The 113,369-nt window shown below is 69.4% G+C and carries 103 protein-coding genes (1 of these 103 running past the window's edge); 41 read left to right on the top strand and 62 right to left on the bottom strand.

Going from position 1 to position 113,369, the window contains the following annotated elements:
* Positions 1–63: 63 nt before the first annotated feature.
* The 3 genes from HUG10_RS18335 (at position 64) to HUG10_RS18345 (ending at position 2,671) form a co-directional block, all read left to right on the top strand.
* Entirely contained in the window at positions 64–1,029 is a 966-nt protein-coding gene (locus HUG10_RS18335) for a Gfo/Idh/MocA family protein (RefSeq protein ID WP_246310363.1), read from the top strand.
* Positions 1,030–1,042: 13 nt separating this feature from the next.
* Complete coding sequence (locus HUG10_RS18340) at positions 1,043–1,852, top strand: ParB N-terminal domain-containing protein (RefSeq protein ID WP_179171146.1); 810 nt, start codon at positions 1,043–1,045, stop codon at positions 1,850–1,852.
* Positions 1,853–1,975: 123 nt separating this feature from the next.
* The gene (locus HUG10_RS18345; RefSeq protein WP_179171147.1) at positions 1,976–2,671 is read left to right on the top strand and encodes a type 1 glutamine amidotransferase domain-containing protein; all 696 of its coding nucleotides are present in this window, start codon (positions 1,976–1,978) and stop codon (positions 2,669–2,671) included.
* Between the two features lie 45 nt (positions 2,672–2,716).
* On the opposite strand, the gene HUG10_RS18350 is transcribed toward HUG10_RS18345, so the two are convergent.
* The 19 genes from HUG10_RS18350 to HUG10_RS18440 form a co-directional block, all read right to left on the bottom strand.
* A complete protein-coding gene (locus HUG10_RS18350) occupies positions 2,717–3,211 on the bottom strand; it encodes an FxLYD domain-containing protein (RefSeq protein WP_179171148.1) in 495 nt (164 codons plus the stop codon).
* Between the two features lie 158 nt (positions 3,212–3,369).
* The gene (locus HUG10_RS18355; RefSeq protein ID WP_246310430.1) at positions 3,370–4,317 is read right to left on the bottom strand and encodes an NAD-dependent epimerase/dehydratase family protein; all 948 of its coding nucleotides are present in this window, start codon (positions 4,315–4,317) and stop codon (positions 3,370–3,372) included.
* Between the two features lie 167 nt (positions 4,318–4,484).
* On the bottom strand, positions 4,485–5,954 hold the full coding sequence (locus HUG10_RS18360) for a flippase (RefSeq protein ID WP_179171150.1): 1,470 nt from the start codon (positions 5,952–5,954) through the stop codon (positions 4,485–4,487).
* On the bottom strand, positions 5,955–7,811 hold the full coding sequence (locus HUG10_RS18365) for a hypothetical protein (protein ID WP_179171151.1): 1,857 nt from the start codon (positions 7,809–7,811) through the stop codon (positions 5,955–5,957).
* 238 nt (positions 7,812–8,049) lie between these two features.
* Positions 8,050–8,286 carry a hypothetical protein gene (locus HUG10_RS18370; protein ID WP_179171152.1) on the bottom strand — a complete coding sequence of 79 codons (237 nt, stop codon included), beginning with the start codon at positions 8,284–8,286 and terminating at the stop codon, positions 8,050–8,052.
* Positions 8,287–8,441: 155 nt separating this feature from the next.
* Entirely contained in the window at positions 8,442–9,383 is a 942-nt protein-coding gene (locus HUG10_RS18375; RefSeq protein WP_179171153.1) for a glycosyltransferase, read from the bottom strand.
* Between the two features lies 1 nt (position 9,384).
* Entirely contained in the window at positions 9,385–10,395 is a 1,011-nt protein-coding gene (locus tag HUG10_RS18380; protein ID WP_179171154.1) for a GNAT family N-acetyltransferase, read from the bottom strand.
* Positions 10,392–11,477: a polysaccharide deacetylase family protein gene (locus HUG10_RS18385; protein WP_394355002.1), complete on the bottom strand. Its 1,086-nt coding sequence runs from the start codon at positions 11,475–11,477 to the stop codon at positions 10,392–10,394. Before HUG10_RS18385 ends, HUG10_RS18380 begins: the two co-directional genes overlap by 4 nt.
* Positions 11,474–12,508, bottom strand: coding sequence for a DUF354 domain-containing protein (locus tag HUG10_RS18390; protein ID WP_179171155.1), 1,035 nt, complete (start codon positions 12,506–12,508; stop codon positions 11,474–11,476). The genes HUG10_RS18385 and HUG10_RS18390 overlap by 4 nt, the downstream gene beginning before the upstream one ends.
* Positions 12,508–14,082, bottom strand: a complete 1,575-nt coding sequence (locus HUG10_RS18395; protein WP_179171156.1) for an alkaline phosphatase family protein — start codon at positions 14,080–14,082, stop codon at positions 12,508–12,510. Before HUG10_RS18395 ends, HUG10_RS18390 begins: the two co-directional genes overlap by 1 nt.
* Positions 14,083–14,092: 10 nt before the next feature.
* On the bottom strand, positions 14,093–14,878 hold the full coding sequence (locus HUG10_RS18400; protein WP_179171157.1) for a hypothetical protein: 786 nt from the start codon (positions 14,876–14,878) through the stop codon (positions 14,093–14,095).
* Positions 14,875–16,239, bottom strand: a complete 1,365-nt coding sequence (locus HUG10_RS18405) for a nucleotide sugar dehydrogenase (RefSeq protein WP_179171158.1) — start codon at positions 16,237–16,239, stop codon at positions 14,875–14,877. Before HUG10_RS18405 ends, HUG10_RS18400 begins: the two co-directional genes overlap by 4 nt.
* A complete protein-coding gene (locus HUG10_RS18410; protein ID WP_179171159.1) occupies positions 16,236–17,219 on the bottom strand; it encodes a Gfo/Idh/MocA family protein in 984 nt (327 codons plus the stop codon). Before HUG10_RS18410 ends, HUG10_RS18405 begins: the two co-directional genes overlap by 4 nt.
* Entirely contained in the window at positions 17,216–18,337 is a 1,122-nt protein-coding gene (locus tag HUG10_RS18415; protein WP_179171160.1) for a DegT/DnrJ/EryC1/StrS family aminotransferase, read from the bottom strand. Before HUG10_RS18415 ends, HUG10_RS18410 begins: the two co-directional genes overlap by 4 nt.
* Positions 18,334–18,909 (bottom strand): acyltransferase, encoded by a 576-nt coding sequence (locus HUG10_RS18420; RefSeq protein WP_394355003.1) that lies wholly within the window; start codon positions 18,907–18,909, stop codon positions 18,334–18,336. Before HUG10_RS18420 ends, HUG10_RS18415 begins: the two co-directional genes overlap by 4 nt.
* A 238-nt stretch (positions 18,910–19,147) precedes the next feature.
* Complete coding sequence (locus HUG10_RS18425; protein WP_179171161.1) at positions 19,148–19,879, bottom strand: class I SAM-dependent methyltransferase; 732 nt, start codon at positions 19,877–19,879, stop codon at positions 19,148–19,150.
* Positions 19,880–20,058: 179 nt separating this feature from the next.
* Complete coding sequence (locus HUG10_RS18430; RefSeq protein ID WP_179171162.1) at positions 20,059–21,411, bottom strand: hypothetical protein; 1,353 nt, start codon at positions 21,409–21,411, stop codon at positions 20,059–20,061.
* A 370-nt stretch (positions 21,412–21,781) separates the two neighbouring features.
* Complete coding sequence (locus tag HUG10_RS18435) at positions 21,782–22,003, bottom strand: hypothetical protein (RefSeq protein WP_179171163.1); 222 nt, start codon at positions 22,001–22,003, stop codon at positions 21,782–21,784.
* Entirely contained in the window at positions 21,996–23,228 is a 1,233-nt protein-coding gene (locus HUG10_RS18440) for a right-handed parallel beta-helix repeat-containing protein (RefSeq protein ID WP_179171164.1), read from the bottom strand. Before HUG10_RS18440 ends, HUG10_RS18435 begins: the two co-directional genes overlap by 8 nt.
* Positions 23,229–23,612: 384 nt before the next feature.
* Between HUG10_RS18440 and HUG10_RS18445 the strand changes: the two genes are divergently transcribed.
* From HUG10_RS18445 to HUG10_RS18465, 5 genes are all read left to right on the top strand, one after another.
* Entirely contained in the window at positions 23,613–25,244 is a 1,632-nt protein-coding gene (locus tag HUG10_RS18445) for an alkaline phosphatase family protein (protein WP_179171165.1), read from the top strand.
* Complete coding sequence (locus HUG10_RS18450) at positions 25,241–26,236, top strand: lipid II:glycine glycyltransferase FemX (RefSeq protein ID WP_179171166.1); 996 nt, start codon at positions 25,241–25,243, stop codon at positions 26,234–26,236. Before HUG10_RS18445 ends, HUG10_RS18450 begins: the two co-directional genes overlap by 4 nt.
* A gap of 209 nt (positions 26,237–26,445) precedes the next feature.
* The gene (locus HUG10_RS18455; protein WP_179171167.1) at positions 26,446–26,793 is read left to right on the top strand and encodes a hypothetical protein; all 348 of its coding nucleotides are present in this window, start codon (positions 26,446–26,448) and stop codon (positions 26,791–26,793) included.
* A 351-nt stretch (positions 26,794–27,144) separates the two neighbouring features.
* Positions 27,145–27,573 carry a universal stress protein gene (locus HUG10_RS18460; protein ID WP_179171168.1) on the top strand — a complete coding sequence of 143 codons (429 nt, stop codon included), beginning with the start codon at positions 27,145–27,147 and terminating at the stop codon, positions 27,571–27,573.
* Positions 27,574–28,125: 552 nt separating this feature from the next.
* The gene (locus tag HUG10_RS18465; RefSeq protein ID WP_179171169.1) at positions 28,126–28,899 is read left to right on the top strand and encodes a fumarylacetoacetate hydrolase family protein; all 774 of its coding nucleotides are present in this window, start codon (positions 28,126–28,128) and stop codon (positions 28,897–28,899) included.
* 218 nt (positions 28,900–29,117) lie between these two features.
* Here the strand turns inward: HUG10_RS18465 and HUG10_RS18470 are convergent, their stop codons facing one another.
* The 4 genes from HUG10_RS18470 to HUG10_RS18485 all read right to left on the bottom strand — a co-directional run bounded on the left by HUG10_RS18470 (position 29,118) and on the right by HUG10_RS18485 (position 33,254).
* Positions 29,118–29,972: a fumarylacetoacetate hydrolase family protein gene (locus tag HUG10_RS18470; protein ID WP_179171170.1), complete on the bottom strand. Its 855-nt coding sequence runs from the start codon at positions 29,970–29,972 to the stop codon at positions 29,118–29,120.
* 102 nt (positions 29,973–30,074) lie between these two features.
* A complete protein-coding gene (locus HUG10_RS18475; protein ID WP_246310378.1) occupies positions 30,075–30,887 on the bottom strand; it encodes an aldo/keto reductase in 813 nt (270 codons plus the stop codon).
* A 318-nt stretch (positions 30,888–31,205) separates the two neighbouring features.
* The gene (locus HUG10_RS18480) at positions 31,206–31,976 is read right to left on the bottom strand and encodes an IclR family transcriptional regulator (RefSeq protein ID WP_179171171.1); all 771 of its coding nucleotides are present in this window, start codon (positions 31,974–31,976) and stop codon (positions 31,206–31,208) included.
* A gap of 72 nt (positions 31,977–32,048) precedes the next feature.
* Positions 32,049–33,254: an acyl-CoA dehydrogenase family protein gene (locus HUG10_RS18485; protein ID WP_179171172.1), complete on the bottom strand. Its 1,206-nt coding sequence runs from the start codon at positions 33,252–33,254 to the stop codon at positions 32,049–32,051.
* A gap of 143 nt (positions 33,255–33,397) precedes the next feature.
* Here HUG10_RS18485 and HUG10_RS18490 point away from each other — a divergent pair, with 143 nt between their 5' ends.
* A complete protein-coding gene (locus HUG10_RS18490; RefSeq protein ID WP_179171173.1) occupies positions 33,398–34,840 on the top strand; it encodes an amidase in 1,443 nt (480 codons plus the stop codon).
* A 42-nt stretch (positions 34,841–34,882) separates the two neighbouring features.
* Here HUG10_RS18490 and HUG10_RS18495 read toward each other — a convergent pair whose 3' ends face one another.
* A complete protein-coding gene (locus tag HUG10_RS18495) occupies positions 34,883–35,326 on the bottom strand; it encodes a universal stress protein (RefSeq protein WP_179171174.1) in 444 nt (147 codons plus the stop codon).
* Between the two features lie 106 nt (positions 35,327–35,432).
* On the opposite strand from HUG10_RS18495, the gene HUG10_RS18500 reads away from it, so the two are divergent.
* The 10 genes from HUG10_RS18500 (at position 35,433) to HUG10_RS18545 (ending at position 48,702) form a co-directional block, all read left to right on the top strand.
* Positions 35,433–36,227, top strand: coding sequence for a fumarylacetoacetate hydrolase family protein (locus tag HUG10_RS18500; protein WP_179171175.1), 795 nt, complete (start codon positions 35,433–35,435; stop codon positions 36,225–36,227).
* 96 nt (positions 36,228–36,323) lie between these two features.
* Complete coding sequence (locus tag HUG10_RS18505) at positions 36,324–37,043, top strand: thioredoxin family protein (protein ID WP_179171176.1); 720 nt, start codon at positions 36,324–36,326, stop codon at positions 37,041–37,043.
* A gap of 180 nt (positions 37,044–37,223) precedes the next feature.
* Positions 37,224–38,129, top strand: a complete 906-nt coding sequence (locus HUG10_RS18510) for an ABC transporter permease (RefSeq protein WP_179171177.1) — start codon at positions 37,224–37,226, stop codon at positions 38,127–38,129.
* Between the two features lies 1 nt (position 38,130).
* The gene (locus tag HUG10_RS18515) at positions 38,131–39,174 is read left to right on the top strand and encodes an ABC transporter ATP-binding protein (protein WP_179171178.1); all 1,044 of its coding nucleotides are present in this window, start codon (positions 38,131–38,133) and stop codon (positions 39,172–39,174) included.
* Complete coding sequence (locus HUG10_RS18520; RefSeq protein ID WP_179171179.1) at positions 39,171–40,247, top strand: ABC transporter ATP-binding protein; 1,077 nt, start codon at positions 39,171–39,173, stop codon at positions 40,245–40,247. The genes HUG10_RS18515 and HUG10_RS18520 overlap by 4 nt, the downstream gene beginning before the upstream one ends.
* A 136-nt stretch (positions 40,248–40,383) precedes the next feature.
* Positions 40,384–41,385, top strand: a complete 1,002-nt coding sequence (locus HUG10_RS18525) for an ABC transporter permease (RefSeq protein ID WP_179171180.1) — start codon at positions 40,384–40,386, stop codon at positions 41,383–41,385.
* Between the two features lie 163 nt (positions 41,386–41,548).
* Positions 41,549–43,372, top strand: coding sequence for an ABC transporter substrate-binding protein (locus HUG10_RS18530; protein ID WP_179171181.1), 1,824 nt, complete (start codon positions 41,549–41,551; stop codon positions 43,370–43,372).
* A gap of 237 nt (positions 43,373–43,609) precedes the next feature.
* On the top strand, positions 43,610–44,872 hold the full coding sequence (locus HUG10_RS18535) for a CaiB/BaiF CoA transferase family protein (protein ID WP_179171182.1): 1,263 nt from the start codon (positions 43,610–43,612) through the stop codon (positions 44,870–44,872).
* A gap of 356 nt (positions 44,873–45,228) precedes the next feature.
* Positions 45,229–46,395 (top strand): tyrosine-type recombinase/integrase, encoded by a 1,167-nt coding sequence (locus HUG10_RS18540; RefSeq protein WP_179171183.1) that lies wholly within the window; start codon positions 45,229–45,231, stop codon positions 46,393–46,395.
* Positions 46,396–47,460: 1,065 nt separating this feature from the next.
* A complete protein-coding gene (locus tag HUG10_RS18545) occupies positions 47,461–48,702 on the top strand; it encodes an amino acid ABC transporter substrate-binding protein (RefSeq protein ID WP_179171184.1) in 1,242 nt (413 codons plus the stop codon).
* 60 nt (positions 48,703–48,762) lie between these two features.
* Here the strand turns inward: HUG10_RS18545 and HUG10_RS18550 are convergent, their stop codons facing one another.
* Positions 48,763–49,284 carry a winged helix-turn-helix domain-containing protein gene (locus HUG10_RS18550; RefSeq protein ID WP_179171185.1) on the bottom strand — a complete coding sequence of 174 codons (522 nt, stop codon included), beginning with the start codon at positions 49,282–49,284 and terminating at the stop codon, positions 48,763–48,765.
* A 423-nt stretch (positions 49,285–49,707) separates the two neighbouring features.
* Entirely contained in the window at positions 49,708–51,657 is a 1,950-nt protein-coding gene (locus HUG10_RS18555) for a 3-hydroxyacyl-CoA dehydrogenase/enoyl-CoA hydratase family protein (protein ID WP_179171186.1), read from the bottom strand.
* Between the two features lie 339 nt (positions 51,658–51,996).
* Here HUG10_RS18555 and HUG10_RS18560 point away from each other — a divergent pair, with 339 nt between their 5' ends.
* Genes HUG10_RS18560 through HUG10_RS18570 form a run of 3 tightly spaced genes read left to right on the top strand, consistent with a single transcriptional unit; the run spans position 51,997 to position 55,339 of the window.
* On the top strand, positions 51,997–53,187 hold the full coding sequence (locus HUG10_RS18560; protein ID WP_179171187.1) for a thiolase C-terminal domain-containing protein: 1,191 nt from the start codon (positions 51,997–51,999) through the stop codon (positions 53,185–53,187).
* The gene (locus HUG10_RS18565; protein WP_179171188.1) at positions 53,184–53,711 is read left to right on the top strand and encodes a Zn-ribbon domain-containing OB-fold protein; all 528 of its coding nucleotides are present in this window, start codon (positions 53,184–53,186) and stop codon (positions 53,709–53,711) included. The genes HUG10_RS18560 and HUG10_RS18565 overlap by 4 nt, the downstream gene beginning before the upstream one ends.
* 2 nt (positions 53,712–53,713) lie before the next feature.
* On the top strand, positions 53,714–55,339 hold the full coding sequence (locus HUG10_RS18570; RefSeq protein WP_179171189.1) for a long-chain fatty acid--CoA ligase: 1,626 nt from the start codon (positions 53,714–53,716) through the stop codon (positions 55,337–55,339).
* Between the two features lie 149 nt (positions 55,340–55,488).
* Here the strand turns inward: HUG10_RS18570 and HUG10_RS18575 are convergent, their stop codons facing one another.
* On the bottom strand, positions 55,489–56,979 hold the full coding sequence (locus tag HUG10_RS18575) for an aldehyde dehydrogenase family protein (protein ID WP_179171190.1): 1,491 nt from the start codon (positions 56,977–56,979) through the stop codon (positions 55,489–55,491).
* A 93-nt stretch (positions 56,980–57,072) separates the two neighbouring features.
* Complete coding sequence (locus HUG10_RS18580) at positions 57,073–58,299, bottom strand: FAD-dependent monooxygenase (protein ID WP_179171191.1); 1,227 nt, start codon at positions 58,297–58,299, stop codon at positions 57,073–57,075.
* Positions 58,300–58,790: 491 nt separating this feature from the next.
* Between HUG10_RS18580 and HUG10_RS18585 the strand changes: the two genes are divergently transcribed.
* The 3 genes from HUG10_RS18585 (at position 58,791) to HUG10_RS18595 (ending at position 62,057) form a co-directional block, all read left to right on the top strand.
* Positions 58,791–59,669 carry a fumarylacetoacetate hydrolase family protein gene (locus HUG10_RS18585; protein WP_179171192.1) on the top strand — a complete coding sequence of 293 codons (879 nt, stop codon included), beginning with the start codon at positions 58,791–58,793 and terminating at the stop codon, positions 59,667–59,669.
* Between the two features lie 151 nt (positions 59,670–59,820).
* Entirely contained in the window at positions 59,821–61,263 is a 1,443-nt protein-coding gene (locus HUG10_RS18590; protein ID WP_179171193.1) for a DUF3179 domain-containing (seleno)protein, read from the top strand.
* A 95-nt stretch (positions 61,264–61,358) separates the two neighbouring features.
* Positions 61,359–62,057: an ABC transporter ATP-binding protein gene (locus HUG10_RS18595; RefSeq protein ID WP_179171373.1), complete on the top strand. Its 699-nt coding sequence runs from the start codon at positions 61,359–61,361 to the stop codon at positions 62,055–62,057.
* A 75-nt stretch (positions 62,058–62,132) separates the two neighbouring features.
* On the opposite strand, the gene HUG10_RS18600 is transcribed toward HUG10_RS18595, so the two are convergent.
* The 8 genes from HUG10_RS18600 to HUG10_RS18635 form a co-directional block, all read right to left on the bottom strand.
* The gene (locus HUG10_RS18600) at positions 62,133–63,143 is read right to left on the bottom strand and encodes a branched-chain amino acid ABC transporter permease (RefSeq protein ID WP_179171194.1); all 1,011 of its coding nucleotides are present in this window, start codon (positions 63,141–63,143) and stop codon (positions 62,133–62,135) included.
* Complete coding sequence (locus HUG10_RS18605; RefSeq protein ID WP_179171195.1) at positions 63,140–64,024, bottom strand: branched-chain amino acid ABC transporter permease; 885 nt, start codon at positions 64,022–64,024, stop codon at positions 63,140–63,142. Before HUG10_RS18605 ends, HUG10_RS18600 begins: the two co-directional genes overlap by 4 nt.
* 48 nt (positions 64,025–64,072) lie before the next feature.
* Positions 64,073–65,323: an amino acid ABC transporter substrate-binding protein gene (locus HUG10_RS18610; protein ID WP_179171196.1), complete on the bottom strand. Its 1,251-nt coding sequence runs from the start codon at positions 65,321–65,323 to the stop codon at positions 64,073–64,075.
* A gap of 248 nt (positions 65,324–65,571) precedes the next feature.
* Positions 65,572–66,657, bottom strand: a complete 1,086-nt coding sequence (locus tag HUG10_RS18615; RefSeq protein ID WP_179171197.1) for a cupin domain-containing protein — start codon at positions 66,655–66,657, stop codon at positions 65,572–65,574.
* 142 nt (positions 66,658–66,799) lie between these two features.
* The gene (locus HUG10_RS18620) at positions 66,800–66,976 is read right to left on the bottom strand and encodes a hypothetical protein (protein ID WP_179171198.1); all 177 of its coding nucleotides are present in this window, start codon (positions 66,974–66,976) and stop codon (positions 66,800–66,802) included.
* 364 nt (positions 66,977–67,340) lie between these two features.
* The gene (locus HUG10_RS18625) at positions 67,341–67,751 is read right to left on the bottom strand and encodes an acyl-CoA thioesterase (RefSeq protein WP_179171199.1); all 411 of its coding nucleotides are present in this window, start codon (positions 67,749–67,751) and stop codon (positions 67,341–67,343) included.
* A 1-nt stretch (position 67,752) separates the two neighbouring features.
* Entirely contained in the window at positions 67,753–68,472 is a 720-nt protein-coding gene (locus HUG10_RS18630) for an acetate--CoA ligase family protein (RefSeq protein ID WP_179171200.1), read from the bottom strand.
* The gene (locus HUG10_RS18635) at positions 68,465–69,841 is read right to left on the bottom strand and encodes a CoA-binding protein (RefSeq protein ID WP_179171201.1); all 1,377 of its coding nucleotides are present in this window, start codon (positions 69,839–69,841) and stop codon (positions 68,465–68,467) included. The genes HUG10_RS18630 and HUG10_RS18635 overlap by 8 nt, the downstream gene beginning before the upstream one ends.
* Before the next feature lie 207 nt (positions 69,842–70,048).
* On the opposite strand from HUG10_RS18635, the gene HUG10_RS18640 reads away from it, so the two are divergent.
* A complete protein-coding gene (locus tag HUG10_RS18640; protein ID WP_179171202.1) occupies positions 70,049–70,798 on the top strand; it encodes an ABC transporter ATP-binding protein in 750 nt (249 codons plus the stop codon).
* A 96-nt stretch (positions 70,799–70,894) separates the two neighbouring features.
* Here the strand turns inward: HUG10_RS18640 and HUG10_RS18645 are convergent, their stop codons facing one another.
* Entirely contained in the window at positions 70,895–71,521 is a 627-nt protein-coding gene (locus tag HUG10_RS18645) for an MBL fold metallo-hydrolase (RefSeq protein WP_179171203.1), read from the bottom strand.
* A 134-nt stretch (positions 71,522–71,655) separates the two neighbouring features.
* On the opposite strand from HUG10_RS18645, the gene HUG10_RS18650 reads away from it, so the two are divergent.
* Complete coding sequence (locus HUG10_RS18650) at positions 71,656–73,071, top strand: SLC13 family permease (RefSeq protein ID WP_179171204.1); 1,416 nt, start codon at positions 71,656–71,658, stop codon at positions 73,069–73,071.
* Positions 73,072–73,136: 65 nt separating this feature from the next.
* Here the strand turns inward: HUG10_RS18650 and HUG10_RS18655 are convergent, their stop codons facing one another.
* Positions 73,137–74,678, bottom strand: a complete 1,542-nt coding sequence (locus HUG10_RS18655) for a class I adenylate-forming enzyme family protein (RefSeq protein ID WP_179171205.1) — start codon at positions 74,676–74,678, stop codon at positions 73,137–73,139.
* A 124-nt stretch (positions 74,679–74,802) separates the two neighbouring features.
* Here HUG10_RS18655 and HUG10_RS18660 point away from each other — a divergent pair, with 124 nt between their 5' ends.
* Positions 74,803–75,708: a UbiA family prenyltransferase gene (locus HUG10_RS18660; RefSeq protein ID WP_179171206.1), complete on the top strand. Its 906-nt coding sequence runs from the start codon at positions 74,803–74,805 to the stop codon at positions 75,706–75,708.
* Here the strand turns inward: HUG10_RS18660 and HUG10_RS18665 are convergent.
* From HUG10_RS18665 to HUG10_RS18690, 6 genes are all read right to left on the bottom strand, one after another.
* Positions 75,699–76,466, bottom strand: a complete 768-nt coding sequence (locus HUG10_RS18665; RefSeq protein WP_179171207.1) for an IclR family transcriptional regulator — start codon at positions 76,464–76,466, stop codon at positions 75,699–75,701. The genes HUG10_RS18660 and HUG10_RS18665 overlap by 10 nt on opposite strands.
* A 385-nt stretch (positions 76,467–76,851) precedes the next feature.
* The gene (locus tag HUG10_RS18670) at positions 76,852–78,804 is read right to left on the bottom strand and encodes an archaea-specific SMC-related protein (protein ID WP_179171208.1); all 1,953 of its coding nucleotides are present in this window, start codon (positions 78,802–78,804) and stop codon (positions 76,852–76,854) included.
* A gap of 149 nt (positions 78,805–78,953) precedes the next feature.
* Positions 78,954–79,556: a rod-determining factor RdfA gene (rdfA, locus tag HUG10_RS18675; protein ID WP_179171209.1), complete on the bottom strand. Its 603-nt coding sequence runs from the start codon at positions 79,554–79,556 to the stop codon at positions 78,954–78,956.
* Between the two features lie 109 nt (positions 79,557–79,665).
* Positions 79,666–79,839: a hypothetical protein gene (locus HUG10_RS18680; protein ID WP_179171210.1), complete on the bottom strand. Its 174-nt coding sequence runs from the start codon at positions 79,837–79,839 to the stop codon at positions 79,666–79,668.
* A gap of 100 nt (positions 79,840–79,939) precedes the next feature.
* Complete coding sequence (locus HUG10_RS18685) at positions 79,940–80,755, bottom strand: IclR family transcriptional regulator (RefSeq protein ID WP_179171211.1); 816 nt, start codon at positions 80,753–80,755, stop codon at positions 79,940–79,942.
* Positions 80,756–81,076: 321 nt separating this feature from the next.
* Positions 81,077–82,324 carry a M20 family metallo-hydrolase gene (locus tag HUG10_RS18690; protein ID WP_179171212.1) on the bottom strand — a complete coding sequence of 416 codons (1,248 nt, stop codon included), beginning with the start codon at positions 82,322–82,324 and terminating at the stop codon, positions 81,077–81,079.
* Between the two features lie 176 nt (positions 82,325–82,500).
* Here HUG10_RS18690 and HUG10_RS18695 point away from each other — a divergent pair, with 176 nt between their 5' ends.
* The 4 genes from HUG10_RS18695 to HUG10_RS18710 are packed head-to-tail and all read left to right on the top strand — an operon-like array spanning position 82,501 to position 88,297.
* A complete protein-coding gene (locus HUG10_RS18695) occupies positions 82,501–84,171 on the top strand; it encodes an ABC transporter substrate-binding protein (RefSeq protein ID WP_179171213.1) in 1,671 nt (556 codons plus the stop codon).
* A 12-nt stretch (positions 84,172–84,183) separates the two neighbouring features.
* Entirely contained in the window at positions 84,184–85,143 is a 960-nt protein-coding gene (locus tag HUG10_RS18700) for an ABC transporter permease (RefSeq protein WP_179171214.1), read from the top strand.
* Positions 85,143–86,081 carry an ABC transporter permease gene (locus HUG10_RS18705; protein WP_179171215.1) on the top strand — a complete coding sequence of 313 codons (939 nt, stop codon included), beginning with the start codon at positions 85,143–85,145 and terminating at the stop codon, positions 86,079–86,081. Before HUG10_RS18700 ends, HUG10_RS18705 begins: the two co-directional genes overlap by 1 nt.
* Positions 86,078–88,297, top strand: coding sequence for a dipeptide ABC transporter ATP-binding protein (locus tag HUG10_RS18710; protein WP_179171216.1), 2,220 nt, complete (start codon positions 86,078–86,080; stop codon positions 88,295–88,297). Before HUG10_RS18705 ends, HUG10_RS18710 begins: the two co-directional genes overlap by 4 nt.
* Positions 88,298–88,342: 45 nt before the next feature.
* Here HUG10_RS18710 and HUG10_RS18715 read toward each other — a convergent pair whose 3' ends face one another.
* The 9 genes from HUG10_RS18715 to HUG10_RS18750 form a co-directional block, all read right to left on the bottom strand.
* Positions 88,343–89,035 (bottom strand): DUF1028 domain-containing protein, encoded by a 693-nt coding sequence (locus HUG10_RS18715; RefSeq protein WP_179171217.1) that lies wholly within the window; start codon positions 89,033–89,035, stop codon positions 88,343–88,345.
* A 448-nt stretch (positions 89,036–89,483) separates the two neighbouring features.
* Complete coding sequence (locus tag HUG10_RS18720; protein WP_179171218.1) at positions 89,484–90,056, bottom strand: hypothetical protein; 573 nt, start codon at positions 90,054–90,056, stop codon at positions 89,484–89,486.
* On the bottom strand, positions 90,049–90,513 hold the full coding sequence (locus HUG10_RS18725; protein ID WP_179171219.1) for a hypothetical protein: 465 nt from the start codon (positions 90,511–90,513) through the stop codon (positions 90,049–90,051). The genes HUG10_RS18720 and HUG10_RS18725 overlap by 8 nt, the downstream gene beginning before the upstream one ends.
* Before the next feature lie 118 nt (positions 90,514–90,631).
* Positions 90,632–91,585, bottom strand: a complete 954-nt coding sequence (locus HUG10_RS18730; protein ID WP_179171220.1) for a VOC family protein — start codon at positions 91,583–91,585, stop codon at positions 90,632–90,634.
* Positions 91,582–91,716: a hypothetical protein gene (locus tag HUG10_RS22050; RefSeq protein WP_281375739.1), complete on the bottom strand. Its 135-nt coding sequence runs from the start codon at positions 91,714–91,716 to the stop codon at positions 91,582–91,584. The genes HUG10_RS18730 and HUG10_RS22050 overlap by 4 nt, the downstream gene beginning before the upstream one ends.
* Before the next feature lie 114 nt (positions 91,717–91,830).
* Entirely contained in the window at positions 91,831–92,799 is a 969-nt protein-coding gene (locus HUG10_RS18735) for an amidohydrolase family protein (RefSeq protein WP_179171221.1), read from the bottom strand.
* Between the two features lie 107 nt (positions 92,800–92,906).
* Positions 92,907–93,698 (bottom strand): SDR family oxidoreductase, encoded by a 792-nt coding sequence (locus HUG10_RS18740; RefSeq protein ID WP_179171222.1) that lies wholly within the window; start codon positions 93,696–93,698, stop codon positions 92,907–92,909.
* 124 nt (positions 93,699–93,822) lie between these two features.
* Positions 93,823–94,227 carry a CBS domain-containing protein gene (locus HUG10_RS18745; protein WP_179171223.1) on the bottom strand — a complete coding sequence of 135 codons (405 nt, stop codon included), beginning with the start codon at positions 94,225–94,227 and terminating at the stop codon, positions 93,823–93,825.
* A gap of 437 nt (positions 94,228–94,664) precedes the next feature.
* Positions 94,665–95,108, bottom strand: coding sequence for a Rieske (2Fe-2S) protein (locus tag HUG10_RS18750; RefSeq protein ID WP_179171224.1), 444 nt, complete (start codon positions 95,106–95,108; stop codon positions 94,665–94,667).
* Positions 95,109–95,299: 191 nt separating this feature from the next.
* Between HUG10_RS18750 and HUG10_RS18755 the strand changes: the two genes are divergently transcribed.
* The 3 genes from HUG10_RS18755 to HUG10_RS18765 are packed head-to-tail and all read left to right on the top strand — an operon-like array spanning position 95,300 to position 97,712.
* Positions 95,300–96,232 carry a substrate-binding domain-containing protein gene (locus HUG10_RS18755; protein ID WP_179171225.1) on the top strand — a complete coding sequence of 311 codons (933 nt, stop codon included), beginning with the start codon at positions 95,300–95,302 and terminating at the stop codon, positions 96,230–96,232.
* Between the two features lie 2 nt (positions 96,233–96,234).
* Complete coding sequence (locus HUG10_RS18760) at positions 96,235–96,948, top strand: ABC transporter permease (protein WP_394355004.1); 714 nt, start codon at positions 96,235–96,237, stop codon at positions 96,946–96,948.
* Entirely contained in the window at positions 96,945–97,712 is a 768-nt protein-coding gene (locus HUG10_RS18765; RefSeq protein WP_179171226.1) for an amino acid ABC transporter ATP-binding protein, read from the top strand. Before HUG10_RS18760 ends, HUG10_RS18765 begins: the two co-directional genes overlap by 4 nt.
* Positions 97,713–98,243: 531 nt before the next feature.
* Here the strand turns inward: HUG10_RS18765 and HUG10_RS18770 are convergent.
* Positions 98,244–100,367: a PQQ-dependent sugar dehydrogenase gene (locus HUG10_RS18770; RefSeq protein WP_179171227.1), complete on the bottom strand. Its 2,124-nt coding sequence runs from the start codon at positions 100,365–100,367 to the stop codon at positions 98,244–98,246.
* 495 nt (positions 100,368–100,862) lie between these two features.
* Between HUG10_RS18770 and HUG10_RS22055 the strand changes: the two genes are divergently transcribed.
* Positions 100,863–101,462 (top strand): cupredoxin domain-containing protein, encoded by a 600-nt coding sequence (locus tag HUG10_RS22055; protein ID WP_179171228.1) that lies wholly within the window; start codon positions 100,863–100,865, stop codon positions 101,460–101,462.
* Between the two features lie 180 nt (positions 101,463–101,642).
* Here the strand turns inward: HUG10_RS22055 and HUG10_RS18780 are convergent, their stop codons facing one another.
* The 5 genes from HUG10_RS18780 to HUG10_RS18800 form a co-directional block, all read right to left on the bottom strand.
* Positions 101,643–101,900, bottom strand: coding sequence for a PRC-barrel domain containing protein (locus tag HUG10_RS18780; RefSeq protein WP_179171229.1), 258 nt, complete (start codon positions 101,898–101,900; stop codon positions 101,643–101,645).
* A 72-nt stretch (positions 101,901–101,972) separates the two neighbouring features.
* Positions 101,973–102,356 carry a DUF7344 domain-containing protein gene (locus HUG10_RS18785; RefSeq protein ID WP_179171230.1) on the bottom strand — a complete coding sequence of 128 codons (384 nt, stop codon included), beginning with the start codon at positions 102,354–102,356 and terminating at the stop codon, positions 101,973–101,975.
* A 178-nt stretch (positions 102,357–102,534) separates the two neighbouring features.
* Positions 102,535–104,556, bottom strand: coding sequence for a bacterio-opsin activator domain-containing protein (locus tag HUG10_RS18790; RefSeq protein WP_179171231.1), 2,022 nt, complete (start codon positions 104,554–104,556; stop codon positions 102,535–102,537).
* 190 nt (positions 104,557–104,746) lie between these two features.
* Complete coding sequence (gene otsB / locus HUG10_RS18795) at positions 104,747–105,574, bottom strand: trehalose-phosphatase (protein WP_246310385.1); 828 nt, start codon at positions 105,572–105,574, stop codon at positions 104,747–104,749.
* Between the two features lies 1 nt (position 105,575).
* A complete protein-coding gene (locus HUG10_RS18800; protein WP_179171232.1) occupies positions 105,576–107,102 on the bottom strand; it encodes an alpha,alpha-trehalose-phosphate synthase (UDP-forming) in 1,527 nt (508 codons plus the stop codon).
* A gap of 732 nt (positions 107,103–107,834) precedes the next feature.
* On the opposite strand from HUG10_RS18800, the gene HUG10_RS18805 reads away from it, so the two are divergent.
* Positions 107,835–108,689 (top strand): GNAT family N-acetyltransferase, encoded by an 855-nt coding sequence (locus HUG10_RS18805; protein ID WP_179171233.1) that lies wholly within the window; start codon positions 107,835–107,837, stop codon positions 108,687–108,689.
* 69 nt (positions 108,690–108,758) lie between these two features.
* Positions 108,759–109,172, top strand: coding sequence for a DUF4383 domain-containing protein (locus HUG10_RS18810; protein ID WP_179171234.1), 414 nt, complete (start codon positions 108,759–108,761; stop codon positions 109,170–109,172).
* A 13-nt stretch (positions 109,173–109,185) separates the two neighbouring features.
* Here HUG10_RS18810 and HUG10_RS18815 read toward each other — a convergent pair whose 3' ends face one another.
* The 3 genes from HUG10_RS18815 to HUG10_RS18825 form a co-directional block, all read right to left on the bottom strand.
* Positions 109,186–110,019 carry a YihY/virulence factor BrkB family protein gene (locus HUG10_RS18815; RefSeq protein WP_179171235.1) on the bottom strand — a complete coding sequence of 278 codons (834 nt, stop codon included), beginning with the start codon at positions 110,017–110,019 and terminating at the stop codon, positions 109,186–109,188.
* Between the two features lie 86 nt (positions 110,020–110,105).
* Positions 110,106–110,456: a DUF7553 family protein gene (locus tag HUG10_RS18820; protein ID WP_179171236.1), complete on the bottom strand. Its 351-nt coding sequence runs from the start codon at positions 110,454–110,456 to the stop codon at positions 110,106–110,108.
* A 68-nt stretch (positions 110,457–110,524) separates the two neighbouring features.
* Positions 110,525–111,031 (bottom strand): hypothetical protein, encoded by a 507-nt coding sequence (locus tag HUG10_RS18825; protein ID WP_179171237.1) that lies wholly within the window; start codon positions 111,029–111,031, stop codon positions 110,525–110,527.
* A 401-nt stretch (positions 111,032–111,432) separates the two neighbouring features.
* Here HUG10_RS18825 and HUG10_RS18830 point away from each other — a divergent pair, with 401 nt between their 5' ends.
* The 3 genes from HUG10_RS18830 to HUG10_RS18840 form a co-directional block, all read left to right on the top strand.
* Positions 111,433–112,419, top strand: a complete 987-nt coding sequence (locus HUG10_RS18830) for a CDP-glycerol glycerophosphotransferase family protein (protein ID WP_179171238.1) — start codon at positions 111,433–111,435, stop codon at positions 112,417–112,419.
* Positions 112,407–113,066, top strand: coding sequence for an NTP transferase domain-containing protein (locus HUG10_RS18835; protein WP_179171239.1), 660 nt, complete (start codon positions 112,407–112,409; stop codon positions 113,064–113,066). The genes HUG10_RS18830 and HUG10_RS18835 overlap by 13 nt, the downstream gene beginning before the upstream one ends.
* Positions 113,067–113,131: 65 nt before the next feature.
* Positions 113,132–113,369: the 5' portion of a CBS domain-containing protein gene (locus HUG10_RS18840; RefSeq protein WP_179171240.1), read on the top strand. The gene runs 995 nt beyond the window's last position; only the first 238 of its 1,233 coding nucleotides appear in the window; the start codon lies at positions 113,132–113,134; the stop codon falls past the right edge of the window.

The raw sequence follows: 113,369 nt of genomic DNA on the forward strand, positions 1-113,369 counted from the left end.
CGACCTCGACGAGGACGGGCGCGCGAGCTCGCCGACGAGTACGACATCGAGGCGTACTTCGACGTGGAGGAACTGGTCGCGGAGGCCGACCTGGACTGGCTGCACGTCTGTACGCCCGTCCAGACGCACCTCGAGGTGGCCAAGACGGCCATCGAGGCCGGCATCCCCATCCAGATCGAGAAGCCGGTCACGGAGACGTACGAGGAGTTCGAGGAGCTCGCGTCGTTCGCCGACCGCCACGGCGTCACCGTCTCCGTGAAGCACAACCACAACTTCGATCCCGCGATGCGCGCGGCGATGGCGAAGGTCGACGCCGGCGAACTCGGCCGGGTGAAGGGGGTCGACGTGATCTACACCGGCTCCAGCCTCGCCGACGACCCGAACCGCGGCGAGTGGAACCTCGACCTCTCGGGCGGCGAGTTCGAGGAGGGGATCCCCCACCCCATCTACATCACGCTCCGCGCTGGCGGCTACCCCCGCGACGAGTCGGAGGTCCAGGCGCTCACCGGGATGTTCGGGACGTACGACCGGGAGTTCGACTACGACGCCGCACAGCTGAGCTACGTCAGCGAGGACGGCGTGCTCTGCACGACGAAGATGCTCGGGGGGACCATCCCGAACCGCGTCGTGCTCATCCACGGCGAGGACACGTCGCTCACCGTCGACCTCGTCTCGCAGACGATCGAGGAGCACGACCGTGACTACAAGGCCTCGGCCGCCGCGCGCGCGCTCAACAACGTCGACCGGGCGGGCGACCGCCTGCTCGGGACGGTCCGGAACGCCCGGTCGGTGATCCGGCGCGCCCGCGACGACAGCTGGGACGTCGCCCGGCAGCTCAACGCCCACTACTACCAGAACGACGCCGAGTCGAAGGCGCTCTCGGGCGAGGGGGAGATGCCGGTCCCGCTTGAGGAGGCGCGCTGGACGATCCTGCTGATGGAGGAGATCCGGAACGCAGCGGGGCGCGGGGAGGCGACCGAACCGGACGCCCACCCCGCCGAGCCGGCGGTCGCCCGGGACGGTGAGTGAGGGAGGAACCGGGATGGCCGTCGCTCCGGCGTTCGACACCGCCGACACCGCGCTCCGATCGGTCGGCCGGCGGCTGGTCGAACAGCGCCCCGAGCTGAAGCAGCCACTCCTCGCGGCTCGGGACGCGTACGCTCGCAGCTACGTTCGCACGCGAGCGATCGTCAACGCCGTCCGGTACGACGCGCCGATCGACCCGTACCGGCTCATCCGGGTCGACCCCGCGGAGATCGAGGTCGCCCGGGAGACCGGGGTTCCCAAGTTCCGGATCGCCGGCACCGTCGTCGGCGGCGACTGGGACCGGACCGACAGCCGGTTCGAGGACTACGACGTGTTCCGGGCGTACGCCCGCCACTTCGAGGAGGGCGTCCCGTGGGAGGACACCGAGTTCTTCGACCGCATCGTGGGCCTGCTCGAGGAGGGGGAGGTGAAGTGGGGCTGTGCGACGGAGGCGGAGTTCCGCGAGCGGTGCGAGCGGCTCGAGGAGCTGTACGCCTCCATCGAGGAGCACGGCTACAAGTCCCAGGAGGAGCTCCACGCGGGCGACGTGTCGGACCCCATCAGGTCCGGCACCCGGCTGAAGACCGAGCGGCTGAAGGACGAGATCGCCATCCACATCGACCGCGACGGCGACCTGCTGTTCGACGACGGCCGCAACCGGCTCTCCATCGCGAAGGTCCAGGGGCTCGACTCCGTCCCCGTGCGCGTCCTGCAGCGGCACGAGCGCTGGCAGGCGATCCGCGACGCGTACGTCCGCGGCGACGACCGCGTCCGCGACTGCGGCGACCACCCCGACCTCCGCTACCTCGAGTTCGGCGGCAGCTGACCCCGCGTTCGGCCCTCAGACGCTCGACCTCGGGCACGGCTCCGGCCCGAATCCGGCGCCGACCCGACCGCGGAACCGACCGACGTCCCACCGTTTTTGTCGCCGCACCCCGTACGTTCGGACGTGGCGTCAGCACTGTTCGTGGTAAGCGAGGAGGGGTACTGGGCCGAGGAATGCGTCGAGCCGCTCACGACGCTCGACGACGCCGGCGTGGACGTGACCGTCGCGACGCCGTCGGGCGGGCCGGCGCTCGTCGACGAGCGCTCGACCGACCCGGAGAACGTCGGCGAGGAGACGGCCGAGTTCGTCCAGGACGTCGCCGAGAACGACGAGCGGCTGAACAACCCGGAGCCGATCGCGACCGTGTCGGCGGCCGACCACGACGCCGTCGTCTTCCCCGGCGGCCACGGCACCGAGTGGGACGTGAACCAGGACCGTCACGCCCGCGCGCTCCTGCGCGAGGCGGTCGAGTCCGACGACGGGACGGCGCTCGTGGTCTGCCATGCCGTCGGCCTGCTCGCGTTCGCCCGCGACTCCGAGGGCGGCTTCGTGGTCGAGGGGCGTGACGTGACCGGCTTCCCCAACGACTGGGAGGAGGGCATCGTCGGCGACGACGACCTGATGCCGGACGGCCGCAAGCTCCCCTACTGGGTCGAGGACGAGGTGAAGGCGGCCGGCGCGAACTGGGACGCCGAACTGGAGGAGGACTCCTCGGTGACGGTGGACGGCGACCTCGTCACCGCCCGGGGCCCGGAATCCTCGGCGGAGGCGGCCGAGACGTTGCTCGACGAACTGGGCGTCGAACAGCCGGCGGACTGAACCGACCGACCGGCCCACTCGGCCCACTCGGCCGATGCGGCCGGCTCAGTCCGGAACGCCGAGGACGGCGACGTCGTAGTCGGCGATGTCCTCGGCCGACGCGAGGAGAATCACCTCGAACCGCCAGGTCGCTCCGGGGGCGACGTCGCCGGTACTGGCGACGTAGCGGCCGAGCTGGGCGCCCGTGTCGTCGTACACCCGCACGCGCACCTCGACGACCTCGACGGGGTCGTCGCCGGTGTTGGTGACGGCGCCCTGGACCGTCGGCCCCTTGTATCCGGACTCGACGACGAACTCGTGCTCCTCGAGCGAGAGTACCTCGAGGTGGCTGGCGGCGTCGTTCACCTCCCGCTCGGCCACCGCCTCCGCGGCGGCCATCTCGCTCGCGTTGCGCGACCCGCCGCCCGCGTCGTCGACGGTCCCGTCCACGTACGTCGGGCCGTCGCTCACGCCGGCACACCCGCCGAGTACGGCGGCCGTCCCGACGCCCAGCGTGCCCAGGAGCCGTCGGCGAGTCGTGCGTTCGGGCGGCGCGGTCACTCCCGGCCAGCCTCCCGTTCGGTTCCGCTCTCGACCATCACTGTCGGAACGAAGGCGCGGGACGCATTTCAATCTGGTCGCCACCCATCGCCGCCGGCTCGTGGCCTCGCCGCCACTCACCACCACTACCCACCGCGGCACCCGAGCGTCGGTCCGTCCTACCGATTGGTCGTCGCGTCAGCGGAACCGGTCGTGTCGGAAGCGGCGGTCGGATCCGTCGACTCGACGAGGTCGGCCAGCCCGTCCCGGAGCGACGTCGTGGGCTCGAAATCCAGCACCTCGCGCGCGCGGGAGACGTCGGCGCGGCTCCGCCGGAGGTCGCCCTGGCGGGGGTCGGTGTGGACGATGTCCACGTCCTCGCCGCTCACGTCCCGCACCGTCTCGGCCAGCTCCCGGATGGTGACGCTCTCGCCCGTGCCCACGTTGACGGCCGTCCCGACCTCGTCCGTGCGGGCGGCGGCCAGGTTGGCGTCCACCACGTCGGAGACGTGCACGAAGTCGCGCGTCTGTTCGCCGTCGCCCTCGACCGTGAGCGGTCCGCCCGAGCGCGCCTGGTCGAGGAACGCACTGATGACGCCGCTGTACGGCCCGCTCGCCTGTCTGGGTCCGTAGATGTTGAAGTAGCGCAGCGCCACCGTCTCCAGCCCGTACAGGTCGTGGTACAGCCGCGCGTAGTGGTCGAGCGCCAGTTTGTCGAGGCCGTAGGGCGACCCCGGCGCCTTCGGGTGATCCTCGGCGACGGGGATCGACTCCGGCTCGCCGTAGATGGCGACGCTCGAGGCGAGGACGACCCGGGCGTCGGCCCGGCGTGCGGCCTCGAGGAGCTGCACCGTCGCCGTCGCGTTGCGGTCGTGGCTCTCGGTCGGGCGATCGACGGACTTCGGGACCGACACCAGTCCCGCCTCGTGGAAGACGAGGTCGACGCCCGCCATCGCCTCGGCGAGGGTGTCCGGGTCGCGGACGTCGCCCTCGATGAACGTCGCCCCGTCCGGGACGATCCGCGGCCGGCCGGTCGAGAGGTCGTCGAGCACGCGCACCTCGTTGTCCGCGACGAGCGCGTCGGCGATGTGGCCCCCGACGAATCCGGCGCCGCCGGTCACGAGCACGGTCTCCCCGCTGGGCCCCTCGCGGTCCGTGTCGAGGCCGCGAGCGTCGGCGTGGTCGCCGCCTCGAGGGTGATCGTCGGTCACGGGCACGCACCTCGCGTCGGTGGTCGCACGTCCATACGACCGAGCAGGGTCGAACGCGGGATTGTTAGCCGTCTCCTTCCGCCTCACGCGAGGAAGTCGGCCACCTCGCGCACGTCGAGGACGCCACCGAGGACGGCGAGCACGCCCCAGACGAGCAGCCCCGCGAGGACCGCGCCGATGAGCGTCGGGATGCCCGACACGACGGGGAGCATGGCGACGACGACCGCGACCATCCCGACGGTCACCAGGCAGACGACCCCGACGTGGCGGCCCACCCGCCGGACGCTGAAGCCGAGTTCGCCGTGGATGACCCAGACGTTCATCCCGGTGTAGACGGAGTAGGTGATGACCGTCGCGACGGCCGCGCCGACGACGCCCATCGTCGGGATGAGCAGCAGGTTCAGGACGAAGTTCGAGACCGCGGTCGCGCTCTTCACGATGGCGCGCGAGCGCGCCCGGCCGAGGTAGTCCAGCCCGTCGCTCGTCACCTTGTTCACGGCGTTGACGAGGATGAAGCCGCTGAACACCTGGACGACCGGCACGGCGCCGAGGTACTCCCCGCCGAACACGTACTGGATCATCGGCTCGGCGACGAGTATCAGCCCGGCCGCGGCGGGAATGTACGCCAGCAGGACGTACTCGAGCGAGCGCTCGTACAGGTTGGCGGCCCGGTCCAGGCGGTCCCCCGACTGCTGCTCACCTATCGCGGGCGAGATCGTGAAGCCGAACGAGGCGGCCGGCACCGCGACGAAGTCGGCGACCTGCTTCGCGACCGTGTAGTAGCCGACCGCGGTCATGTTCATGAGGACGCCGACCAGCACCGTGTCGACCTTCTTGTCGAGGACGTTCGCGCCCCTGGTCGCGGTCAGCGGGACGGCGTACTCGAGCATGCGCCGCGTGAGCCCCTCCTCCACCTCGTCGGCCGGCTCGTACTGCCGGTAGAACTTGAAGTACAGCGCGGCGAAACCGACCGCCGCGGCGACGACGAACCCGGCGACGTAGCCCGCCAGCGCGCCGACCGCGCCGAAACCGAGCAGCACGAACAGGACGACGAACACGAGCCGGGAGGCGTTGTTGACGACGCCGACGATCGCCGTCCACGAGACGCGGTTGAACCCCTGGAACGTCGCGCCGAGGAACTTCGTCCCCGAGCGGGCGGCGACGTACCCCCCGCCGACGAGCAGGAACGGCACGAGCGCCGTCTCCCCGAGCATCCGGGCGACCGGGCGGCCGACGACGACGACCCCGACGCTGACGACGAGCGTGAGCGCGGCGAGGTACATGAGCGACCGCCGAACGAGGTGGGGGATCTGGCCGGGATCGGTCTCCGTGAAGTCGGTGATGTACCGCGCGACCGACTTGGGCAGGCCGAGCGTCGCGAGGATGCTCACCACCACGAGCACCGAGAGCGCGAAGTTGAGCCGTCCGAACTCCTCCGGGGTGAGGAGGTAGCGCGTGAGGACGATGATGAGCGCGGCGTTGGACAGCATGTTCACCACGTTCGCCCCGAACGTGGCTTTCAGCCCGCGGGAGAGGCGATCGGCGAGCGACATCTATCGGTCCGCCGCGTCGATGCGGTAGAGGCTGAACCCGTCGTTCGCCCGTACCCTGTTCACCCCAGGCGTCGTCTCGAGGGCCCTGAACCCCGCCTCGCCGTATCGGAAGCCGTCGTACAGCCTGGTCTCGCTCTCGTACTCGGCGTCGGTCACGCTCAGGTAGTAGTCCTCGTCGCGCAACTCGGTGTAGTTGGCGCGCGTGAACACGGCCTCCCCCACCCCCTCGCGGTAGCCGGGGAACTCCAGCGTGGTTCGGGCGCGCTCCGTGCCGTAGGCGAGGTCGACGTACCGCCGCGGCCCGCCGCGGATCCCCCTGAACTCCGTCCCCGGTTCGCGGTGCTCGAAGGCGGCCGCGTAGCCGTCGGCCTGGCTCTCGGGGACGTGCTGGTTCGGCTTGTAGACGTGGGGCGAGGAGTGGAACGCCGCGGCCCCGATGGGCAACAGGAGCAGGAACAGCACGACCAGCCCCACGCGGACGCCGGTGCGCGCCCGCTTCCCCTCGAGGGCGTGGGCCGCCCGCGCCAGCCCGACCGCGCCGAGGATGGTCACGGGGACCATGATGAACCCCTGGTAGCGGAAGTACATGTCGCCGGCCGAGGAGGCGACGAGCAGGAGGAACACCGCGAACAGCGGGACCAGCGCGGCGGCGAGGTACGTGAGCAGCGAGGTGCCGTCCGAGCGCTCGTCGCTCAGCCGACCGGTGAACAGCGCGAAGAGCAGCCCCCCGGCGACGATCGAGAGGACGAGCGCCGGCAAGAACAGTTTGACGAACACGACGAGCAGGCTCCCGCCGACGGCGACCAGCGACACCGACTTGTCGGCGACGACGGTGCCGGCGGACGGCCCCTCGAGGATCACGCTCGTCACCGTCGAGATGATGGCCCCCCGAACGCGGGGGAACCGGGGCGCCCACAGGAGGAACGCGACCGCGACGAGCGCGGTCTGGGCGTACAGCGGGCGGTGCGTGGCGATCGGGTGGTCGGCCGACCGCCGCCGGTACAGCGCCTGTACGGTCGCGATGGCGCCGAAGAACAGCACGACGTTCAGCGCCTGCTGCGGGTGGACGAGCACGATCGCGCTCGAGGCCAGCGCGAGCAGGATCCCGACGGCGGTCACGCGGTCGTCGGCCGCGGGCCTGCTTGCCCCGCCGACGCCCCGGGTCCGCCACGGTCGCGTGCTGTAGCGCAGCACGAGGTACAGCAGGAACGGGAAGAAGAGGATCGCCTGGCTCGCCGGGTGCGCGGTGATGTGGACCGAGATGCCGTTGACCGGCGCGAGCAGCAGCGCGGCGAGCACGCCGATCGCCAGCGCCAGCCGGGAGTCGTCGAGCAGCCGGACGCACAGCGGGACGAACAGCATGAAGACGAGCGTGTAACACCCGAGCACCACGAGCATCAGCGCGATCCGGAGCGGGAGGCCGGTGACGGCGCCGATGAAGACGGCCGTGGTGTGGACGCCCGGGTAGAGGAGGTTCACCGGCGCGAGCGACCCCGACGCCAGCTCGCGGGCCCAGCCGAGGTGGCTCAACGAGTCGCCGGCGCCGACGAAGAAGTAGCCGCGCAACAGCGGCATCGCCACGACGGCCAACGTCGCCGCACCGGCGAGCACGAGCCCCGCGTCGCGCAGCCGGTTCGGTCCCCCCCGGTCCGCGCGGTCGACAGTGAGTGCGACGCCGACGCCCGTCGCGGCCGCGAGCGCGAGACACCCCCAGACCGCGACCGGCGTCGACCGGTACAGCGAGAGTTCGTACTCCGTGGCCGGCGCCTGCCGTGCGAGTAGCACCGCGCCGAGGAGTGCGAGAAATCCGACCGTCAGCCCGACTTTCGAGACGCTATGTTGATTCCTTACTGACATAGTCGATCCCCATCAGAGAGTGGGTGGTCGTCATACACCGCCGCCGTTACGGGCTTAGTTATGGAGCGAGTACCCCGTGCGGTCCGGTCGCTCGACGGTGTTCGGCCCGGCGGTCCCCGGTTCGCCGCCCCCGGGCCGACGACGAGTGGCCGTCCGTGTCGGGCGGTAGCGTCCGGTTATGCGGCCCGAACAGCCGTGTGGGGGCGCCCGAACGCGCGCGGGCGGTCGGCCGCCGGGCTCACCCCGGTCCGGCGGTCGGGTCGTTCCCGAAGTACAGCAGGAGCGCCCCGACGCCGGCGACGATCGCCACGACGAGCGTCGTCCCCGCCGGGAGGATCGAGTCGGCGATATCCATCACGTCGAGGAGGTACAGCAGCCCCATGACGACGAACCCCGCGACGGAGAACCACCCGAACGATCCGATGTCGTTCCCGGCGCTCGTCCGCTCCCGCTCGGTCATCTCCTGTTCTGCCATACTCGCCGTTCGAGCCGAATTTCAATAAACGTTCGACTATTCGTCGTGGTTAGTGGTAAGATACGGGGGACAACTGGACGGCTATCCCGACTCCCCGGGTCGAATCGGTCGGATTCCGGGTTCGATACGAACGGCGACTGGTGGGTTCGCGGCGGTCAGGTGCCGTCCGCGACCACGGTGCGGTACACGGCGCGGAGCCGCTCGTTCGACCGCTGGACGCTCACCTCGCGCGCGGCCTCGCGGCCGTTCGAGCGCTCCCGCGCCGCGAGCACGTCGGCGAGCGCGCCCGCGAGGTCCTCGTCGGTGGTCTCGACCGCCGAGGGCGAGACGTCCGCCAGCCGGGCGCGCACGTCGCCGACGTCGGTCGTCACGACCGGAAGGTTGCACGCCATCGCCTCCTTCACGGCGTTGGGGGAGCCCTCGCGCCGGGAGGTGACCAGCAGCGAGTCGGCGGCGTTCATGTAGACGGGCATCCGGGCGTGCGGGACGCCCGTGACGGCGTGGAGTTCGACGGGTTCGTCGAGCCGCTCGCGGGCCGCCTCGACCACGCGCTCGGCGCGCGGGTAGTCCTTCACGCCGCGTTCGGGCGGGTACGGGAACAGAACGTGCCGGACGTCGGGGTCCCAGCCGAGTTCCGCGCGCGCCTCGTCGGCGGGCGCGGGCGCGAACCGCTCGAGGTCGACGCCGTGAGGGATGACGTAGGAGTCGCAGTTCAGCCGGTCGGCCATCTCGTGGGACATGACGACGACGGCGTCGGCGAAGCGGGCGCAGGCCGCGCTCACCGGGCCGTAGGGGCCCATCAGGTCGGTCCCCCACAGCGAGACGACGACGGGGAGCGACGGCTGGGCCACGGCGGCCGGGGCGGTCAGGCCGTAGTTCGCGTGGATCAGGTCGTAGTCGCCGAACGAGTGGCGCAGCACCGTCGGGTAGAGCCGGAGGTAGTCGAGCGGGCTCCGGCCGTCCACGTCGCCGTCGCCGACGTGCCGGTTCCCCGGCACGGGCAGCGTGGTCGTCTCGACTCCAGCGGCCTCCAGGTACCGGATCTGCTGGTTGAAGAACCGGGACTCGGTGTTCGTGACGAGCTGGAGCGCGCGCATGCTATCGGGCCACCAGGTTGTACGCCCGCTTGGCCACGTCCATCCCCGCGCCGCCCGATTCGACGACGTAGTACGGCGCGAGGTCGGCGCCGAACTTGCTCTTGTACCGGCAGAGGCGTTCGGTGTTCGCACCCATCAGGTCGTACGTGTGAATCGACTCGCGCGGTTCCCCCGCGGCGATGTCCTGGACGATGGTCCAGTGGACGAGGCTGTTGACGCTCACGCCCTCGTGGGTCGTGCGCGCGCCCCCGAGCCAGTAGTAGGCGGCGTCGTTCGAGAACAGCGCGATGACGCCGGTGAGGAACTCCCCGTCGGGCCCGCGGACGACGTAGGTGCGGGACCGGTCGTCCGCGGCCATCGCGTCGGTCAGATCGCGGACGTAGGGCCAGGTCAGGCTGAATCCGCGGTCCTGCTCGGCGTAGCGTTCGGCCGTGCGGTCGAACACCGCGCGGGTCCCCTCCTGCCCCTCGACGTCGACGGTCACGTCGAGGTCGCGGGCGTCGCGGATCTCCCGGCGCAGGCTCTTGCTACACGCCGTGAGCAGGTCCTCGGGGTCCTCGTCGCCGACGTGGAGTTCGTAGGTGAAGCGGGTCTCGAGGTCGAAGTCGTTCCAGATGTACGGCCGCGGGTCGGGGAACGACGTGTTGCAGACGGTCCGGAACAGCGTCAGCGACGACTCGACGCCGAGTTCGTCCACGAGCGCCTCGGCGAACTTCGTGTTCACCTTCTCGCGCTTGCGCCGCTTGGGGCTGGCCGGCATCACGAGCGGGCCGAGGTGTGGGATCGAGAAGCCGGGCGGCGGCGACATCACCGCGGTGCCGACCGACTGCTCGCGGACGACCGCGGGGAACAGGCCGACCGGCCTGTCGCCCTTGAACGCGCCGTAGAGTCGGAGGTCGCCGTCGGCGTGCTCGTCGAGGACGCCGAGCGCGGCCGGCGCGTGGAACGGCTCGAACCCGGACGACGGCAGGGCGTCCCCCCACTCCTCGAGCGAGAGCGTGTCGAGTTTCATTCGCTCCGGTCGGGGGCTCCCGTCGGGTTTGTTATCTCCCGCCTACCGTCCGAACGGTCTGGGTCGGGCGATTCTACCGGGCCCGAGGTGGGAGCGTCCGACCGGGACGGATCGGGGGCCGATCCGCCGTCCGACGCGGGCGGTTCGTGGAGGTCCTCCCGCTCGTACAGCTCGCCGGGCGGGCCGACCCAGGCGCCCAGGTCGAGCGCGTGCTCGATCAGCCGGCGGTACAGCCGGCGGTGGCCGGGGAAGTCGCCCTCGCTGAAGTGGCGCGGGTGCCAGAGCACGGTCATCACCGCGCCGTTGTCGCGCGCCTCGGCGAGCAGTTCCTCGCAGGCCTCCCAGGCGCGGTCGAAGTCGTCGGCGGGGTCGGGGAGGGCCTGCTCCATGATCGTCAGCGGGAAGACGACGAACCCGTCGTCGAACGGGCGCTGGATGCCGTAGCCGTGCTGGAAACCGTACTCGTCGCTGGAGCCGAGCGACGCGTCGTACGACAGCCCGATGTCGCGGTGGTGCTCCCACGTCTCCGGGCGCGAGAGGTTGAGGTAGTGCTGGCGCCCGCCGAGCACCTCGTGGCCGACCGCCGCCTCGACGGCGGCCTTCTCCTCGCGGAGGCGCTCGCGGTCGGTGGGCGACTCGTAAGAGCCGTGTAACCCGAGCTCCCAGCCGCCCTCGTCCAGCCGCGAGAGGGCCTCCAGGACGTCCGGGTCGTCGAGGCTGTAGCGCCCGGCGAACAGCTGCCACCCCTCCATCGAGAGCCACTCGCGGGGCGGCCGGTCGCGGAAGAGGCGCTGCTCGCGGAGGACGTAGACCGCCGACCGGACCCCGAGGTCGTCCTCGAGGTCCATCATCGTCCCGAACTGCCAGTACGGGTTCCGCCCCGGCAGCGCGGTCGAGAGGTGGTACCGCCGCCGCGCCGGCTCCGTGAGCGCGTAGTAGAGCGACTGGTACGTCTTGTACGGCCGGTCGAGGTCGTGGGTGAGCAGCAGCGCGAAACTGTGGCCGTCCGGGACGGGCCGTTCCGCGTCGCCACCGGCGGGACCGTCGTCGCCGGCGCCGTCGCGGTCGTTCGTGGGGCTCACGCCGCGCCCACCTCCTGGACGGTGTCGAGCATGTACGCGGTCACGTCGACCTTCTCCGCGAGCATGTCGCGCCGCCGCGCCCGCCACCGGTCGCCCGCGTCCGGATCGGCGGCCAGGTCGACGGCCGTCTCGACGAACTCGTCGTCGTCGCGGACGGTGGTGACGAGGCCGTACTCGTGGAGCTCGTGGAACACGCCCATCTCGCCGTCGAAGGGGTTGAGCCGGACGGTCGGCGTGCCGAGGACTGCCGCCTCGGCCGCCGTCGTCCCGGAGTCCCCGGCGTACAGGTCAGCGTGCGCGAGGAGCTGGTGGAGGTCCTCGGGCGGCACGGGCAGCCGGCGGTCGTCGAGGTCGGCGGGGAGCGGCCCCTCGCTCGACACGTACACCGTCAGCCCCGCCCCCTCGAGGCGCTCGACGAGGTCGCGCTTTCCCTCGGGCGTGAGGCTCTCGTGGCCGGTGTCGTGGTGGGCGCCCATCGCGACGAACCGGAGGACGGCGTACGGCTCGTCGGGGTCGACGCCCGACTCGCGGAGCGACTCGGGGTCGGGGTCGAAGCGCGCCGGGTGGAGGTAGGCGAGTTCGTGGAACCCCTCGTACCGGCGCTGGTGGGCGCCCAGGTCGCGCCCGTAGCGGGACGGCGTGCAGACGACGCTCGCGAACGGGGTCGTGACCCGTTCGAGCAGCCCCGCGTTCTCGGTGTCGTGGAAGACGACGTTCGGGACGCCGAGCAGCCGCGAGACGTGCGCGGCGGCGGGGTTGAGCCTGCTCACCACCACGTCGGGGTCGAACCGGCGGGCCAGCCTGAGCAACCGCGCCTCGCGGGCGACCCACTCGCGGACCAGCCCGCCGCGACCCTCGGTCACGCCGGTCAGGGGCGTGTGTGCGACGCCGGCCGCGTCGAGCAGGTCGGTCGTCACGTCCTTCTCGCGGGAGGCGACGTGGACGTCGTGGCCCGACTCCCGCAGGCCGTCGGCGGCGTGTTTGAACAGGTGGACGTGGGCCGGGTGACTCACGTCGAACAGCACGCGCATCACTCCAGGTAGCCGAGGTCGGCGAGCCGTTGCTCCATCTCCTCACCTCCTCCCTCGCTCGCGTCGCGCTCGGCGTCAAGCGGCGGTCGGGTCGCGATACCCCGCTCCGCCGGGTCGCTGCCGGGTTCGAACACGTCGAGCACGGTCCCGTCCATGTCCGTCGGCACCGACGCGCCCATCGCGTGCAGCAGCGTCGGCGCGAGGTCGACGATGCGGGCGCGCTCGCCCAGCCCCTCGCTCCGGAAGCTCGGCCCGGAGAAGAGGAACACCCCCTCGGGCATGTTGCCGCCGCGCCAGACGCCCTCGCTCGCGTACCACGAGTCGGGGCCGATGGCGTCGCTGGTGTGGACGTTCTCGCCCTGGTCGAGGATGAGGTCCGGGGCGTTGTCGGCGTACTCCCCCTCGTAGTACTCCTCGCCGCGCTGGACCGAGCGAACGATCCGCTGGCCGGTCTCGGGGTGGCGAAGCCCCTCGAGTTCCTCGATGAGTTCGTCCCGGAGGTCCTCGTAGCGCGGGTCGTCCTCGGGGACGTTGAGGTAGATCGGCCCCTGGTTGCTCGCGACCGCGGTCGTCGCGTCCCAGTCGACGACCGAGAGCACGCGGTCGCGCTTGACGCCCTCCTCCCACGGGACCATGCGCTGGACCCGCTCGGGGACGACCTCGCTCAGCGTCTCGACCATGCCGAGTCGCTTGGCGACCGAGAGCGCGCGCTCCTTCGTGATGCCGAGCGACTGGAGCGCGGAGTCGACGCCCGCGTCGACCGTCAGGTACCCCCGCTCGGCGAGCCAGGCGTTGATGTAGAACACGGTCTCCACCTCGCAGGTGCCGTGGTCGGACATGACGAGGATGTCGTGGTCCTCCTCGTCGTCGAGGAACCGGCCGATGTGCTCGTCGATGCGCTGCCACGCGCGGTAGACGGGCTCCTCGTCCCAGAAGTAGTGCTGGAGCGCCATGCTGTAGAACACCGTGAGGTGGAGGAAGTCGGGCTCCTCCCGCTCCAGCAGCTTCCGTGCGGCCTCGAACCGGAGGTCCACGAGGTCGAGCACCGCCTCGACCTCCGCCTCGCCGGTCTCGGTCGGGGAGATCATCGGCGACGGGTGGACCCGGTAGTCCAGTTCCTCGCGCAGGAACTCCTCCACGTCGGGCGGCGTGGCGAAGTCGGTGTCCAGCGAGCGGTACGTCCCCTCGGAGGCGTCCGGCCCGCCGGCGACGACGAAGCCGTCGATGTCCTTCGGCGGGTACGTCGAGGGCTTGTTGATGACCCCCGCGCTCATCCCGTCCGCGTTGAGGTAGTCCCACAGCTCGCCGCTCTTGAAGTCGGTCGCGTCGTGGAACACGTGCTCCCTGTTCTCGGTGTCGATGCGGTCGAACCGGAAGACGTCGAGCTTGCCGGGGTTCTTCCCCGTCGCGTAGCACTTCCAGTTCGGAACCGTCAGCGGCGGCAGGCAGCTCTCGGAGACGCCCCCGATGCCGTCGTCGATCAGCCGCTGGAGGTTCGGCAGGTCCCCCCCGTCGAGCCAATCGCCGATGAGGTCCCAGTTCGCTCCGTCGAGTCCGATGGTGATTGTCGTCATGAGTTGGTAGTCACGTCGTGGTGGTCCGAACCGCGTTGAGCCCCCGTTTCACGAGGTTGACCGCGGTGTCCTTCGTGCGCTCAGCGACGAGTTCGGGGTAGGAGTCCGCCCACCGGTTCGGGTGTGCCAGCACGCAGGCCCGCGAGACCTCCCGGTCCGCGAGCAGCGCCGCCAGCTCCGCGGTCGTGTCGGCGGCGACGGTCTTCTCCCCCTCGCCCATCGTGTGGTCCTTGATCTTCAGCGGGCCGTCCCGCCAGGTCCGGCTCGTGTCCGAGAAGTACGTCACGTCCTCGAAGTCCATCGACAGGTACGCCTCGCCGAGCAGGTCGTACTCGTCGAACCCGGGCGCGCCCTCGGCGGCGAACATGTCCCGGTTGTCGTGGGGCGACAGCGGGTTGCCGTGCATGCACACCGTGTCGATGTCGCAGACGTGCCGGAACCAACGGAGCGAGTCCTCGAACAGCTCGTGGGCGCGTTCGAGGTCCCCGCCGGCCTTGACGTAGTCCTCGTAGTGGTAGCCGACCTCGTGGCCGAGGTGCTCGACCTCCCGCGCCATCGTCGGCTCGAACGTCGAGGTCCGGAAGTAGTACGTGCTCTCGACGCCGCGCTCGGCCTCGAGCCGGGCCATCTTGAGTGAGTTCTCGGCCTTCCGGTCCACGTCGTGTCTGAGCACGACGAACCGCTCGGGCAGTTCCTCGGCCGAGAGGTAGTCCCGGACGGTGACGAACTCGTAGCCGGCGTCCGCGCACGCGTCGAGCAGGCCGGCGTAGTCCGCGAAGGTGAAGCCGTCCGTCATTCCCAGCCCCGCCCCACGGTGTAGAGCCGGTGGTCTGCGCCCCCGAGGTCGACGACGTCCCGGCCGTCGACGACGACCAGCCCGTCGTCGAACGCGGGCCAGTCGACCGCGTCGAACTCGGGGTGGTCGGTGACGAGCGCGACGGCGTCGACGTCCCGGTCGTAGATCTCCTCGAGCGGGACGTCGTCGGCGTCGAACCCCTCGGCGTCGACGAGCGGGTCCGCGGCGAGCACCTCCGCGCCGTGGTCGGAGAGCGCCGAGCACACCCCGAGCGCGGGGCTGGCGCGGGTCTCCTTCACGCCGGCGCGGTAGGTGAGCCCCAGGACGAGCACGCGCGCGTCGTCCAGGGCCGTCCCGTCGGCCTGGAGCCCCTCGGCCACCTTCGCGGCGACGAAGTCCGGCATGGCGTCGTTCACCCCGCGCGCCGTCTCCAGCAGCGGCGCCGCGGTCTCCAGCCAGTTGATGAGGAAGTACGGGTAGTACGGGATGCAGTGACCGCCCACGCCCGGACCGGGGGTGTGGATGTCGCAGAACGGCTGGGTGTTGGCGGTCGCGATCGCCTCGCGGGTGTCGATGTCGAGCTCGTCGGTGAACCGCGCGGCCTCGTTGGCGAGCGCGATGTTCACGTCGCGGTACAGCCCCTCGAACACCTTCACCGCCTCAGCGGTCGTCGCGTCCGACACCGGGAGCACCTCGTTGTCCACGAGCTCCTCGTAGATCGTCCGCGCACACCGGGTGCTCTCGGCGTCGACGCCGCCGACGACCTTCGGGTGCGCCCCGCGCACGTCCCGGAGCGCGCGCCCGCTGGAGGTCCGCTCGGGACAGAACGCCAGCCCGAACTCGCCGCGCCGGAGGCCGCTCTCACGCTCCAGCAGCGGGAGCACGACGTCGCGGCACGTTCCCGGCGGCACGGTCGACTCGACGACGACGAGGTCGCCGGGGTAGAGGCCGCTCGCGACGCCCTCGACCGCCGCCTCCAGCGTGGAGAGGTCGGGTTCGTTCGCCTCGGTGACGAGCGTCGGCACGATGACGACGTGGACGCTCGCGTCCCGGGCGGCCGCGGCCGGGTCGGTCGTCGCCGTCAGCGCACCTGCCTCGGAGACCGCCGAGACCGCCTCGGGCAGGCCCGGCTCGCGCTCGACGTGGCACTCGCCGGCCTCGACGGCCGCGACCACGTCGGGGTCGACGTCGACGCCGGTGACGTTCCCGCACGTCTCGGCGTACACGGTCGCGAGCGGGAGGCCCATCTTGCCGAGGCCGTACACCGCGACCGGCACCTCGCCGTTCACGAACGCGGCGCGCCGGGCGTCGTCGTCGAGGTCCGTGCCGTACAGCGACCGGACCTCGGACCTCGTCGTCACGACGCCACCTCCTTCTCCCGCTCCTCCCGCCGTCGGCCGGCGGCGATGTCGTCGATGCGGCGGGCGACCTCGACCGCCCGGAGGCCGTCCTCGGCGGTGACGACCGGCTCGGACCCGTTCCGCACCGCGGCGGCGAACGACTCCAGTTCGGCCTTCAGCGGTTCGCCGTTCTCGACGGTGGGCCGCTCGACGACGCTCTCGACGCGCTCGCGCACCGTGCCGTCGTTCTCGACGTACGCCGGCGCGGTGTGGCGGTGGATCTCCACCGACTGGTTCATGTAGTCCACGCAGACCCGGCACTCGCGGGCGGTGATGCCGAGCTTTCGCACCTTCCGCTGGGTGACGCGGCTCGCCGTCAGGTTCGCGATGACGCCGTCCTCGAACCGGCAGGTCGCGGTGGCGTAGCGGTTGCCGTCCACGCCCGCCGCGTCCACGGAGACGGGGGCGTCGTCGAGCAGCGAGCACACGATGTCGATGTCGTGGATCATCAGGTCGAACACGGCCGAGTCGGCCACCTCGCGCTGGCGCGGCGGTCCGAGCCGCTGGGCGTCGACCGCGAGCACGTCGATGTTCGGGAGCACGTCGGCCAGCGCCCGCACGGCGGGGTTGAACCGCTCGATGTGGCCGACCTGGAGCACAAGCCCCTCGTCGCGGGCGCGCTCCGCGAGTTCGCGTCCCCGCTGGAGGTCGTCGACGTACGGTTTCTCGACCAGCGCGTGCGTGCCCGCGTCGATCGCGCGTTCGAGCATCGCGGGGTGGGCGGCCGTCGGCACCGCGACGGAGACGAGGTCGGCGTCCTCGAGGAGGTCGCCGGCGTCGCGGGCGACCGAGCCGTAGTCGTCGGCGACTCCCCGGGCGGCCTGCGTGTCGAGGTCGGCGACGCCGACCAGGTCCACGTCCGGGAGTTCGCTGTACACCCGGGCGTGGTTGCGTCCCATACTGCCGACGCCGATGACGCCGGCGGCCAGCGGGTCGCTCATGCGTTCCCGCGGCCGGTGTCGGCCGTCGGTTCCGGGGCGTCCCCGTTCGCGTACGATTCGACCGCCTCGCAGATCGTCCGGAGGTCGTCGGTCGAGAGCTCCGGGTGGACGGGCAGCGAGAGCACCTGGTCGGCCGCGCGTTCCGCGACCGGGCAGTCGGCGTCGACGTCGGCGTACGCAGGCTGCTGGTGGATGGGCGTCGGGTAGTAGATCCCCGTGCCGACGCCGGCGTCCGAGAGGTGGTCGCGGAGGCCGTCGCGGTCGTCGTAGCGGATCGTGTACTGGTGGTAGACGTGGCGCGTCCTCGACGGCTCGTTGGGGGTGATGACGCCCGCGTCGGCCAGCCGCTTCGAGAGGTAGGCGGCGTGCCCGCGCCGGGCGATGGTGTAGTCGACCAGCTTCGGGAGCTGCGCGCGGCCGATAGCCGCACACAGGCTCGTCATCCGGAAGTTGTGCCCCACCTCGGCGTGCTCGTACCCCGAGGTGCGACCGTGGTCCGCGAACCGGGCGACCCTCTCGGCAACGTCGGCGCGGTCCGTCGTCACCATCCCGCCCTCCCCCGTGGTCATGTTCTTCGTCGGGTAGAACGAGAAGCAGGCCGCGTCGCCGAACGATCCGACGCGCCGTCGGTCGTACTCGGCGCCGTGCGCCTGCGCGGCGTCCTCGACGAGCGCGAGGTCGTGCTCGTCGGCGATCTCCCGGAGGCGATCCAGCTCCGCGGGGAGCCCGTAGAGGTGGACCGCGAGGATGGCGGCGACGTCGTCGCGCTCGCGGACGACCCGCTCGACCTCGCGCGGGTCGAGCGTGAACGTCGCGGGGTCGATGTCCGCGAACACGGGCTCGGCGCCCGCGTGGCGGACGGCGTTCGCGCTCGCGACGAACGAGAACGGCGTCGTGACGACCGCGTCGCCCTCGCCGATCCCGAGCGCCTCGAAGGCGGCGTGGAGCGCCGTCGTCCCGTTCGTGGTGGCGACGCCGTGGCCCGCGCCGCAGAAGTCGGCGAACTCGTCCTCGAAGCGGCGGACCTCCTCCCCGTCGGCCAGCTGTCCGCTGTCGAGCACGCGCTGGACGCCCTCGCGTTCCTCCTCCCCGATCCGCGGGTCCGCGATGGGGATCATCGGACTGTGTTCCCTCCCTGGAGCCGCTCGGGGAGCGGTTGGTGCTCGGCCGGGGAGCCGACCGCGAGGGTGTCGGCGGGCACGTCCTCCGTGACGACGGCGCCGGCGGCGACGAACGCGCGCTCGCCGATGGTGACGCCGGGGAGCACCGTCGCGTTCGCGCCGACGGTCGCGTCGTCCTCGAGGGTCGGCCCCTCAAGTTCGACCTCCTCCCGCAGCGGGTAGTCGTCGTTCGTGAGCACCGCGCCCGGACCGACGAACACGCGGTCACCCACGGTGGTGTTCGTCGGGAGGTACGCGCCGGTCTGGATGCTCACCTCGTCGCCGACGGTCGAGCCGCCGTCGATCACCGCGCGCGTGCCCACGAGCACGTCGTCGCCGATGACGGTGTCCTCGCGAACCAGCGCGTCGTGACCGGTGGTGAACCCTTCGCCGATGGTCACGTCGCCGTAGACGACGGTGCCGCGGCGGATGGTCGCCCCGCGCTCGATGGTCGGCATCGAGCCGTCGGGGTCGCCCAGCGTCACGTTCGGGTGTATCTCGGCGCCGTCGCCGATCGTCGCGTTCGTCACTGGACGCCTCCTGGCGAGTCCACCGCACGCGCTCGCGCGCGGCTTCTCCGGCCGGTGCGTCGGGTGTGTGAATGTGTCCGAGACATGGATACAAACTGCGCGGTCAGTTTCCCGGCAGTATCCGGTCTTGCCCGTCATCGAACCATTGTTATGAGCGGCTTTGGCGCGTTAATTACAGGCTGCCACTACCGCACCGACGTTCCCACTGCGACGCACGAACGGCGGGGCCGAGCCCCAGTCACGCGGTTCCTTTGCGCGCGACGTAGTACACCGTCGGGCCGAACAGCCGGGAGAGCGTTCCGGTCCGGCCGAGCGTCGTAAGCGGCTCGAAGCCGAACGAGCGGAGCTGCCGTCGCTGGGCCGGGGGTGTGATGTGGTACACCGGGTAGACGCCCCTGACGCCCTCGACCCGCTTGTACGGCGTCCCGATACGACCGTCCGCGAGGTTGCGCGCCCAGAACGCCGCCGTCTCCCGGAGTTCGGCCGGCGTTGGGGGGTAGACCAGCGCCAGTCGCCGGCTGTTGTGCGCGCTGAACACGAACAGCCCGTCGTCGGCGAGCACGCGGTTGATCTCGCCGAGCGCGGCGTACCGGCTCGACTCGGGGTACAGGTCGTCGAGGCCGTTGTACGAGAACAGGACGGTCCCGAACGCCCCGTCCCGGAAGGGGAGCTGCGTCGCGTCGGCCGTGAGACACGTCGCGTCGGTGGCCGCCTCGGCCGCCCGGACCATCGGGGCGCTGATGTCGACGCCGACCACGTCGTAGCCGCGCTCGGCGATCGCCGCGGTCGTCCGCCCGGCCCCGCACCCGAGGTCGAGTACGGGCGCGTCGGCGTCGAAGAACCCGCGTTCGAGCGCCTCGCGCTCCTGTTCGAACAGTCCGTCCTCCCGGAGCGAGACGTACCTGTCGACGACGCCGTCGCTCCCGTAGTGGGACACAGCCGGGACCTCCCCCTGTTCCCTCGTATGCATGGCTTCCCTGCTACCGCCGGATTTCGCTTAGTTACAGGCGGCGTACGCGGACACGGCGCTCGCCCGCCGTTCTCGCGTTCTTGCGGTCTCGGGACCCGTGAAGTCCGGGACGGGGTCGGGGTCGAGCGCGGTAAGCACCTGTTCGTCCCGGCCGACGACTCGCCGACGAGGTGCGCCGGTCAGCCGCACTCGCCGGTGGGGGACTGCGAGCCGCCCCCGCCGAGTTGCCGGACGGACACGTCGACCGTCTCGATGTCCGAGTCCCTGAAGCGGTACGGCTTGCTGGTCACCGCGAGGTGCGCGTCGCGGATGGTCCCGTTAACCCGATCCGCGTCGACGCCGCTTCGTTCCCGTCCGGGCTGGTGGACGCAGAGCCCCTCGAACACGCAGTTGTCCCGCCTGCTCGCCTGGATGGCGGCACCCGTGGCGGCCGCGCCGGTGATGACCACGTTCTCGACGGTGAACGACTCCCCCATGCGGAGGAGGCCGCCGGTCGGCTCCTTGATGCGGATCGCGTTGACGCCGTCGGCGTCGACGCGGATGCGGGTGTTCCGGAGCGTCGCCGACTCCAGTTCCGAGGAGAACGTCACGGCGCCGTCGCTGAACGAGACGTCGAGCAGTTCGACGAGGCAGTCCTCGACGAGGATGCCCTTGCCGCCGCGCAGGCGGATCCCGCGCATGTTCCTGAACCCGTTGCGGGCCTCGTCGCACCTGACGTGGACGCCGCGGACGAGGCTCCCGGCGTCGGCGTTCACCCGGACGCTCGCCACCTCGTTGTTGGCGTAGTAGCCGCCGAGCACCCGCACGCGTCCCTCCGGCGGGTCGGCGTACAGGCCGTTGTCGGAGAACCCCTCGATGCGGCAGTCGACGAAGGAGATGTCCCCGCGCGTGTCGTCGCCGACCTCGCACCCCGTGATGGGCCACTTGACCACCGCGCCGTCGGGGAGGTGGAGCCGTTCGACCCGCCCGACTCCGTCCGGGCTGGTGACGTCCACCCGGACCGTGTCCGTGTCCACGTCCTGCCTACCCCGGACGGTGACGTTCCGGAGGTTCAGTTCGTGGTCGACGCGGGCGACGATCGGCCGGCCGCCGGTCCGCTTCGCGCGGAAGTCGAACTCGAGCCCGTCGACGAGCAGGCGGGAGGCCGTCCCGGGGGTGCCGAGCGTGAACAGTTCGTCGTCGAACCCCTGCGGGGGGACGATCGTCGCCCCGTCGGCCACCAGGCCGAACAGCGAGAACTCCGTGAACGACCACTGCTCCTCCATCCGATAGCGCCCGGGCGGGAGGTACAGCATCCGGTTGTTCGCCGCGGCGTCGTCGAGGACGGGACCGAGCGGCTCGGTGCCGAACGGGTCGGCGCCGTGTTCCCCCAAGTTGCGGATCTCGCCGAACCCCCACGCGTCGGCGACGGCTTCCAGGTCGGGCTGGTCGGCCGGCGTCGGCTCGTCCCAGGGGTCGAGGGAGCGCCCACCACAGCCGGCGAGCCCCGCCGTCGCCGCCGCTGCTGTCGCCAGCAGCGTTCGTCTGCGCATATGGCTAACGACGACACCCTCGTGGGATTGTTATAACATCCGTACCGCCGGACGACGGCCAGTAGCGGCGTCCTGCGCGGCTCGGCTTCGACTTGCGGCGGGCGACGAGCGTGAGAAACGTCCGAGTACGAGGACGCCCGGTTCGAACCGTCGAACTGCGGTTTCGGTCCCGACGCCCGGACGGCGGACGGGACGTCAGGGCCCGATTCGACGTGTAACGGTCGGTATCCTCCCCTTACTACCGCGACGAGGCCAGAGAACGACGCCTGGGTTCTGCACCCGGTTCCGGGACGGTCGACGTGGGCTGTTCCCGCCCGGCCGGCGCGTCGGTCGCCGTCGGGGGTGGTCGGTGTTGCCGACGTGGCCGGCCTTACACCATCGTCTCGAGTTCGCAGACGACGTCGGGGTCCGCGACGATGAACGCGTTCTCCCGGAGCAGGTCCTCGTCCGAGGGGAGAACGAGCACGTTCCGCCCGTCCGAGGAGTGCAGCACGTCCAGCTCCAGGAGCTGGTACCCGAGATCCGACTCGGGGTCCGGGTTGCGCGGGAGCAGCTCCAGGTCCCGGAGGCGGCCGCCGCTCGTCTTAGGCATGGCGGCTGAACTCGACGCTGGACGCGTCCTCGCTCGAGTCTTCGCTCGATCCGTCACCACCCGACTCGTCGCCCTCCTGTTGGCTGCCGCCGGCCGACCCGCCCGAGTTCCACGGGCCGACGCCGGAGCCGACGCCCTTGATCTCGTCCGCGGAGGGGTAGCCGGTCAGTTCGCCGGGGGTGGGGAACGAGGCGTCGCCGTCCGACGTGACGCCGGACCCGCCGAACTCGGCGTCGATCTCGTGGTTCCCCGAGCCGACGGCGACGCAGTTCTCGACCGTCAGGTCGAGGTCGCCGCCCGTCTCGTCCACGAGGAGGGGGTTCTCCGTCTCGTTGTAGAACGCGCAGTTGCGGATCTCGACGGTCGAACCGGGTGCGTCGTCCTCGATCTCGATCGGGTTGCCCGCGCCCTCGACGTCGAGGTAGACGAAGTAGCAGTCCTCGATGACGAACGTCCCCGGGTGGCGGATGCGGAGGCCGCGCGCGTTCGCGGAGTTGGTGTCGTCGCTCGGGATCTCGCCCGTGACGGCGATCAGGCAGTTCCGGACGTGACTAGTCTTCCCGCTGCTGGTGCCGTCGCGGTGGCCGACGCGGATGCCGGCGATGTTGTTGTTCACCGCCGCGCAGTTCTCGATCGTCACCGGGGGCTTGTCGACGTACGCCCCGTTGTTGGCCATGGACCCCCAGGCGGAGTTCCGGATCGTCACGCGCTCGTCGCCGCCGGAGTCGGTGTACAGCGCGCGGTCCTCGCTCTGCTGGCCGCCCTCGGGCCAGATGAACCCGTCGAGCGTCGCGCCGGGGGACAGGTCGAGCCCGGCCTTCGGCTCGGGGTTCTTCCCGCGGACGACGACGTTCTCGAGGGTCCCCTCCACGGTTCCCTGCATCGTCCCGGACTCGAGGTTCAGCACCACGTCGCCCTCCGACCCGCCGCCGACCAGCGCCGCGTCGGAGCCGATCTCGAGCTCCTCGCCCTCCCACGCGTACTTGCCGGGCTCGATGGTGGTCTTCCCGTCGGGGCTGAGCGGCAGCGAGGACTCCTGGGCGGCCGCGCCGCCCGTGGCGACGCCGACGGTCCCCAGCGTGGCGGCGGCGGCGGCCGCCCCCTTCAGCAGCGAGCGCCGCGACGTGGTCCCCGTTCGACCCCGTTTGGAGGGCGTACCGCTCCCGTTCGACTGGTCGGTAACCGCTTCCTTCTCCCCTGCATCGTCGATGTGGCTTGGCGCCATGCCTGGTAGGACGGTGTTTACCGAAAAGGGGTTTCGACCACCTCGAACTCGCTCGTGGATAGGAAGGTCCTACTTGGGGTCCGTTGGTTACCACGTCACCGCCACTCCGCTGTCGGCTCCCGTTGGTACGCGGTAGCGTCGATTTAATTACGCGCGATGGAAAAATGACCGCAACCGATGGGCCGATTCCGCGGAGTAAGACCCCCTTTCCGACGGTGGCGCCGGAAGTAGGGCGTCCGACGGGCCTCAAACGCCGAGTAAGAGCCCGTTACCGCCGAAACGGCGGGGGGTGGTCGCCACACTGCCGACTTACTGGCCCGACCTACCGGCCGCCCGGACGGCAGTGTCCGTATAACAATTGTGGCGGGGTAGGTGGAGGGAGCCGTGAGCCGACACGACGACGACGGACTCCGGACCTTACTCGTGGGGCTCGACGGCGCGTGCCTGCCGGTGGTCGATCCGCTGATCGACGACGGTCGGCTCCCCGTGCTCGCGGACCTGCTGGAGCGCGGCGCCTCGGGCCCACTCGAGTCGCAGATCCCCCCGTGGACGCCCAGCGCCTGGCCGTCGCTGTACACGGGCACGAACCCCGGGAGCCACGGCGCGTTCGACTTCCTGACGTTCGACGGCTACGACTGGGACGTCGTGAACCGGTCGCACGTCCGGGAACACGCCATCTGGGAACTCCTCTCCGAGCACGACCGCACGAGCGTCGTGGTCAACGTCCCCGTCACCGCGCCGCCGCCGGCGTTCGACGGGGCGCTCGTTCCCGGGTACGTCGGGCCCGAGTCGCCGCCGACACACCCCGAGGGGTTGATCGAGGACCTCCGCGAGGAGCTGGGCGAGTACCGCGTCTACGCGCCCCGCGGCGTGGAGGGCGACGAGCAGATCGAGTGGTACCGACGGCTTACTCGCATGCGCGGGGCGGCGTTCCGCCACCTCGCGGATCGGTTCGACCCGGAGTTCGGCTTCCTCCAGTTCCAGCAGACCGACACGGTGTTCCACGAGCGACCGGAGGACGACGAGGCCGTCAACGCCGTCTACGAGACGGTCGACGAGGAGCTGGGGGCCGTCCTCGACGCCTGCGACCCGGAGACGGTGTTCGTCGTCAGCGACCACGGGATCGGCCCGTACCGCGACGAGGAGTTCCGCGTCAACGAGTTCCTCCGCGAGCGCGGCTTCGTGGCCACGACGCGGGGGGAGGGCGGGATGCCGTCCTGGGGCGCCCTCGGGCCGGAGAACCTCGGCGAGGACGGGGGAGAGGGCGATGACGATCGGTCGCTGGCCGAGCGCGCCGTCGCGACCGCGGCCGCCCACGGGCTGACGAGCCAGCGCATCGAGGCCATCCTCTCGCGGCTCGGGCTGGCGGACCTGGCGCTGAAGCTCGTCTCGACGGACACGGTCAGGGCCGGCACCGAGCGCGTCGACTTCGAGCGCTCGACCGCCTACATGCGCTCGCGAACCGAACTCGGAATCCGCATCAACCTGGCCGGCCGGGAGCCGAACGGCACCGTCTCGCCCGCCGAGTACCCCAGCGTCCGGGACGACGTCGTCGACGAACTCGCGAGCGCGCGGACCCCCGACGGCGACCCCGTGTTCTCGGAGGTCGGGCCCCGCGAGGAGTTCTTCGAGGGCGAGTACATCGACGACGCCGCCGACATCATCGCCGTCCCGGACGAGTTCGACACGTTCCTCACCGCGTCGCTGCGGGGGGACCTCTTCGGCCCGACGTCCGAGACGTGGAACCACAAGCGCGACGGGCTGGTCGCCGCCGTCGGCGCCGGGGTCGACGCGGACGGGAGCGTCGAGGGGGCCCACCTCTTCGACGTGGCGCCGACGGTCCTCTCCGCGCTCGGCGTCCCGCCGAGCGACCGGATGGACGGCGGCCCGCTTCCGGTCGTCGACCCGGTTCCGCCCGACGAGTACCCGCCCTACGTGGCGACGGGGACGCGCCGGACCGACGACGACGACGTCGAACAGCGGCTCGCAGATCTCGGATATCTCGACGACTCATGAGCATCGAAATCCGCACCACCGACGACGACCAGTGGAACGACATCGTTGACGACTCGCCGCAGACGACTCCCTTCCATCGGGCGGAGGCGCTCGACGTGATCGCGGAGCACTCCGGGGCGGACCTCTACCGGCTCGTGGGGTACAAGGGGCAGGAACCGGTCGGCGTCTTCCCGGTGTTCTCCATCTCGAAGGGCCCCATCAGCGGCGCGTTCTCCCCGCCGCCGAACCTCAAGGTCCACTACCTCGGCCCGGCGCTCCTCAACTTCGAGAAGCTGAAACGCCGCAAGCGCGACAAGCGAAACCAGCGGTTCGTCGACGGCGTGATCGAGTGGGTCGACGAGGAGGTCTCGCCGCGCTACTGGAACCTCCGGACGCCGATCGGGTACGGCGACGCCCGGCCGTTCACGTGGAACGAGTTCGACGCCTCCCCCCGGTACACGTACGTCGTCGACCTGACGCGGGACGAGGACGAGCTGCTCTCGCGGTTCAGCAGCGACGCGCGCCGTAACATCACCGGGGAGTACGACGTCGACTTCGAGGTGACGGAGGGGGGGCTAGACGCCATCGACAGCATCATCGCGCGGACGCGGGAGCGCCACGAGGAACAGGGCGAGTCCTACCCCGTCACCGCCGAGTTCGTTCGCGACCTCCACGATAGACTTCCCACGGGGACGATCCGCCCGTACGTCTGCCGGGTTGAGGGCGAGTTCGCCGGCGGCGCGATCGACCTCGAGAGCGACGGGCGGGCGGGCGCGTGGATCGGGGGCGCCAAGGCCGACGCGCCGGTCCCCGTCAACGACCTGCTCGAGTGGCGGATAGCGACGGACGCACGCGATCGCGGCTGCTCCGCGTTCGACCTCGTCGGCGCGAACCACGAGCGAATCTACTCGTACAAGGCGAAGTTCGCGCCCGATCTCGTCCCGTACTTCAGCATCGAGCGGGGGTCGACCGCGATGACCTTCGCCGCCCAGATGTACAAGAATCTGCGTTGACAGGACCGGGGGACGACGGTCGATCGCCCCTACCCTTGCACGAGCCTAAGCACGCCCTTCCCGGTTCAGGCGGGCGGTACTGCCGGCCAGGAGCGGTCTATTCACAAACCTTTCCAAGCGAGAAAACGAATACAACCGACGTTTCGGTCGGCGTTACGTTTGAACACGCTGTTCATACCAAAGTAAAGCCCGGTTGTACGCCAGCCAGCATGCCAGACACTGACCGACGACGCATCCTTCAGATCGCGGCGACGGGAATCGCAGTCGGCCTCGCGGGCTGTGGAGACGGCGGCGGGAACGGCGGCGGGAACGGCGGCGGCGAGGAGACCGACCCGCTCGAAGCCGATACCGAGACGGAGACGGAGGAGGAGACCGAGACGGAGACGGAGGAGGAGGTCGGCGAGGAGACCGAGACGGGCATGGAGACCGAGACTGGAATGGGGACGGAAACCGGAATGGGGACAGAGACAGGCATGGAGACCGAGACCGGAATGGGGACGGAAACCGATGCCTTCGGCAACGAGACCGAAACCGAGACGGAGACGGAGGCCCCGTAACCGCCGCGAGCGTCCTGGCGGACGTCACACGTGATGGCTCCACGCCGGGAGCTCCCGACGTGCAGGGCGGACTGATCGCCGCTTCGTGACGGCTGACGCCGTCCAGTCGTGACGGTCCGCATCCCGTGCGTCGATCGCGTCGTCGTCGCTGTGACGACGGCTGCCAGCCCAGCAGCTGCTATTTTGGCTAGCAAAACTATCACAACTAACCGTACTATCCAAACCAGCTGTACTCGCGGAACCGAGTCGAACGGCACAGGGAGCCCGTTCCTCCCCGGGTGATCCCCAGCGACGGCTCACGGAGTCGGCGGACCCAAACGCTTGTCCACCCTCCACGAGACCTCACGGCCGATGGTCGAACGGATCCTCCTGCCCGTCGACGACTCCCCACGGTCGAACGCCGCCGTCGAGCACGCGCTCTCGGTGTACCCGGACGCGTCCTTCGTGCTGTTGCACGTGGTCGACCCGCGGGACTGGGTCTCGACCGACGAGTACGGCGAGGTGTACTACGCCGCGGAGACGAAGGACGCCGTCGTCGAGGAGGCGGACGACCTCCTCGCGACCGCCCGCGAGCAGGTGGCCGCGGCCGACAGGCCGGTCGAGACCGTCCGCGCCTTCGGCCAGCCGGCCAAGGAGATCGTCGCATACGCGCGGGAGAACGACGTCGACGCCGTCGTCATGGGGAGCCACGGGCGAACTGGCCTCGACCGTCTCCTCCTCGGCAGCGTCGCGGAGACGGTGGTCAGGCGCTCGCCCGTCCCGGTGACGGTCGTCCGCTGACGCGCCGGTCGTGTGCCTCGGCGCACCGACGCTCGTGCGGTTCGTGAGCGGTCGACACACTATCTATCTAACCTCGAATTTCAGATAGTAGTGGTACTATTTCAGATATTCTAGTGAAACCATGAAAGGGGTTCGTTCCTCGCCCTCCGAACGAGCAGACGATACCGGAGGACTCGAACGGGGTGAATCCGCGAACCCGGAGTCGCTCGAACGAGCACTCCCTCCACGATCCACTCCGACGGAGGATCTATCCTTCGGGTAAAACCAACCGACCGACCGCGTTAGTTCCCCTTTAACCACCATTCCCCCGTCGAACCAGTTGTTCGTCCGGCGTCCCACCGAAGTTCGGCTCGTCACGGAGGAAGCGAAATAGTATCTAATCGAGGTATAAAACATATCTTATATGTGGTGGTGGGCCTGCCGACTCTGTCTCCTCCAGGACGACCGCTCGGGAAACCCGAATCCGGAGCCCCGGCCGTCGCCGTTTGGGCGGCAAATACTGCGGGGCGTCCAGACACGCTTATGGTGTTCCCTGTCAACGTGTGACTCGACATGCGAAAGGTACGATTCCTGGACCCGGCGGGTAGCGTGCGAACTGGCGAGTGGATCGACGGCGCCGTGGAGTTCGGCAGCCAGCGGTTCGACCTCGAGGACGTCTCGCTCCTCCCGCCGACCGACCCGTCGAAGATCGTCTGCGTCGGGCTGAACTACGCGAAGCACGCCGAGGAGACGGACTCCGACATCCCGGAGCGGCCGCTGCTGTTCCTCAAGACACCGAACACCCTCGCGGGCCACGGCGACACCATCACCCTCCCCGAGTCGAGGGAGCGCATCGACTTCGAGGGGGAGCTCGGCGTCGTCATCGGCGAGCAGTGCCGCAACGTCGCCGAGGAGGACGCCGAGGACGTCATCGCGGGCTACACCTGCGTCAACGACCTCTCGAACCGCGACGACCAGCGCGTCGAGCAGAACTGGGTGCGAGGCAAGTCGTTCGACAACTCCGCGCCCATCGGCCCGGTGCTCGCCACCCCGGAGCACCTCCCGGACGGGGCGAGCATCGAGACCCGACAGAACGGCGAGGTGAGACAGTCGTCGTCCATCGACGACCTCATCTTCGAGATCCCGGAGCTGATCGCGGAGATCACCGAGCTGGTGACGCTGGAGGCCGGCGACGTCATCGCCACCGGGACGCCCGAGGGCGTCGGCCCCATCAGCGGCGGCGACGAGGTGGAGGTGGAGGTCGAGGGCGTCGGGACGCTGAAGAACGACTACGTCGCGGGCGAGTTCAGCGGGGACGACACCCACGACTTCGTCCCGAACCAGTAACCCCGTCGTCGCGTCGGCCTCGGATCGTCGCGCCGGCGATGCACTGCGGGTGACGGTCCCGCGTTCCGATTCTCGCTTTCGTTCCGTAGCGTTCCAGTCCGTCGACTCGCGGTTCTGCCGACTCCCGCTTCACCGACTTTCGTTCCTGCCGACTCCCGCTTCACCGACTCACGGTTCCGTCGATTCCTGATTCAGTCATGCCGCCGGCCGGACGCCGGCTACTCCACCTGCTCGACCCGGTTCGTGAGCGTGCCGAGGCCCTCGACGGTCACGGACAGCTCGTCGCCGTCGGAGAGCGACACGTCCTGGAAGTGGCCGACGCCCTTCGGCGTCCCGGTGGCGACGACGTCGCCCGGCTGGAGCTCCACCCGCGAGGAGACGTACGACACCAGGTCCGCGACGTCGTAGATCATCAGGTTCGTGCCCTCGTCCTGGACGACGTCGCCGTTGTGGCGGGTCTCGATGTGGAGGTCGTTCGGGTCGCCCACCTCGTCGCTCGTGACGACCGCCGGGCCGACCGGCGTCGAGTTCTGGAGCCCCTTCGCGGAGAACCAGTCGAGCCACTCCTCGTCCTTCGCCCGCACGTTCTGGAGGTCACGGGCCGTGACGTCGTTCAGCACCGTGTAGCCCGCGACGTGGTCCAGCGCGTCCTCGGGCGCGACGTGCCGGCCCGGCTCGCCGACGACGGCCGCCAGCTCCCCCTCGTAGTCGAGGTCCGTCGTCAACCGGGTGTCGTACTCGATGGGCGCGCCCTGGCCGACCAGCGCGCGGGTGGCCTTGGTGAATATCAGCGGCCGCTCGAACTCCTCCTGCGTGCGGTCGACCTCCTCGATGTGGGAGTAGTAGTTCAGCGCCACCGCGAAGGTGGTGTTGCGCCGGGTCGTGGGCGGCAGCAGCGTCACATCGGCCGCGTCGTGCTCCTCGCCGCCGTCGCCGACGCCGTCCCCGGTCGTGACCGCCGCCAGCGCGGCGTCGAACGCCCCGACCTCGTCCGTGACGTCCCGTACCGTCTCGTCCTTGAGGACGCCGACGCGTCGCTCGTCCCCGCCCGTGTGAAAGTGTACCAGTCGCATGCTCCCGTGAACGGCGGGCTCGTTCGGGCATAAAGATTGGCGTCCCGACGGCGCCGGGAGGTGGAATCCGGACTGCTGATCAGGAACCCGGGAGCGAGCGTGCTACCAGTCGGGGGCGTAGTCCGGCGAGTACTGTCGCTCCACGTCGTCGATGGCGTCGATGCGCTCGACTTCCGCGTCGGTGAGGTCGAGGTCGCGGGCGCGCCAGTTGTCCTCGATGTGGTCGCGGCCGGTCGCCTTGGGGATGGGTATCGTCCCCTTCTCCAGACACCACGCGATGCTCACGCGGGCCGGGCTGACCCCGCGGTCGTCGGCGATCTCCCGGATCTCGGGCTCGTCGAGGACGCGGCCGTTGCCGAGCGGCGCGTAGGCGACGAAAGCGATCCCGTTGGCCTCGCAGTACTCGCGGAGGTCCTGCTGCGGGAGGAGGGGGTGCATCTCGGCCTGGAGTACCGAGACGGGGACCGCCGAGGCGTCGCGGGCCTCCTCGAGCTGGTCGACGGTCACGTTACACACGCCGAGCCGGTCGAACAGCCCCTCGTCGTGCAGGGCCGCGAGGACCTCGAAGGTGGTCTCGGGGTCGTAGCCGCCGGCCGGCCAGTGGACGCCGTACAGCAGGTCGACCGACTCCACGTCCAGTCGGTCGAGACACGACCGCACGTTCGCCTCGATGCTCCCGGCCGAGTAGTCGTCGGTGAACCGCGGGTGAAGCACCTTCGTCGCCAGGAACACGTCGTCGTCGACGTCGGCGGCCGCGATACCCTCGCCGACGGCAGCCTCGTTCCCGTACGCCTCGGCGGTGTCGACGTGTCGGTAGCCGACCTCCAGCGCGGTCCGCACGCTGTCGACGCACTCCCCGTGGTCCGTGTTCCGGTACGTTCCGAGCCCCGGCGACGGGATATCGTGATTCGCCATTGTGTACGTTCGGACCTCCGACGCCACCGGCATAATCGTTCCCCCGGGCCAGGACCGACCGGTCGACCACGGTGCGGCCACGATCCCCCGACGGACGATCACTCCCGGCGACGGCGTGACGGATTGGGGATACCGTCCAGCTGTTCTGCATCGTCGAACAGAATGGGGGCGGTCCGTGGATTGTCAGCCGTCTACCCTGCCGCAATCGTTCGTCTGGGGAGCGATACGGGCGGTCTCCGACGGACGAGCGGGGGGTACGATGGAATTACAAACATACGTCTGTAATCCACATCTTCGTTCGGCATCGTAGAACGGCGATCAGGCGTACCTGATGTTGAGTTCCAGTTCGTTAGCGACGGCCAGGAGCAGGTCCGGGAGCTCCGACCGGATGCGCTCGCCCTTCATCCGCTGGCTCGGGCCGGAGACGCTCAGCGCCCCCAGGACGCGCCCGTCGGCGGTCGAGACTGGCACGCCGACCGCCCAGAGGCTGTTGGTGCTCTCCCCCCGGTTGTCGGCGTAGCCGCGCTCGCGGATGCGCTCCAGCTCCTCGTACAGCTCCCCCTCGTCGGTGATCGTCCGGTCGGTGAAGCGTTCGAGGCCGCGCCGTGCGATGACCTCCTCGACGTCGGGCTCCGGGAGGCTCGCGAGGATGGCCTTGCCGGCCGACGTGGCGTGCAGGGGGACCCGCTTGCCGATCTCCGAGTCGGTGTGGACGGCCTCGCTCCCGGACTCGCGGAACATGTAGACGCCGTAGCCGTGCTCCTCGACGATGAACTGGGATCGCTCGCCCGTCTGCGCGGCGAGCTTCTTCACCTTGTCCCGCGCGAGCTCGTAGGCCGGCTGCCGGGTCCGCACCCGCTGTCCCAGGTGGAGAAAGCGCAGGCTGAGCCGGTACTCGTCGCCGTCCTGCAGCACGTACCCCCGACGACGGAGCGTCTGCAGGTGGTTGTGGACGGTGCTCTTGGCCATGCCGAGCTCGTCCGCCAGTTCGGTGACGCGCGCCTCGCCGCGCTCCCCGATCTGTTCTATCACGTCGAACGTGGTCTCGGTCGCCCCGATCCCGCCCAGCGCGTCGTTTCGTGAGGTCATGGGAGAGTATCACAAACAACGCTATTTATAACTATTGTTCTACAGGACCGAACGCGGTTCGGGTCGCGGTGATCAGTACGAGCGCGGCAGGCTCAGGACCTTCTCCGCGACGTAGTTGAGCGCGAGCTGCTGGGTGACGGGGACCAGCCGGGTGAGCCGGGCCTCCCGCAAGTACCGCTCGACGTCGTACTCCCGGGCGACGCCGAACCCCCCGTGGGCCTGGACCGCCGCGTCGGCGGCCTCGAAGCAGGCCTCGGCCGCGAGGTACTTGGCGGTGTTCGCGCGGCCGCCGAGCTCCCGCCGCGTGAGGTCGTCCGTCCGGCGGGCCGCCGCGTAGGTGACCTCCTTGGCCGCCTGGACGTGGGCGTGTGCGGCGGCAAGCGGGTGCTGGACGGCCTGGTTGGCGCCGATGGGCCGGCCGAACACCTCGCGCTCCCGGGCGTAGGCGGCCCCCCGTTCGACTGCGAGTTCGCCCAGCCCGACGCACTCGGCGGCGACGACGAGCCGTTCCTCGTTGAGGCCGTCGAGGAGGTGGTAGAACCCCTCCCCCTCGGTGCCGACGAGGTTCCCCGCGGGGACCCGGAGGTCGTCGAACCACAGTTCGAACGAGTGGACGAACTCCCCCGCGGTCTTCGGGATCGGCTCCATCCGCAGCGCGCCCTGCCCGGTCGCGTCGTCGAGGTCCACGAGCAGCAGCGACAGGCCGCGGGTCTCCTTCTCGACGTCCGCGACCGGCGTAGTCCGGACCACGAGGAGGAGGTAGTCCGAGACGTCGACGCGCGAGGTCCAGATCTTCTGGCCGTTCACGACGTACTCGTCGCCCTCGCGGGTCGCGGTCGTCTCGATCGCCGTCGACTCCGAGCCCGCGTTGGGCTCGGTCAGCCCGAACGACTGGACGGACACCTCGCCGGCCGCGACCTTCGGCAGCAACTCCGCCTTCGTCGCCTCGTCGGCGTAGTTCACCAACGGGACCGAGTTGTAGACGCCGCCGTGGACCGCCTGGGCGGCGCCGAAGCCGCCGCCGCTCGCGGCGATCTCCTCCATCAGTATCACCGACTCCACCGTCGACATCCCGGCGCCGCCGTACTCCTCCGGGATGAGCACGCCCAGCCAGCCGCCGTCGGCGAGCGCGTCCACGAACTCGTGCGGGTACTCGCCGGTCGCGTCGCGCTCGCGCCAGTACGCGTCGTCGAACTCCGAACAGAGCTCCCGGACGCTCCGCCGGAACACCCGCTGTTCCTCCGATAGCTCCACGCTACCCCGAACGGGATGGACCATCTACCGGGTGAGAGGGGTCCCGGTCCATATAATTCCCTCCCCTCGGCGCTGAACGGGAGCGATTGGCCCCAGGAGGCGAGGGTGTGCTCGTCGGACGGGCCGACGGAGGAACCTTTTTGAGCCGTTCCCACGGCCTTGAGTGTGTGACAGAAATCCACACGCTCTCGGCGACCCGTCTCGCACGCGAGATCCGCAACGGCGACCGCTCGCCGGTCGCCGTGGTCGACGCCGTGCTCGACCGTATCGACGCGCGCAACGACCGGACGAACGCCTTCGTGACCGTCACCGCCGACCGCGCCCGGGAGGACGCCCAGGCGGCCGAGCGCGCCGTCGAGGAGGGTCGATCGCTCGGCCCGCTCCACGGCGTCCCGGTGGCGGTGAAGGACCTGGACGACGTCGCCGGCGTCCGGACGACGTTCGGCTCCCGCCTGTTCGAGAACAACGTCGCCGACGAGGACGACGAGTTCGTGCGGCGGCTGGAGGCGGCCGGCGCGATCGTCGTCGGCAAGACCAACACGCCCGAGTTCGGCCTCGGCTGTACCACGGACAACCTCGTGCTCGGGCCGACCGGCACCCCGTTCGACCCGTCGAAGGTCGCCGGCGGCTCCTCGGGCGGCGCGGGCGCGGCGCTGGCAGACCAGCTGGTCCCCATCGCCCAGGGCTCGGATACCGGCGGCTCGATCCGCACGCCCGCCTCCTGCTGTGGCGTGTTCGGCATCAAGCCCTCGTTCGGGCGCGTCCCGCGGGTAAACCGGCCCGACGCCTTCGCCGACCACACGCCGTTCTCCCACACCGGCCCGATGGCCCGCACGGTCGCCGACGCGGCGGTGATGCTCGACGTGATGGCCGGCCCGGACCCGGGGGACCCGTTCAGCCTCCCGGACGACGGCACCGACTACGTCGGCGCCACCGAGCGCCCGATCGACGACATGCAAGTGGCGTATAGCCCCGACCTGGGCATCTACCCGGTCGACCAGGCCGTTCGGGACGTCGTGGACGGGGCCGTGGGGGCGTTCGAGGACGCGGGCGCGACGGTCGAGCGGGTCGACCCCGACATCGACTGCGAGCGGGAGGACGTCCTCCACGCCTTCTACACGTTCGCCAAGGTGCGCTGGGAGTCGCTGTTCGACAACCTGGAGGAGGTTCACGGGCTGGACCCGCGTGGCGCCGACCGCGACCTGCTCCGGCCGGTCACCGTCGAGACCATCCTCGAGAGCGACCCGGTCACGACGCGCGAGTACAAGCGCGCGGACGTGACCCGGACGACGGTGTACGACGGCGTCGTTGACCTCCTCCGGGAGTACGACCTGCTCGTGACGCCGACGCTCGGCGTCACGCCGTTCCCGCACGGCGAGCACCCGACGGAGGTGGACGGCGTCGAGGTCGAACCGCTGCGCGGCTGGCTGCTCACCCAGCCGTTCAACTTCTCGGGCCACCCCGTCGGCGCCGTCCCGGCGGGGCTCGCCGACGACGGGCTCCCCGTGGGAATGCAGGTGGTGGGTCGCCGTCACGCCGACGGGGACGTGCTGGCTGCCAGCGCGGCCGTCGAACGGGAGCGTCCCTGGGCGGACGCCTACCCCGAGTGAGGAATCAGTCGCCGGTTCAGAAGGTGGTCGCGGGTCCCGCCGTCAGTCCCGCATCGTGGTCACGACGGGGCACTCCGCGCTCAGCAGGATCTCCTGGGTGACGCTCCCGAAGATGGCCTTGCCGACGGGGGACCGTCGCCGCCCACCCACCGCGAGGAACTCCGGGTCGATGTCGGCCGCCTCCGCGAGGACCTCGTCGGCCGGGTCGCCGACGCGGCCCCGCGGCTCGACGCGGTCGTCGACCCCCCCGAGCGCGTCCTCGGCCGCGCGGTAGGCGAACCGCGCGGCGCTGTCCTCCTCCTGCGCGATGGTGACGTCGCCGAACCCCGGAAGCTCCTCGATCGATTTGCGGTACTCGTCGAACTCCTCGGCGGGCGCCACGTGCAGGACGACGAGCGGCTCGTCGTACCGCTCGGCCAGTTCGTAGGACACCGGAAGCACCCGTTCGGATCGCTGGTTCTCCCCGATCGCGGCCAGTATCGGCATGCCCGTCCCATTACCATCCCTCCCTAAGTAGATTGTCCCGGGCGGACCCCCACCCGACGCAAAGCTATATGCCGGCGTGGTCCACCGGTCGATGCGAGGTAAGACAATGCGACGAGTCCGATTCAGGGACCGCGGCGGTTCCGTACGGCGGGGCGAGTGGACAGACGACGGCATCGAGTTCGGCGGCGAGGTGTACGACCCGGAGGCGGTCGACGTCCTCCCGCCGGTCGAGCCGTCGAAGATCGTGTGCGTGGCCGCGAACTACGTCGAGCACATCAAGGAGGCGGGCCGGAGCATCCCCGAGGACCTCCCGCCCCGCCCGGGCTTCTTCCTCAAGGGTCCGAACGCGGTGGCCGGCCACGGCGACACCGTGAAACTGCCGACCCCCGCGGCGACCGAGGAGGAGCTGGCCGGGCGCGAGAAGGGCGACATCGAACTCGGACAGGGTCGGATGGACTACGAGGGCGAGTTCGGCGTCGTCATCGGCGAGCAGTGCCGCAACGTCCCGGAGGACGACTACATGGACGTGGTCGCGGGCTACACGTGTCTCAACGACGTCTCGAACCGCGACGACCAGGACGTCGAGCGGAACTGGGTGCGCGGAAAGGCGTTCGACAACTCCGCGCCCATCGGCCCGGTGCTGGCGACGCCCGACGAGGTGCCGGAGCAACCGCGGGTGCGGCTCTGGCTGAACGGCGAGAAGCGGCAGGACTCCGACGACGACGAGCTGGTCTTCCCCGTCGGGCGGGCCATCAGCGACGTCTCGACGTTCCTGACGCTGGAACCCGGCGACATCGTCGCCATGGGGACCACCGTCGGCGTCGGGCCGCTGAGCGACGGCGACCACGTGGAGATCGAGGTGGAGGGCGTGGGACGGCTCGAACACGACGTCGAGGCCTGAGCCCGCCGACCGGGTGACGATCGGATCCGACCTCACCCGTTCGGGCGTGGTGTCGACGTGCGAACTTTTTATCCATCCGTGCGATAGAGGGCCGCCATGGAAGACGCCGCGGCCAGCGAATCCCTGTTCACGACTGGCGTCCTGACGACGCGAGATGGGGAGGTAACGACGACCGAGCGCTTCGAGTCCTCGGTCGAGGACTACGTCGACGAGGTCGCCGGCCGGACTCGCGAGGAGCTGGCCGAGCTCGTCCGGGAGCGGGTCGAACGGGAGGCGGTCGTCGACCCGTTCGCGGCCCTCGGCGCCGAGGACTCCCGCACCCTCGCGGAGCTGTTCGCGCTCCACGACCACCTGACGGCCGCCGCCGACGGTGGGGAGCTGGCCGCCGCCGACGCGTTCCTCTCGTCCGGCGACTGGCTGTCGCTGCTCCCGGTGTTGCGGCTGTTCCGTCCCGTCGAGACGCCGACCGACGGCGTCCCGGAGTCGTTCGTCCCGGTCCCGGCGACGCACGTCCCCCACCTTACGCGGATCTACTCGCCGGCGGTCGTGTACGTCTGGCTCGACGACTGCTCGCCCTGCGAAACCGTCAAGGACGACCTCGAGTCGATCTTCGCGGACCCGCAGGAGGTGATGCCGTTCGCGGTGTACGGTCCCGACCACCAGGAGTTCCTCGCCGAAGAGTACCAGGTGACCGCCGGACCGGCGCTGCTGTTCGTGCTCGACGGGACCGTCGACTCGCGGATCTACGGCGCCCAGGGGAGGCGGGGAATCGAGGCGGAACTGGCGACGCTCCGCGAACTGGCCGCAGGCGACTGACGCGACCGCCCCGAACCCACCGCCTCGGCCGGGTTCGGGGGGTCGGCCATCGAAACTCTTAATATGGCGGCTGGGTTGAGAACTGTTGACATACGACTCTATGATATCAGGAGCCGAGTGTGGCTGTCGTCACGCCAGTAGGCACGAAACAAACGGCGTCGAGGGCCACGTGGAAACCACATGAGTGTCGTGAGCAAACTGCAAGGATTCGGCGGCGGCGACCTCGGAACCATGGTCAGGCGGACCCTGCGGAACCTGCTCCGTGAGCGGATCACCAAGTTCGCGTTCGTCTGCCTGCTGTTCATCCTCCTGATCGGACTCATGGGGCCGGAGATCGCGCCATACGACTACGCCGAGCAACAGCGGACCGCGGACGGCCAGCTGAACCGGTACGCCCAGCCGTCGCTCGAGCACCCGCTGGGGACGAACGACCGCGGCGAGGACGTGCTCTCGCGGCTGCTGGTCGGGGCACGGGCGACGCTCATCACCGGGCTGCTCGCGGGGAGCCTGATGCTCGTGCTCGGCCTGTTCGTCGGCGTGACCGCCGGCTACGTCGGCGGACGGACGGAGAGCCTGCTGATGCGCTTCGTCGACTTCATCTACGGCATCCCGTTCATCCCCTTCGCCATCGTGCTCATCACGTTCTTCGGGGCGGGCTTCTACACCACCATCGCCATCATCGGGCTGGTGCTGTGGCGGTTCATCGCGCGGGTGATACGCTCGCAGGTGCTCCAGATCAAACAGCGCCCGTACATCATGGCGGCGAAGGCCTCGGGGGCCAGCACGCCCTGGATCATCCGCAAGCACATCCTGCCGAACATCGCCAACATGGCCGCGCTGTTCTTCGCCATGGGCGTCGGGCTGGCCATCCTCGAACAGGCCGGCCTCTCGTTCATCGGCGTCACCGACCCGTTCACGCCGACCTGGGGGATCATGATCCGCAACGCCCACCAGTCGGGTCGGGTCGCCGAGGCGTGGTGGTGGTCGTTCCCGCCGGGAATCATGATCTCGCTGACGGTGCTCTCGCTGTACCTCCTCGGACGGGGGTACGAGGGCGCGGGCGGCGAGGACGAGGTGGTCGTGTAACATGTCCGAGCCAATACTGGAGTTCGACGACGTCGACATCGAGTACAGCACCCGCGGGGACAACGCGGTCCACGCGGTCAACGACGCATCGTTCGCCATCGAGGAGCACGACTACTTCGGGCTCGTCGGCGAGAGCGGCTGCGGCAAGAGCACCATCGCCGACGCCATCGTCGGCGGCCTCGACGAGAACGGCGAGGTCACGTCGGGCGCGATCCGGTTCAAGGGGAAGGAGATCCAGGACTACTCCGAGAAACAGTTCAACAAGGAGATCCGCTGGAAGGAGATCTCGGTCATCCCCCAGTCCTCGATGAACAGCCTCGACCCGGTGATGAAACTGAGCCAGCAGGCCGTCGAGATGGCGAAGTACCACACCGACCTCTCGAAGGCCGAGGCGGTAGACCGTCTCCGGGACCTGTTCGACGTCGTCGGGCTCTCGGAGTCGCGCATCCACGACTACCCGCACCAGTTCTCCGGCGGGATGCAACAGCGGGCGATCATCGCGTTCTCGCTGTTCCTCCGCCCCAGCCTCATCATCGCGGACGAGCCGACGACGGCGCTGGACGTCATCATGCAGGACCAGATCCTCGACCACATCAACGAGCTGAAGGACGACTGGAACATCAGCATGCTGATGATCACCCACGACATCTCCGTCGTCTTCGAGAACTGCGACTCGATGGCGGTGATGCACGGCGGGCAGGTCGCGGAGGCGGGCAGCACCGTGGACGTGTTCGACCGGCCGCGACACCCGTACGCCATCCTGCTCCAGAACGCGTTCCCGGACGTCCGGTACCCCGACCGCGAACTGGCCGTCATCGAGGGTCACCCGCCACAGCTTCGGGAGAAACCGGACTTCTGCACGTTCGCGGACCGCTGCCCGTGGTCCACCGACGAGTGTTACGACGGCGCTCCCGACCCGCAGCCGATCGAGGGCGACGAGTCCCACATGGCGTGGTGCGTCCGGGCCCACGAGATGGAGGAGCTGGCCGCCGAGCACCTCGAGAAACCGCCCGAGGCATCGAGCATCCTGGAGGGGAGCCGATGAGCGGCGACGCGCCGGTCCTCGAACTCCGGGGGCTGGAGAAGTACTTCGACACCTCGACGGGGCTGTTCGACACGGTCAAGAACCGCATCGCCGGCCGGGAGCCCGCGTACGTCCAGGCCGTCGACGGCGTGAACATGGAGCTCCGGGAGAACCAGGTCCAGGGCGTCATCGGCGAGAGCGGCTGCGGGAAGACCACGCTGCTGCGGACGCTCATCGGGCTGTACGAGCCCACCGGCGGGGAGCTGCTCTTCCACGGCCAGCCGACCTCGGAGTTCACCAAGGAGGAGTGGAAGGAGTTCCGCCGCCAGGTCGGGCTCGTCTTCCAGGACCCGTTCAACTCGCTGGACCCGAAGTTCAGCGTCCGACGCACGCTGGCGGAGCCGCTCGAGATCCACGGCATGGACTACGACCTCGAGCGCATCGAGGAGATGCTGGAGTCCGTGGGGCTGTCCCCGGCGGACAAGTACCTGGGGCGGTTCCCGAACCAGCTCTCCGGCGGCGAGAAACAGCGCGTCGCCATCGCGCGCGGGCTCATCACCGAGCCCGACGTCATCCTGGCCGACGAGCCGGCGTCGATGCTGGACGTCTCCACCCAGGCGGAGATCCTGAACCTCCTGAACCGGCTCACCGACGAGTTCGGCGTCTCGATGGTGTACATCTCCCACGACCTCTCGACGGTCTCGTACATCTGCGACGAGATCAACGTCATGTACCTCGGCCGGGTCGTGGAGAAGTCGCCGACGAGGCGGCTGCTCGCGGAGCCCAAACACCCCTACACGCAGGCGCTCATCCAGTCCATCCCGATCCCGGACCCGCACTACGAGCGCGAACGGGCGACGATCGGCGGCGAACCGGGCGACCCCATCAACATGCCGAAGGGGTGCCGGTTCAAGAACCGGTGTCCGGAGCGGATGGAGGTGTGCGACCACACGCCCTACGACGTCCCGCCGGACGGCGAGGACGACCGCACGGTGGCGTGTCACCTCTACTACGACCACCCGACCGGGGAGTCGGCGAAGCAGGAGGACTCCGCGCAACCGGAGGAACTCGCAGAACTGGAGGAAACACGATGAACTCGACACCGAACGACGATCGACCGACCGACCACGGGCGGGCCTCGGCCGTACGCGAACCCGATGCGAGCGACCCGCGACCACCCGCAGACGACCGCCCGCAGTCACCGACTCCGGCGACGGGAGGTGAGCGCGCGTGAGCCGCCTCCGCTACTTCGCCCGGCGGACGGCGATCACGGCGGTGCTCATCTTCATGGTGGCGTCGGCGCTGTTCGTGTTCTTCCGGCTGATGCCGGGGGACTACTCGGCGCTCCTCATCCAGCAGGGGATGACACCCGATCAGGCCGCCAAGCTCGAAGCGAAGTGGGGGCTGAACGCGCCGCTTCACGAGCAGTACTTCAAGTACGTGGTCAACCTGCTCACCGCGGACGCCGGTCAGTCGTTCCGACACGGGTCGCCCGTCTGGGAGCTCGTCCGGCCCCGTATCATCAACTCGGCCATCCTGGTGTTCCCGGCGATCACGGCGACGTACATCATCGGGAGCGTCATCGGCACGATCATCGGCCGGTACCGCGGCGGCTTCCTCGAGAAGTCGAGCATCATCACCGTCTCGATGTTCCACTCGATCCCCGACTTCTTCCTGGGCATCCTGCTGATCGCCGCGTTCTCCTCGACGCTCGGCATCTTCCCCACGTCGGGGATGCTCTCGACGCAGACCTCGATCATGATCCAGGACCAGCCGTTCTGGCACCGGTTCCTCCTGAAGGAGTTCTGGATGCACTACGCGCTCCCGTTCGCGACCATCACGCTGTACTTCATGCAGTACCCGGCGCTCATCATGCGCAACAGCGTCGTGGAGGTGAGCGACCAGGAGTTCCTCCACTACCACCGCCTGAAGGGGCTCCCGCGCGGGAAGCTGCTCCGGAAGCTCATGCGGCACGCGTCCCTGCCGGTCATAACGCTGTACCCGATCTCGCTGGCGACGTCCATCAGCGGGCTCGTCCTCATCGAGATCGTGTTCAACTGGCCCGGCATCGGGCGGCTCCTCGTGGACTCCGTGCTGGCCCGGGACTTCCCGGTCATCCAGTTCGTCTTCCTCGTCGCGGCCGTCTGGGTCATCCTGGGGAACTTCGTCGTGGACCTGCTCTACGGCGTCATCGACCCCCGGGTGTCAGTCGCGGGCGACGGGAACGAGTAGTCCCGCGGCCGCCCCTTCGACCGGGTTCGTCGTCCGTGCGGATCGGCGAGATGGAAGTCGGCCCGGAAATCGCCGGCATCCGTCGGAATCCAGTCGGCGTTCTCCCGTCCGACAGGGCCGGAATCACCGAAAACCTTTTGCTTGCATATGGGAACATTGAGACATGCCATCAAGTGGCAGGCAGAGCAGCGAACAGCGTGTCGACCGGAGACGAGTGTTACAGACGATCGGCGTCGCGTCCGCCGCCGCTCTGGCGGGCTGCGGCGGGAACGGCGGGAACGGCGGCAACGGTGGGAACGGAGGCAACGGCGGGAACGGCGGTGGGGGCGGAGGGGCCGGGGACCTTGGCGAGCGGGTTCCCACGCTCACGTTCCAGTACTGGTCCGACCAGGGACCGCCGACGGTCCTGTTCGAGGAGACGATCTCGAACATCCAGGCCCGAACCGGCGATATGGGGTTCCAGATCGAGACGATGCCGATGACGACCGGCGAGGGGGTGGCGGCGGTCGGGAACGACAACCGGGACTTCCACATCGCGGTGAACAGCCACGGCCCCTCGCCCGGCCGACTCGACCCGGACGAGCTGCTGACAAACTACAGCCTCGACTACGCCGGGGCCAACGGCAGGTACAACCCGGGGAACTACGCCAACTGCGAGTTCACCGAGCACGCCCGCGCGCAGTCGGTCGCGGCACCGGGTGAGCGCGAGGAGGCCGTCAACAACGCGATGTCGGTCTTTTCGGAGGACCTCGGCTTCATCCCGACGATCGAGCGCCCGTTCACGGCGGCGGTCAACACCGACGTGCTCACCGAACTCGAGACCGGACCGGCGGGGCTGAGCGACATCCACTGGTCCTCGCTGCTCGAGTCGGGGCTGGAGGCGCGGGACGGACAGGGGCCGATCGTCGCGAACCTCCCGTCCGAGATGCTGACGAGCAGCTTCTACCCCACCGTCAGCGACGGCGACGCGATGGTCCTGTACACGAATCTGACCACGTCGCCGCTCCTGATGTACGACTCCAACTACGAGCTGATCCCGGTCCTCGCCGAGAGCTGGGAGACGAACGACGAGGGGACGCGGACGACGTTCCAGCTCCGGGACGCCACGTTCCACAACGGTGACCCGGTGACGCCGGAGGACGTCAAGTGGACCTACGAGTTCCTGCGCGACCAGTACCACAACGGCGACTACCAGTGGACGAACCTCCCGGAGGACCTGACCGTCGAGGTCGTCGACGACAGCACGGTCGCGTTCAACACCGAGGACCCGGCGCCACAACTCCTCACCGCGCGGCTCTCCATCTACGGCGTCCTGCCGCGGGAGCCGTACGTCCAGGCGGGCATCGAGGACAACCCGACGAACTTCGAGGACCCGATGATCGGGGCCGGTCCGTACCGGATGGCGTCCTACAACAACCAGCAGAACATGTCGCTGGAGCCCCACGACGGACACCCGGTGTGGAGCCCGCAGACGCCGATCATCACGCAAATCTACGAGAGCGTCGATGGCGTGGTGCGGGCGTTCGAGAACGGGGAACTCAACCTCGCGGTGGCGCTCCACCCCGAGGCCGGCCAGCAGCTCCAGAGCCGGATGGGCGACAGCGTCCAGATCGTGACGGGCATGGCCCACCTCCCGTACGGGATCATGCCCCAGCAGTCGTTCGCACCGGGGATGTTCCCGGAGTTCCGCCAGGCGCTCTCGCACATGGTCGACCGACAGAACCTGAACGAGACGTACGCGTTCGGGGAGTCCGAGGTCGTCATCCACGGGACGTTCAACTCCCAGGCGCACCCTTGGTACAACCAGGACGTCCTCACCCAGATCGCCGGCGAGACCGCCGACGTCGACCAGGCGAAGCAGGTGCTCGAGGACGCCGGGTGGGGCTGGGACAACAACGGCAACCTGCACTACCCCCAGGACGCCAGCATGGAGGCCTGGCCGCAGGGCGAGACGCCCAGCCCCGAGGACTTCCCCTGCCTCGAGTGATCGGGTCCAGGTCGGGGGCGGTCGGTCGTCGCGGCCGCGAACGCTCCCGCCGGACTCGTCCCGGACGGCGGATAACCGCACCCGGGTAGCACCGCCGACCCTTCGCCGTCCGTGTCGGGGGTTCCCACGGGCGTCCCGGACGAGGGCCGACGTTCCGGCCCACTGCGAACCGAACACGAATGACGACGCGGTACTCCACAGAACGATGCTCTCGAACCGATCGGATGCGACGTAGCAATGGCTGAAGAACAGCAGCGGCGACGGGTGCTGGAGGACGTCGTCGTCGTCGACGTCTCGACGTTCGTCACCGGCGGCTTCGCGACGATGATGCTCGCCAACCAGGGGGCGGACGTGATCAAGGTCGAACGGCCGGACGTCGGGGACGATAGCCGCCACTCCGGCCCCCCGTTCGTCGACGTGGCCGACTACGACGGCCCCGGTCGCGCCGCCGCCGAAGGGGGGGAGTCGCCCTACTTCTGGACGATCAACTACGGCAAGCGGAGCGTCGAACTGGACCTGAAGACCGACGAGGGCCGCGAGGCGCTGTTCGACCTCGTCTCGGGGGCGGACGTGTTCGTCGAGAACTTCCGGCCCGGCACGGCCGAGCGGCTCGGGGTCGACTACGAACGCGTCCGCGGGGAGAACGAGGACGTGATCTACTGTTCGATCTCGGCGTTCGGCGAGACCGGCCCCTGGAGTGACCGTCCCGGCTACGACCAGCTCGTCCAGGGGCTGAGCGGCATGATGAGCGTGACCGGCTACCCGGACCGATCGCCGGTGAAGGTCGGGCTCCCACAGACCGACCTCATCACGGCGATGTGGGCCGCGTTCGGCGTCGTCAACGCGCTCTACCGCCGGGAGCGGACGGGGGAGGGAGACCGCGTCGAACTCGCCATGCTCGACGCCAGCCTCCCGTGGCTGACCAAACAGGCGGCCCGGGTGTTCGCCGGCGAGACGCCGACGCGCATGGGGACCGGTGACCCCGTCATCGCGCCGTACCGGACGTACGCGACGGCCGACGGCCACCTCAACGTGGCCTGCGGCAACCAGCGGCTCTGGGAGGGGCTCTGTGACGCGCTCGACCGGCCAGATCTCGCGGGCGATGACCGCTTCGGGACGAACGGCGACCGCGTCGAACACCGCGAGGACCTCGACGCGGAACTGGCCGCCGAGTTCGAGGACCGAACCACCGAGGAGTGGATGGCGTTCCTCGCGGAGGAGCGTGGTCTCCCCGTCGGTCCGGTTCTCGACGTCGAGGGGGCACTGTCGAACGAGCAGGTGTCGGCCCGTGGCGTCGTCGGATCGATCGAGCACTCGGCGCTCGGGGACGTCCCCCTCATCGAACACCCGCTCAACTACGACGGCGCGGACGCCGGGTTCGAGGACGGCCCCCCGCTGCTCGGCGAACACACCGAGGAGATCCTCCGTGAACTCGGCTACGACGACGAACGCATCGCCCGCCTGCGGAAGGCGGGGACGATTCCGGACGACGAGGGGTAGCGACCTCCCCGGCGAACACAAACTCTCGGTGATGAGTCGAAACGGACCAGAAGTCGACTGCGGCTCCGAACGTCGATTCTACCCGATTACCGAGTCGGAGAGGGTGTCCTCTCCTGAAACCTCGGATGGACGCTCTGGACGGGAGCCGAAGAACCACGAGCGACTCGTGGGAAAACGCGACGGCATATTCTATATCGCGAAATGTGATTTACGAGTCCCCGTGGCTCCTGGATATCGGGGCTCGGAGGCTCAAGCGCCGGTATTTCGGCGTTTCGAGGCACTGGGCAGCTCACTCGGTTGTAATCGAATACAACCAAGTGGTTATATGGGGGGCCACGCCGTCGGGTCGTCGTACGATGGCATCGACGGATGCAGCCGGGTCGACAGGGGGGGAAACGGCGGTTCGGCGGCTGATCGACGACTTCCTCGCGTCGAAGGAGGAGCGGGGGTCGGGCGCGTACGTCGCCAGCGCGTCCTCCGTGCTCGACCGGTTCGCCGAGTGGCTGGAGGCGCGCGACCGGACGCTCGCGGACCTGGACGACGAGCGGCGCGGCCCGCAGCTCATGCGCAGGTACGCGAAGCATCTTCGGCGCAGGGCGAACGCCCCCGACGGGATCTCGCCGACGACCGCGAACACATACTACGCGTACGTCTCGGGCTGTCTGGCCTACGGCGTCCGGGACATGGTGCTCTCGGTCAACCCGGCGCGGACCGAGGCGGCACGGGAGGAGCTTCCCGCCGACGAGGGGAAGCGGTCGGACCAGCAGTTCTGGACCCGCGACCAGCGCGAGTCGCTGGTCGGGCACGCGCGGGCTCGCGCCGGCGACGCGATCGAGGCCGACCCCTTCGGGGCCTACCCGGAGGTGCGGGACCACGCTCTCGTCGCCGTCCTGGCGTTCGCGGGCGTGCGCGGTGCCGAGGTGCTCCGCCACCGGAAGGACGACCGCCGGGGGCGGCAGGGGCTCCGGTGGTCGCGAGTCGACCTCGATGCCGGTACCGCGGAGGTGCTCGGCAAGTCGAAGACCGAGGGCAAGCGGTGGCAGCACGCCTCGCTGCCGGGGCCGGCGCGCGACGCGCTCGAGACGCTCCGGCGCGTCCAGCGTCCGCCCACCCCGGAGTGGCCGGTGTTCGAGTCGAGTCACGCGCCGTCGCTGTGGGCTCGTGCGCGGGAAGAACTCCCCGAGGGAGCGGTCGAAGGCGCGGTCGCGGAACGGGGGAATATCCGCGATGTGCTGCGGGCCGAGGGGATCGCGCCGCCGGCGCTCACCACCGACGGCGGCCGGTCGGTCCTGCGTCGGCTCACCGACGGGGCCGGGATCGATCTCCCCGAGGACGCCGACTACCTCCAGCCGCACGGCGCGCGACGGGGGATCGGCGAGGAACTGTACCGGGTTGACCGGGGGCTCGCCCAGGACCTCCTCCGCCACGAGGAACTGACGACGACGCGGGACCACTACCAGCACATCGACGCGGCCGAGCGGACGCGCGAGATCGACGCGGAACTCGAGCGACTCGGGGAGTAGGACCCACGAGGCGCACCGAGACGATCCGATGAATCCTATGACGATATACTGATGTTTGCCACGGGCTGGCTGACGGCCCACGGGGCCACGTGCGACGGATACTGGCCTCCTCCGTGCCGATCTTGTCGGATGCGTCGTTGGTTGAGAAGGACGTATTCGGTGAGCTATCCACTTCGGACGTCGGTGTTCACCGACCTGCTGACACACCTCCGAACTCGACCCGTTTCGAGCACGAAACTGCCGCCGAACCCAGTGCGACGGTATCGTGAAAACTGGTGTGTCCGACCCGATCGTACGAACTGGTTGTACTGGTTTGGACGAGCGAACTGGAACTGCTTGTTCGTACAGCAACCAACGAGTACGGACGATCTCGCACGCCTCCGTCGGGCGCGATCCGAAGCGCAGGCCTGCCGAATCGGCGTTCCTGCTCTCGGTTGGGCGAGAACGACCGGTGGAGGTGCAGCACCCGCGTGACCTCGGGAACTTATTGTGGGTTCCCGCGATGGACGGGCCATGACCGCCGTCAGGTTCCCCCAACACCCCCGATCCCACGACGGTGCGTCCTCCACCGCTCACGTGATCGTCGTCGGCTCTGTTCCGTTTCGCCGCGCACTCGAAATTACACGGTTATCCTTGTAACGGGCCCGCGAACTACCGCGTCCGTCCATTGCCTGCAGGCAGCGTTCGATTTGCCGACACCGACGATATTCGCCCAACCCGGACGAACGTCTCCTATCAACTATATTGACACTCTTCCTATTCGTAGATTCACAAACCGAACGAATGCGGATTACGGGAGAACAGGATTCTATGGTAGTATCTCAACTGTAGGTGGTCGAACGGAGATAGTATTCGAAGTTGTATATTCGAGGACTACTCGGACACTTGTCTATTGAAAACACACCGCCAACCGACGGAGCTGAGTCGGTCCGGAGGGCGGTACTCGTGGCCGGCCCCCGCGACGGGTCGGAGGGGAATCGAACCATAATCCAAAAGCTGTAATTAACTCACAATCCAGTGCTATATATACGAAGCATTTAACACAATATCTGTTTACTGGCTTCTATGGACAGATTCGATAATTCGAGCTCCCGGCGGAGCTACCTCAAGACGGCGGGCGCAATCGGCGCGCTCGGGGTGAGCGGCCTGGCCGGCTGTACGGCGTTCGGCGGCGGCGGCGAGTCCGACACGATCACCATCGCGGCCGCGGTTCCCGAGACCGGTCCGCTCTCCAGCGTCGGCAACGAGATGCTGAACGGCTACCAGCTCGGCATCGACCTGCTAAACCAGGACGGCGGGGTCGACGGGAACGAGGTCGAACTGATCGTCGAGGACGACGAGAGCGACCCGAAGACGCTCCGCGAGGTGCTCCAGCAGATCACGAGCGACAACGAGGTGGACATGATCTGGGGGAGCTTCTCCAGCCCGCTCGTGATGGCCGGCAGCGCGTTCGCCGAGAACCAGGGGCTCCCGTTCCTCGCCGTCGCGACGTGTTTCGAGGAGCCGCTCACGGACGGCTCCAAGGAGTGGACCTACACGCCGTTCCCGAAGACGCGGGACGTGACACGCGCGACGGGGGAGATCCTCGGGCAACTGCCCGAGGGCAACCGGCCACAGCGGGTCGGCATCTGGGAGGAGAACTCCGGGTGGGGCGCCGAGATGGCCGAGGCGTGGGAGTCGAAACTCTCGGACGCCGGCTACGACGTCGCGATGCGGTCGACGTACAACACTGGGAACGGCGACTTCTCGACGCTCATCTCGCAGGCGGAGAGCGCGAACGTCGAGGCGCTGCTCGCGAACCCCCAGCCGCCGGACGGCATCACCGCGATGAAACAGCTCCGGAACAGCGGCTACATGCCGAAGTTCGTCGAGTTCGTCCGCGCGGCCGACCCGCAGGCGTGGTGGTCGGCGCTCGGCGAGGCCGGGAACTCGGTCATCATGAGCCCGGGCTGGGCCCCGGGGATGACCGGCAACGGGAACGAGGAGCTGCTGAACGCCTACGGTGAGAAGTTCGCCGAGTCGGACGACGAGATCCCACGGGTGATGGTCGGGGTCGGCTACAACCTCGCCCAGACGACCCTGCAGGCGCTCCAGGCAGCGGAGTCGACCGAGCCGGACGCGGTCAGGAGCGCGCTCGACGAGGAGGAGTTCAACACCGTCATCGGCGACTTCTCGTTCGACGAGTACGGGATGCCCCAGGAGGGGCAGCTGGCGGCCGCGAGCGCGCAGTGGCAGGACGGCGAGCAGCGCCTCGTCTTCCCGCAGACCGAGCAGTCCTCGGAGCTGACATACCCCATCGAGGGGTAGCCGTCGACGGCCGGGGCGGGGGTCGTCACGGAACCGAACGAGCGGGAGTTTCGCGTCGGTCTACGACCCCTCGTCGTACGGCAGGCTGTCGAACAGCCGCGGATCGGTCTCGAACTTGAGGACGTTCGTCATCACCGAGTTGCGGAGGTTGCTGACGACCCGGCCGTGCTCCTTGTAGAACTCGTGGATCCAGCGCGAACCGGCCTCCCGGGTCGGGAACATCATCACCGACGTCCACTGGTACTCGCCGTCGGAGAGGAAGTAGAAGAGGGTGTGCTCGTCGTCCCGGATGTACTCCATCGCGTCGCGCCACTCCTCGGCGAAGTACTCCGGGTTGAACTTGAACTCGAACTTCTCGAAGATGAAGTACTCCTCGTTCGGGATGATCGCCTCCCGGAAGACGCCCTCCTCGCGCATGTTCCGGATCGACTTGCTCACGGTGACGTGGGAGATGTCCACGCCGTGGTCCTCTTCTAACACCTCGGTGATCTCGCGGGCCGACCGCTGCGGATCGGTCGCCAGTTCGCGGAGGATGAGCACGTCGCGCCGCTTGAACTCCCAGTCGGGTTCTGTGTCGTCCATGCTGATACTGCCCGCCACGGAGGTGGTTTCCGAGAGTGTTTCGATGGTTCGCGGCGATTGTGTTTGGATAGGAGCTGAATCCGAGAAGAGCCGTGGAGACGACCGTGAAAGCCCCCAGGTGCTACGGTCGCGCGCCCCGCGCTGCGCTCCTCGTTCGCTCACTCCGTTCCCTCTCTGCGGTGCTTGCGGGGTCGTACTTCCCGTAGCACCCGGCCCCTTTCAGTCCCACCCGACCGCAGCCACTCGCGCTCGCTCACTTCGTTCGCTCGCGTGAGCCCTCCCCAACCGATTCGCTCCTTCGCTCCCCCCGGTCGCTCACTCGCTCATCCCTCGCGCGCGTTGGCCGCGCACGAGGCGCGGCCGCCACGCGCCAATCGGCTGAACACTTCAGTGGGAGGCGGGAAGTCGGAGGAATGCCCGAACCTACTCTCCCTCGAACTCGGGTTCGCGGTCGTCGCGGAACGCGGTCACGCCCTCGAGCATGTCGTCCGTGCTCACGAGCAGGCCGAAGCCCTGGCTCTCCAGGTTCAGCGCCGTCTCCAGGCTCGCGTCCTGCCCGTCGTTGATGACCTTCTTCGCCACCTTCAGCGCGACCGGCGGGCCAGAGACGAGGTCGTCGACGTACTCCGCGACGACGTCGTCGAACTCCTCGGCGGGGACGGCGCGGTTGATGATGCCCCAGTCGGCCGCCTGCTCGGCGCCGATGTGGTTCCCGCGTAACACCAGCTCCTTCGTACGTACCTCGCCGACGAGGCGGACGAGCCGCTGGGTCGCGCCGCCGCCCGGGATGACGCCCAGGTCGATCTCGGGCGTCCCGAACGTCGCGTCCTCGGTGGCGACCCGGAGGTCGCAGGCGAGCGCGAGTTCGAACCCCGCGCCGAGACAGTAGCCGTCGATCTTCGCCAGCGTCGGCCGGTCGAACTCGTAGACGGTCCGGAACACGTCGTCGACGTCCATCATGTCCCGCGGCTCCGCGGTCGGGAAGGCGGTCAGGTCCGCCCCCGCGCTGAACGCCTTGTCGCCGGCGCCCTCGAAGGTGACGCAGGCGACGTCCTCGGGGTCGGTCTCCCGGAGCAGGCGGTCGACCTCGTTCAGCATGTCCTCGTTGAACGCGTTGAGCCGCTCCTCGCGCTGGAACGTCACGCGGAGGACGCCGTCGTCGTCGACCTCGTGGTCGACGTAGTGGTACGGCCCGCCGTGGCTGTAGTCGTAGAACCCCTCGCCGGCGGCCTCGCCCGTGTGGCCCGCCTCGACGAGTTCGCGCAGGTAGTCGGCCGGCTCGTACCGGTCGGCGCCCTTCTCGGCGTACAGCGTCTCCAGTTTCTCGAGGACCGCGTCGAGGCCGCGCTTGTCGCCCATCCGGCAGACGCCCTCGGCGAAGCCGCCGCCGAGGCGCATCCCGACGTCGATCTCCTCGGGCGTCGCCACGTCGTTCCCGACGAGCTTCGCGGCCTCGTTGACCATCCGGGCCTCGATGCGGAGGGTGTCGAACGCCTCGCCCTGCCCGTGCTCGTAGTCGACGCCGTCGCCGTCCTCGTGGTCGTAGTACCCCTTCCCGGACTTCTTGCCGTAGTGGCCCGCCTCGACCTTCTCCTCCCAGACGGGCGGCACCTCGCGGCCGGCCTCCTTCCGGGCGTGGTAGCCGATGTCGATGCCGGTGAAGTCGGCGAGTTCGAACGGACCCATCGGGTAGCCGCCGCGGAACACCATCGCCGCGTCGGTCTCCCGGATCGTGGTCTCGTCGGCCGAGAGCATCCACGCCGCCTCCTCCATGAACGGGACGAGGACGTTGTTGACGACGAACCCGTTGACGTCCTTCCGGACGAAGATCGGCGTCTTGTCGCACGCCTCGGCGAACGCGGCCGCGGCCTCGGCGGTCGCGTCGTCCGTGTGGTCGCCGTAGACGACCTCGACGAGGTCCATCTTCACCGGCGGGTTGAAGAAGTGCGTGCCGACGACCTGCCCGGGCCGGTCGGTCGCCTCCGAGATCTCTGTGATGGAGAGGCTGGAGGTGTTCGTCGCGAGGATGGCGTCGGCGGGCGCGAACTCGTCCAGGTCGCCGAAGATCTCGCGCTTCAGCTCCATGTTCTCCGGCGCCGCCTCGATCACGAGGTCGGCGTCGTGGACGGCCGCGTCGAGCTCCGTCGCCGTGTCGACGCGATCGAGGACCGCCTCGGCGGACTCGTCGAGCGCCCCCTTCTCCTCGAGCTTCCCGAGGCTCCACTCGATCTGTTCGTACCCGTCGCGGACGAGGTCCGCCTCGACGTCCCGGAGGGTCACGTCGTAGCCGCCGAGCGCCGCCACCTCGGCGATGCCGTGGCCCATGCTCCCGGCACCGAGGACAGCGACCCTTTCGATCGTATCGACAACCATCTTGTGGAATATGTATCGTACATCTCGGGCTTGAATCTGGCGATTGTTGTAATACGAATGCCCTTCGAGGATTTCCAGTGTGTCACCCCGATCCTGGAACCGCCTGCCGTCCCGCCGAAGTCGCCGGCGGCGGCGAGGTGAACGTGCTCGACTGTCGGCGCCGGCTTCACGAGGGATCGGCTCGATTTCCAGGACAGCTGATTTCCAGGGAATACTGATACGGTAAAATAGGTCCAAAATGTTAATTAGCGCGGCGACACAGTGACGGGCAATGGGAGTCGTGACCACGGTAGGACGGACCGGCCGACGGTCGAGGGCCGATCGATCGAGGGCCCGGCGATGACGCGCGCGGTCGGCATCGTCGGCGGCGGGCACACGCAGTGGGGTCGCCGCGAGGCGACGTGGAAGGACATGGCCCAGGAGGCCGGGAAGGCGGCGTTCGACGCGGTGCCGGACGTCGGCCCGGAGGACGTCGAGGGCCTCTTCGTCGGCGCCGTCCAGCCCGAACGCTTCGCGTTCCAGTCGCACGTCGCGCCGCTCGTCGCCGAACTGCTCGGCATCGACGTGGACGCGATGATCGCCCGCACGGAGCTCGCCTGCGCGAGCGGCCAGGCGGCGCTCCGGTACGCCTGGCTCGCCATCGCCGCGGGACAGCTCGACACCGCGCTCGTGCTCGGCGTCGAGAAGATGAACCTCCCGAAGTCGGCCTCGGAGGAGGCCCAGGCGAGCATGACGAACGTGCTCGACCGGGAGTTCGACGGCGTCAACGGGCTGAACGCGCCGCCGTACTTCGCGATGATCGCCCAGCGGCACATGCACGAGTACGGCACCACGCGCGAGCAGCTCGCGCAGGTGAGCGCCAAGAACAAGAACCACGCAGTCCACACGGACTACGCCCAGTTCCGCGACGAGGTGAGCGTCGACGACGTGCTGGAGTCGTTCCCGCTCTCGCCGCCGCTGTGTCTGTACGACTGCAGCGGCGTCACGGACGGCGCCGCCGGCCTGATCCTCATGAGCGAGGAGAAGGCCCGCGAGGTGACAGACGAGGCGACCTGGATCGCCGGCAGCGGGCAGTCGTGCATGGCGAGCAACTCCATCAACAACCTCCCGTCGCTGTCGGCGTGGCCGCAGGCGACCGAGGCCGCCGAGTCGGCGTACGACGACGCGGGCATCGACGACCCGCTGCGCGAGATCGACGTGGCGGAGATCCACGACTGCTTCTCCATTAGCGAGATCGTCGAGTACGAGGACCTCGGCTGGGTGGAGAAGGGCGAGGGCGGCCAGTTCGCCGAGGACGGGCGGAGCGAACTCGACGGCGACATCGGCGTCAACCCGCGCGGGGGCCTGCTCGGCTGCGGCCACCCGCTCGGCGCGACGGGCGTCTCGCAGGCGCTCGAGATCCACGACCAGTTCCGCGGCGACGTGCCGGAGGAGCGGCGCGTGCCCGACCCGGAGACGGGACTGATACACAACCTGAGCGGCAGCGGCTCCGTCCACAGCGTGATGGTCATGGAGCGTGAGCGCCCATGAGCGACGAGCCGATGAAATCCGACGGGGGTAGGGAGACGGTCGACCTCCCCGACACGATCGAACTCCCGCGGCTGCTCGACTTCTATGAGCTCCAGACCGACGAACACACCCGCATCCACGAGTTCTACGACCGCCTCCGGGACGGCGTCCTCTCGACGACGCGCTGCACCGAGTGCGGCGCGCTCCACTACCCACCGCGGGTGGTCTGCCCGGAGTGCATGGGCGACGACCTGGAGTACGTCGACCTCCCGGAGACCGGGGAGCTGTACGCGTTCAGCGCGGTCCGCGGCGGCGCGCCGATGGGGATGGCCGACGACGTCCCGTTCACCGTCGGCGTCGTCGACCTCGACGACGTCGACGTCCGCCTCTCGGCGCGCATCGACGGCGCGGACGTGGACGACCTCGAGATCGGCGACCCGGTCCGGCTGAAGGTCGTCGATATCGACGGTCCGGCCGACCACGAACGGGTGTTCTACCGGTTCGAGCCGACCGAAACGACGACGGAGGAGCACGCGGAGCAGTGACCATGCACGACTACGAACTCACCCTCACGGCGTTCCTCGAGCGCGCGACCGACCTGTACGGCCACAAGGAGATCGTCACGAAGCTCCCGGACGGGGGCACCCACCGGTACACGTACGCCGACGCCCACGAGCGCATCGCGCAGCTGGCGCACGCGCTCGACGACTACGGCCTCGACGCGGGCGACCGCGTGGCGGCGATTGCGGCGAACCACTACCGCCACTACGAACTGTACTTCGGCCCCTCGTGCAGCGGCCGGAGCGTCCACACGGTGAACCACCGCCTCCCCGACGAGCACCTGGTCCACATCATCAACGAGGCGGAGGACCGGCTCGTGTTCGTCGACCCCGAGTTCGTCGGGACGGTCGAGGGCGTCGCCGACGACCTGGAGACGGTCGAACGGTACGTGATCCTCGACGACGAGGTGCCCGACACCTCGCTCGAGCCGGCCGTCGACTACGAGTCGTTCATCGGCGACTACTCGACCGAGTACGACTGGCCGGACCTCGACGAGGACACCGAGTGCGGGCTCTGTTACACCTCGGGGACGACGGGGCTCCCGAAGGGCGTCCAGTACTACCACCGGAAGGTGTACCTCCACACGATGATGCACGGGCACGTCGACGTGTTCGGCGTGGGCGAGCACGACACGGTGATGCCGGTCGTGCCGATGTTCCACGTCAACGGCTGGGGGTTCCCGTACACGGCGACGTTCTTCGGCTCGAAGCTCGTCCTGCCGGGCGGGCACACCGACGTCGAGTCTGTCGCCGACTTCATCGACGAGGAGGACGTGACCGTCGCGACGGCGGTCCCGACCGTCTGGATCGACATGGAGTCGCACCTCGGCGACGACCCGGACGGCAAGCTCGACACCCTCGACCGCGTGCTCACCGGCGGAAGCTCCCCGCCAGAGTCGCTCATGCGCCACTACGACGAGGTGTACGAGGCGCCCATCAACCAGGGGTACGGCATGACCGAGGCGTCCCCGCACCTCGTCAACACGTTCGTGACGACCGAGGCGCAGTCGCTCCCCGAGGAGACCCAGTACCGCCTCCGGATGAAGGCGGGCATCCCGGCGCCCGGCGTCCAGCTCCGCCTGCGCGACGAGGACGGCGAGCCGGTACCCCACGACGGCGAGATGCGCGGGGAGATCCACGCCCGCGCGCCGTGGCTCATCGACGAGTACTACGAGCGCCCGGAGGCGAACGAGGAGTCGTTCTCCGAGGACGGCTGGTTCGAGACGGGCGACATCGGCACCATCGACGAGTACGGCTACCTCGACGTGGTCGACCGCCTCGACGACGTGATCAAGTCCGGCGGCGAGTGGATCCCCTCGATCCAGCTGGAGAACGAGCTCATGGGCCACGACGGCGTCGAGGAGGCGGTCGTCATCAGCGCCGACCACGAGAAGTGGCAGGAGCGCCCGGTGGCGTACGTCGTCCGCGAGGACGAGGCGGTCGACGAGGCGGCGCTCCGCGAGCACCTCCTCGAACGGTTCCCGAAGTGGTGGCTCCCGGACCTGTTCGTCTTCGTCGAGGAGGTCCCGCGCACCACCACCGGGAAGTTCGACAAGAAGCTGCTCCGGGACTCGTTCGACGACGAGTACGGGACGCTCCCGACCGAGGAGTGAGTCGGGGGACGGTCCTGGGTCAAGTCAGGGACTGCCTTGGGTTGAGTCGGGACCGTCCTCAGGTGAGTCAGGACCGCCCCAGGCAGAGCAGAGGACGGCCCCCGGCGGAGCCGGATGCCGGTTTCGTTCGAGACCGGGCGCTCACCAGCTCAGAACGGGTACTCGCGCGGTTCGCGCTGGATCGAGATCCACTTCGTCTCGGTCACCTCGCGCAGGAACTCGTCGCTGTTGTACCCGCCCATCCCGGAGGCGCCGGTGCCGCTGAAGGGGACGTGCGCCTCGTCGTTGATCGGCTGATCGCCGATGTGGACCATGCCCGTCTCCATCCGGTCGGCGACGTCCCTCGCGGTCCCCAGGTCGCCCGCGTGGACCGAGCCCGAGAGCCCGTGTTCGGTGTCGTTGGCGAGTTCGACCGCCTCGTCCACGTCCGAGAACGGGATGACGGGCGCGATGGGGCCGAAGTGCTCGTTACAGGCGGCGGACATGTCGTTCGTCACCCCCGAGAGCACGGTCGGGGCGACGACGAGCGAGTCGTCGACCCCGTCGAGTTCGACCGTCTCGCCGCCCGTCTCCAGAGTCGCGCCCTCCTCGACCGTCTCCTCGACGTACTCCAGCATCTGGTCGCGCTGGGACTCGTCGATGATGGGGCCGACGACCGTCTCGGGGTCGTGGGCGGTGCCGACCGGGAGCGACTCCGCCCGATCGACGAGGGCGTCGACGTACTCGTCGTACACGTCCTCGTGGACGAGGTGGCGGTTGATGGAGATGCACACCTGCCCCTGGTGGACGAACGAGCCGAAGGTCGCGGCGTCGACTGCGCGGTCCAGGTCGGCGTCGGCGGTGACGATGTGGGCGTTGTTGCCGCCGAGTTCCATCGCCGGGGTGGCGAGGTTCTCGGCCGCCTTCGAGGCGACGCGCCGCCCGACGGGGGTCGAGCCGGTGAACGCGACGACGTCGCTGTGGCGGTGGCTCGCGACCGCGTCGCCGACGTCGGAGCCGCGACCGGTGACGACGTTGAGCAGGCCGTCCGGGAGGCCGGCCTCCTCCGCTAGCTTCGCGAAGAGAAGCCCGCCCGTGATGGGGGTGTTCGACGCCGGCTTGACGACGACCGCGTTGCCGGCCGCGATGGCGGGCGCGACCGCCCGCATCGACAGGTTGAGCGGGAAGTTCCACGGCGAGATGACGGTGACGACGCCCTTCGGGACGCGCTCGACGAGGTTCTCCTTGCCGGGGACGTTCGAGCCCGCGTGCTCGCCCTTCATCCGGCGGGGGAGCGTCGCCGCCTCGGCGGCCTGGTCGGTGGCGATCTTGATCGACGTCTCGCCCATCGCGCGCGAGCCGCCCGCCTCGTACTCGAGCAGTTCGACTATCCCCTCCTTGTGCGCCTCGAGCCCGTCGACGAACGCCTCCGCGGCCTGCTGCCGCCGGGCCGGGGGCGCCTCCGCCCACTCCTCGTGGGCCGCCTGCGCGGCCTCGTAAGCGTCGTCCACGTCCGATTCGACCGCGGCCGGGACCTGCGCGACCGTCTCGCGCGTCGATGGGTCCTCGACGTCGATGGTCCCGTCGCCAGCGGATTCGGCCCACTCGCCGTCGACGTACAGGCTGTTCCAGTCGGCGTCTATCGAGATACCGTCTCCCATGGCGTTCGACGTTCGGACTCCAGCGCAAAAACGGATGGGGCGAGAGCGAGGGAGCCGGCGCCGACCCGTCGTTCGGGGGCGTCGAATCGGGGTTCAGTACCGCCCGATGCTCGTGATCGGCGGGCCGCCCCGCGGCCCGTAGGGCGCGTCGTCGAGCCACTCGCCGGCGTCCTCCCAGTACTCGGACAGCTCCGCGGCGGCCCGCTTCTTGAACTTCGTCACGACGCTGTCGCCCTGGAGGTACTCGAGCGCCTGTCCGGCGGCGTTCTTGTTCCACTCGGCGGCCTTCTCGCGCCGGGAGGCGTACAGTTCGACCTCGGCGCGCGCGACCTCGTCGTTCGTCGCCCCCGCGGCGACCGCGATGGCCGAGGCCGCCTCGTCGGCGTCGGCGATGCCGGAGTTCATCCCGCGCGCGCCGAACGGCGCGAACAGGTGGCCGGCCTCGCCCGCGAGCAGCACCCGCCGGTGCTCGTCGACGAACGTGTCCGCGGTGACCTGCTTGAACTGGTAGGAGGACACCCACGCGACGCGGTCCCGGTAGCGCTCGCCGAGCGTCGTGGCGACCATGTCGCTCACGACCTCCTCGCTCGCGAGGCGCTCGGGGTCGTCGGTCACCTTGCACTGGATGTCGACGCGCCAGCCGCCGGTGAACGGGACGAGCAGGACGTTCCGCCCCTCCACGTCCGGGTGGTCGTAGTGGAACACCCGCTCGTTCGGACGGGGCTCGTCGGGGTCCTCGTCGACGTCGGCGATGATGAAGGAGTTCTCCGACTGGCTCCCCTCGAAGTTCGAGCCGATCTCCTTGCGGACGGTCGAGCCCGCGCCGTCGGCGCCGACGACGTACGGCGTCTCCCACTCCTCGCCGTCCTCGGTCACGACGCGGACGCCGTCGGGGCTCGACTCGACCGTCTCGACCGCCGAGTCCCAGTGGACGTCGATGCCGACCTCCTCGAGCGTCTCGAGGAGGAAGTCCTCGGTCTCCACCTGCGGCAGGCTGGTGAAGTGGGGGAGATCGCCGGTGCCGCCGGGGGTGGAGTACGTTCGCGAGAACACCTCCTTCCCCCGCCACAGCGTCCGCCGGGTGGGCCACACCAGCCCGGCCTCGGCGAGCCGCTTTCCGAGCCCCTCGTGGTTCCGTTCGAGGGTGTGCAGCGTCGTGCCGTGCACGTAGATGGCCCGGCTCCCCGGTCGTTCGCGGTCCTCCGGCTCGGCTTCGAGGATGACGACCGGCACGCCCCGCGCGTGGAGCGCCAGCGCGGCGGTCATCCCGGTCGGCCCAGCGCCGGCTACGACGACGGGCTCGTCCTGACTCTCGGACATACACGCCCCGTTGACGGGGTGCGCCCATAGCGGTTTTGGTTAGCGCACCACGCACCCGTCGCACCGTCCGGAAACTCGCGTGTAAAATCGCCACCGGAGCACGACGACCGAGTTCGCCGTCTCACACGTGAGCGACGCGGCCGGCGACTGGCGACATGGAATTCACGCGGACGGACAACGTTCTGACGGGCGCGTGCCGGCTGGCCTCCGTGCCAGCCGGATGCGCGCGAGGGATGACTGAGCGACCGAGCGCCAGCGAGGGAACGAAGGAATCGGCTGCTCACGCGAGCGACCGAAGGGAGCGAGGGTGAGTTCCGAGGAGCTTGCTCCGAGGTACGGGAGGGCGTGGCTGCGGTTCGAGCGGGGGCTTTCGAGGACGGTTCCGCATCACGACTGATCCGGCCTCGCAACTGACAACTGCATAAATCCTGCTCGAATCACGGTGGGACCGAAGAGCATGTTTTATGGTCGCACTGACCCCACTCGTTCCCATGCGATTCGTCACCTTCGACGAGGACCGGCTAGGCCTGCTCACCGAGGACGGCGAGGGCGTCGTCGACCTCACCGACCGCCTCGGCATCGACTCGCGCGACCCGCTCGTCGAGTACATGCGGGGCGACCACGACGCCTCGGAGTACGAGGACGAGGAGCCCGACTTCGACCGCGACGAGGTCGAACTCGGCTCGCCCGTCCGCCGCCCGGGGAAGGTCATCGCCGCGCCGCTCAACTACGAGAACCACATCGAGGAGGCGCTCGCGGACCGGGACATCACCACCGACGAGTGGTTCACCATCGAGGACAAGGGCTACTTCCTGAAGGCGCCCTCGAGCGTCGTCGGCCCGGACCACGGCGTCGAACTCCCGTTCTCGGACCGCCGGACGGACCACGAGATCGAACTGGCGTTCGTGATGGGCGAGGAGGCGAAGGACGTGCCCGCCGAGGAGGCGTGGGACCACATCTTCGGCTACACCATCCTGCTCGACATCTCCGTGCGCGGCGACCAGGACCGCTCGAACCGCAAGTCCTACGACACGTTCACCGTCATCGGACCGTGCGTCGTGACGGCCGACGAGATCGACGACCCGCAGGACCTCGAGATGGAGCTCCAGCTCAACGGCGAGACGCGCCAGCAGGAGAACACCAGCGACATGGTGTACACCTGTGCGGACGTCGTCCAGTACGCCTCCATCGGCGCGACCATCGAGGTCGGCGACGTCATCACCACCGGCACGCCCGAGGGCGTGAGCGAGCTGAACGACGGCGACACCATCGACGCCGAGATCGAGGACGTCGGCTCGATGACCGTCGACGTCACCGGGCGAGACGTCGCGTTCGCCGACGTGGACGTCAACAAGGGCGGCCAGGAGTAGCCCCGACGGCCGCCCCGTCGCGGTCCGCCGGACGATCGGGCGGACCGCCGCCGGCTACTGGCGAACCATCGACGCGCCGCCGGGCGTCACCCGGCAGTCGCCGGTGGGGACGGACATCTTTTACCTGTGGCCCGGCGTACCTCGTGACAACATGCCACAGCAGTCCTCGGAGCGACTCGGCGACATCGTCGACCGCCTGCTCGTCCGCGACGCCGACGAGCACGCCGCGGCGATCGAGGAACTCGCCGAGGTGGGCAACGAGCGGGTCGTCCCGCACCTGCTCGAACTCGTCGTCATCGACAGCATCGCGAACGACTGGGGCCGGTTCGGCTTCCCCGAGGTGCTCCGCGAGCACTCGCCACCGCGCTACCTCGAACTCCCGGAGGTCCGCTGGCCGGGCGTCCGCGACGCCCTCGCCGCCCTGGCGGAGCCGGATTTCGACTCGCCCCACGCCTGGGTCGAGTGGGAGTCGTGGTACTCACAGCAGGAGATCGAGCCGCTGGCCGGGTTCGACGAGTGGAAGCTCCGGCTCTACACGTCGTACCTCCCGCCCGTCGGCGGCCTCCTCGACGCGGAGCCGCGGTCGTTCGACCTCCAGGACATTCGGTGGGGCAACTGCGACCGGTCGTTCCTCGCGGCGCTGAACGGGCCGGACTTCGTCCCGGGCGAGGCCGTGGACGCGTCGGCCGAGGGTGGGAACTACGAGCGCTACCTGAAGGACGACGACACGGTCTTCGGCTTCGAACTCGACGGCGTCGCCTACGCGGTGCCGCGCTGGGTGCTGTTCCCGCACGAGCTCATGAACGCCGAACTGGAGGGCGTCCCCGTGAGCCTCACCTACTGCACGCTCTGTAACGCGCCCATCCTCTACGACCGGCGCGTCGGCGGCAGCGACGCCGGTGACGGCGACCGCGAGGTCCTCACGTTCGGCAGTTCGGGGATGCTCGCGTCCGGAAACAAGGTGATGTACGACGAGGAGACGGAGACGCTGTGGGACCAGCACGCGGGCGTCCCCATCGCCGGCGACTACCTCGCCGAGGACCCCGACCTCGTGCTCGATTTCCACCCGGTCACCCAGACCACGTGGGGCGAGTGGAAGGACGGGTACCCCGACACGCTGGCGCTCGACATCGACACCGGCTACGACTTCGACTACTCCCACTACGACGGCGAACTCGGAATCTTCCGGCACTACTGGGAGAACGAGGACGTCGTCCAGCCGGGCGTCCGCCGCGAGGAGGGCGAACTCCCGGAGAAGGCCGAGGTGTACGGCCTCGTCGGGGACGACGCGAGCGAGGTGTGGGCCGTCCCCCGCGACGCCCTGGCCGACATGAACGTCGTGTCCGGCGAGGCGGCGGGGCGCGAGGTGGTCGCGTTCCTCGACGCGACCGACGACGTGGCCGTCTACGAGGCGCCGCCGACGCCCGTGGAGCTGGTCGCAGACGGCCTTCGCGACGCCGAGGGGGACCTCTGGGCCGTCGGTCGGGACGAACTCCGCAGCCAGGACGGCGAGACCCGCTCGCGGGTCGTCGGCCGACACGGGCTCTGGTTCGCATTCCGGACGCACTACGACGAGGCGCACGTACTCCGGTAGCGGTCGGAATCCGATTCCCCCGAGCGAACCGGTTTTCCCCCGCGTTGGGGTAGGCTTATGGCGGCGTGCGGTATACCGCGTGGCATACGATGGCAATCCTGGAAGTCGACTCGATCGACGTCGCGTACGGGGCCGTCCAGGTCATCTGGGACGTGAGCCTCTCGGTGGAGAAGGGCGAGACGGTCGCGCTGCTCGGCGCGAACGGCGCCGGCAAGACGACCGTCCTGAAGAGCATCTGCGGCCCGCTCGTCCCCACGGCCGGGGACATCCGCTTCGAGGGCGAGTCGATCGGCGGCCTCCAGCAGGACGAGGTCGTGCCGAAGGGCATCACCCACGTCCCCGAGGGCCGGGAGATCTTCCACGAGAGCTCCGTCCACGAGAACCTCACCCTCGGCGCCTACGCGAACCGGGACGGCATGGAGGACCGGCGGCGGCGGGTGTACGAGATCTTCCCCCGGCTGGAGGAGCGGAGCGGGCAGAGCGCCGGCACGCTCTCCGGCGGGGAACAGCAGATGCTCGCCATCGGCCGCGGGCTGATGAGCGACCCCGACCTCGTGCTCCTCGACGAGGCGAGCCTCGGGCTGGCGCCGGTGCTGGTCGACGACGTGTTCGACGCGATCGAGCGCATCAACGAGGAGGGGACGACGGTGCTCCTCGTCGAGCAGGACGTCCACAACGCGCTCAGGGTCGCCGACCGGGGGTACGTCCTCGAGTCGGGCCGCGTCTCGCTGTCGGGCTCCGCCGAGGAACTCGCGGACGACGAGCGCGTCGCGGCGTCGTACCTGGGCGGCTGAAGACGGATACTGTTCTGCGGGAGGTGTTCGGAAACCCGAAGGAAGAAAGTGACCCGAACGCGGCGCGGACGCGGACTATGCGCCCTCTGCCTCGGGTTCCGCGGTCTCGCTCTCCTCGCCGCCGAGGTACCGGTCCTTGATGAGCCCGTACAGGCCGCTCGGGGCGTAGATCATGAACAGGATGATGAGCAGCCCCTCGATCGTCGTCGCGAACTCGCCGGCCACCGCGCGGAGACCGTTGTCGAGCACGAGGAACAGCGCCGCGCCGACGATGGGGCCGAGCATCGTCCCCATCCCGCCGAGGATGACGACGACGAGCGTGTCGATCATCCAGACGACGTTGAGCGTGGACTCGGGGTTCACGTACAGCGTGAACATGGCGTAGATGGCGCCCGTCAGCCCCGCCATGAACGAGGAGATGACGAACGCGTACATCTTGTACTTCAGCGGGTTCACGCCGAGGCTGCTCGCGGCGCCCTCGCCGCCGTGGATGGCCCGCATGCCCAGCCCGAGCCGGCTGTTGACGATGAGGTACGTGCTCGCGACCATGCCGACGGTCGCCGCCACCGCCACGAGGAACATGAGGTCCTCCCCGATGCCTCCCTGGATGAAGTAACCCGACGAGCCGCCGGAGAACTGGCGCTGGTCGAGCAGCACGAGCTGGATGATGGCCGCCAGCGCGAGCGTACCGATGGCGAAGTAGTGGCCGGTCAGCCGGAACATGATGGGCCCGACGGCCAGCGCGACCAGCGCGGCGACGAGCCCGCCACCGACCAGCGCGAGGAGCACCGGCGTCTGGATGGCCTCCGGGAGGCCGGCGCGGGTCGGCGTCGTCAGCCACGCCGCGACGTAGGCGCCGATGCCGAAGAAGGCCGCGTGGCCGAGCGAGATCTGGCCGGCGTAGCCGGCGAGCAGGTTCCACGAGACGCCGAGCATCACGAACACCAGCCCGGTGAACACGATCTCGGTGACGTACGCGGTGGTGGTGAACGGCACCACCGCGAGTGCGAGCACCCCGAAGACGAGGGCAGCGACCCGTCGGCGGTCCGCGAACAGGTCGCTCCCGGCGAACGGGTTGCCGATCATTCCTCGTCACCCCCGCCGGTGCCGAACAGCCCCTGCGGCCTGACGATGAGCACCACCAGGAAGATGGTGAAGCTGATGATGTCGCGGATGCCGCCGCCGAGGTACAGCGTGCCGAGGTTCTCCGAGACGCCAAGCAGCAGGCCGCCGACGAGCGTGCCGGCGACGCTCCCGACGCCGCCGAGGACGACGACGGCGAACGCCTTCAGTAGGTACGACCAGCCGACGAACGGCGTGATGGGGAACAGCATCGACAGCAGCGCGCCCGCGGCGCCCGCGAGCGCCGTGCCGATGCCGAGCGTGATGACGTAGACGCGATCCGTGTCGATGCCCATGTACCGGGCGGCGTCCCGGTTCTGCGAGGTCGCGCGGATGGCCTGGCCCGTCGTGGTGTACTGCAGGAACGCCCAGGTCCCCATGATGAGGACGACCGCGACCACGAACGTCACCGTCCGCGGGAACGACAGCAGCACCGGCCCGAGTTCGATACCCTGTCCGGGGATACCGATGTCGGTCGACCGGGCGTCGCTGCCGAGGACGATCCGGCCGAGGCTCTGCAGGACGAGCGCCAGCCCGAACAGCACGATGATCGGCTGTTCGATGCCCTCGCCGACGACGCGCTCGAGCAGCACCTTCTGCAGCGCCATCCCGAGCAGGAACAGCAGCACGATGGCGACGAACATGCCGACGAGCGGCGTGATACCCGCCTCCGCGAACAGCAGGATGGCGACGTACGCCCCGATCATGAGCATGTGCCCGTGCGCGAGGTTTACGATGTCCATGATCCCGAAGACGAGCGAGAGGCCGAGCGCTGCCACGGCGTAGATGCCCCCGAGCAGGAGGCCGTTGACCAGTATCTGGAGGATCAGTTCAGTTGGCGGCATTGGTGTGTATGGGTGGTCGCATGTGGTAAAAACGGGCCGGTCTCCGGGTTACCGCTCGCTCCAGGGGGCCATCGGGTACTTGAAGTCCATCGCCTCCTCGCCGTCGACGTCGGGGAAGACGGTGTGCTGACCGCCGTCCCACCACTGGCCCGTCGGCGCGGTGAGTTCGCCCTCTGTCGGCAGCCCGTTGTTCTCGAAGGTGAAGTTCCCGATGACCGTCGCGAACTCCGTCTCGCGGAGCGCCGACTGGAGGTCCTCGGGCGAGGGGGAACTGGCCGCCTGAACCGCCTGGAGCGCGACCTGCGCGACGTTGTAGGCGCCGCCGACCGCGGTGGGGATGAGCTGCCCCTGGTCCAGGCCGTGCTCCTCCTCGAAGGCGGTCTTCATCTCGGAGTTGCCGTTACCGGTCATTCCCGGCACCCAGCCGGGACACATGCAGGCGTATGCGCCCTTCTGTCCCAGCGCGGACCACCACGCCGTCGGGTCGGCCCCACGAACGTACTTCAGCACCTTCGGCGTGTAGTCGTTCGCCTCCATCTGGTTGATCGACGTGATACCGCCGGGCGGCGTCGGGTTCGAGAGGAGGATCTCCACGTTCTGGCTCTTCGACTGGGAGATCAGCGAGGAGAAGTCCTCGGTGCCCAGCGAGAACGTCTCGCGGAGGACGACCTCGTAGCCGGCGTCCGAGAGCGTCGACTCCCAGGCGTCCGCCTGCTCGGCGCCCCACCCGGAGTTCGGCTCCCAGATGCCGACGCGACTCGGCCGCTCGCCCTCGGGGATGAGTTCGAGCAGCCCCATCGTCGAGCGGGCGACGTCGCGGGACTTCGGGAACGGCGAGTAGGTCCACTCGTACCCCTCGTTCCGGTGGGGTCCCTCGAAGGCGAAGAACGCCCCGAGGAACGGGATGTCCTGGTTCTCGGCGAACGCGCTGCCGGCCGTCACGAGGAGGCTCGAGAAGCTCCCCCAGAGCATGTCGACCTCGTTGTTGCTCGTGATCTGCTGGAGGCTCTGTCGCACCTGATCTGCGGAGCTCTCGTCGTCCTGGAGGACGAGTTCGACGTCCTCCTCGAGCTGTTCGTTCATCAGGGTCTCGCCGAGCCGGTACCCGCGCTCGACGTCCTCCCCGAGCGAGGAGAACTGGCCCGTTCGCGGGACGGTGGCCCCGATGGTGATCGTGTCGGACTCGCCGCCGCCGCCGATGAGCGTGCAGCCGGCGAGGCTCGACATTCCGACGGTGCCGGCGGCGCCGACCGTCTTGAGGTACGTCCTACGCGAGGGGTTGCTGGTATTCTCTCCCATGCTATGGCCCCTCATCACGGTCATTTGTGTAAAAACATGCGGTTCTTCTCCCCCGTCCCGTCCCGGAACGAGCACGTCGAACCGTCTCCCGCGGGGACGGTCGTTCGTGGTCAGGGGTATCTGGTCGGTGGCCCGCGGTCGGGGGTGGGGTCGGCGGTGGAGGGATCAGCGATCCGCTGGATGCGGCGCTCGACGGTCGAAACGCGCGAGGAGGTGGGTTCGGGACGACGACAGCCCCGGAGGTCAGGTTACGACGACGGCTCGGCCTCGGCGTAGAAGTTGAACGCCTCGAACACCGGGCGGTCGGTCATGCCCAGCAGGATCGCCTCGTCGTCCGGCTCGTGGTGGTGGGTCGCGTCCGGCGGCACCACGAAGATGTCCCACTGGCTCCACTCCAGCGCCTCGTCGTCGACGTGGGTCGCGCCCTCGCCCTCGATGACGAAGTACACCTCCGTCGCGTTGTGGAAGTGCGGGTCCGTCGGGCCCTCGTTCAGCAGCTGCGCCCGGAACGACATCGTCGGGAACAGCGGCTCCTTCCCGGTCGCCGGGTTGACGTAGGCGAGGCTGTACCCGTCGTGCGGGTCGGGTTCGTCGTTGTCGGACCGCTGGCGGAGCGACTCCAGCATCTCGTCCCAGCCGAAGCGGTACGGCGGCGTCGCCTCGCAGTTGCCCTCGAACGGGCCGGGGATGGTGCCGTCCGACTTCTCGTCCGCAGGGCGGCCGCGCCCGTACTGGGAGTCCCAGTACCCCTGGGTCTTCGTGACGGGCTGGCGCTCGAGTTCGTGGTTCTCGAACACCTGCTTCTTGTTCAGCGAGTCGAGGAACAGCGGCAGGTCGAGCACGTCGAGCCAGGCGGCCGTCTCGTCGGAGTCGTTGACATGGTCGTGCCACTCCCACTGGGGCGTCGTGATGAGGTCGTTGTTCTCCATCGGGAACTCCTCACCCGCGACGATCGTCTTCATGTCCTCGGTGCCGTCGATGGTGAACCGCAGGGCGTTCGCCGAGTGCCGGTGGGAGGGCGCCGTCTCGCCGGGCGAGACGGTCTGGACGCCGACGTAGATGGTGTTCGAGATCGCGTTCCCGATCGCGGTGTTGATCGGGACCGCGACGCGGCGCTGGAACCCCGGCGGCAGGTCGGCGATGGGGACGTCGCGCTCGATGCCGTCAATGGCGGCCTGGATGTCGTCCCACTTCCAGATGTCGGCTTCCAGGTCGTCGATGACGTTCCCGAAGTCGTCTTCCACCTCCCACAACGGGCGAAGGCCGTGCTCGTCGAGGATACTCCGGGTGTCCGAACTCATCTCTAGGAGTTCCTCCGGCTCTTGCTGGGCCATAGTCAATGATTGGCACAGATTCATCATAAGTGTGTTGGACCGGGTACCCGACCGACCCCGGTCCCGAACGCCAGCAGGCGGTGCATCGAGGGCGTCGAACGCGGCGTTCCTCGGGGGTGGCGAACGCGCGGCGTTCCCGGCTCTACGCCTCCGCCTGCGCCTCGAAGATCTCGCTGGATCGGTAGACCGACCGGCAGTCCTCACAGACCATCTGTCCCTGGATGGCGTACTCCCAGAGCTTCCCCCCGCAGTTCAGGCAGTCGAAGTGCGCTCGGACGAACGGGTCGGACTCGGCGTAGATGTTCTCGAAGTCGGCCATGGTCACGTGTTGGGTCAGGAGGCCAAAAAGGGTGCTGTCCGTGTTAATTCGGCGCTAGTTGGAGGGCGGTGCGATCGGTTCGACGTAGGACGCCGACCTTGAAAGCCCCCGTGACGCTCGACTCCCGGGCCTCGCTGCGCTCCTCGTCACTCGGCCTTCGGCCTCGTTCCTGCGGTGCTTACGTCGTCCGGGTTCGTCGAGCGCCCGGCCCCTTTCAGTCCCACCCGACCGTCGCCGCACAGCACCACCCCCTCCCCAACCGATTCGCTCGCTGCGCTCGCTCATTCCTCGCGCGCGTCTGCTCGCCCTCACGGGCTCGCGTCACGCGCGCCGAACGGCCAGATGATGGTCGCCGCCGACTGACTCAGTCGTCGGCGTACGGCTCCATCGCCTCGCGGAGGTCGTCGGGCAGATCCATCGACCCGTCGCCGCCCTGGTGGGCGCACACACGCTGCTCGTACCCCGAGAACGCCACCTCGCCGTCGCAGCGCGCGACGTACTCGAACCGGACGCTACGGGTACCGAGGCTCGGCGTCAGTTCGACGGTCACGTCGTCGCCCGCCTCGACCGGGCGCTCGAACTCGAAGTTCATCTCGACCAGCGGCAGCCCGAACCCGCGCTCCTGGGAGATCTCCCAGAACGGGAAGCCGATCTCCTGCATGAACATGTCCGACGTCTCGTGCAGCGCGTCGACGATGCGCGGGTAGTGCGCGATGCCGAACGGGTCCGTGTCCGAGAACCGGACCGTCCAGACGCGCTCGTACGGCTCGCCCATCTCACTCACCCCCCTCCAGCAGCACCAGCGCGTCGAGCGCGACCGCCCCCTCAGAGTCCGCGAGCACCGGGTTCACGTCCACCTCGACGACCTCCTCGCGCTCGACGAGCAGGTCGCCGACCGCGCACACGACGTCCGCGAGCGCGTCCACGTCGGCGGCCGGCGCGCCGCGGTACCCCGCCAGCAGCTTCGCCGCGGTCAGCTCCTCGATGGCCTCCCGCGCCTCCGCGCGGTCGAGGGGGGCGAGCCGGTGGCTCGTGTCCTCGTACACCTCGGTGAAGATCCCCCCGAGCCCCGTCAGCACGACCGGGCCGAACGAGGGGTCGCGCAGGCCGCCGACGATGACCTCGGTGCCGGCGTCGACGTCGCGGGCCTCCTCGACCAGCACCGCGGCGTCGATGCCCTCCGCCCCGGCGGCGTCGAAGACGCGCTCGGCGGCCGCCTCGACCGCCTCGCGGGAGTCGAGCCCGAGCGCCACGCCCGCGCCGCCGGCCCACTCGCTCTTGTGGGTGACCGACGGCGAGGACACCTTCAGGACGACCGGGAAGCCGATATCGGCCGCCGCGTCGGCGGCGGTCGCCGGGTCGTCGGCGACGGCGAACTCGGTCGTCGCGACGCCCGCGTCCGCGAGCAGCGACTTCGCCTCCGCCTCGGTGAGCGCCGTCCGCCCGGCCGCGCGGGCGGCCTCGATCGGGTCCGCGGCGACGGGCTCCTCAGACATCGGCGCTCACCTCCTGGTCCGCCGCGGCGTCACCGAGTTCCGCGTACCTGGCGAGCAGCGCGGTCGCCTCCGCGGCGCGCTCGGGGGAGGTGAACGTCGGCACGCCCGCCTCGCGGAGCGCGGCGAGTTCGTCGTCCATCGCACCAGGCGGCCCCTCGGTCGCGAACAGCACCGGCTTGTCCACCGTCTCGGCCAGCCCGTCGAGCGTCTCGACCGGGTAGCCGAGCGCCTCCTCGAACAGTTCGTACACGAGGACGACGTCCACTGCGTCGTCGGCCGCGACCGCCTCGACGACGTCGCCGAACTCCGGCATCGGCCGGCCGGTGTCGACGGGGTTCCCCGCGAACGTGATGCCCGGGAGGATCCCCTCGACGCGCTCCTGGGTGTCGGCGCCGAGTTCGGGGAGGGTCGCGCCGCCCCGCTGGAGCCGGTCGGCGATGATGATTCCCGGGCCGGCCTGGGCGGTCACCACGCCCACGTTCGCCCCCGCGGGGACGGGGGAGTTCGCGAGCGCGACGCCGGCGTCGAGCAGCGCCGAGGTGGAGTCGACCGTCGGGACGCCGTACTGGGCGAACCCGGCGGTGTAGAGGTCGTGGTCGCCCGTGAGCGCGCCCGTGTGCGACTCGGCGAACTCGCCGACGTCCGACTGGCCGACCTTGTACGCCGTGACGGGCGTCTCGGCCGCGCGGCACGTCTCCAGGAGCGACCGGCCGTCGTCGGTTCCCTCCACGTGGAGGACCACGGCGTCGGTGGCCGCGTCGCCGTCGAAGTACTCGATGGCCTCCTCGAAGCCGACGTTCGCCCGGTTGCCCAGTCCGACCATGGCCGAGATGCCGTTCCCCTCGCGCAGCGCCTGGAACGCGAGCTGGTGGGCGACCCCGCCGCTCTGGGCGACGATGGCGACGTTCCCGGCCGGGAGCTGTTCGACCCCGCCCGCGAAGGAGGCGAGCAGGTTCGTGCGCGGGACGACGAAGCCGCTGGTGTTCGGCCCGAGCAGCGCGACGTCGCCCTCGGCCGCGATGTCGACGATGCGCTCCTGGAGCTCCTCGCCCTCCTCGCCGGCCTCGGCGAAGCCGCCGGCGTAGATGACCGCACCGCCGACGCCGGCCTCGCCGCACTCCTCGAGCACGTCGGGGACGACGGGGCCGGGGACGCAAAGCAGCGCGAGGTCGACCGGCTCGTCCACCTCGGTCACGGACGCGACGAACTCCTCGCCGAGGACGCTTCCCTCGGCGGAGGGGTTGACGGGGTAGACGCGGCCGTCGAACTCGACCGCGTTCGCCATCGCCTCGTAGCCGATCTTCCCCTCGGTCTTGGAGGCGCCGACGACCGCGACGGTCTCCGGTCCGAACAGGCGTGTCAGGTTCACGCTTTGGACGTTACCCGATGCCACCAAATCGTTTTCCCTGATTGGCTGTGGGTGGATCCTGTTTTTTCCGTGGAATCGGTGGGCCATGACGAGATGGACCTGCTGTTGTCGGTGTCCTCCGTCTAACTCAGGGCGGCCGATCGAGCCGATGCCATCGGAATCATCGAGGAGTAGGTTTATGCGAGACGATAGTCAACGACTGCCACAATGGCCTTACTCGAAGGCGAACATCTGACGAAGCGGTTCGGCGGCGTCGTCGCCGTCGACGACGTCTCCTTCTCCATCGAGCGGGGGGAGACGGTCGGGCTCATCGGGCCGAACGGGGCGGGCAAGTCCACCCTGTTCCGGCTCATCACCGGCGTCCACGAGCCGACGAAGGGACAGGTCACGCTCGACGGCGAGGTCATCACCGGCCTGAAGCCCCACCAGATCTGCCACCGCGGGCTGGTGAAGACCCACCAGATCGTCAAGCCGCTGGAGGGGCTCTCACTGCTGGAGAACGCCGCCGTCGGCGCCCAGTTCGGCGGGCGAAACCCCGAGAACCCGATGGAGCGGGCACACGAGGTGCTGGAGTTCGTCGGGCTCGACCACATGGCCCACGACGACCCCGACGAACTGAGCGTCGGCGCGCTCAAGCGGCTGGAGATCGCCCGCGTGCTCGCGACCGACCCCGAGGTGCTGCTGCTCGACGAGGTCGCCGGCGGGCTCGACACCGACGAGACCGAGGAGATCATCGACCTCATCCGCGACATCAGCGACCAGGGGAAGACCGTGTTCCTCATCGACCACGTGATGCGCGCGCTCATGTCCGTGAGCGAGCGCGTGTTCGTCCTCGACAACGGCGAACTCATCGCGAAGGGCACCCCGACGGAGATCCAGAACGACGAGCGTGTCATCGAGGCGTACCTCGGCGACAGCGCCGCACGCGACGACATCGGGACGGCCGCCGGGGACTGAGCCCCTCGATCCGCCCCCCTTTCTTCCCGCCTTCTCCTTCCCACCTCCTTCCCTCCGCCTCCTCTTCCCCGCCTCGAATCTCCTGTCTCCTCCCTTCTACTCCGGCTTCCCGACGAAGTCGACGAACTTCTCGAGCTTCCCGCTCGCGTCCTCGGTGACCGAGGAGCCGTGGTAGACGAGGCCGACCTCGAACTCGTACCCCAGCAGCCGGCCGAGGCTCTCGTCGGCCTGCGCGAGGTCGGCCGAGAAGAACGCCGGCGGGAGCACGAAGTACCCCTCGGGTAGCCCCCGCGCGTCGGCGCCGAAAACAGCGTCGCCCAGCACCGCGACGCCCGCGTCCTCGTCCACGAGGGCGTGGTGTTCGGCGGTGTGGCCCGGCGTGTGGACGGCGGTGAACCGCCCGACAGAGTCGCCGTCGCCGTACCGGTTCGTCGGCTCGTGGTCGTCGAGTTCGAGCCCCTCGGGGACCCACGTCTCCAGGTCGTACCGGTCCGCGAGGCCGGCCAGCCCGCCGACGTGGTCGGGGTCGCCGTGGGTGACGACGAGCCGCTCCGGCTCGACGTCGAGTTCCGACAGCCGGTCGGCGACCGTGTCGACCGTGTCCTCGAACGCCGCGTCGACGAGCGTCGGCGTCCCGCCGTCGAACAGGAACGTCCGGTAGCGCCCGCCGTTCACTTCGCCCACGGTGATGTCGTACACGCCGTCTGCGATCTCCTCGGTCATGGTCGGGGGTACGTGGTCCGGGAAGCGACAAAGTGTTTTCCGCCATTTCGGTTTCGAACCGCGTCGCCGTCGGCTGCCCGTTTCGGAACACACATGACAACCGATACCGTCGCACGAACCGACACGTCCCCACCATGACGAACCTCCCCGCGCTCCCCGGTCGTCCCCTCTCGGAGCTCGACCCGTCGTGGCTCTCGGTGCCCGTCGGCCTCCTCGCGGCCGGCGCGGTCCTGCGGTACGCCCCGCTGGCGTCCGACGCGGCGACGATGCTGGCGATCACCGTCTTCTGCATCAGCCTCTGGGTCGGCGCGCCCGTCGAGCCGTGGTTCACCGGGCTGATCGCGCTCGGGCTCATCGGCGTCGCGTTCTCCACCGATCTCGCGCTCGTGGGCTTCCACTCGGCGGCGACGTGGCTCGTCGTGCTCGGCATCCTGCTCGGCGAGGCGACCCGCCGCAGCGGGCTGGCGAACCTCGTCGAGCGCTACTCGCTCCGGGCGCTCGCGGCCCGGGGGACCGAGGACGCGACGGCCGTGTACCGGTTCCTGCTGGCCGCGCTCTCGGCGGCCGCGCTGGGGCTCGTCGTGCTGGTCCCCTCCTCGCTCGTCCGCGTGCTCATCCTCGGGCCGATCCTCGTCTCGGTCGGCGGCGTGTTCACCGAGCGCCGGCCGAGAATCGGCCTGTTCCTCGGGCCGCTGTTCGTCACCTACTACGGCGGTACCGGCATCCTCACCGGCTCGCTCGCGAACATCATCATCACCGGCATCGTCGACTCGAACGCCGGGCTCACCATCGGCTGGGTCGAGTGGGCGATGTGGCTCGGCCCTGTGATGAGCGTGGGCCGGGCGGTCGCCATCGCGCTCGTCGCGTACGCCCTCTACCGCCCGCGCGACCCCGATGCCATCTCCACGCCGTCGACCGACGGGGGCGACGAGGTCGAGGTGTCGGGCGAGCAGTGGCGGATGCTCGCCTTCCTGCTCGTCGGCGTCGCGGTGTGGGCGACTGACTCGCTCCACGGGCTCCACCCGCTGTACGGCGCGCTCGTCGTGACGCTGCTCGCGTTCGCCCCGCGGGTCGGCGTCGTCGGCGCCGACGCGCTCGCCGACGCGGACTTCTCCATCGCGTTCTTCCTCGGCGCCATCTTCGCCATCGCCGAGGGGCTCCAGCGGACCGCCTTCACCGACCTCGCGGCCGGGGCCGTCCTCTCGCGGCTCCCCGAGGGCGCGCCGCTGGCGCTCGTGCTCGTCTTCGTCGTCGCCGCCTCCATCGCGCTGACGTTCGTGATGGAGGGGCTGGCGGTCGCGAGCGTGCTCACGCCGGTGCTCGTCTCGTTCGCCGAGGGGGCCGGGATCCCGCTGCTGCCGGTCGCGCTGACCGAGGCGGTCGCGCTGAACACCTACTTCTTCCCGTACCAGTCGGCGGTGCTCGTCGCCATCCTCGGGCTGGACGTGGTCGACTCGATGGAACTGATCCGGATGGCGACGCTCTGCTCGCTCGTGACGCTGCTCGTCCTGCTCCCGATCCAGATCGCCGTCTTCGTCGTCGCGCTCTGAACGACGTCGGCCACTGCCGGCCGGGAAAACGAGACCGCCGACCGTCCTCGGTCGAGGGACCGTCCTCAGCCGAAGTGCTCCGCGACGACCTGCTCGCGCATGATCGTCCCCGTGTCGGTCCGCGGCAGCGGCTCGGTCCGGATCGCGTACGCCCGCGGTCGCTTGAAGTTCGCCAGGTGGTCGCTCTCACAGCAGAACTCGTCGAGGTCGTCGTCGGTGACGGAGCCGTCGGTCACGACGACCGCGGTGACGCGCTGTCCCCAGTGGTCGTCCTCGATGCCGAACACGAGCGCCTCGCTCACCGCCTCGTGGCGCTCGAGCGCGTGCTCGACCTCCGCGGGGTAGATGTTCTCCCCGCCGCAGGTGAACATGTTGTCCACCCGGTCGACGATGTAGAGGTAGCCGTCCTCGTCGACGGTGGCCACGTCGCGCGTCCGGAGCCACTCGTCGAAGAAGCTCTTCTCCTGCGCGCTCGGGTTGTCGATGTAGCCGTCGGACTTGCCCGGCCCGCGGGCGATGATCTCGCCCTGTTCGCCGGGGTCGACGGTCGCCTCCGGGTCAGGGTGGTCGGTCACCGGCGCCGGCTCGACGACCCGGATCTCCCACGAGAACGCCTCCTTGCCGATGGTCCCCGGGTGGTCCTCCTGGGCCGAGGGGTGCGCGAACGTGAGGTCCGGGCCGGCCTCGGTCATGCCGTAGGTGTTGTAGAACCCCTCGCACAGCAGCGACGTCGTGCGCTCGACGAGCTCCGGCGAGACGATGGCGCCGCCGGTCCGGATGTACTCCAGCGACCCCGTGTCGTACCCCTCCACCTCCTGCGCCCCGTTGAGGGCGTCGAGCTGGGTCGGCACCGCGAGCAGGCCGCTGGCCCCGTGCTCCTCGATCAGTTCGAGCGCCTCCACCGGGTCGAAGCTCGCGTGGAGGACGACGGTCGCCCCGGCGAGGAAGTGCGGGTAGAGCCAGGCGTCGGAGGTGACCATGTGGTACCAGGGCGTCGTCACGATCGCCGTGTCCGTCTCGTCGACGCCGTGCTCCATCACGACCTGGACCGCGCCGAGCCACATCTGCTCGCCGTCGAACGGGACGGCCTTCGGCTGGCTCGTCGTCCCGCTGGTGTAGAAGACGCTGCACTCCCCGCCCGCCGGGAGGTCGTCGTGGAGGTCGTCGTCCGCGTCCGCGAGCACCGCCTCGTAGGACTCGACGCCCTCGGCGTCGACGTCGGCCTCGCCGGCGTGGATGGCGGTCTCGAACTCGCCGCGCTCGAGCATCTCGAGTGCCGTCTCGGCGTTCGCGTCGTCGAAGATCAGCCCCTCCGCGTCGGCGTTCTCCGCCATCCGGACGAGCTCGCCGGACTTCCCCCGGAACGAGAGCTGCACCGTCGCGGAGCCCCGCTTGTGGCCCGCGATCATCGACTCGACCGCCGCCGGCCCGTTCAGCGCGAGCACCGCACACCGGCCGGCCCCGATCCGCTCCCGGAGGGCGTTCGACAGTCGGGTGCTCCGTCGGTCGAACTCGCGGTAGGTGAACGAGCGACCGTCGTCCGTGACGATGGCCGTGTCCTCCCCGTAACATCGGACAGTGCGCTCGAATGCCTCTAGATACTCCATGGGTGTCTGAACTGTGCTAGGACACCTCATGTGCGGGTAAAACAGTTGCGGTCCCCCTCGACGCAGTCACGCGAATCCCGGCCGATTCGGGTGGGTTTTTCCATCGGTTCGTCGAACCGCGACCATGCCGAACCGACGCGGGGTGGAGGTCGTCCGGGCGCTCGCCTCGCAGGTGAAGCCCACGTTCATGCTCCCGGCGATCGGGATGGCGGCGTTCGGCGGCCTGCTGGCGCCGGTCGTCTCCCCGACGACGTTCGCGCTCCACGTCGGGGGCGTCGGCCTCGCGCTCTACGTCGCCCACCTCGTCGACGAGTACGTCGACACCTACGTCAGGGGGGAGGAGGAACCGGCCGCCTCCCGGCGGGTCCTCGCGCTCGGGGTCGTCCTCGCCAGCGTGGGTTTCCTCGCCCTCCTGCTCGCGCTCGCGTCGACTGCCGGACCTCTCGCGGGGCTGAGCCTGCTCCCGTTGTGGATCCTCGCCCTGCTCCACGCGCCCGTCCTCGACAGAAACACGGTCGCGGTAACCGCCGACTACCCGACCGGGATCGCGGTCGCGCTGTGCGGCGGCTTCCTGACGCAGACCGGGCGGCTTCCGCCCCTCGTCGTTGCCCTCGCGGCCGTCTTCCTCGTCCTCCTCTCGGGCGTGAAGGTCGCCGTCGACCGACTCGACGTCGCCTTCGACCGGACCGTCGACAAGCGGACGGTCCCGGTCGTCCTCGGCGACCGGCGGGCCGCGAGGGCCGCCACGGGCATCCTCGCGGGCGCCGGGGCGCTGGTCCTCGGGTTCGTAGCCGTCGGCGTCCTCCCCGGGTTCGCGGCGACGGCGGCCGCGTTCTCCCTGGGGATGGCTGTCGGCTGTGTCGCCGCCGGGAAGCGACGGGCCGTCCGCGTCGCCATCCTGCTCACCTACCCGTTCGCGGCGGCACTGTTCCTCGCCGCCTGCCCCGAGACCGGCTGTGGTCCGATTCGGGTCGCCGCTGAACACGCGTTCGGCCTCACCGAACGTACGTTCCCGCCGGGTTACCTGTAGGCCAGGTTGAGTTCGACGTCGTTCGTCGAGGCCCGCAGTCGTTCGGCCAGTTCACCCTCGCAGCGCTCCCGGTTCACGCGGTGGGCCGGCCCGGCGACCGCGAGCGCGCCGTGGACCTCCTCCCCGAACAGGAGTGGGACGGCGACGGCGTGGATCCCCTCGAGGTCCTCCCCGAGGTTCAGCGCGTACCCCTGCTCGCGGACCTGTGCGAGCTCCTCGAACAGCGCGTCGGGCTCGGTGATGGTGTTGGCGGTGCGCGCCGGCAGGCCGTGGCGGTCGATCACGTCCCGGACGTCCGACTCGGGGAGGTGCGCGAGGATGGCCTTCCCGCCGGAGTTGCAGTGCATGTACGCCCACGAGCCGATGAGCGTGTTCGCGTTGATGTTGGTCCTGCCCGCCCGGCCGTAGAGGTACATGAGGCGGCCGTTCTCGTGGGTGAGCAGCCACCCCATCTCGCCGGTCGTCTCCACGAGGTCATCGACGATGGGTTTGGCCGCCTCGTACACGTCGTACCGGTTCCGGACGTACTGCCCGTAGCTGAAGAACTGGAGGCCGAGGTGGTAGGCGTCCCCGCGCTTGACCACGAAGTCGTGTGCGCGCATCGACGCGAGGTGGTCGTGGACCGTGCTCTTGGCGAGCCCCGTCCGGTCGGCCAGTTCGGTGACGCCGGCCCCGTCCGCCTCGCGGAGCTGTTCGATGATGGCGAATAGGGTGTCGTCCGACTTCACCCCCCTGCTGCCCGCGTGTTCGTTCGGCATACTCGAACTCTACGACCCCGGCTACTAAACTCTTCAGCCATCCGACCGCGCCGCGACCGTCGCGTACGGCCCGTACCGTGACTATCCGGGGCGTCGACGCGTTCGGGTCGAGGCCTCCACGGGTGGTTCGCCCTCACCGAACGAATCGTGACGTTCCGTCACACCGTAACGATTTTTCGAGTGATTGCCGACTCCCCCGGACGATTCCGAACGAACGTCCGTGAAATCCCCGGTCGGGTTCGCTGTCACCGAACGTCGGATGATCGGGGCGCGTGTTACACCGGTACGGCTGTAAGGCTGTTCGGACGAGAGCCGGAGGGACTACCAGTTCGCGGTCGGCGGCGACGGTGGAAAGGAGTACTCGGTTGCCGTCCGCTCGGCTGGGTTACGCCGTGAGTTCCTCGACGTAGTTCCGGTCCTCCGAGAGCGCCTCGGCGTCCTCGGGGAGCAGCGCGACGACGAAGTACTCCGCGTGGTCCTCCAGGTAGTCGACGATCCGGGCGATGCGGTCCGAGTCGATCGCCTCCAGCGAGTCGAGCACGATGAACGGGAGCTCCTCGTACACGTCGTGGACGAGGTAGCCCGCGAGCGCGAACACCAGCCCCGTCACCTCGCGCTCGCTCTCGGAGAGGTGGTCGACCGTGTCCCGGTAGGACTCGCCGCTGGCGGTCGACCGGATGATGTGCAGGTCGAACTCGGGCCGGGTCACCTTCCGTCGCCCCTCGCGCACCTCGCGCTCGCGGCGCTCGATCCAGATGCGCTCGATGTTGTCGTACTGGAGGATGTCGAGCACTGCGTCCATGTGGTCGTTGAACGACTCGACCGCGTCCTCCTCGATGCGATCAACGCGGGTGCGGAGCTCGGTGAGCTGGTCGGAGATGTTCTCCCGCTTCTCCTTGAGACGGTCGCGGTCCGCGGTGGCGTCCTCGCGCTCCTCGATGCGCCCGTCGACGTCGGCGAGGTCCGACTCGAGTCGCTCGATGCGGAGCTCCAGCTCGTTGGCCCGCCGGTGCTTCTCGAGCACCTCGTCGTAGTCGCCCTCGCCGACGTTCTTCGTCTCCTCCTCCAACTCCTCGACGGTCTCGGCCTGGTCGTCGCGGGCGTCCTCGAGTTCGTCGATGCGCTCGCGCGTCGTCTCGATCCGGGCCTCGACCTCCTCGAGCCGGGACTCGGCCCGCTCGAGTTCGCGCCGGGACTCCCGGATCTCGGAGCGCTCGCTCGACAGCTCGTCGATGCGGTTCCGGATCTCGTTCCGCTCGTCGAGCTTCTCCTTGCGGATCCGTCCGAGCATCTCGACCGTCTGGGCGACGCGGTCGCGCTCGACCTCGGAGCCGCACGTCCAGCAGACGATCTCGTCGCCCTCCTCGACGAGCTGGTCGGTGACGGCGCCGCCGTCGCTGGAGGCGTTCGCCTCCAGGTCGAGGTCGAGGCCGTTCCCCTCCAGCATCTCCTCGTTGAAGCTGATGACGCTCTGGAGCTCGCTGAGGGTGTCGTCGAGCGCGCGCTTGCGGCGCCGGGCGTCGGCGATGCGCTCGTCGATGGCGTCCGGGTCCTTCTCGCGCCGCTCGGTCGTCTCCAGGGTGTATTCGAGCTCCTCGCGCTCGTTCTCGAGCTCGTCGAGGCTCGTCTGTTCGGCCTCGATGTCGAACTCGACGTCCTCCAGCTCGGAACGGGCCTCGCGGAGGCGCTGGAACGCCGCCTCGATGTCCTCCTTGCGCGACCGGCTCTCCTCGAGGTCGGTGTCGAGGTCGTCGATCTCCGCCTGGACCTCGGCGAGTTCCTCGCGGGCGGACTCCAGGTCCTCGCTGATCTCCCGTCGCTCTGCCTCGAGGTCGGGAAGCTCGCTCTCCAGGCGCTCGAACTCCCGGATCTGGTCGTCGATCTCGTTCTTCTCCCGCTCGAGCTCCCTGATCTCGGACTCGATGCGGTCGGTGTCGATCGGCCGCATGATGATCTCCCGGAGGTCGTCGCCGCGCTCCACCGCGCGCCGCACCTCGTTGTTCTCCAGGAGGAACGCGAACATGTCCGCGAGCTGCGGGTCGTCCAGGTAGGGGTCGCCGTCGAAGACGACGGTCTCGCCGCGGCGCGTGAGCGTCCGCGTGCAGGTCCGATCGCCGATCTGGAGTTCCACGCGCCCCTCGTCGGCGTCGCCCTTGAGCGACGGCTTCTCGCTGCCGAGCCCGGCCATGATCGCCTGCAGGAACGACGTCCGATTCGTGGCGTTTCGCCCGCTGAGGACGGTGACACCCGGGGGGAGCGTCACGTCGGCCTCGTCGATGCCGCCGATGTTCCGCGCCCTGACGTGGACGTCCTGTTCACTGAGTTCCGGTGATTCCATCGTTCAGGTTTCATAACCTCTGAACCTTAACTGTTGTCGTCCGCGCCGAACACGACGCGCGATGGCGGGGCCGTCGCCCCCCGGTAATCGGCGGACTGCGTCGACCTCGGTACGGGGACAGTCCTGTCAGGGGGCGGGGGACGACGGGCTCAGCAGGAGCAGCCGCCCTGGCGGATGAGTTCGCCGATGGCGTACCCAGTGCCGCACTCGCTGCAGACGACCTGGATGTCGACGAACACCTCGTACTCCCGGTCGGTGATGTCGTCGGAGTTGGCGAGCCCCTCGATCGTCGACTCCGCGACGACCGACGTCCGCCCCTGGAGCCGCTCCAGCGTCTCGACCTTGCGCTGGACCCGGTCGGCCGAGCGGTCGGGCAGTTCCGCCTCGCGGTACTTCGTGAGGTAGGTGTGGATCGCCTGGTGGGTGACGAAGTCGTTCCGGACCCGGGGGACGTCGAGGCCGTCCTGTTCGAGTTCGCGGCGCTTGCGCATCCGGTCCGCCTCCGACACGTCGTCGTCGGTGAGCAGCCGGTAGGTCGTCTCCACGTCGCTCGAGACGGCCGTCCCCCCCGAGTCCTGGATGGCGGCCTCGAGCACGCTCCGGTTGAACTCGTCCGCGAGGTCGCGGAGGCTCGTCCGCTCCCCGCCGTCGCCCGTCCAGCTCGCCTCGAGGCGCTCCCCCATGCCGTCGAGGTCGTACTCGTCGATGACGCGTGCGACCTTGCTGTTCGGTTGGGGGTCGTTCGTGGTCATACCTCCCCTTCGTCGCTCCCCCGTTACAAAGGAATCGATGTGTCCGTTAGCGGAGTTGTTCACGGTCCCTGACGGCGCGGCGACGGGATCCCCGGACGTCGATGGGTGGTCAGCGCCCGCGTTGACGCCCGGACGTTCCTCCGACTTCGGCGGCCGCGGGGAGTCCTTCTTCGGCGACCTGCACGCGCAGGGGGAGGATATGATTCACGTCCACGTCCGTATGCACGTCCACGTCGAGCGCCGGCCGGCCGCCCTGGCCGCGCCGGTGGTTCGGGAAGCGCACCCACGCGACCCGATCCCCATTACAGGGGTACCGGTGTAAACATCAAATAAATTATATTAGGACGAGTTCCGCTGTCGGAAACGGGACCCGTCCGCGTCGGCTAGCTGAACGTCGGGAACTCGTCCTCCGTCTCCTCCATGTTGACGTTGACCTCGATGACGTTCGCGGTGTTGACGACGTGCTCGACGAGTTCCTCGTGGTAGTCGGGCTGTTTCATCCGCTTGACGGGTCCGGAGACGCTGATGGAGCCGAGGACGCGGCCGTGCCGGTTGCGGACCGGCGCGCCGACGGCCTGCAGGCCCTTGATCTCCTCCTCGTCGTTGAGCGCGTACCCCCGCTCGCGCACCGCCTCCAGCTCCTCGAACAGCGCGTCGGGCTCGGTGATGGTCTCCTCCGTCTTCGCCGGCAGGCCGTAGCGGTCGACGATCCACTCCACGCGCTCGCGGGGGAGGTACGCGAGGATGGCCTTCCCCGTCGCCGAGAAGTGGAGGTAGTCGGCCCGCTGGAGCTTGTTCACCTGGTAGCTGCTGCCGACCGCCTTCTCGCCGCTCACCTTGTAGAGGTTGACGCTGAGGCCGTGCTGTTCGGCCGCGAGGTGGGCGAACTCGCCGGTGTTCTCCGCGAGCGTCTCCAGTTCCGTCTTGCCGATCTGGTACAGCGTGTTCTGGTTGCGAACGTACTCGCCGACGAGCAGGAACTGGAGGGAGAGCCGGTAGGTGTCGCCCTCCTTGACGACGAACTTCTCCTGCCGGAGCGTGCTCAGGTAGTTGTACACCACGCTCTTCGAGAGGTCGAGGTGGTTCGCGAGTTCGGTCACCCCCGCGCCGTCGAGCGCCTCCAGCGCCCTGACGACGTCGAACGCACGGGACACCGTCTCCAGCGTCCGCGGCGAACCTGCCGTGGGTTCCGTTGTCATGGGGGTGTCTCGCGTGGGCCCTACAAAGGTGTTTGTATTTCGAACACCCGACGTTCCGCCGAATCGGGTCAGAACGCGGACTCCGTACGAACCCGACCGAATCCCGGACCGGGGGCGGGACGCTCATCCGGAGTATTACGGGGGCTCAGCTCCCGTGATCCCGACCCGTCGATTTCGACCGACGGCGTTCACGTATCGAGAACCCCCGGAATCCGGTCGCACGCCACGCGTCGCCACCGCCTCGGCAGTCGTCGTCGGGAGCGCCGCGGCCATTCGGGGCTCACGCTACGTGAACGCTGGACGGTGGGGGGAGGAGTCGTGCTACTCGGCGGCGACGTCGGCGATGGTGCCGGCGAGCACGCGCGTCACGGCGGCGCAGTCCGCCCAGTCGGTCCACTCGCGGGGGTTGTGCGAGACGCCGTCCACGGACGGGGCGAACAGCAGCGCGGCGTCGGTGACGCCGGCGACGTGCATCGTGTCGTGGCCGGCGCCCGAGTGGAGTTCGAGCGTCTCGATCACGGCCGCGTCGCCGGCGGCGTGGAGCGCGTCCCGGAGCCTCGCGCTCATGTCGACGGGTCGGCGGTCCCAGGCGTGGTCGAACGTCGTCGTCACCGGGCGCTCTGCCTCCAGCCGCACGAGGCTCTCCCGGGCGGCCTCGATGACGGACTCGATCGAACCGTACGCCACGTCGCGCACGTCGACGGTCAGGTCGACCGATCCCGGGATGACGTTCGGGGCGTTGGGCGACACCGACAGTTTGCCGACCGTGGCGACGGCCGTGTCGGGGACGTCGGGCCGCTCGTCGGTCGCGCGCTCCACGTCGAGCACGAACTCGCTGGCGGCCGCCAGCGCGTCCGCCCGGTCGGCCATCGAGGTGGAGCCGGCGTGGTTCGCCTCGCCCTCGATCCCGACGGCGCACCGCGAGAGGCCGACGATGCTCGAGACGACGCCGGCGGGGACGCCCGCGTCGACGAGGCGCTCGGACTGCTCGACGTGGATCTCCAGCCACGCGTCCCACTCGCTGGCGTCGACTGCGCCCTCGCCCCGGTAGCCGATGTCGGCGAGCGCGTCGCCCAGCGGGATGCCGTCGTCGTCCTCGATGGCGAGCGCCTCCGCGACGGACATGTCGCCGACGGCGACGCCGGAGCCGACGAGGCCGCCGCCGAACCGCTGCCCCTCCTCCTCGGTGAACGAGACGACCTCGACCGGGCGGGCCGGTTCGACGTCGGCGTCCTGGAGGGTCCGGACGGCCTCCAGCGCGGCGTAGACGCCGAGCGGGCCGTCGAAGATGCCGCCCTCGGGGACGGAGTCGAGGTGGCTCCCGCTCGCCACCGGCGCGGCGTCGGGGTCGGCGCTCGCGGGACACCACCGCCCGACGACGTTGCCCACCTCGTCGACGCGGACGGTCAGGCCGGCGTCGCGCAACCGTTCACAGAGGAACTCCCGCGCCCGCCGGTCCGCCTCGGTTCCCGTCAGTACCGTCCGCCCGCGACCCGTCTCCGCCGGAACGGCCCCGAACTCGGCGTTCGCCTCGAGGTCGCTCCTGAGTCGCTGCTGGTTGACGTCCATGGTCGATAGTGGCCGAGTCGTGGCTCTCCCTATTTCACTGTTTACCAACGTGCGGGATTCCTGGCGTGTTCGTCCCCGTCGGTGACGACCACGAGCGTTCCGGGCGCGCCGACCGACCGTGTACGGACCCCAATGAACACAACATTTATGACTGATTGGCGGAACTGGAGCCGTGTATGCAAGACCCTAGCAAGGGGGACGACTCCCCGAACAGCGACGCAGTTCCGCTCGGCCGCAGGGCGGGTCGCCGCGCCTTCCTCAGCGCGGTCGGCGTGACCGGCGCGACGGCGCTCGCCGGCTGTTCCGGCGGGAACGGCGGTAATGGCGGAAACGGTGGAGATGGTGGGAACGGCGGCAACGGCGGGTCGGGGGACACCGACACCCCGGCGATGGGCAACGCCCAGGTCGGCGGGACCCTCCAGTGGGGCGGCGCGGTCCCGGTCCAGGGGCTCGACCCGCACGTCGACACCTCGGCCGCGTCCAAGCGCGTCCTCGAGAACATCTACGAGGAGCTGGTGATGCTCCAGGACGACTACTCGATCGAGCCGCACCTCGCGAAGACGCTCGAACAGTCCGAGGACAACACGCTCCTGTCGATGGAGCTCCGCGAGGACGTCACGTTCCACGACGGCTCCGAGATGACCTCCGAGGACGTGCTCGCCACCTACGAGCGCGTGCAGAACGGCGACTTCCTCGCCACGGGTTTCTTCGAGTACGTCGAGGAGCTCCGGGCGCCGGACGACTACACGTTCGAGATCCAGCTCACCCAGCCGTTCGCGCCGTTCATCGCCAAGATGGCGACGGCGGAACTCGCCATCATGCCGGCCGAGAACACGTCGAAGGACATGGTGGAGGAACCGATCGGCACGGGCCCCTACCAGTTCGAGAGCCGCGAGATCGAGACGTCGTTCACGATGACGCGCTACGAGGACTACTGGGGCGCCAGCGACGAGGACGGCCCGTTCATCGACACGATCGTCAAGAGCGAGGTCCCCGACCCGAGCGTCCGCCTCCAGTCGTTCACGGCGGGCGAGTACGACTTCATCAACGGCATCGCCCCGAAGGACGCCTCGCGGGTGCAGCAGGACTCCAGCGTCCGGTTCGAGACGCAGTTCCCCAAGTCGCTCGTCTACATGGGGCTGAACTGCGACCAGGCTCCGTTCGACAACAAGGATGCACGACTGGCGCTCGATTTCGCGATCGACAAGGAGCAGGTGGCGGAGGCGGCGCTGTACGGCACCGGCCGGACGACCGCGTCGCCGGCCGCGCCCGATAGCCCGTACGTCCACCCGGACATCGGACCCCGACCGCGCGACCTCGACAAGGCCCAGGAGCACCTCGACGCCGCCGGCCTGTCGGACGGCTACTCGGCGACGTTCAAGATCCCGCAGTCGTACCCGACGCAGGTGCAGGGCGCCGAGGTCATCGCCGACCACGCCTCGGAGGTCGGCATCGAGCTCGACATCCAGCAGATCACCTGGAGCTCGTGGCTCTCGGACGTGTACACGAACCGCGACTTCCAGGCGACGACGAGTTCGTACCTCGCGCTCTGGTACCCCGACGTGTCGTTCTACAAGTTCCTCCACCCGGACGGGGCGTTCTTCTTCACCGGCTGGACGAACGACGAGTACAACTCGCTGGTCGAGGAGGCCCGCTCCATCTACGACGAGAACGAGCGGGCGGACCGCTACCACCGGGCGACCGAGATCCTCCACGAGGAGCGGGCGGGCCACCTGCTGCTCTGGTGGCAGCCGAGCCTCTACGCGGCCCAGTCCGCGTACAAGGGGGAGATGGGCGCCCCCGACGGCTCCACGCTACAGTTCCGTGACAACTGGCTCGACCGCTAACTCCCCCGAGTAATGTCGATGTACAACTACGTGTTCCGCCGCGCGGGGTTCATGGCCGTGACGCTGCTGTTCGTCACGCTCATCGCCTTCGCCGTCACCGCCGTCCTGCCGGGCGACGTCGCGCTGCTCATCCTCGGCCCCAACGCGAACGAGTCGTCGCTCGAGGCGCTCCGCGCCCAGCTGGGGCTGAACCAGCCGCTGCACGTCCAGTACATCAGCTGGGTCGCCGGGCTGCTCCAGGGGGACATGGGCACCTCGCTGCGCTTCGGCGAGCCGGTCGCCGCGCTCATCGCCGAGCGCCTGCCACGCTCGCTGCTGCTCGCGGTCTCCGCGACGCTCGTCGCGGTCGCGCTCTCGATCCCCCTCGGCGTGTACGCCGCGATCAACCGGGACGACGCGCCCGACGTGGCGGCGTCGATGTTCGCGTTCGTCGGCATCTCGATGCCCATCTTCCTGTGGGGGCTCGTGTTCATCCTCGTGTTCGCGGTCTGGTTCGACGTCCTCCCGACCGGCGGCTACGTCGCGCCGAGCGAGGACCCGATCGGGACGCTGACCCACCTCGTGCTCCCGGCGGGCGCGATGGGGTTCGCGCTCACCGCCTACATCATGCGGATGACCCGGTCGTCGATGCTCGAGGTGCTGAGCGAGGAGTACATCAACCTCGCCCGCGCCAAGGGGATGAGCCAGCGGGTCGTCGTGCTCCGGCACGCGCTCAAGAACGCCGTCATCCCGGTCATCACGGTCATCGCGTTCCAGTTCAGCTACGCCTTCGGCGGGGTCGTCGTCCTCGAGGAGGTGTTCTTCTGGCCCGGCATCGGCCGGCTGACGCTCACGGCCATCCAGAGCCGGGACATCCCCCTCATCCAGGGGTGCATCATCGTCGTCGCACTGATATACATGTTCTCGAACTTCGCAGCCGACCTGTTGTACGCCTACTTCGACCCGCGCATCCGCTACGGGGGTGAGGAGTGATGGCGGCCGAACGGGAGGACGCGACCCGCGAAGGGGTCGGGATCAGCGGGGCGCAGCGCGAGCGCCTCGCCCGGTTCGCCCGTCGGTTCCGGCGGAACACGAAGGCGATGCTCGGGCTGACGATCGTCGTCTCGCTCGTGTTCGTCGCCATCTTCGCGCGGCCGATCGTCGTCGAGGGCTTCACGGTGCAGCCGTTCTCGCTGGCGCCGCACCCGGTCGCGGAGACGAACATCCCGGACCGCACGCAGGCGCCGTCGCTCGCCCACCCGTTCGGCACCGACGACCTCGGCCGCGACGTGTTCAGCCGGGTCGTCGTGGGGAGCCGCATCTCGCTGAAGGTCGGCTTCGGCGCCATCTCGGTGGCGCTCGCCGTCGGGGCGACCATCGGCGTCGTCGCGGGCTACGTCGGCGGGCTGACCGACGAGCTCCTGATGCGATTGATGGATGCCGCGATGGCGTTCCCGCCGGTGCTGCTCGCGCTCACCCTGCTGGTCGTGCTGGGACCGGAGCTCAACAACGTGATCATCGCGCTGGCGTTCGTCTACACGCCGTTCATCGCCCGCGTCTCCCGGAGCGCGGCGCTCGCCGAGCGCAACGAGGCCTACGTCGAGGCGGCCGTCGCCCGGGGGGAGTCCGGCCCCCGCATCGTGTTCGGCGAGGTGTTCCCGAACTGCACCGCGCCGATGCTCGTCCAGGGGTCGCTCAACGTGTCGTTCGCCATCCTGGCGGAGGCGAGCCTCTCGTTCCTGGGGCTCGGCGCCCAGCCCCCGCGCCCGTCGTGGGGACTGATGATCAACACCGGTCGCGGGTTCATGGAGACCGCGCCGTGGATGCTGCTGTTCCCGGCGCTCGCCATCGGCATCGCCGTCATCGGCTTCAACATGCTCGGGGACGGGCTCCGCGACGTGCTCGACCCCAAGGTGGAGGCGATCGAATGAACGGAACCGACCCCGTCGGCCCCGCCGGCCGCGACGGTCGACGGACCGACGTCGCGGGGACCGACGCCGCGGGGACCGACGCCGCGGTGAACGGGGACGACGCGGCCGACGGGCCGCTGCTCGACGTGCGCGACCTCCGCACGGAGTTCCGCACCGAGTCCGGCTCGGTCGTCGCCACGAACGACGTGTCGTTCATCCTCGACCGCGGGGAGACGATGGGCCTGGTCGGCGAGTCCGGCGCCGGCAAGTCCGTCACCGCCCGGTCGATCATGCGGCTCATCGACGCGCCGGGCGAGATCACCGGCGGCGAGGTCGTCTTCGACGGCGAGGACCTCCTCGCGAAGTCCGAACGCGGGATGCGCGACGTCCGAGGGAACCGGATCGCGATGATCCCCCAGGACCCCATGTCGTCGCTCAACCCGGTGATGACCGTCGGCGAGCAGATCGCCGAGACCGTCCGCCGGCACCAGGGCGTCTCGAAGCGGACGGCCCGCGAGCAGGCCGTCGAGGCGATGGACCGGGTGGGCATCCCGGACGCCGCCGAGCGCGTCGACGACTACCCGCACGAGTTCTCCGGCGGGATGCGCCAGCGCGTCCTCGTCGCCATCGGCTTCTCCTGCGAACCCGACCTGATCATCGCGGACGAGCCGACGACCGCGCTCGACGTGACGACGCAGGCGACGATCCTCGACCTGCTCAACGACCTGCAGGAGCGCGAGGGGACGGCGGTGCTGATGATCACGCACAACCTCGGCGTCGTCGCGGAGACGTGCGACCACGTCGGCGTGATGTACGCCGGCAACCTCGTCGAGACGGCGCCGCTCGTGGAGCTGTTCGACCGGCCGCGGCACCCGTACACCCGGGGGCTCATCGACTCCATCCCTGAGGTCGAGGCCGCCTACGACGAGCTCCCGACGCTCGACGGCTCGATGCCCGACCTCGCCGATCTGCCGTCGGGCTGCAACTTCGCCCCACGGTGTCCCCACGCCACGGAGGACTGCCGCGAGGGCGGCGACCCGCCGCTGGACCGGATCGGCGACTCGCCGTCGCGGGCCGCCTGCATCCACGCCGAGGAGCTCGACCTCTCCGAGAGCGCGACCCCCGAATCGGGCGGCGGCCGGGCCGCCGTCGACCGGAGCGGGGAGCCGCTGTTCGAGGTGCGGAACCTGAAGAAGCACTTCCCGGCCGGCGACGGCGCGTTCGGCAACCTCCACTTCGCCCGGGGGGACGGCGTGCTGCCGAGGGTCGAGCGTCGGTACGTGAAGGCCGTCGACGGCATCAGCTTCGACGTGTACCCCGGCGAGACGGTCGGGCTCGTCGGCGAGTCGGGCTGCGGGAAGTCGACCGTCGCGCGGACCGCCCTGCGGCTCCTCGAACCGACGGACGGCGAGGTGTACTTCGAGGGACAGCCGCTCCACGAGCTCGATTCCTCGGAGGTCCGGAGCCTCCGCCGCGAGATGCAGATGATCTTCCAGGACCCGGGGAGCTCGCTGAACCCGCGCAAGACCGTCGGCCGCATCGTCGGCCGCGCGATGGAGAAACACGGCATCGCGACGGGCGGGGAGAAGCGCCGCCGCGTCGGGGAACTGCTCGAACGCGTCGGGCTCTCGGCCGAGGCCGCGTCGAAGTACCCCCACGAGTTCTCGGGCGGCCAGCAGCAGCGGGTCGCCATCGCCCACGCGCTGGCGGTCGAGCCGAAGCTCATCGTCTGCGACGAGCCGGTGTCCGCGCTGGACGTCTCGGTGCAGGCGCAGATCCTCAACCTCCTGAACGACATCCAGGCGGAGCGGGGGCTGGCGTACCTGTTCATCTCGCACAACATCGGCGTCGTCCGGCACGCCTGCGACCGCGTCGCCGTGATGTACCTGGGGAGGATCGCCGAGTTCGGCACGGTCGACCAGGTGTTCTCGGCGCCGTTCCACCCGTACACCGAGAGCCTGCTGTCGGCGGTGCCGACCGCCGACCCGCACCGGCGGGCCGACCGCATCCTGCTCGAGGGGACCGTCCCCTCGCCTATCGACCCGCCGTCGGGCTGTCCGTTCCGGACGCGCTGCCCGAAGAAGATCGGCGAGGTCTGCGAGACGGACGTCCCCGCGCTGGAGGACGTGGGCGACGGCCACCACATCTCCTGTCACCTCTCGGTCGAGGAGATGAGCGGGCGCGAGTCCTTCGTCCGGACGGAACCGACGGACGCGGGCGTGGCGGATTCGGACTGAGGACCGCCTCGGAACCGATTTTTCGCCCAGTCGGATCGAGTCGTCTCAGTACTTCACGCCGAAGTCGAGGAGCTCCGGCGGGTACTCGCCGTCGAACGCATCGTCGGTCTCCGCGCGGATGCGTTCCCGCGCGGTCCGCGCCTCCTCCAGCACCGCCCGCAGGTCGGCCACGGGCGTCTCCGAGCAGTCGACGCGGAGGTTGTGATACAGCGTCGGCTCCGGGGCCCAGACGAGCAGCGCGGCGCTCAGTTCGCCCCGGTCGTCGCCACCGGCCGCCTCGCCGGCCTCCAGCGCGGCCACGAGGCGCTCGGCCACGTCGCCCCCGCCGGCCTCGTACGCGGCGGCGGTCTCCTCCAGCACCTCGGGGCCGGCGAGCATGTTCCCGGCCACGGTGTAGTCGTCGCCGACGCGGCTCCCGCACCAGTCGACGCACTCGTCGCCGGTGAACGTGAACTCGCTCCCCGTCCCGACGCCGTGGACCTGGCGGTAGGCGGCGTGCTCGTCGGCCGCCAGCAGGTCGGACAGCGCGTCGTCGACGCGCTCGCCGGCGTCGGCGCGGGCGACCGCGTCGCGGCCGTGTTCGGTCCGCGTATACGACTGGGTGAGCACGGCCGCGTTCCGGCTCACGTACGGGCACGTCGCCCCCACGGCGACCGTGCCGGTGGTAACCGCCGCGCCGAATGCGTCGGCTTCGCGGTCCCGCACTGCGATCGAGAACGTCCCGGGTCTGTGTCGCATGCGAATCGGTAGTCGGTCGTCGGCGGCGGGGCGTAAATACTCACGCGTTCCGTCGGCGACGACGCTCCCGAGAGAGCGTCCTTCGGGGTGGCCGTGGAGGACGCCGAGCCGATCCTCGATAGATCATACGGATAAACGATACGATAGGAGAAATATACTTGAAGTAGTAGCTTCGGGGCCAGCGAGTCGTATTTTGGCTCCGAACGCCGGATATGGCCTATTGAGGTTTAGAGCGCGTTTATGGCGTTGATCGAGTTTCTCAGTTGTTCCCGCTCCCTTCATCGGAGCAACTGACGAGGAATCCTCAAGAGTTGTCGTAAAGGGCGTTTTAGAATCGATATTCGATTCCCCCACGCTCAGATGGCTTCGTGATGGAACTAGAGTAATATAGAATATATATCTATTACTCTATTCTGTTAATTCCCCGCCCCGTTACTGCCAGCCTGGATCAGTTTCCGTCGAAGGAGATCAGCGCCGCGCTCGCCCGGTAGAGCGCGACGTCCACGACCCCGAACAGGAGGCCGACGACCAGGCCGACGACGCTCCCCGCTGCCGCGCCGAGCAGGAGCAGGAAGACGAACACCGGGACGTCGACCATGCCGTCGAGCACGTTCGCGGCCGCGATCGCGACCGCGATGCCCACGACGAAGCCCATGCCGACCAGCGCGCCGCCGACCATCCCGCGGACGAGGAGCCGCCCGGTCTCGCCCCTCCGACACCGCTCGAGTCCGCCTTCGGCGAACACCCACCGGGTCGACAGCCAGAGGAGCAGCCAGAGGTAGCCGAACAGGAGGAGGCCGTAGGTCGTCCCGAGTTCGGGGAGCGTGTCGGTCAGCGCGCCGCTCGCGTGACCCAGGATGACGAGCGGGAGGGAGAAGGCGACGAGGTTGAACGTCGCGACCAGCCAGACCTCAGCGTCGTCGGCCATCGTCGCCGCGTGGGCGGCTTCCGGGTCAGTGGTGACGGAATCGGTCGCCTCGACGGCGGCCGCGTCGGCCACGTCGTCCCCGGCGTCAGCCATGCGCGAGCACCTCCGCGAGCACGACGACGACGAGTAGCGACCAGGTAGTTACCAGATAGAGACGTTCGAGGACAGGTTCGTAACCGACTGGAGTCGCGCCATCGTCGGATGAGGCGTCGCCGCGAGCGTACCCCCTGCCGTCGGGGAGCCGCAGAACCGCGCTCGTCCGGACGAACGACCCCAGTACGACGACGAGCACGACGAGCAGTTTCACCGTCAGGAAGCCACCCCAGCGCGTCCCCGGGCCGGGCGCGCCGAGGGCGCCGATGTTCCCGACGCCGGTCGCCAGCAGCAGGCCGAGGACGGCCCAGAAGGCGCACTCGACCCGGCGCAACCCCGCGACGCCGGGGCGACTGTTCGTTCGGAGGGCGTACCACGCGCCCGCGCTGACGCCGACGAGCGCGACCATCGAGAGCAGGTGGACCGTCCTGACGGCGAGGTGGAGGGAGGATGCCATCGACGTCTGTTCTCGGCGCGATGACAAATAACGGGGTGGTCCGCTGGAGCCCGGCGGCGGCTGTCCGACGGGACGTGGACGGCGTGATTCCGCCGCCGAACTGTCGTCGGGGCGCCGGCTACTCGGCGTCGACGTACGGCAGGCCGACCCACTCGGGACCCCGGCCGATCCACTGGTGGTCGGTCGCGCCGCCGATCTCGTCGGCGGTCCACTCGATCGGCTCCCAGTCCGGCTCGAAGTTGAGGTAGCCCGGGCCGGCGAACAGCTCCACCCGGATCCCGCTCGCCGGGTCGGACACGTACAGGAAGTCGGCCTGGGTGATGGCGTGCCGGCCGGGGCCGCCGTCCGGCGCGATGCCGTGCTCGGCGAGGACGTCGGCCGCGTCCCAGAGGTCGTCGAAGTCGTCGACGTGGTAGGAGACGTGGTGGAACAACGGGTCGGTCCCGGCCGTCTCACGGTGGATGGCGATGTCGTGCGGCAGCGCGGTCACCGCCATCCACCAGCCCCAGAGTTCGCCGTCGTCGCCGCGGTAGCGTTCCCGGGTCTCGAACCCGAGGACGTCCCCCAGCCACGCGGCGTGGTCGGGCGACACCGCGTCCTGCAGGTGGACGTGGTCGATGCGCCGGGGGGCGATGCGGTTGGCGCCCGCCTCGCTGTACAGCCGGTTGTGGAGCTTCGACCGCTGGTCGGCCGGCGCGTCGGGCTTCTCGACGTCGTAGTAGAACTCGTACGGGTGGCCGAACTTCTCGACCCGGATCGCCTCGCCCTGGCCGCGCTCCTCGCCGGCCGCGACGCGGGTCACCTCGGTCCCCTCGGCCTCGAACGTGCCCGCCAGTTCCTCCAGCGCCGCCGCGTCGCGCGTCCGGAACGCGACGTGGTCGACGCCGGCCCGGTCGGCCTCCGCCAGGCTGAGGGTGTGGTGCTCCCAGTCGCGCATCCCGCGGAGGTACGCCACCCCGTCGACGCGCTCGGTCACGTTGAACCCGAGCACGTCCCGGAAGAACCAGAGCGACTCCTCCAGGTCGGGCGTGGACGCCGCGACGTGTCCGAGTTTGGCGATGGGGGAGCTCACCGTCCGCCACCCCGACCGCTCGTCCGCGTCGACTGCTGCCCGAGCACCTGCCGTCCAACTACCCGCCGTCCGACTCCCTGCCGCCACAGTCGGGGACCGTCCGCGCCGGCCGTCTCGCTCTCTCGGCTCATGTGGTCTCTCGTCGTCGTGGTGGTCGTCGGTCCTTGTTAATTGGTATCATCTTTCCGCCGGGAGCCGATTCCGGTCCCGTCGGGTTGGGAGGTGGAACGCGCGACCGACGGGGGTCAGTCGACGAGGTCCGCGAGGTTGCCGCCGAGTACCTGCTCGCGCGCCCCGTCGTCCAAGTCCATTTCGTCGACGGCCAGCAGCCCCGACTCGGTCCACTCGCGCCCCCGCCCCGGCCCGAACGGGTAGTCGGTGCCGAACACCAGCCTGTCGTCGCCGAAGAAGCCGTGGGCGCAGTCGTGGGCGACCGTGGAGCCGCTGACGGCCGTGTCGGCGTAGAACTCCCGGAAGTGGTCGCTCACCGGCTCCGAGAGGTCCGGCAGGTCCGTGTCCGCGTAGTTCTCGGGGTACTCCCGCCTCGTGCGGACGAACGAGTCGATGCGCCCGCCGTAGAACGGCACCATCCCGCCGCCGTGGTGGGCGAGCAGGTCGAAGTCGTACTGCTCGGTGACGCCGCCGAACACGAGCCGCGAGAGCGCGAGCGTCGTGTCGAACGGCCAGCCGAACAGCCGGTGCTCCATGTACTCGCTCGCCCAGTCGTACCACTCGTGGAGCTGCGGGTGCATCCACAGCGGCGCGTCGTGGCGCTCGGCGCGCTCGAACAGCGGGTGGAACTTCGGCCGGTCGATGGGCTCGCCGTCGACGTTGGAGAACATCTGGATGCCGGCCATGTCGAGGTCATCGATGCACCGGTCGAACTCCCGCATGAACTCGTCGTTCACCATCGGCACCGTGCCGACGGGGATGAACCGGTCGGGGTGGTCGTCGACGATCCGGCGGACCTCGTCGTTCGCCAGCCTCGTCAGCTCCAGCGCCGTCTGGTCGTCCATCCCGCGCCAGAGCGGCGGGAGCGCGAGCGTGAGCACCTGCCTGTCGACGCCGTACTCGTCCATGTCGGCGAGCCGGCGGTCCAGGTCCCAGAGGAACGACGGGTCGCCGGTCAACCCCTGGAAGTCGTACTCCTCGACGAGCGTGTCGTAGAACTCCTCGGTCAGGACGTGCGTGTACGCGTCGATGGTTTCCGGCATGTGTGGTGGTGTGGGTGTCGAGTGCGGGATTCGTGGCGTGCGTGGTTTGCGGGGGGAAGGTAGTCGGCCTGACGACGAAATCGGCGGTGGACCGTCCTCCGCGTCGGCTACAGGTTCGACCGGGCGTCGCCGCCGTCGACCATCACCGCCTCGCCGTTGATGAACGACGAGCGCTCCGAGGAGAGGAACGCGACGATGTCGCCGAACTCGTCGGTCGGGCCGAGCCGGCCCTGCGGGATCCCCTCGGTCCAGGCGTCGTACCCCTCGTCGTAGTCCTCGTGCTGGCCCTGGTCGACGGACGTCTGGATGAGGTACTCCATCCGGTCGGTCTCGTGGGCGCCCGGCATCACGGCGTTACAGCGGATCTCCGGCGCCAGCTCCCGCGAGAGCGTCTTCTCCAGCCCGATGACGCTCATCCGGACGGAGTTCGAGAGCACGAGGCCATCGATGGCCTCCTTCACGCTGTGGGAGGTGGAGCAGACGACGGTCCCGCCGCCGTCGGCCCGGAGGTGGTCGACCGACTCGCGCACGAGCCTGACGACGCTCATCACGAGCAGGTCGTACGCGTCGTACCACTCCTCGTCGGTCGTCTCGAGGAACGGCTTGCTCGGCGGTCCGCCGGCGTTCGTGACGAGGTGGTCGAGCCCGCCGAACTCGTCGACGGCCCGCTCGACCAGCGCCTCGACGTCGTCGGCCTCGGTGAGGTCGCCCGGCTGGCCGACGACCTCGCCCGAGGCGTCCTCGCGGACGTCCGCGACCGCCGCGTCCAGTCGCTCCTCGTCGCGGCCGTTCATCACGACGTTCGCGCCCTCCTCGGCGAGCGCCGTCGCTGCCGCCTTCCCGAGCCCGCTGCTGGAGGCCGCGACGATCGCCGAGTTCCCCGAGATTCCCAGGTCCATACGGTGAGTGTCACGAGTTCGCTGGTAAACGGCTCACGTGACGGCAAAACTTTCCCCGGACCGGCGCACGGCGGCGGTGCGCCTCGTCCCGGTTCGACCGGGGGACGGCGGTCGAATCGGCGCCTCAGGCGGGGCTCGGCGCCTCGGTCTGGGAGACGTACGCGGCGATGTCGGTCGTGGTGACGATGCCGATGACGCCGTCCTCGTCGGAGACGATGGGGATGTGGTGGACGCCGTGGTCGAGCATCGCGTCGGCGACGTCGGTGACGACGTCCTGGGCCGTCGCGGTGACGACGTCCGTGGTCATGTACTCGGAGACGGGCGTCTCGTCCTTCGGGCGTCGCTCTGCGACGATGCGTACGAAGTCCGTCGAGGTGAGGATCCCCGCGAGGCCGCCGTCGTCATCGACGACGATGACCGATCCGATCCCGTGTTCGAGCATCGTCCCGGCCGCCTCCTCGACGAGCGTGTCGGGGGTGACCGTCCGGAGATCCGAGGACATGAGTCGCGCGACGAAAATATCGTCCATACCTCACTCTTCGTCGGTCCGATGATAAGGGTTGTCGTGAGCGCCGCGATAGCACGCGGAATACCAACGGTTGTCGAAAGGCACGACTCGTCATCGGGAGATAACTGACCGTCCGTTGTTGAGCTATCATTTTATACCATTATACGTCCCCCTGAAACGCATATTCGGTCCAACTCTTCCAGCAATTTGCCCACGATTAGGACGATTCAGGAATAGCTTTTTACCCAAAATTCTGCACGAAACGGACCGAAACGGCTGTCGTTTGGGCACGATCTCGCCCAGAAATCACCCGTTCACCCACGGACCATGGTACACGAGAAAGAGCAGTGGAAGGAGGAGTCGTACGGCGACGAGTTCCGGGAGCGGCTCGAGTCGTTCGCGGGGGGGATGGGAGTCGAGTCCGTCGGCCATCGAGGCGAGTAGGACCGCCCGGGCGGTCAGAACGATAGGTGGGAGGTCGAACTGGGCCCGCCGTCATCGTCACCGCCTCCGCCGTCCCCGTCCGGAGCGTCGTCGACGCCGCCCTCGTGGGCGAAGGTGTAGTCGTCGTCGACGAGGTACACCGTCCCGTCCTCCACGTCGACGTCGACGTCGACCAGCGTCGTGTCGGCCGCCTCGCCGTTGTCGCAGTACCCCGTACACGAGTCGAACATCGAGCCGTGCTTCGGGCAGATGACCTGTCCGCCGCGCATCGCGACGCCCCGCCCGCGGTCGAACCGCTGGGCCTCGTGCGTACAGCGGTTCACCCACGCCTCGACGCCGTCCCCGCAGGGGACGAGGATCACCTCCTCGTCGTCGCCGTACGCGTCCGTCGCCGTGAACAGCCAGGACCGCTCCTCGTGGACCTCCGCGACCGTCGCGAGTTCCCGTCGGCCAGCCATGCCGGTCGCTGACGCCCGTTCCACATATCAGTTTCCGGTTCCGACCGCCCGGGGTAACTGGTTTCTCGCCCCGCGAACCGACACCCACCGACCGTCACCGTGGTGCCGAGGCGTCTGCCGCGCCGGCGTACCGTTTACCAGTTACATCGACCACCGAAGACGTTATTATGTAACGGTCGGTCGATGTTCCCATGACGAAACATCGTCGCGAATTCCTCGCGGCGCTGGGCGCCACGGCCACCGTCGGCCTCGCCGGCTGTACGGGCGGCTCCGCCCTCGGCGACTCGAACGAGATGCCCGGGGTCGCCGGGGAGACGCTCACCCTGACCACGACCACCAGCACGTACGACACGGGGCTGCTCGACGAACTGAACGCGCCGTTCGAGGAGATGTACGGCGTCACCGTCGACTCGGTGGCGCAGGGGACCGGCGCGGCGCTGGAGACGGCACGAAACGGCGACTCGGACGTCGTGATGGTCCACGCGCGCTCGCTCGAGGACGAGTTCATGCGGGAGGGGTACGGCGTGAACCGCCGGGACATCATGTTCAACGACTTCGTCGTCGTCGGCCCCGAGGACGACCCGGTGGGGATCGGCGGCGTCGGCTCCGCGACCGAGGCGTTCTCGACAATCGCCGACCAGGGGGCGACGTTCGTCTCCCGGGGCGACAACTCGGGCACGCACACGAAGGAGCTGGCCATCTGGGGGGCGGCCGGTGTCGAGCCCAGCGGCGACTGGTACCGCGAAACGGGACAGGGCATGGGCGAGGTGCTCAACGTCGCCAACGAGTCCGGCGGCTACACGCTCTCCGACCGCGGGACGTACCTCTCCCAGCGCTCGGAGATCAGTCTCGTCATCCACGTCCAGGGGCCGATCGAGGGCGGGCCGGAGCTGCTCGCGAATCCCTACGGCATCCTCGCGGTGAACCCCGCCGCCCACGACAACGTCAACTACGACCTCGCGATGGCGTACATCGGCTACATCACGAGCCCCGAGGGTCAGCGGCGCATCGAGGAGTACACCGCGAACGGTGAGCAGCTGTTCTACCCGGAGGCGCTCTCGGAAGACCCCGACTTCCAGCAGTACGTACCGGAAGGCTGGAGTGGGAACTCCACGGACGGCTGACCGTGACCCCCGCGGCACTCGAATCGCTCCCGCTGCTGGTCGCGTTTCCGTTCGAGTCGGTGTACGTCAGGAGCATCATCGCCGTCTCGCTGTACGTGAGCCTGCTCGCGGTCCTGGCAAGCACGGTCGTCAGCGTCCCGGTCGCGCTGGTCGTCGGCTTCACCGACTTCCCGGGGAGGCGCTTCGCCACCTCGGTCATCAACACGGGGATGGGGTTCCCGAGCGTCGTCGTCGGGCTCGCGGTCCTCTTCCTCGTCTCCAACCAGGGCCCGCTCGGCGGGCTCGGGCTCGTGTTCACGAAGGAGGCGATGATCGCGTCCCAGTTCGTGCTGGCGACGCCCGCCATCACCGGCATCAGCCTCGCGGCGGTGACGAGCGTCGACCGGAGCGTCCGCGACGCCGCGTACTCCCTCGGCGGCACCCGGCTCGACGTGGCGCTCGTCACGGTGAAGGAGGCCCGGTACGGCATCGCGACCGCCGTGCTCGCCGGGTTCGGCCGGGCGATCAGCGAGGTCGGCTCGGTGCTGATCGTCGGCGGCAACATCGCCGGCGCGGACGGCGTCTCGAAGACCCGGACGCTGACGACCGCCATCCAGCTCGAGGCCCGACAGGGCCGCTACGAGACCGCGATGGTGCTCGGGGCCGTCCTGATCGTCATCGTGCTGCTCGTCAACGCGGTCGTCGTCCGCCTCGGCGACGGGGGGCGGTTCCGGTGACGCTCCGCGCCGACGGGGTCGGCCACGCCTTCGGGGACGAGCCGGTGTTCTCGAACGTCTCGCTCGCGGTCGACCCCGGCGAGGTGCTGGCGATCATCGGCCCGTCGGGCGCCGGGAAGACGACGCTCCTCCGGTTCCTCGGGCTGTTCGAGCGACCCGACGAGGGGAGCGTGGTGTTCGACGGCGCCGACGTCTGGGCGGTCCCCGAGGCGGACCGGCTCTCGCTCCGCCGGCGCGTCGGGATGGTGTTCCAGGACGCCGGCCTGTTCGAGGCCGACGTGGCCCGGAACGTGGAGTACGGCCTGCGCGTGCGCCGCCCCTGGGGCGAGCGCCTCCGGGACGAACTCGCCGGGCTCGTGGGGCGGAACGGGACGGCGGAGGCGGTCCGCGAGTCGCTCGAACTCGTCGGGCTCGCGGACAAGGCCGACCAGGACGCCGCGTCGCTCTCGGGCGGCGAGGCCCAGCGGGTCTCGTTCGCCAGGGCGCTCGCCTACGACCCCGACGTCCTGCTGCTCGACGAACCGACCTCGGACCTCGACCCGCGCAACACCGCGGTCATCGAGGAGGCGGTCCGCGCGGCCCGCGACCGTGGCATCGGCGTCGTCGTCGCGACCCACGACATGAACCAGGCGCGCCGGGTGGCCGACCGGGTCGCCGTCCTCCTCGACGGCGGCGTCGTCGAGGTCGGCCCCGTCGAGCGCGTGTTCGAGACCCCGGACGACGAGCGCACGCGGAAGTTCGTCGCCGGCGAACTGGTGTACTGAGCCGATCCGCGACGAAATATCACTTAGAGACTATGCTTTCTCAAATGCTATTTGAGCATCTTCAATCCTCCTCGATCTGACTCAATAGATGCGATAAAACTCTTCTAACGCTTACTCGGGACACTTTAGCATCTCCAGTCCGGCAGCTGCACTCGAATACTCGTAGCACTACTGGTCGGAGGATAGAAGGTCTACGGGTGCAAAGTTCGATAGTCCAGCGGATTCGGCTGCTCGTCCACTCGATATCAATCGATCTGTGACTCTATTGACTATATATCAGATAATCTCTATAGCTGGCTGGCCGGCTGACGGCCGTGTTGTTACCGGGCGTCGTCCGGCGGCAAACGCACGGCCCGGCCGACGGACGATCCCCGAGGTACGGGAGCAGCGGTCCGAGGACGTCCCCGGGAACGCCATCGACGGGGACCCCTCTACCCGGCCCGATCGACGGCCACCCAGCGACCCCGTCGACCGGCCAGTGCCCTGTCCGTCACGTCACCGTGCTCGCTCGGAGCGTTCTCGAATCCCTCGTTACTCCTCGGTCGTCGTCGTCGTCTCGTTCCCGTTCGGGGTGGTCTTGCCCGCGGGACCCTCCGTCTGGGGTCCGCCGGTTTCGGTTTCCGTGCCCGCCGGCGTGCCCGTCTCGGGCGGCGTCTCGCCCTCCTCGGGCGGGACGATGCGGAGCACGCGTCCCGTGTCGCCCTCGGGGACGCCTACCTGGCTCACGAGCACGTACAGTTCGCCGTCGGTGTCGCGGCCGAACATGCGGACGAAGAACGGGAACCCGTCGGCGAAGACGAGCTCCCGCATCTCCCAGAGCCGGTCGCGCGGCACGTCGCCCTGGCCGCCGCCTGCGTCCGTCCCCGTCGCCGTTCCGGTGGGGGTTCCCATCCCCGTCTCGGTGCCTGTGGGCGTCGACGTGGCCGTGCCGCCCTCGTCGAACCCCTCCGGCGGCGTCGCGGTGAGCACCCGTCCGTCGGGCGCCTCGCGCGACGGGTCGGACGTCCAGATACCGTAGACGTAGTCCCCGGTCAGCCCGGAGATGGTGTCCGCCTCGTAGCGGTGCCCGCCGACGATGGTGATGCCGACGCTCTGCCCCTGGTACTGGTGCGGGAACTCCACGATGGGGTCCTGGAGCTGCGAGCCGTCGTACGGCGCCTCGTCGGGTTCCGAGTCGGGACAGTCGGTGATGGCGCCGACCTGACTCGGGTTCTCCGTGCTGAAGCAGTGGGTGCCCTCCTTCACGTTCCACCCGTAGTTGCCGCCGCGCTCGACGATGTCGGCCTCCTCCCAGAGGTCCTGGCCCGCGTCGGCGACGAAGAAGTTGCCCTGGCTGTCGAAGGAGACGCCGTACGGGTTGCGGAAGCCGTACGCGTAGATCTCGTCGATGCCGGGGTTGTCCTCGCCCGCGAACGGGTTGTCCTCGGGGATGCCGTAGTTCCCCTGGGGGCCGGCGCCCGAGCCCTCCACGTCGATGCGGAGCACGTCGCCCAGCATGTTTTGGGTGACGTCCTGACCGTTGCCGCCCGCGTTCCGACCGTACCAGTCGTCGACGTGGCCGTACATGTCGTCGTTCGCGCCGCCCCCGTCGCCCATCGGGACGTAGAGGTAGTCGTCCGGCCCGAACGCGATGGCCCCGGCGTCGTGGTTGTACTGCGGCGAGGGGATGGCGAGGAGTACCGCCTCGCTGTTCGGGTCGGCGCCGCTCAGGTCGTCGGACGCCTGGAACTCGGAGACCATCTCGATGTGGTCCCAGCCCCGGTCCTGGAGCTCCTGGGTCGGCGGCGCGCTGTAGTGGAGGTAGAAGCGACCGTTCTCCTGGAACTCCGGGTGGAACTCGACGCCCAGCAGGCCCCGCTCGTCGTACGACTGGCCCTGGGTCGCGTACGACCCGTAGAACGTCCCGAGTTCGACCATGCGGTCGCTCACGTCGACGAACGGCTCGTCCTGACGGCCGCCATCGGGCGTGACGACCCAGAGCTCGCCGGTCTGGTCGGCGACGAAGTAGCGATCCTGGTCCTCGTCGGCCACCGCGAAGTCAGTCGGCGCCGTCATCCCCTCGGCGACGGTCTGGAACCCGACCTCGGTGCCCTGCGCGAAGAAGCCGTCCTCCTGCATGCCCGCCATCGTACCGGTCCCTCCGCCCCCCACCTGGATGTCCCCGACCATGGTGTTCGGGTGGACGGTGCAGATGTACTGGGCCATCTCCTCGGACGCCGTGAACGTCACCGTCTGGGTGGCGCCCTGCTCGCTCAGGAGCTCCGAGTCGACGATGGTGTTGCCGTCGGCGTCCTGGATGTCGAAGTCGTGCGGCTGGCCGTCACCGTTCGTCCAGGTGACCTCGTACTCCTGGCCGGGCTGGAACTGGAACGTCGGGTTCGTGATGGTTCCCTCGGTGGGGGTGGTATCCCCCGCGATATAGGGCGCGTTGGGGTCGCCCTCGTACTGCCAGCCGGGGGTCACGCCCACCAGCTGGATGGTCGTGGCCTGCTCCTGGGCGAAGCCCGCCCCCGCGAACCCGGCCCCGATGCCGGTCGCGGCCGCGGCGCCGAGCACGCTCCGGCGCGAGGTCCGCCACCGCGACGTCGACTCGTCCCGCTCGGCGTCCGGGTCGTCCGGTACTGGCTGCTCGTCGGGTGTACTGTCGTTGGTCATCGGCAGGCCGTTCGGACCACGTCGGCGTCAAAAAAGGCCGGCGTTAGTTCGGACGCCCCCGACCTGACTAACGCCGGCTTTCGGACGCGTCGTGGCGTGAAACGCGCCCCTACGTTCCGACGGGGTGGCGTCGAACTCCCGTAACCGGGGGCCCCGCCGTCGAATCCGGTTCGCCGCACCTACCGCCGATAGCTCGAGAGTAGCTCCTGGCCACGCCCGCTCACTCCGACGAAGGGCCGGTTTCGTCCGATTAGCGCCCGAGACGCGTCTCACGCGCGTATCGCTATCGGGGCGTGCCGAGCCGCGATGCGCGTGCGCGAGAACGTCGGCGAACGCCCGTGAGTGCCCCCGTTCGGGGCGGCGGACGAACACGAAACGCGCGAGGGAGGGGACGTCGGCCCCTCGGCAATCCGCCAGAAAACGGGGAGTAGATGGGGCGATTACCGGCAAATACAACCCGGACTCACTTGCACGGATGGTCGAAAGAACCGGTGCATGGACCGTCGCGCGTTCCTTCGAGCCGCCAGTATCGCCGGAGCCGGCCTCGCGGGCCTCGCCGGCTGTTCCTCCCCCCAGGAGGGTGTCGAGGGGGGAGCGGACGGGGGCCAGCCGGGAATCGGCACCGCCACGGACACCGAGACCAGCACCGAGACGGAGGCAGGGGCCGAAACCGGGACGGCACAGACCGGCACCGACGGCGGCGGTGGCGGAACTGGGACCGGCGACGGCGGTGGTGGCGGTGGTGGTAATGGTGGCGGTGGGGGAGGAAACGGCGGCGGAGCGTCCGCCTACGAGTTCCTCGGCCGCGTCGAGGCCTGGATCGGTCAGTCGCCGGCCGCGATCGAGGGCCAGGAGAACCCGACGCTCCAGCTCCAGGCGGGCCAGGAGTACGAGGTCACCTGGATCAACGACGACGGCGTCCCGCACGACTTCACCATCCAGGACGCCGACGGCAACAACCTCCAGCAGACCGAACTGCTCTCCGAGGAGGGGGCGTCCGCGACGCTCACCTTCACCGCGTCGGAGGAGATGGCCCAGTACATCTGCACCGTCCACCCGAACACCATGGTCGGTACCCTCGAAGTCAGCGCCTGAACGTGGACCCCGGGTGACCGGTTCGGGGCGTCGTTCCGTCGAAGCGGGACGCGCCAGGAGGGGTGTCCGGGGTTCTACGAGTCCGAGGTGTTCCCGTCGCTCACGTACTCGGGGTCGACGGTCGGGAAAAACGGAACGCCGAACCGACGGCGCGTCGAGTCGATACCGGCTCGCGGCCGACTACAGGTCCGTGCGGAGGCGGACCTCGTCGTCCGTGACCCGTTCCACCGTTTCCTCCTGAAGCGGGTAGGCGTCCTCCTCGTCGGAGGCGTCGGCCCACCCGAGCTTCGCCGCGACGGTCTCGACGATCCCCGGGTCGGGGTCGACGTACGCCGTGCCGTGGCGGATCTCGACGATCCGACCCACGGTGTCGTCGTTGTATACGACTTCCTTACCGACGTCGTCCTCGGTGACCGTATCGATCTCGTTGTTTACCATCGCGTTACCTCGTAGGGCCGATCCGGGGATAACCTCCGGGGCAGTATTTGCAAGCTACCGGGCCCGTTCACCCTACGTGGTGTGTTCCGCGACCACGGCTCGAAGTCGGTTCATGAGAACCAACTTCTCCGGGTCGTCGACCGCCACCGTCCCGGCACCGTACTCGCAGTCGACGACGTCGGCCTCCTCCAGCTTGGGGAGGTGACTGTGGAACAGTTTGAGCTTGACCTCGTCGGCACGGCCGGCGTCGGGGGCGGGGCCGCGGGCGCCCCGCTCCCCCTCGACGATCGCGTCGACGAGGTCGGCGATCGGGACGGGGGCGTCCGTCCCGAGCGCGTCGAGCAGGTATCGCCGCTGTGGGTGCCCCAGCAGGTCGAACACGTCGTCGACTTCCCCTGACTCCAGCTCGCGCAGTTGCTCCGGTGCACTGCCCGGCGTCGTTTCGGTGTGCGTCATACAGTAGGAGGTACGTTCGACCGAGTATATGCATGTAGCCTCAACACTTAGGTTCGAGTAACGCGCCCGGTCGCCGGGAAGGGATGTGAGAGCGTCTCAACCGACGAGGGGGACGCTCCGGCCCTCTGGGTCGTCGAGAATACCGATAGGGTACCGAATACGGTCGCAAACGAACCGGCTACTCGGATAGTGCCACCTCGCACAGGAGCTTCTCGAACACGGTCGCCTCGGCCTTCCGGAGGTGCTGGTGGAACGTCGGTGCGGTGACGCCGAGCGACTCCGCGACCTCCTCGCCCGTCGCCTCGCGCGGCCACTCGAAGAAGCCGGCGTAGTAGGCGGACTCGACGACCGAACGCTGGCGCTGGGTGAGTTCCGCGAGGACGGACTGCCTGAACCGCTTGGGCGTGGAGGACGGCTCGGGGACCTGCCGCTGCGAGACGAACTCGACGTCCGGGTGCACCTCGTGGACCGTCTCGACCACCCCGCGGACGTCGGTCCCGGGCGAGAGCTGGACGACGATCCGGTAGTCCCTGCTGTCGATGACGGACTCCTCGATCCGGTTCCCCTCGGCGGCCATGAGACAGTGCAACGGCGGCTCCGAGAGGCGCCGCTCGAACCGCACCAGCTCGTCCCCGGCGTCGTCGACGGCAACCTCGTCGACGTACTCGAGCCCGTCGGGCATCGCCCGGAGCGTCTCGACCATCCCCGGGGACGCCGTCCCGTACTCGAGGAACTTCCCGTCGCCGAGCGGAACCGCCCGTTCGAACCGGATGATCCCCTCGCCACCCGGCAGGCCGAGCGTGAGGAACGGGTCGCGGAGTCTGAACTCCACCTCGACGACCTCGTCGTTCGTCAGCGCGCGCTTCCGCTCGATGGCGGCGAAGGCGTGTCCGAGCAGGTCGCCGAGGTGGCCGACGATCTCCCGCTCCTCGTCGCCGAAGGCGCGGTCGCGCGCCGTGGCGACGTTCACCACGCCGTAGACGGTCCCCTCGTGACGGATCGGGACGGCCGCCGTGGCGCGAGAGCGATCCTCGTCAACCCCCTCCCGCCGGGCCGCGTCGCCCCGGTCGGCGTCGTCGCCCCGGACGACCTGCACCTCGCCGGTGCGGACCGCCCGCCCCGTCGGCTCGCTATCCGCCTCGCCGCCCGCACCCAGTTCGACGTCGTCGAGGGGCCCCTCGACGCCCGCCTCGGCGTGCACCTCCACGCGTTCGCGTCGGACGTCCACCGCGCCGATCCAGGCGGACTCGTAGGCGTCAGAGGCGGCCAGTCGCTCGGGGACGAGTCGCTCGATCTCCTCGCGGGTCGACAGCCCGATCGCGGACGCGGTGATGTCGCGGACGATCGCATTGAGGCTGTTGAGCGCGGCGAGATGGTCGCGCTCGGCCGCGAGCGCCCGGTCGGACCTGGATCGGTCGGCGACGTCGACGACGAGGCCGTCGATGGCGACCGGGTCGCCCGACGGTCCCCGGACCGTCCGCCCCAGTTCCCTGACCCGGGTCGTGCGCCCGTCCGCCGTCAGTATGCGGTACTCCACGTCGAACTCGTCCTCGAGGGACAACCCCGTGTGGACCGCCTCCCGGACGCGGTCCCGATCCGCCGGGTGGACGACGTCCTCCCGCCACTTGACCGCGCCGGACTCCAGCATCCCGGGGTCGTAGCCGGTGACGTCGACGCAGCCGTCGCCGACGAACGTGGGCGCGCCCTCTGGATCGCGGCACCGGTAGGCCAGCGCCGGCAGTTCCGAGAGGAGCGCCGACAGGTCGGGGGTCGCTGCGGCCTCGTCGTCGTCGTCGGCCGGTTCGCGGACGACCGCGACGGTCTTCCCGGGGGCAGACGGCCGGGCGGCGTCGAGGCGGAGTTCGCGCTGGAACCGCGTCCCGTCCTCGGCCTCGAACCGGACCTGGACGGCGTCGAATCGGACGCCGTCGGGGGCGTCGGGGGAGTCGTACCAGCCGAGCACGGCCGAGAGCCGCGAGTGGTCCTCCCTGGCGACGACCGTCGAGAGGGACTCGCCGAGCAGTTCCTCGCGCTCGTATCCGATGGGGGAGCGAAAGGCGTCGTTGAAGTCGACGAGCGCCCCCGTGGCGTCGAGCCGACAGACCCCCTCGTCGAGCAGCTCCAGGAGTGAATCGCGGTCGCCGGCCGGTCGCCCCCCCTCGTCCGAGCTGAGTGTCTGGCGCGCGTCTCGGTCGGACATTGTGGTTCCTCAAGACACGACACCGTACAATAAACTACTGGGTCGAACAGCAGGTAGAGCGACTGAAACGGCCGTACTTCCCAATTACGCCCCACTCCACCCCAACTTTAGTTCCGATCCGTACCACTTGGTTACAGGTACGGTGACCGTACCGACTGTGAACCCATTCACGGGGAGTGGTACGCGTCCCCTATGACCCATCAACGCCGTCGCTCGCGTCGACGCGGACGTCGGCCAGCCACCGGAGGAACTCAATCGCGCCGTCGGGGTCGCCGACGCGCAGCGAGGCGGCCGTCCGGTCGCGGTCGCCGACGAGGACGGCGATCCCCCTCCCCGGGAGTGCCCGGAACGCGTCCTCGTCGGTCACGTCGTCGCCGACGAACACCGGGAGGAAATCCGGGTAGTCCTCGCGGAGCCGACGGACCGCGCGGTCCTTGCCGCCGGGGACGTCGGGGCGGAGTTCGATCACCGACTTGCCGTACGTGAGCCGGAGGTCGTCGGCGGGTTCGCCGACGACCTCGACGGCCGTGCGGACCTCGTCGACGCGCTCGGGCGGCGTCCGGCGATAGTGGACGGTCGCGGTGACCCCCTTGTCCTCGACCAGGGTGCCCGGAACGTCCGCCAGCCGCTCCCGGAGGTCCGCGACGGCGCGTTCGATCGCCGGACGGAGCGACGCCGCCTTCGGGTCGACGGTCGACCCGTCGTCGTCGCCGAGTTCGAGGCCGTGGTTTCCGGCGTAGAGGACGTCGTCGATATCGGCACGCTCGCGGAGGTCGGCGAGCGAGCGGCCGCTCACCACCGCGACCTCGACGGTCGGGTCGTCGACGAGGCGCCGGAGCACCGGGCGGGCGCCGGGGTGGAGGGTCGCGTCCTCCGGGTCGTCGACGATGGGCGCGAGCGTCCCGTCGAAGTCGAGACAGAGCAGGATCCCCGGCGCGTCCGAGATCCGGTCGCGGAGTCGCGGCCACGGGTTGCGGAACCGCAGCGCCGGGGGGCCGTGTTCGATGTTCCTCGGCACGTCAGTGCCCCTCCAGACGCGTGGCGCGCACCTGTCCGGCCGTCTCCAGGACGTCGTCGAGCCAGGTCGGCAGGTCGGCCTCGTGGACCCGACGGCGCATCGTGCGCATCCGCGAGTGGCGTTCGCGTTCGTCCATCTCCAGCGCGCGCTCGATCGCGTCCGCGCCCGCGGCCGTGTCGTACGGGTCGAACTCGAGGGCACCGTCGGACAGTTCCTCGTAGGCGCCGGCGAGCGGGCTGAGCAGGAGGACGCCGTCGTCGTCCACCTGCGAGGCGACGTACTCCTTGGCGACGAGGTTCATCCCGTCGCGCAGCGGGCTGACGAGCGCCAGGTCGCTGAACCGGTAGATCCCGCACAGCGCGTCGTGGTCGTACATCTTCGTCGTGTAGACGATCGGCTGCCAGTCGTCGGTCCCGAAGCGCTCGTTCAGCCGATCGATCTCGTCCTCGATGCGGTCGCGGAGCCGCTGGTACGCGGGGACGCGCTCGCGGGTTCCACAGCCCTTCTGGACGTACGTGAGCTCGCCCCGGAGGGACGGGCGGGTCTCGAACAGGTGTTCCAGGATCTCCAGTCGCTGGGGGATCCCCTTCGTGTAGTCGAGGCGGTCGACGCCGAGCGCGAGCGTGACGTCCTCGCCGATGCCGTGCTCGTGGCGGAATCGGGCCTCGAACATCCCGTCCGCGTCCTCGCTCTTCTGCCGGATGTCGTCCGCGTCGACGCCGAGGGGGAACGAGCGGACGGTCGTGACGTGGTCCTCGTAGTGGACCTCGCCGGCCCCCCAGTCCACGGTCGCCTCCGGGAGGAACTCCTCGACGCACTCCATGAACAGCGTGCCGTAGCGCGGGAGGTGGAACCCGAGCAGGTCGTTGCCGAGAAGCCCGTCGAGCAGTTCCGTCCGCTGAGGGCAGATGCGGAACACGTCGGGGGCCGGCCACGGGATGTGGTAGAAGTGCATCAGGAACGCGTCGGGCTCGGCGGTCTTCACCATCCGGGGCGCGAGCGCGAAGTGGTAGTCCTGGAACCAGACGGTCCCCCCGCCCTGGGCGTGTTCGAGCACGCCGTCCGCGAACCGCTGGTTCACCTCCCGGTAGTGACGCCAGTGGTCCCCCTCGAATCGGACCCGGCATGTGTCGGTGTGGCACAGCGGCCACAGCGCCTGGTTCGCGTAGCCGTCGTAGTAGCCGCGAACCTCGTCCTCCGAGAGCCGGACCCGCTGGAGCGTGTACTCGGGGTTCTCGGGCGGCACGGCCACCTGGTCGTCCTCGTCGGCGACCGCGAAGTCCGCCTCACCGTCCCCCCACGCGACCCAGGTGCCGTCGAGCCGTTGCATCACCGGGTCAAGCCCGGCCGTCAGCCCCCCGACCGGGTTGTCGACGGCGATGCTCCGACCCCCGTCCCCGTCGCTCCCGTCGCCCTCGTAGTGGTGCCTGTAGGGCTGCCTGTTGGAGACGAGGACGAGGTTCTCGCCGACCCCGTGGGTCTCCTGCCGCTGTTCGGTGCCCGATGCGGATTCCGAGTTCGAGTTCATTGATCCTGTTCGTCTAGTACGGCCTCACGACCCTATGTCCATTGCTGGCATATTCACCCTCGCCACCCCCGCCGTCCCCCGACGCCGACTGGGAGTTACGGAGGCCCTCCACCGATCCCTTCGACTCGTGAGACGCCCTCGAACGGCGTCGTCCCGTCGTGGGCGGTGTCCCCGGGATCGATCGCACGGGGTCGTCGACGCCGGGACGCCCGCGGTAACAGTCCACGTTGGAAGGACGAGGATGAGGGCGGTCGCGAGCGGACCGTCCACCGCGGGACCGCCGCGACGCCGAGCGTCGTCCGGTGGATCGGTCGTCCCGACCGTCCGTCCACGCTGTGAGGGGTGATGAAGCCGGCGTCGATGGGGTCTGGTCGGATTCGCCGGTATCCCGAGTGGCCTCCCCGGTCGGCGTCCGTGGGACGCGTTCGTCGAGAACCCCCTTCGGGACTGGAGTGACGACCGGCCCGTGTTACCACCACGAACCCTGAAGAGGCCGAACCAGACCCGCTGTGTCCGGACCGACCGTTGCTACTCGTGCGTGCGACCGATCCTCGGTGTGGCGGCCCGTGCCAGCGCGTTGGCTTGCGAATGCAAGCCGAACTTGAGTGTGAGTTTATTTTCGCGCCCGTACGGTTAGTATATTTGTGTGGTCGACGACACGGCGTCCACACGTTCGTTCCCGCCCCCCGCGCCGCGAACGGTTTTATGGGCAGGGGCCGAGAACGGCCTCCCATGGAGTTCGTCCAACTCGACGTCGAACGCGACGGCGCGTCGGTCGCAAACGTCGTCTCGCGGTCGATTCAGGCCTCGTACGCGCTGAGCCCCGAGCAGATCGACGCCGTGGTCGAGGAGGAGTTCGGCGAGGACGCGCTGGCCGAGAAGGCCGACCGCGAGGAGGCCGTCCTGCTCGTCGCACGCGAGGAGGGCGCGGCCGGCGGCGGACCGGCGCAGGAGGAGGACGAGACCGGGGACGGGACGGAGATCGCGGAGGCGGGCGAGGGCGTCACCGTCCAGGGGTTCGCGGAGGGAACCGTCGACGAGGACGGCGCGACGATCAACTGGCTCCAGGTCGACCCCGAGGCCCGCGGTCAGGGGATCGGGACGGGGCTGTTCGAGGAACTCGTCGAGAAGTTCGAGGAGCGCGGGACCCAGAAGATCAGCTCGAACGTGCTCGCGGAGGACATGGAGGGCGGGACGTTCTGCGAGCAGTTCGGCTTCGTCCGCGTCGACGGCGTCGAGGTGGAGTTCGGCGACCAGACACTGGTCGCGGAGGTGTACGCCAACCCGAACGCCGTCGACACGGAGTCGAACGAGGCGTTCGACCCGCTCGAGGAGGGCGAGGACCCGCCGGAGCGGGCCGAGGCGCCCGACGGGACGGAGGTGTTCGTGAACCCGGACGACCCGATCTCCGGCACGATCGGCCCGTTCTTCGAGGTGTCCGAGTCGGCCGACCACGACGAGGTGTACGGCTACTTCTGCGGCGCCTGCCGGACGGTCACGACCGACGTCGACCAGCAGGATCGGGTCGTCTGCCCCGAGTGCGGCAATCGACACCGTCCCTCCGACTGGGACGACTCGTACCTCTGAAGCCAGCAGCCTGCCACTGCAGCCCGACGTTCTATCAGTGAGGAGGAAGTTGCATCGAGCGAGACACTCATGGCTCACGAGACCTCGCGGAGCAGGCGATCGTCCGCACTGTTCTCGAACCTCCAGCGGCTGACGGCCCTCGTCGGCGGCGCGGTCCTGACCCTCGTCGGCGTCGCGGGGTTCCTCGCGTCCGGCGATCAGCTCCTGGTGTTCGGCGTGAACCCGCTCCACAACGGCTTCCACCTGCTCACGGGCGTGTTCGGGCTCGGCGTCGGCCTTGTCGGCACCGCGTACGCCGACGAGTACAACCAGACCATGGCCGTGCTCTACAGCGCGCTCCTGCTGGGCTGGTTCGCCGCCCCGGACAGGATGGTGGAGCTGTTGAACTCGGGCGCCGCCGACGCGGGACTCCACGCGGCGCTCGCGATCGTGTTCGGCCTCGTCGGCTTCTTCGGGGCGATCGCCGGCTACGGGCGCACCTGAGCCGACGCGGGCGCTACTCGTCGAACCCCCCGCCCCCGGCCACGTCGACGCGGCCGCTGGTCACGACGTTCACCGCCACGCCGGTCAGCAGCATGAGGCCGGCCCCGTAGAGCCAGAGCAGGACGACGAGGACGGCGCCGATGGCGCCGTACACCTCGTACTGGTCGGCGAACCCGGTGTACAGCCGGAACCCGCCGGCGAGCGTCGCACAGCCGACCGCCGCGACGACGGCGCCGGGAACCACCTCGCGAACGGTGACGTCCGTATCCGGGAAGACGTAGTACATCGGGAGGAACGCGACGGCGAGGCCGACGATCAGCACGACGGGCGCGATCACGGTACCGAGGGGTCCGGTCGGGAACAGCGCGATGAGCGTGGCGACGCCGGCCGAGACGGCGAGCGCGACCACCAGGGCGACGAGCACGACGAGGCCGTCGCGGGCGCTGTCGACGATCCCCAGATCCTCCGTCGAGCCGTACAGCAGCGAGAACGCGGTGTCGAGCCCGCGGAACACCCGCAGCGCGCTCCAGAGGAGGATCAGCACGCTGATCAGCGAGGCGCCGGCCCGGCCCTCTGAACTGGAGAGCGCGTCGAGGAACAGCGACTGGGCGGTGGGTGTGAGGTAGACGTCCGCCCGCTCGAGCGCCTCGGCCACGATACCGGTGGCCCCGAGGATGCCGGCCAGCGCGACCGCCAGCGCGAGCAGCGGGGGAATCGACAGGAAGGCGGCGAACGCGATGCTCCCGGCGATGAACGACGCGTAGTTGTCCTGGAGCACCGAGACGACGGCCCGCCCCGTCGTCAGCGCCCGCGAGAACTCGGCGCTCGTCGGCACCCGCGAGAACATGCTCGGACGGACGGAGGCGACCGGGAAAAATCCCCGTCCCGGGCCGACCTCCGTCGGCTATCGGCGCGTCGGGTGGCCGGAGGGAGTCACTCCCCGGTGACGTCCTGTCGGTACTCGGCGATGTGTGTCGCCGCCGCCTCGACGTGCTCGTCGACCGTCCCGCCCTCGTCCGTCTCGGACTCCAGCCCGGCGAGCTTCTCGCGCAGTTCGTCGAGTCGGTCGGCGTGCGGACGGGAGTCCCGCGTCTTGTCCCCCTCGACGAGTTCGTCCCCCCCGACGATCTCGTCGAGTCCCTCCCGGACGGAGTGCAGTTGCTCCATCACGTGGCCCCCCGCGTGATCGGCGGCCAGGTCCAGCTCCCGCCGGGCGCGGTCCAGCCGCTCCCCCGTCCCCGTCTCCGACTCGGCCCCCGCGACCTCCGATCGGTCGTCAGCCATGGCCGGCCATTGGTGAAGCGACGCCAAAAGCGCACGGGCGGCGCGTTCCGGTCTCCGATTCCGGCCGCTCAGTTGTTCGAGCCGAACCACGTCCCCAGCGTCAGCCCGTAGACGAGGTGGCTGACGTGGAAGACGAACCGCTCGTCGGGGTCGAGGTCGAGGCCGAGGACACGCTCGAGGAGCACCGACACGCCGAACAGCGAGAGGACCACCCCGTAGACGGCCCCCAGAAGGGTCGCCCGGCGCTCGCGCGTCGCCTCGTCGCCCGAGAGGTGGGGGCCGATCAGCGCGCCGAAGACGCCGCCGGCGGCCGTCCCGTACAGGAGGTGGAGGAGGAGCCCGCGACCGACGTACTCCTCCGGTTCGCCGTCGCCGAGGAACCGAGCCCAGAACCACGCGGTCGGCGGCGGCGACCGCGAGATGGGGATCCGGAACGCGGACATGACGACCGTCGCGACGACCCCGCCGATCAGCCCGACGACGAGCGCGCGGGTCCGCGGCTCGTCGGCGTCGGTCGTCGGCCCGTCCTCGTCGTCGATGACCGACTCGGCGGTCGGTCGTCTCTCCGGGAACATGTGTTCGTTGACCTCGACGGGGGTTCGTGGGACGCGAGGAAAAGCCTTGGCCGCTCCTGCCGGATCGAGTCAGGGGGCGCGTAGTGGCGGTGCGACGCCGAAGGTGTCGGCCCGACGGACGATCCCGGGTAGTTGCGGGATAGTGCGGCCGAGGGCGAGCGGGGGCACCCGGAACCGACGACGAGTAGGCACTCGCTTCCGCGTCGACGGCGGACGAGGGTCCGTATCGACGGCGGAAGGGGGGATCCCTTCCGGATCGGTAGGCTGTTTCGACCGCCGTCCCGTCGTGCGCCTGGCGCAGGTTTATAGCGGACTATGTAGAACAACGGATGTCATCCAAGCCGGAGCTATCGGGCCGGGACCGCGGCCGTCCGCTCCGAGGAGGGTCGGGACGTGATATCATGGTAGCCATACTCTACACCTTCGATCGGGCGTTCATGCGAAAGACGTTCGAGGCGATCGACCGACACGTCGACGCCGAGTCGGCGTACCTCGCGCTCGGGCCCGACGCCGTGGGCGCCTCGACCGCGATACCGGAGGTCGTCCGTCAGCCGGACGAGTCCGTCGACGACCTGGTCGACAGGCTCGACCCGGACGTCGTCGTCCGCAACCACCGCCTCCGACCGGGGGAGTACGGGTTCGACCACGAGCGGACCGTGGTCCACGTCCGCCACGGGGCCTCGGTCGGCCGGGGCGAGGTGGAGACGACGCTCTCGCACCTCGGCGACGTCGTCGACGTGGCGCTCGCCCCGGGCGAGCGGTGGGCCGAACGGTACCGTGAGGGGTTCCCCGACGACGTCGACATCGCGGTCGTCGGCGTCCCCGAGGCCGACCGGCTGGTCGAGAGCGACCGGCCCGGCGAGCGACGGGTGCTGTACGCGCCGACGAACCACAACTACGGCGGCGGGAGCTACCTGAACACCGCCGAGGACGTCCTCGATACCTTCGCGGACACGGAGTACGAACTGCTGTTCCGCCCGCACCCGATGGACCGCCAGGAGGAGCCCGGGAAGTCGGTGACTGAACGCTGCCGCGAGCGCATCGAGGACCTGGGGAACGTCACCTACGACGGGAACGAGACGCCCGGCGAGAGCATGCGCGCGGCCGACGTCCTCGTCTCCGACTACTCGGGCATCGTCACCGAGTGGCTCCACACGGACCGACCGCTGATCCAGTTGACGGCGCTCGACGCCGATGAACGGGCGGTGCCGCCGGCCGGGTATCACACCGACAGGCTGGACCTCGAGACGGTCGACGACCTGTACGCGCACGGCCCGCCCGGGGACGTGCGGGAGCGGCGGTCCGAGTTCCGGGCGGAACTGGGCATCCCGATGGACGGCCGTGCCGGCGAGCGGGCGGCCGCGGAGGTGATGGCGTGCACGGAGTGATCCTCGCGGCCGGTGAGGGGAGCCGGATGGGCGAGCACACGGAGGACGTCCCCAAGGCGTTCATGGAGATCGGGGGGCGGACGCTGTACGAGTACCAGCGCGAGGCGATCGACCCCCACGTCGACGCGCTGACGGTCGTGCTCGGCTACCGCCACGAGAACGTCCTCGGCCGCCTGCGGACCGCCGAGGCCGTCGTCGTCGAGGCGTGGGACGAGTACGACAACGCCGAGTCGCTCTACCGGGCGCTCGAGGGGATCGACGACGACGTGCTCGTGCTCAACGGCGACGTGGTCGTCACCCCCGACGCCGTCACCCGCGTCCGTCGTCGCCACCGCGCCCTCGACGGCGAGAGCGTCGTCGTCCACCTCCCAGGGACCCAGAGCGAACACACCGCCATCCGACTGGACGAGCGGGACCGGGTGACGGAGTACGGGGAGATCTCCGGCTATCGCCACGCCGGGATGGGCGTGCTCGACCGCGACCACATCGACGAGGCGGCGACCCACCTCCGGCGGAACCGGACCGAGTGGTACCCGTCGATGTACCCCACGGTCCCGACCCGCGGCGTCGAGATCCCCGAGTCCGACCACATCGAGATCAACAGACCGCGGGACAGGCGCGCCGCGATGGGTCGACTGCCGCTCTAGCCCGCGGCGACTGCTGCCCCAACGTTGAATGGGCGGGGTCCCCTACGGCGGACCACTGGTCGAGAATGGATATACGCGACGCCTGTAGCCACGAGTTCGAGTCGGTGAGCCCCGAGACGACCCTCTCGAAGGTGCGCGGCGCGTTCACCACCAACGAGCGGGCCCGGGTCGTCGTCGTCCTCGACGACGGCGACTTCGTGGGCGTTGTCACACGAAAACAGCTCCTCGCGTCCAAGCACTCGCCCGACGAGAAGGTCCGGTCGGTGATGGGGACCCCCCCGCGCGTGAGCCGGACGGAGGACG

It is taken from the genome of Halorarum halophilum (genome assembly GCF_013401515.1).
Lineage (GTDB): Archaea > Halobacteriota > Halobacteria > Halobacteriales > Haloferacaceae > Halorarum > Halorarum halophilum.

Excerpts from the sequence above, each read along its gene's own strand:
- HUG10_RS18340 (WP_179171146.1), top strand. The coding sequence starts at position 1,043 with ATGGCCGTCGCTCCGGCGTTCGACACCGCCGACACCGCGCTCCGATCG.
- HUG10_RS18360 (WP_179171150.1), bottom strand. The coding sequence starts at position 5,954 with ATGTCGCTCGCCGATCGCCTCTCCCGCGGGCTGAAAGCCACGTTCGGG.
- HUG10_RS18365 (WP_179171151.1), bottom strand. The coding sequence starts at position 7,811 with ATGTCAGTAAGGAATCAACATAGCGTCTCGAAAGTCGGGCTGACGGTC.
- HUG10_RS18370 (WP_179171152.1), bottom strand. The coding sequence starts at position 8,286 with ATGGCAGAACAGGAGATGACCGAGCGGGAGCGGACGAGCGCCGGGAAC.
- HUG10_RS18375 (WP_179171153.1), bottom strand. The coding sequence starts at position 9,383 with ATGCGCGCGCTCCAGCTCGTCACGAACACCGAGTCCCGGTTCTTCAAC.
- HUG10_RS18380 (WP_179171154.1), bottom strand. The coding sequence starts at position 10,395 with ATGAAACTCGACACGCTCTCGCTCGAGGAGTGGGGGGACGCCCTGCCG.
- HUG10_RS18390 (WP_179171155.1), bottom strand. The coding sequence starts at position 12,508 with ATGCGCGTGCTGTTCGACGTGAGTCACCCGGCCCACGTCCACCTGTTC.
- HUG10_RS18395 (WP_179171156.1), bottom strand. The coding sequence starts at position 14,082 with ATGACGACAATCACCATCGGACTCGACGGAGCGAACTGGGACCTCATC.
- HUG10_RS18400 (WP_179171157.1), bottom strand. The coding sequence starts at position 14,878 with ATGACGGACGGCTTCACCTTCGCGGACTACGCCGGCCTGCTCGACGCG.
- HUG10_RS18410 (WP_179171159.1), bottom strand. The coding sequence starts at position 17,219 with ATGAGCGACCCGCTGGCCGCCGGCGTCATCGGCGTCGGCAGTATGGGA.
- HUG10_RS18415 (WP_179171160.1), bottom strand. The coding sequence starts at position 18,337 with ATGATCCCCATCGCGGACCCGCGGATCGGGGAGGAGGAACGCGAGGGC.
- HUG10_RS18425 (WP_179171161.1), bottom strand. The coding sequence starts at position 19,879 with ATGCATACGAGGGAACAGGGGGAGGTCCCGGCTGTGTCCCACTACGGG.
- HUG10_RS18430 (WP_179171162.1), bottom strand. The coding sequence starts at position 21,411 with ATGCGCAGACGAACGCTGCTGGCGACAGCAGCGGCGGCGACGGCGGGG.
- HUG10_RS18435 (WP_179171163.1), bottom strand. The coding sequence starts at position 22,003 with ATGCCTAAGACGAGCGGCGGCCGCCTCCGGGACCTGGAGCTGCTCCCG.
- HUG10_RS18440 (WP_179171164.1), bottom strand. The coding sequence starts at position 23,228 with ATGGCGCCAAGCCACATCGACGATGCAGGGGAGAAGGAAGCGGTTACC.
- HUG10_RS18450 (WP_179171166.1), top strand. The coding sequence starts at position 25,241 with ATGAGCATCGAAATCCGCACCACCGACGACGACCAGTGGAACGACATC.
- HUG10_RS18455 (WP_179171167.1), top strand. The coding sequence starts at position 26,446 with ATGCCAGACACTGACCGACGACGCATCCTTCAGATCGCGGCGACGGGA.
- HUG10_RS18460 (WP_179171168.1), top strand. The coding sequence starts at position 27,145 with ATGGTCGAACGGATCCTCCTGCCCGTCGACGACTCCCCACGGTCGAAC.
- HUG10_RS18465 (WP_179171169.1), top strand. The coding sequence starts at position 28,126 with ATGCGAAAGGTACGATTCCTGGACCCGGCGGGTAGCGTGCGAACTGGC.
- HUG10_RS18470 (WP_179171170.1), bottom strand. The coding sequence starts at position 29,972 with ATGCGACTGGTACACTTTCACACGGGCGGGGACGAGCGACGCGTCGGC.
- HUG10_RS18475 (WP_246310378.1), bottom strand. The coding sequence starts at position 30,887 with ATGGCGAATCACGATATCCCGTCGCCGGGGCTCGGAACGTACCGGAAC.
- HUG10_RS18480 (WP_179171171.1), bottom strand. The coding sequence starts at position 31,976 with ATGACCTCACGAAACGACGCGCTGGGCGGGATCGGGGCGACCGAGACC.
- HUG10_RS18485 (WP_179171172.1), bottom strand. The coding sequence starts at position 33,254 with ATGGTCCATCCCGTTCGGGGTAGCGTGGAGCTATCGGAGGAACAGCGG.
- HUG10_RS18495 (WP_179171174.1), bottom strand. The coding sequence starts at position 35,326 with ATGCCGATACTGGCCGCGATCGGGGAGAACCAGCGATCCGAACGGGTG.
- HUG10_RS18500 (WP_179171175.1), top strand. The coding sequence starts at position 35,433 with ATGCGACGAGTCCGATTCAGGGACCGCGGCGGTTCCGTACGGCGGGGC.
- HUG10_RS18505 (WP_179171176.1), top strand. The coding sequence starts at position 36,324 with ATGGAAGACGCCGCGGCCAGCGAATCCCTGTTCACGACTGGCGTCCTG.
- HUG10_RS18510 (WP_179171177.1), top strand. The coding sequence starts at position 37,224 with ATGAGTGTCGTGAGCAAACTGCAAGGATTCGGCGGCGGCGACCTCGGA.
- HUG10_RS18515 (WP_179171178.1), top strand. The coding sequence starts at position 38,131 with ATGTCCGAGCCAATACTGGAGTTCGACGACGTCGACATCGAGTACAGC.
- HUG10_RS18520 (WP_179171179.1), top strand. The coding sequence starts at position 39,171 with ATGAGCGGCGACGCGCCGGTCCTCGAACTCCGGGGGCTGGAGAAGTAC.
- HUG10_RS18530 (WP_179171181.1), top strand. The coding sequence starts at position 41,549 with ATGCCATCAAGTGGCAGGCAGAGCAGCGAACAGCGTGTCGACCGGAGA.
- HUG10_RS18535 (WP_179171182.1), top strand. The coding sequence starts at position 43,610 with ATGGCTGAAGAACAGCAGCGGCGACGGGTGCTGGAGGACGTCGTCGTC.
- HUG10_RS18540 (WP_179171183.1), top strand. The coding sequence starts at position 45,229 with ATGGCATCGACGGATGCAGCCGGGTCGACAGGGGGGGAAACGGCGGTT.
- HUG10_RS18545 (WP_179171184.1), top strand. The coding sequence starts at position 47,461 with ATGGACAGATTCGATAATTCGAGCTCCCGGCGGAGCTACCTCAAGACG.
- HUG10_RS18550 (WP_179171185.1), bottom strand. The coding sequence starts at position 49,284 with ATGGACGACACAGAACCCGACTGGGAGTTCAAGCGGCGCGACGTGCTC.
- HUG10_RS18555 (WP_179171186.1), bottom strand. The coding sequence starts at position 51,657 with ATGGTTGTCGATACGATCGAAAGGGTCGCTGTCCTCGGTGCCGGGAGC.
- HUG10_RS18560 (WP_179171187.1), top strand. The coding sequence starts at position 51,997 with ATGACGCGCGCGGTCGGCATCGTCGGCGGCGGGCACACGCAGTGGGGT.
- HUG10_RS18565 (WP_179171188.1), top strand. The coding sequence starts at position 53,184 with ATGAGCGACGAGCCGATGAAATCCGACGGGGGTAGGGAGACGGTCGAC.
- HUG10_RS18570 (WP_179171189.1), top strand. The coding sequence starts at position 53,714 with ATGCACGACTACGAACTCACCCTCACGGCGTTCCTCGAGCGCGCGACC.
- HUG10_RS18575 (WP_179171190.1), bottom strand. The coding sequence starts at position 56,979 with ATGGGAGACGGTATCTCGATAGACGCCGACTGGAACAGCCTGTACGTC.
- HUG10_RS18580 (WP_179171191.1), bottom strand. The coding sequence starts at position 58,299 with ATGTCCGAGAGTCAGGACGAGCCCGTCGTCGTAGCCGGCGCTGGGCCG.
- HUG10_RS18585 (WP_179171192.1), top strand. The coding sequence starts at position 58,791 with ATGCGATTCGTCACCTTCGACGAGGACCGGCTAGGCCTGCTCACCGAG.
- HUG10_RS18590 (WP_179171193.1), top strand. The coding sequence starts at position 59,821 with ATGCCACAGCAGTCCTCGGAGCGACTCGGCGACATCGTCGACCGCCTG.
- HUG10_RS18600 (WP_179171194.1), bottom strand. The coding sequence starts at position 63,143 with ATGATCGGCAACCCGTTCGCCGGGAGCGACCTGTTCGCGGACCGCCGA.
- HUG10_RS18605 (WP_179171195.1), bottom strand. The coding sequence starts at position 64,024 with ATGCCGCCAACTGAACTGATCCTCCAGATACTGGTCAACGGCCTCCTG.
- HUG10_RS18610 (WP_179171196.1), bottom strand. The coding sequence starts at position 65,323 with ATGGGAGAGAATACCAGCAACCCCTCGCGTAGGACGTACCTCAAGACG.
- HUG10_RS18615 (WP_179171197.1), bottom strand. The coding sequence starts at position 66,657 with ATGGCCCAGCAAGAGCCGGAGGAACTCCTAGAGATGAGTTCGGACACC.
- HUG10_RS18620 (WP_179171198.1), bottom strand. The coding sequence starts at position 66,976 with ATGGCCGACTTCGAGAACATCTACGCCGAGTCCGACCCGTTCGTCCGA.
- HUG10_RS18625 (WP_179171199.1), bottom strand. The coding sequence starts at position 67,751 with ATGGGCGAGCCGTACGAGCGCGTCTGGACGGTCCGGTTCTCGGACACG.
- HUG10_RS18630 (WP_179171200.1), bottom strand. The coding sequence starts at position 68,472 with ATGTCTGAGGAGCCCGTCGCCGCGGACCCGATCGAGGCCGCCCGCGCG.
- HUG10_RS18640 (WP_179171202.1), top strand. The coding sequence starts at position 70,049 with ATGGCCTTACTCGAAGGCGAACATCTGACGAAGCGGTTCGGCGGCGTC.
- HUG10_RS18645 (WP_179171203.1), bottom strand. The coding sequence starts at position 71,521 with ATGACCGAGGAGATCGCAGACGGCGTGTACGACATCACCGTGGGCGAA.
- HUG10_RS18650 (WP_179171204.1), top strand. The coding sequence starts at position 71,656 with ATGACGAACCTCCCCGCGCTCCCCGGTCGTCCCCTCTCGGAGCTCGAC.
- HUG10_RS18655 (WP_179171205.1), bottom strand. The coding sequence starts at position 74,678 with ATGGAGTATCTAGAGGCATTCGAGCGCACTGTCCGATGTTACGGGGAG.
- HUG10_RS18660 (WP_179171206.1), top strand. The coding sequence starts at position 74,803 with ATGCCGAACCGACGCGGGGTGGAGGTCGTCCGGGCGCTCGCCTCGCAG.
- HUG10_RS18665 (WP_179171207.1), bottom strand. The coding sequence starts at position 76,466 with ATGCCGAACGAACACGCGGGCAGCAGGGGGGTGAAGTCGGACGACACC.
- HUG10_RS18670 (WP_179171208.1), bottom strand. The coding sequence starts at position 78,804 with ATGGAATCACCGGAACTCAGTGAACAGGACGTCCACGTCAGGGCGCGG.
- rdfA (WP_179171209.1), bottom strand. The coding sequence starts at position 79,556 with ATGACCACGAACGACCCCCAACCGAACAGCAAGGTCGCACGCGTCATC.
- HUG10_RS18685 (WP_179171211.1), bottom strand. The coding sequence starts at position 80,755 with ATGACAACGGAACCCACGGCAGGTTCGCCGCGGACGCTGGAGACGGTG.
- HUG10_RS18690 (WP_179171212.1), bottom strand. The coding sequence starts at position 82,324 with ATGGACGTCAACCAGCAGCGACTCAGGAGCGACCTCGAGGCGAACGCC.
- HUG10_RS18695 (WP_179171213.1), top strand. The coding sequence starts at position 82,501 with ATGCAAGACCCTAGCAAGGGGGACGACTCCCCGAACAGCGACGCAGTT.
- HUG10_RS18700 (WP_179171214.1), top strand. The coding sequence starts at position 84,184 with ATGTCGATGTACAACTACGTGTTCCGCCGCGCGGGGTTCATGGCCGTG.
- HUG10_RS18705 (WP_179171215.1), top strand. The coding sequence starts at position 85,143 with ATGGCGGCCGAACGGGAGGACGCGACCCGCGAAGGGGTCGGGATCAGC.
- HUG10_RS18710 (WP_179171216.1), top strand. The coding sequence starts at position 86,078 with ATGAACGGAACCGACCCCGTCGGCCCCGCCGGCCGCGACGGTCGACGG.
- HUG10_RS18715 (WP_179171217.1), bottom strand. The coding sequence starts at position 89,035 with ATGCGACACAGACCCGGGACGTTCTCGATCGCAGTGCGGGACCGCGAA.
- HUG10_RS18720 (WP_179171218.1), bottom strand. The coding sequence starts at position 90,056 with ATGGCTGACGCCGGGGACGACGTGGCCGACGCGGCCGCCGTCGAGGCG.
- HUG10_RS18725 (WP_179171219.1), bottom strand. The coding sequence starts at position 90,513 with ATGGCATCCTCCCTCCACCTCGCCGTCAGGACGGTCCACCTGCTCTCG.
- HUG10_RS22050 (WP_281375739.1), bottom strand. The coding sequence starts at position 91,716 with ATGAGCCGAGAGAGCGAGACGGCCGGCGCGGACGGTCCCCGACTGTGG.
- HUG10_RS18735 (WP_179171221.1), bottom strand. The coding sequence starts at position 92,799 with ATGCCGGAAACCATCGACGCGTACACGCACGTCCTGACCGAGGAGTTC.
- HUG10_RS18740 (WP_179171222.1), bottom strand. The coding sequence starts at position 93,698 with ATGGACCTGGGAATCTCGGGGAACTCGGCGATCGTCGCGGCCTCCAGC.
- HUG10_RS18745 (WP_179171223.1), bottom strand. The coding sequence starts at position 94,227 with ATGGACGATATTTTCGTCGCGCGACTCATGTCCTCGGATCTCCGGACG.
- HUG10_RS18750 (WP_179171224.1), bottom strand. The coding sequence starts at position 95,108 with ATGGCTGGCCGACGGGAACTCGCGACGGTCGCGGAGGTCCACGAGGAG.
- HUG10_RS18755 (WP_179171225.1), top strand. The coding sequence starts at position 95,300 with ATGACGAAACATCGTCGCGAATTCCTCGCGGCGCTGGGCGCCACGGCC.
- HUG10_RS18770 (WP_179171227.1), bottom strand. The coding sequence starts at position 100,367 with ATGACCAACGACAGTACACCCGACGAGCAGCCAGTACCGGACGACCCG.
- HUG10_RS22055 (WP_179171228.1), top strand. The coding sequence starts at position 100,863 with ATGGACCGTCGCGCGTTCCTTCGAGCCGCCAGTATCGCCGGAGCCGGC.
- HUG10_RS18780 (WP_179171229.1), bottom strand. The coding sequence starts at position 101,900 with ATGGTAAACAACGAGATCGATACGGTCACCGAGGACGACGTCGGTAAG.
- HUG10_RS18785 (WP_179171230.1), bottom strand. The coding sequence starts at position 102,356 with ATGACGCACACCGAAACGACGCCGGGCAGTGCACCGGAGCAACTGCGC.
- HUG10_RS18790 (WP_179171231.1), bottom strand. The coding sequence starts at position 104,556 with ATGTCCGACCGAGACGCGCGCCAGACACTCAGCTCGGACGAGGGGGGG.
- HUG10_RS18800 (WP_179171232.1), bottom strand. The coding sequence starts at position 107,102 with ATGAACTCGAACTCGGAATCCGCATCGGGCACCGAACAGCGGCAGGAG.
- HUG10_RS18805 (WP_179171233.1), top strand. The coding sequence starts at position 107,835 with ATGGAGTTCGTCCAACTCGACGTCGAACGCGACGGCGCGTCGGTCGCA.
- HUG10_RS18810 (WP_179171234.1), top strand. The coding sequence starts at position 108,759 with ATGGCTCACGAGACCTCGCGGAGCAGGCGATCGTCCGCACTGTTCTCG.
- HUG10_RS18815 (WP_179171235.1), bottom strand. The coding sequence starts at position 110,019 with ATGTTCTCGCGGGTGCCGACGAGCGCCGAGTTCTCGCGGGCGCTGACG.
- HUG10_RS18820 (WP_179171236.1), bottom strand. The coding sequence starts at position 110,456 with ATGGCTGACGACCGATCGGAGGTCGCGGGGGCCGAGTCGGAGACGGGG.
- HUG10_RS18825 (WP_179171237.1), bottom strand. The coding sequence starts at position 111,031 with ATGTTCCCGGAGAGACGACCGACCGCCGAGTCGGTCATCGACGACGAG.
- HUG10_RS18830 (WP_179171238.1), top strand. The coding sequence starts at position 111,433 with ATGGTAGCCATACTCTACACCTTCGATCGGGCGTTCATGCGAAAGACG.